Raw genomic sequence first — 101,670 nt, forward strand, 5'->3', positions numbered from 1 at the left:
GTGGCTCAATTCCTCGGTCGCGATGTCGATCAGCATGTCCTTGCGGCCCGGATCCTCGTCGGCGAGACCCTGGGTGAAGTAGCGCATGGCCGCGGCGAGTTCACCCTGCGGGCCGCCGAACTGCTCAAGCATCAGGCTGGCGAGCACAGGATTCGGCTCCGACACGCGCACCGTGTACATGAGCTTTTTGTTGTGCATGAACATGCGAGGGACTCCTCCTGGATCAATTGGCCCGCTTTGCAGGGGCCGCGGATCGGCGCGACCGGGACCGGACCGGATCGCTCCATGCCCTTAACCGCGGATCTTTAGAAGCGTTCCAGGAGAAATGCCTGTTTTGGAGTGCTATGACGGACGGATCCTAACTGAGGCTGTAATGACTGCCTTCCGTTCAGATTGCCCCATCGGTGCGCGAGGCGTCCACGCCGGCGCTCTGCCGGGTGGACGCCATCGGCCATCGTCGCTACGGACTTACTGTGCCTGGGCCCGGCAGGCTTCCAGCGCGGAAATCGCCTTGCGGGTATCGTCGAGGTAATAGGTATAGGCGTAATCGTCGCTCTTGCCGTCGATCTCCATGTAGAGTTCGCGGCCGTTCATCAGGGCATCGATCGCCTTGGAAGTGGCCGGGATACCGACGACAGCCGTCGTCTTGTCGATGGCGGCGCCCGGGACCTTGTCGCTCCACTTCTTGTCGACTGAGAGGGAGATGGTGAGGTCTTCCTTCTCCTTCAGCTTCCAGCTGGAGTCGCTGAAGATCAGCACCATTGCCTGGCCTTTGTTGGTATAAGCCAGGGCGATGGCGGCGGTGTCCTTGGAATCGGTCTTCCATTCCTGGCTGATGGCGCAGTCCTTGTCGATCTTGACGTCCCACACGCCGATCTTGGTCTGGGCATGGGCCGTGCCGATCGAGGCGAACGCCGCAACGCAAGCAGCCGCTGCAAAAATTCCGCGCATGTTTGGAGCCGTTTCCTGGAAAATTGTTCGTACCACCATGGTAGGTACTACAATCGGGGGAGGTCCAGGGTTTTCGGGGCCTTGCGCTGCGGAAACGAACGGGGCCACGGGCGGAGGAGTCCGGCCATGGCCCTGCTGTATTTCAGGCTGCAAGCGCGCGATGCGGCCGGCCGTTCAGATCTTCTTTTCCGGCTCCGCCTTCTCGCGCATCAGCACGAATTCCTCCGAGGTGGAGGGGTGAAGCGCGATGGTGCGATCGAAGTCGCGCTTGGTGGCGCCGCAGTTCAGCGCAATGGCCAGCGGCTGCATCATCTCCGGCGCATCCATGCCCATCATGTGGCAGCCGAGCACGCGCTGGCTCTCGCCGTCGACCACCAGCTTCATCAGCACCCGTTCGTCCCGGCCGGACAGGGTGTGCTTCATCGGGCGGAAGCCGGCCTTGTAGATGTCGACCTGCGCGTATTTGGCGCGGGCCTGCATCTCCGTCAGCCCGACGGTGCCGAGCGGCGGCAGCGAGAACACCGCGGTCGGCACGTTGTCGTAGCCGATGTGCATGGGATTGTCGTTGAACAGCGTCTCGGCCAGCGCACGTCCCTCGGCGATGGCGATGGGGGTCAGCGCCATACGGTCGGTGACGTCGCCGATGGCGTAGATATTGTCCACGGCGGTGCACGACCATTCGTCGACCGGGATCGCGCCGGCCTCGTTCAGGGTGATGCCGACCTCTTCCAGGCCGAGATTCTTCGTGTTCGGGCGTCGGCCGGTGGCGGCCATCACGAGGCCCGCCGAATGCTCGCGGCCCATATGGTCGGTCAGGGTATAGCCGCCCGCACCCTTTTCCAGCTTCACCGGCTTGCAGCGCGAGACGATGTTGATGCCGCGCTTGCGCATCTCCTGCGCCAGGGCGACGCGGATGTCGTCGTCGAATCCGTTCAGCAGATCGTCGCCGCGGATCATCAGCGTCACTTCGGAGCCTAGTCCGCGGAAGATGCTGGCGAATTCCACGGCGATGTAGCCGCCGCCGATGATCAGCACGGAATGGGGGAGCTTTTCGAGGTGAAGCGCCTCGTTGGAGGTCGCGGCATGCTCGATCCCCTCGATCGGCGGCAGCGACGGCCAGCCGCCGGTGGCGATCAGGATGTTGCGGGCGGTGTAGCGCTTGCCGTCGACCTCCACCGTATGGGGATCGACGATCCGGCCGAACCCTTCATACAGGGTCACGCCGGAATTCTTCAGCATGGTGATGTAGATGCCGTTCAGCCGGTCGATCTCGCGATCCTTGCGCGAGATCAGCGTTTCCCAGTCGAAGGCCGGCGTGTGGGAGCTCCAGCCATAGCCGCAGGAATCCTCGAAGCCGTCGCGGAACTGGGCGGCGTAGACCAGCAGCTTCTTCGGGACGCAGCCGCGGATCACGCAGGTACCGCCGACGCGGCTGCCTTCGCAGATCGCGACCTTCGCGCCGTAGGACGCGGCGCGCCGGCTTGCGGCGACGCCCCCGGACCCGGCCCCGATGGTGAACAGGTCGAAATCGTACTCGGCCACAGCCGTCTCCTTCCGCAACTTGACCCTTGAACCCCACGAACGAGTCCCGTGAACGGTCGCGGGCTTGCTGATGTGGTCGGGCAGGATATGGGGAGGCAAGGGGCGTTGGGAAGCGCGCCGTCAGCGCAGCAGCATATCCTGGATCAGCACTTGTCGAAGCTTAAGCGGCCGCATGGTCTTGTTGGCGACGTGGCGTAGCGCGTCCTTGACATAGACCGGCCCGTCGGCCCCCCGCAGTTCGGCCGGATCGACCTCCAGCAGGCGCCGGCTGATGGCGTCGGCGATGCGCGGCAGGTGGGGGGTGACCGTTTCCAGCGGCGTCGCCGGATCGAACTCCAGCACCGCGCGCAGCCGCAATTCCTGCAGGCGGCGGCCGTCGTTCAGGGTGAGGGTCAGGGTGGGCAAGGCGGCATAGACCGCAGGGGCGGGTGCCGCGTCGAACCGGGGAGCGGCGAAGGCGCCCTGGGCGGGGACCGGGCGGAGCAGCAGGGCACCGCCGACCCCGGCGCCGGCGAAGGCGAGCATCAGCCCGATCAGTGCCAGAACGATCCGGTTCCCCGTCCCTTCGAAGGAGGGCAGGGCGGGCGGAGCCGATTCGGCGGTCGCGGTCATCTTCGCCATTCCGTTCAGCCGCCCTGTTGAGATCGAAGCCTGTACGACGACTTTAAAAGCGCGGAAGTGGTAGGTCAAATAACGGTATTTGATCTGGTTTTTCTCTGAATGCGACAGGTGACGCAAGGCAACGACTGCAGCCTCTGTGCGGTGATTTTACGAGCATTCGATCTGTTTGCCGGAGATGTCGGCACCGGAAATCTCACCGGAAAATGCAATGCTGCCATCCGTTCCGGGTTGGCAGGATCGGAAGCCTCTTCCCCCGCCTGCCCGGGGCGTATAATGCTGGGATTCCAACACAACCGGCCGGCTGCCCTGTCCGGCGGCCGGGCCATCCAGAACGAAGCATCGCAAAGCCATGCGCGGACACAGGCGCGGACAGGGGCGGAAGGCGAGGGTTACCGGTATGAGCAGCACCGACAACCGATCAGTTGGCGGCCGGGCAGCGGGAAGCGGGATGGCCGGCAAAGGGCCGACCGCCCTCAACCCGTCCTCCGCCCAGGTTCCCGACTGGACGGACACCTATTTCCGCCGCACCAAGGAAGCGGTGGGCAAGTTCGGCGACAAGACCGTCACCTACGCCATCTTCATGCGGCGCCCGGTGGTCTGCGCCCCGCGTCTGGCGGTGGAATGGCTGGAGGCGGTGGGGCGCGAGCGCAATACGACGTTCCAGATCGAGCTGAACTACCCCGAAGGCAAATGGGTCGGCGCCGGCGAGCCGATCATGTACGTCACCGGCTCCTTCTACCATCTGGTCGATTGCGAGACGATCATCCTGCAGAAGCTGGGTCCCGCCAGCGTCGCGGCCTACAACGCCTTCACCATGTGCGCCGACCTGCCGAAGGTCGCCTTCCTCGCCATGGACGCCCGGCATTGCGCCGGAACGGAGATGGCGGAGATGATGGCCTATGCCGCCTCCGTCGGGTCGGACCGGGCCAAGCGCAAGGTCGGCGCGAAGGGCTTCATCGGCAACGCCACCGACGCCACCGCCCCCTATTTCGGGCAGGAGAAGGGCATGGGCACCATGCCGCATGCCCTGATCGGCTATGCCGGATCGACCGTGCGCGCGGCGGAGATGTTCCACGAGACCTTCCCCGATCTCTCGTTGACCGTGCTGGTCGATTATTTCGGCCGCGAGATCACCGACGGGCTGGAGGTCTGCCGCCGATTCCCGCAGCTGGCCGCCCAGGGCAAGCTGGCGCTGCGGCTCGACACCTCCGGCGGGCGTTTCGTCGAGGGGCTGGATCCCCCCGGCTCCTATGCCGTGCTGGAGCGTCATGCGCCGCACGCTATCCGCGGCTATCGCGACGAGACCCAGCTGCGCTACCTGATCGGCACCGGCGTGTCTGCCGCGGCGATCCATTACGTGCGCGAACGGCTGGACGAGGCCGGATTCCCGGCGGTGAAGATCGTCGCCAGCAGCGGCTTCGGCCCGGCCAAGTGCCGCCTGATGGCGGAGGCCAACGCGCCGGTGGACGTGATCGGCACCGGCAGCTATCTGCCCGAACGCTGGACCGAGACCTACGCGACCGCCGACATCATCGAGTATGACGGCGAACGCCGCGTGAAAGTCGGCCGCGAGTTCCTGTTCCGGCGGTAACGTTCTGCCTCACGCCCTGGATCCCCTCTCCCCCCGGGGAGAGGGTCAGGGTGAGGGGGATCCGCTTCGTGGCTATCTTCGGCTGCGCCGAACCCCCTCATCCCGACCTTCTCCCCTCTTTCGGCGGACCGAATGTCCGCCTGTCGCGTCAGCGCAAACGAAGTTTGCGCGTGAGCAGGGGGGAGAAGGAGTAAGGCGCACGTCACCCCAAACGCTTCGCGATCAGCGGCCCGCGTACCGGCGCCGTGTCGGCCACCGTGAGCGACGCGCGCAGGCGGCGTTCGGCTTCGTCGGCCTGCGCCTCCGTGCGGGCGTGCAGGATCGCCAGCGGGCGCTCGCCCGGACCCACCGCGTCGCCAAGCCCGGCCACCTCGTCGAAACCGACGGCGAAGTCGATGGCGTCGGTCGTCTTGGTTCGGCCGCCGCCCAGCGCCACCACCGCCATTCCGACCCCGCGGGTGTCGATGGCGCCGACGAAGCCGCTGCGTTCGGCAGAGACCGGGCGGACGATGGGCGCGCGCTCCAGATGCCGGTCCGGCTGCTCCAGCAAATCGGCCGGTCCGCCGAGCGCCGCCACCATGCGGGCGAACCGCTCCGCCGCCTCGCCGCCGGCGATGGAGCGGTCGGCCATGGCGCGTCCGGCCGCGGCGTCCGGGGCAAGCCCGGCGAGCGCCAGCAGTTCCGCCGCCAGCGCCGCCGTCACCTCGTAAAGCCGCGGTTCGGCTGGCTCGCCGCGCAGGATGGCGAGGCATTCGCGCATCTCCAGCGCATTGCCGGCGCTGCGGCCCAGCACCTCGTTCATGTCGGTCAGCAGGGCGACCGCCGGCAGGCCGGCGCCCTTGGAGACGGTGACGATGCTATCCGCCAGCGCCTCGGCATCTTCGAACCGCTGCATGAAGGCGCCGGTGCCGAACTTCACGTCCATCACCAGCGCGTCGAGCCCGGCGGCGAGCTTCTTCGACAGGATCGACGCGGTGATGAGGTCGAGCGATTCGACGGTCGCCGTCACGTCGCGGATGGCGTAGAGCCGCTTGTCGGCCGGGGCGATGTCGTCGGTGGCGCCAATCACCGCGCAGCCGACCTCCTTCACCACCCGGCGCAGCAACTCGTTGTCGGGCTTGGCGCGATACCCGGGGATGCTCTCGAACTTGTCGAGCGTGCCGCCGGTGTGGCCCAGCCCGCGCCCCGACACCATCGGCACGAAGCCGCCGCAAGCGGCCAGCATTGGCGCCAGGATCAGGCTGACCTTGTCCCCGACGCCGCCGGTGGAATGCTTGTCGATCACCGGGCCGGGCAGGCCCAGCGACCGCCATTCCATCACCGTGCCCGAATCGCGCATGGCGCGGGTCAGCGCCACCCGCTCGTCCAGGCTCATGCCGCGGAAGAAGACGGCCATGGCAAAGGCCGCGGCCTGGGATTCCGACACGCGGCCGTCGGTGATGCCGCGGACGAAGTCCTGGATGGTGGCGGCGTCCAACGGCTGGCCGTCGCGCTTGGCGCGGACGATCTCCTGCGGAAGCATGCCTCAGTACCCTCCCGCCGGGGCCGCTTCGCGCTCGCCCTCGCGTTGCCCATGCCCGGCAGCCTCCAGCAGCGCGTCGAGCAGGCTGGAGGCGCCGAAGCGGAAGGTCTGCGGCGTCGCCCATCCCTCGCCCAGGATGTGATCGGCCAGCGCCAGATAGCGCGCCGCCTCCGCCGCGTCGCGGATGCCGCCGGAGGCCTTGAAGCCGACCGTCTTGCCCGATTCATAGATGCTGTCGAGCATCACAGCCGCCGCCGGCAGTGTGGCGGCCGGCTGGGTCTTGCCGGTGGAGGTCTTGAGGAAATCGGCACCGGCGGCGATGGCGTCGCGCGCCGCCCAGGCCAGCAGGTCGGCGTCGGGGAAGGCGCCCGACTCCAGGATAACCTTCATCAGAGCCTTGTCGGCGCAGGCCTCGCGGCAGGCTTTCACGACGTTCATCGGCTGGGTGCGGGCGCCGTCGATGAAGGCCTTATAAGGCAGCACCACGTCGATCTCGTCCGCCCCGTCGGCGATGGCGCGCCGGGTTTCCGCCGCGACGGCGGAGGCGTCGGCCTCGCCGGTGGGGAAATTCACCACGGTGGCGACCTTCACCAGCGTGCCGTCAAGCGCCTTGCGGGCGGTGGGCACGAAGCGCGCCCAGACGCAGACCGCGGCGACCGGTCCCACGGGCGTGACGGCGCGGGCGCAGAGAGCCTCCACCACGCGGTCGGTGTCGTCGCCGTTCAGGCTGGTGAGGTCGAGCATGCCCACGGCCCGGCGCGCCAGATCGGCGTCGGACGGGGCGTTGGCGCTGGCGTCGAGCGCGCTTTGCAGGTCGGCAGACAGTTTCATGACCGGGACCCGTCCTTTTCGTGCATGCGTTCGAGGAAACCGACCAGTAGGCGCTCCAGGTCGGCGGCTGCCGCCGATGCGGCGGTCAGGGTCTGGTGATGGTCGACCGGCCCGTCGCCGAGCCCGACGCCCAGATTGGTGACGACGGCGCAGCCGACGACCCGCAGGCCGCAATGGCGCGCGATGATGCATTCCGGGACGGTGGACATGCCGACCGCGTCGGCGCCCAGCAGCTTCATCATCCGCACCTCGGCCGGCGTCTCGAAGGACGGACCGGGATAGGCGGCATAAACGCCTTCCGCCAGATCGATGGCGAGGCCGGCGGCGACATCCTTCAGCAGGCTGCGAAGCTCCGGGTTCCAGGCGTCGGTCATGCTGGGAAAACGATCGCCGAAGGCCTCGTCGTTCGGACCGGTCAGCGGGTTGGCGCCCAGCAGGTTCAGGTGGTCGCTGATCGCCATCAGCCGGCCCGGCCCGACCTCCAGCCGCAGGGAGCCGACGGCGGCGGTCAGAACCAGCGTGTCGCAGCCGGCCAGCTTCAGCGCCCGCACCGCGGTCTTCAGCGCGTCGAAGCCGTTGCCTTCATAGGCGTGGACACGGCCCTGCATGCAGGCGACCTCGACCCCGCCGAGTTGCCCCACCACCAGCCGCCCGGCATGGCCCGACACGCTGGGAATGGGAAAGCCGGCGATGTCGGTATAGGGGATGGCGACCCCATCGGCGATGCGGTCGGCGATCCCGCCAAGGCCGGAGCCCAGCACGATGCCGACCCGCGGCCGATGGCCGAAGGCACGGTGAAGGATGTCCGCGGCGGCGCGGGCTGCGGTCATGTCGGGAAACTCCGCTCAGAAGGCTAAATTGGTTGGGCCGAAGGATTCCGGCAACAGGGTCTCCAGCGGAAAGCTCCGCCGCAGGCCGGCCGGGTCGCAAATGTGGATCGGCGTTTCCGGCGTCGCGAATTCGCGGATGCGCTGGCGGCAGCCGCCGCAGGGGGTGCAGATATCCTCCGCCCCCGCCTCGCCGCCCATCACGACGATGGCGCGGATGCGGCGGTCGCCCGCCGTGACCATGGCGCCGATGGCGCTGGATTCCGCGCATTGTCCCTGCGGATAGGCCGCGTTCTCCACATTGCAGCCGGCGAAGATGCGCCCCGATTCGCCGAGGATCGCCGCACCCACCTTGAACTTGGAGTAGGGTGCGTGGGCGTTCTCGCGCGCGGCGCGGGCCGCTTCGATCAGGCGTGCCAGCTCGGGCGTGTCGGTCATGGCCTCAGCGCTCCTTGACATAGGGGATGCCGCTCGCCTTCGGGGCGATGGCCTTGCCGACGAAGCCGGCCAGCAGCAGCACGGTCAGCACATAGGGCAGCATCTGGATGAACTGCACCGGAATGACGCCGATCACCGGAAGGACGACGCCCTGCAGGCGCACCTGGACCGCGTCGGTGAAGGCGAACAGCAGGCAGGCGAACAGCGTCGGCCCCGGCCGCCATTTGCCGAAGATCAGCGCCGCCAGCGCCAGATAGCCCTTGCCGGCGGTCATGTCGCGGACGAATCCGGCACCATGGCCGGTGGACAGGTAGGAGCCCGCCATCCCCGTCAGCACGCCGGTGACGATCAGCGCCTGATAGCGCAGCTTCGCCACCGACAGGCCGGCGGTGTCGACCGCCGCCGGATTCTCGCCCACCGCCCGCAGCCGCAGCCCGAAGCGGGAGCGGTAGAGCACCCAATGGGTGGCGATCACGAGGACCAGCGTCACCCAGATCAGGATGTTGTTGCCGTTGAACAGTTCGCGGTAGATCGGCCCCAGAACGGGCACGCCGGCCAGCGCGTCGGCCCCCGGCAACTCCACCGCGGGAATGCGCGCCTGGTTAGGCAGCAGCGGGGTCTGGCCGCCCTGCTGGAACCAGGCATAGGCCAGCGTCGGCGCCAGCCCGGCGACCAGGATGTTGATCGCCATGCCCGACACCACCTGATTGCCGTTGTGGGTGATGCAGGCGAAGCCATGGACCATCGCCAGCGCCACGCCCGCGGCGATGCCCGCCAGCAGCCCGAGCCAGGGGTTGAGGGTGGCCGCGGCGACCGCGGCGGAGAAGAAGGCGCCGGCCAGCATCTTGCCTTCCAGCCCGATGTCGACCACGCCGGCCCGCTCGCAATACATCCCGGCGAAGGCGGCCAGCACCAGCGGCGTCGCCACCCGGATGGTGGCGCCCAGCAGCTGCAGCGCCAGAAGAAGCGCGTCTTCCATCGCTCAGCTCCTCCCCCCAGTGGCGATATCTGCGGCTGCGGCGGCACCGCGGCGGCGGAACAGCGCCTCCACCTGCGGCTTGAACAGGTTTTCCATCGCGCCGGCGAACAGGATGACCAGACCCTGGATGACCATCACCAGCTCGCGGTTGATCGTGGGGTATTCGAAGGACAGCTGGCCGCCGCCCTGCGCCAGAACCCCGAACAGCAAGGCTGCCAGAATGATCCCGACCGGGTGGTTGCGCCCCATCAGCGCCACGGCGATGCCGACGAAGCCGACGCCGCCGGTGAAGTTCAGGATCACCCGGTGCTGCACGCCCAGGATCTCGTTCACGCCGACGAAGCCGGCCAGCGCGCCGGAGATCAGCATGGCGATGATGATGTTGCGGGCCGGAGAGATGCCGGCATAGACCGCGGCCCGCTCATTGCGGCCGACGGTGCGCAGCTCGTAGCCCCAGCGGGTCCGGCGCAGGAACAGGTGGAACAGAACGCAGCAGGCCAGCGCCCACAGGAAGGACAGGTTCAGCGGCGAGGCCGGGATGGCGATGCCGAGCCAGCCCAGCGCCCGGTCCATCGACGGCAGCCAGACCCCGGGATCGAATTCGCGCGTTTCGGGCGACTGGCTGCCGGGGCGGATCAGCACGTCGACCAGCAGCCAGGTCATGATCGAGGCGGCGATGAAGTTGAACATGATCGTCGTGATGACGATGTGGCTGCCGCGCTTGGCCTGCAGCCAGGCCGGGATGAAGGCCCAGGCGGCGCCGAACAGGGCCGACGCCAGGATCGCCAGCACCGCCACCATCGGCCAGGGCCAGCCGGTCAGCGCCAGCGCCACCAGCCCGGCGCCGAGCCCGCCCAGATAGGCTTGCCCCTCGCCGCCGATGTTGAACAGTCCGCAATGGAAGGCAATCGCAACGGCCAGCCCGGTGAAGATGTAGCTGGTGGTGTAATATAGGGTGTAGCCGATGGCTTCCGGATATCCCAGAGCCTCCGTCAGCAGCAGCGACAGCACGTCCACCGGGTTCTCGCCGATCACCAGGATCACCAGCCCCGACAGCACGAAGGCCGCGACGAGGTTGAGAACCGGCAGCAGCGCATACCCGACCCAGCCCGGCACGGCGCCCGGCTGACCCTTCCCCGACCCGCTCAGCAGCACCGGCGTCTCCTGGATTGCCCCTGCCGGGGATTCTTAACCGGCAACCCCGCCGCTGACCAAGCATTTCGTCACGCGGAAAAGCCAAGGGGTGCGAGGACTTGGAAGCGTCACAAAAGTCTTGCCGCAGCGCAGCATTCTGGCATGCTTCTTATCCATATGAAAATTATGGTTATGGAGCATGCCCAATGCCGCTCGACCTGCCGCAGACCTTCCGCCATCACGTCTTCTGCTGCGCCCAGCAGCGTCCGCCCGGCCATCCGCGCGGCAGCTGTGCGGCCAAGGGCGCCCATCCGCTGTGGCAGCGGCTGGACCAGAAAATCCAGGGCAAGGGCCTGACGGATGTCGGCATGGCGATGACCGGGTGCCTCGGCTTCTGTTCCGCCGGGCCGCTGATGGTGGTGTATCCGAACGGCATCTGGTACCGGCCGGAGACGCCGGAGGACATCGACGAGATCGTCGAGTCGCATCTGGTCGGGGACACTCCGGTGGAGCGGTTGGTGATGGTGCTGACGCGGTGAGGGGTGGGCTGACGGTGCCCCCTCCCTACCCCTCCCCCGCCGTTGGCGGTGGAGGGAACTGCCGCCGCTTCGTATAAGGCACCCTCTCCCGCCAAAGGCGGGGGAGGGTTGGGGAGGGGGCATCCGCCGCCTGAACTCCGCCAAAACCCCACGCCTACCAGACCTGCGGTTGCGGCATTGGGACGCAGAGACGTTTGCCCATAATGTGGGCAGTCCCAGCCATTGCCGTTCCGAACCGATCCCATGACCGACGCCGAGACCGCCGACCTGCTGCCAGCCGAGGCCGATTCGGTCCCCTATGCCGTCGGCTGCTTTCTGGGTGCGATCCTGCTGTTCGCGGCGATGGACACGCTGATCAAGTTCCTGACCGCCGACTACCCGGTGCCGCAGCTGATGTTCGTGCGCTCGCTGGTCGCTTTCCTTCTTGTGGGCGGCTACACGCTGTGGCGTGGCGGCGGGATTGCGGCGATGCGGACGCGGCGGCCCTGGGGGCATGTCTGGCGCGCCTTCGCCGGGCTGATCTCCATGGGATGCTTCTTCTATGCGTTCCGCGAGCTGCCGCTGGCCGACGTCTATGTGCTGAGCTTCGCCGGGCCGCTGTTCATCACCGCGCTGTCCGCCCCGCTTCTGGGGGAGCCGGTGGGCTGGCGCCGCTGGGTTGCGGTGGTGGTTGGATTCGGCGGCGTGGTGGTGATGGCGCAGCCGTCGGCAGGGGCGCCGCTGGTGCCGGTTCTGGTCGGGCTGTGCGCCGCCCTGTTCTATGCGCTGGCGGCGCTCGCCGTGCGCGGCCTGTCGCGGACGGAGACCAGCGCGTCGATCGTGCTCTATCTGCTGCTGACGACGACGGTGGTCAGCGGCGCGCTGACGGTTCCCGTCTGGACGGCGCCGACCGCCTATGCGCTCGGTCTGATGGCGCTGGTCGGTGCAATCGGCGCCGGGGCGCAGGTGCTGCTGACCCAGGCCTTCCGCCGTGCGCCGCCGGCCGTGGTGGCGCCCTTCGAATATACCGGCATGGTCTGGGCCAGCCTGTTCGGCTGGATGGTGTTCGGCGACCTGCCGACCGCGCCGGTGCTGCTTGGCGCCATGGTCATCATCGGCAGCGGGCTCTATATCCTGCATCGTGAGACCATGGCGGAGCGCCGCCGGCTGGGTTCTTGACAGGACAGGCCCGGCGGCGACACTCTCGCCGCCTGTTCACGGCTGGGGTGCCCCTGCCTTCGTCAGATCGGCGGATGCGGGGGCTGAGACAACACCCATCGAACCTGATCCGGGTCATGCCGGCGAAGGGAGCCGACCGGAATCCGACGGAACTGCTGCAAATGCCCCGTCCCCTCCGCGTCGCTCCGCTCGCCGGCGCGTGTTGAGGAGTTTTCGGTCATGCGGCGTGTGCTTCCCCTTCTGATCGGTCTGCTGGCCGCATCCTCCTGCCTGTCGTCCGCCGCGCGGTCCGACGACACGCTGTCCTTTCCGGTGCTGGTGCCGCTGACCGGCTTCCTGTCGCTGGAGGGAACCAGCCAGCGCAACGGCGCGGTGCTGGCGCTGAAGCAGACCCCGGCCGGCGTCGCCATCGCATCGGAGGTCGTCGACACCGGCACCTCGCCCGAGGCGGCGGTGACGGCGCTGGAGCGGGCGGCCGGCAGCGGCATGGTCGGGGCGGTCGCCGCCAGCATGCTCGGCACCCAGATGCTGGCGATGCTGCCGCTGGCGCAGGAGTTGAAGCTGCCGCTGGTCACCGTGTCGGGCACCGCCTCGATCACCGAGCAAGGCAACCCCTGGGTCTTCCGCTTCTTCCCCGGCGACGCCGTGACCAAGGCTGCCCATGCCCGCTATGTGGTGGAGGAGTTGGGCAAGCGGCAGCCGGCCGTCATCTACCAGACCACCGCCTATGGGCAGAGCGGCAAGACGCATCTCGACGCCGCCTTCAAGGCGCTGGGTGTGACCCCGGTGTTCGAGGAGGGGGTGGACCCGGCGGCCAAGGACCTGCTGCCGGTGCTGACCAAGGCGCTGGCCGCGAAGCCCGACGTGCTGGTCCTGCACCTGCATTCCGGCCCGACCGCGCTGCTGTTGCGGCAGGCGGCGTCCAGCGGGGTGGCCGTGCCCATCGTCGCCGGCTCCGCCATGCATCAGCCGAGCACGGCGGCCCTGCTGGAACCGGCGGAGTTGAAGGGCGTTTGTGCCGAGACCGCGGCCTCGCCCATCTCCGGCGACACGCCGGAGGTCAAGGCCTTCACCGAGGCCTATCGCGCCGCCTTCGGCAAGGAGCCGGACGCCTTCGCGCTCGGCCAGTATGACGGCATGACCATGGTGCTGGAGGCGGTGAAGGCCGGCGCCCGCAGCCCCGACGCCATCCGCAAGGCTCTGTCGTCGGAGAGCTTCAAGGGTCTCGCCATGACCTACAAGTCCGACGGCAAGGGCAACATGGCCCATTCCGCCGTCATCGTCTGCTATGACGGGGCCAACCGCGTGCCGGTGCTGGTGAAGCGGTACGACAACCCCGCGCTTGCGGCGAAGTGAGCGGATGGCGGCGCTTCAACTGCTGGTCAACGGCGTGGCGCTGGGGGCGGCTTATGCGCTGGTGGCGCTGGGATTCGTGCTGGTGCTGAACGCCACCTCGGCGGTGAATTTCGCCCAGGGCGATCTTGTCATGGCCGGCGGGCTGCTGGCGGTGGCGCTGGCGCCGCTGATCCCGCTGCCGGGCATCGCCCTGCTGCCGGTGGTGTTGGCGCTGATGGCGGGGCTGGGGCTGCTGCTGGCGCTGGCGGCCTATCTGCCGCTGCGCCGCCGGCCGCCGGTATCTGTCTTCATCAGCACCATCGCCATCGGCATCATCCTGCAGAACGGCGCCGCCATCCTGTTCGGGCCGGAGCCGCGCGCCGCGCCGCCGCTGTTCGGCGATGACACGCTCTACATCGGCGGGCTGGCGGTTCCCGAGCAGTCGCTCGCCATCGTCGCGGTGGCGGCGCTGCTGATCGGCGCGCAGCAATGGGTGTTCGCCCGCACCCAGCTGGGCCGCCGTCTGCGCGCCACGGCGCAGGACCCGAAGATGGCGCGGGCCTGCGGCGTGCCGGTCACCGCGATGATCCTGGTGACCTTCGCCATCGGGGCCGCCTGCGCCGGGGCGGCGGGGCTGCTGCTCGCCAACCGCTATTTCGTCGCACCGACCACGGGCGGGGACCTGATTTTGAAGGCCTACATCGCCGTGACCATCGGCGGCTGGGGCTCCGTGCCGGGCGCCGTGGTGGGGGCGCTGCTGATCGCGCTGTTCGAGGTGGGGGTGTCGTCGGTGCTGTCGTACCCGGTGGCATTGGGAGCGCTGTATCTGACGCTGCTGGCGATCCTGGTGCTGCGGCCGCAAGGCCTGTTCGGCGAAGCGGTGCGGCGCCGTGGCTGATCCGCTCTCCCCGGTAAATATCCCCTCTCCCCCCCGGGGAGAGGGTCAGGGTGAGGGGGTTCCGCTTGCCGGACGATCCTCGCCGTGCGTCCCCCTCACCCCAACCCTCTCCCCGCTTTCGGCGGACCTATGGTTCGCCTGTCGCGTCAGCGCAAACTTCGTTTGCGCGAGAGCGGGGGGGAGAAGGGGCTATGTCGGGGTGGAGAATGTCGCGCTGTTTGCCGGCGCCCTCGCCCTCCTCGTCTACGCGCTCGCCTTCGCCTCTCCCTACGGCCTGCGCGTCCTGACCGTTGCCGGCGTCTATGCGCTGGCGACTTTCGGCTTCCAGATCGTTTTCGGCCTCGGCGGTGCGCTGTCGCTGGCGCAGGGCGCCTTCTTCGGTGTCGGCGCCTATGTGACGGGCATCCTCGGCAGCCGCTACGGCCTTGGCTTCGAGGCGACCTTCCCGCTGTCGATGCTGGTGCCGCTTCTGCTGGCCCTGCCAGTCGGGCTGGCGGTGCTGCGGCTGGAGTCGCACTATTTCGCTTTGGCGACGCTGGGCATCGCGCAGGTGCTGCATCTGCTGGCGGTCAACCTGCCCGAACTGACCGGCGGCTCCAACGGGCTGGCCGGGGTGCCGGCTGTGGTGCTGTTCGGCTGGGCGGTGCCGCGCGGCCTGCCGATGGCGGGGCTGGTCTGGGGGCTGGTGGCGCTGGGCGGGCTGGTGGGGTGGTGGCTGGCGCGCGGGCGGCTCGGGCGGTCGTTGACGATGCTGCGCGACGATCCGCTGGCGGCGGGAACGGTGGGGCTCGACGTCGGGCGGCTGCGGCTGACCGCCTTCGGCATCAGCGCCCTGTTCGCCGGAGCGGCCGGAGCGCTGGCGGTCCACACCCAGCGCGTCGTCTCGCCGGAGGTGCTGGAGTTCCCGGTCATGGTCTCCATCCTCACCATCGCCATCGTCGGTGGGCGGGGGCGGATGGCCGGTGCGGTGCTGGGCGCGGTGCTGCTGCTGCATCTGCCGGAATGGTTCCGCTTCCTGGAGCGCGGCTATCTGGTCGTCTACGGAATGGCCCTGCTGCTGACCGTTCTGCTGGCGCCCGACGGTCTGACCGGGCTGCTCGACCGCGCGGCCGGGCGTCTGTTCGGCCGCCCCGCCCGTGCCCTGCCGGAGGCGCGCGAACCACCGCCGCCGGTTTCCGTGGACGGGCTGACGGTGGAGGGGCTGGCCAAGTCCTTCGGCGGCGTGCGGGCGGTGGACGGCGTATCGCTGGACCTGCGGCCCGGCGGCATCACCGGGCTGATCGGCCCCAATGGGTCGGGCAAGACCACGGTCATCAACCTGCTGTCGGGGCTGGAGCGCCCGGATGCTGGGCGGGTGCGGCTCGGCGGCCGGGACGTGACCGGCGCCCGCGCCGACCGTCTGGCCCGTGCCGGGCTGGCCCGCAGCTTCCAGGCGGCGATCCTGCCGGAAGGGGCCGGCGTGCTGGAGGCGGTGGCTGCCGCCCGCCTGGCTTTCGATCCCGACGCGGAAAAGGCGGAGGCGCATGCCCGCTGGGCGCTCGACCGGCTGGGCGTCGGCGGGCTTGCCGGGCAGGGCTGCGACGGGTTGCCGGCGGCTTTGCGGCGGCGGGTGGAACTGGCGCGCGCCCTAGTCCGCCGTCCGGCCGTCCTGTTGCTGGACGAGCCCGCCGCCGGGCTGACCGACGGCGAGAAGGCGGAACTGGCCGCGCTGCTGCGCGACCTGGCGGGGGAGGGGATGGCGATCCTGCTGGTGGAGCATGACATGGGTTTCCTGCTGCCGCTGGCCGGGCGGGTGTTGTGCCTCGACCGCGGGCGGGTGATCTATGACGGCCCGGCCGATGGGGTGCGCCGGGATGCGACGGTGGCGGCGGCCTATCTCGGCCGGGCGGGGGAGGCCCGATGAGTGGATGTCATAATGGGGCGCTGCTGTCCGTCCGCGGCCTGACCGCCGGCTATGGTGGGGCGACGGCGCTTGACGGCGTATCGCTTAGCGTCGGGGCGGGCGAGACGGTGGCGCTGCTCGGAGCCAACGGGGCAGGGAAATCGACGCTGCTGAAGGCGCTGCTCGGCCTCGTGCCGGCGCGGGGCGAGTTGAGCTTCGACGGTGCCGATCTCGCGCCGCTGGCGACGGAGGCGCGGGTCCGGCGCGGCATTGGCTATGTTCCGGAGGGGCGGCGGGTCTTCCCCGGCATGAGCGTGCGCGACAATCTGGAGGTCGCCGGCCTGCCCGCCGCCCGCGACCGCGCCCAGGACGTCGAGCGTGTCTTCGCCCTGTTTCCCGATCTCGCGACCAAGAGCCGGGAAAGCGCCTGGCGCCTGTCCGGCGGCCAGCAGCAGATGCTGAGCCTCGGCCGCGCGCTGATGGGCCGGCCGCGCCTGCTGCTGCTGGACGAACCCTCGCTCGGCCTGTCGCCCAAGCTGGCCGACGAGGTCTTCGCCGCGGTGGGCCGCATATCCTCCGCCGGCACCGCCGTGTTGCTGGCGGAGCAGAGTGCGGCGCGCGCCCTGACGGTCGCCCCGCGCGCCATCCTGCTGCGTTTGGGCCGCGTGGTGGGCGACGGGCCGGTGGCGTCTCTGTCGGAAGAAGTGCTGCGCGAGGCCTTCTTCGGCGTTTAGCACAAATCCGCTGCGTGTCCTGTGCAACAGGTGTCGGCCTCCTGCAACAGGATGGGCGGTTGGGCTTGCGGATGGGGGCGGGCGCGGATAGCTTCGCCGCCACAACCATCTATGGATTACCTCGTCATGACCGCCCGTTCCGCCGCTTCGCTGTCCGCGCTTCTCCTGCTGGGTGTGGCGTCGGCGCCGGCGATGGCCGAACTGGTGCCGGTCGAGCCGAGCATTCCTCCCGCGGTTTATTACGGGCTGCCGGTGCCGGAGGCCGAAGTCGTGGTACCGGGTGCGCCGGCGCAGGATGCCAAGCCGGCCCAGGGGCCGAACCAGGGGCCGGGCGATAAGCCGGCCGAGAAGCAGGGTGCCGCGGCGCCGGCCAAGCCCGATGGGCCGGGCGAACTGATCGAGAGCTGGGACGGCGGCGCCGCCAAGAAGAAGGACGGCAGCTTCGCCTATTGCGTGGCGGAGGGGGAATTCACCTCCGGCCATGTGCTGATGTTCGCCCGCAGCCCCAAGGGGGAGACCAACATCGGCATCGGCATCCCCGGCGCCGACCTGCCCAAGGGCGGCGAATGGCCGGTCACCATCGAGGTGGACAAGAAGCTGAAGCGCGAACGGGTGGCCATCGCTTCGCAGCCGGACATGCTGGTGGTCTCCAACGGCAAGGACGAGGAACTGGTCAACGCCCTGATGGGCGGCAGCGAACTGGTGGTATCGTCGGCCACGGACCGCATCGCCTTCAAGCTGTCCGGCACCAAGAAGGTGCTGGGCGACCTGAAGACCTGCGTCGACAAGGGAGGCAACGTTCCGCCGATCAAGGTCGCCGCCGGCCGCCCGGCTGAGAAGAAGAACCGCCTGCCGGAAGGGCTGGACAGCCTGCTGAGCGCGGCAGGCGTGCATGACGCCGAACTGGTCCCGATGGACAAGATCCCGCAGGAGCGCCGCCCGGCCGACGTCGCCTGGCGCTTCGGCCCCATCGTCGGCGGCATTCGCGAGCGTGCGGTGGGTGAGGACGCCAGGATCGACGAGCTGTCGGACGGTTTCGCCGACGCCATGAAGCAGCGGTGCGAAGGCACCCCGACCGTCAGCCTGAGCCCGTCCGAACAGGCCGGTTCGGTCTGGCTGCGCACCGGTTCGGTCGATTGCGCCATGCCCCAGGGCAAGCTGCACGTCACGCTGAACTTCCTGCTGTCGCAACGCCGCCTGTTCACCGTGATCTTCCACGAGGCGGCCGAACCGGACGTGGCGTTGGCCGACAAGGTGCGCGACAACCTCACCCATGTTCTGCGCCGTGCCGGCACAACTCCGTCCGCAGCGCCGGCTACAGCGCCGACTGATGCCGCTCCCGCCGCTCCGCCGGCAGCCTCCCCGGTAGCACCTCCTGCAACCGAGCCTGCTCCCTCCGCTGCTGCACCCACCGCACCGCAGGCGGGGGCCGTTCCGCCGACGGTGAAACCGCAGGCGAAACCGCAGCCGGGCAAGTCCTGACGGAACACACGCCTGTCCGGCCCATTGTCCAAGGACGGATGGGCCATCAGTCAGCGTGATCATGCCGGACAATTCCGCTTCCATCGACGGCGTGGGCGAAAACGCCCGCGCCGGCAGCGACCCTTACGCGGCGCTCGACGCGTCGGCCGCGACCACGGTGTCCGACCGTTGGAGCGTGCGCAACAGTGCGCTGGCCGTGGTGGTGCTGGCCGGTCTGGTCGGCGGGGCGGTCGGGCTGGCGGTCGGGGCGCTGCACGAGGCGGTGCTGCTTCTGCAGGCGCTGGCCTTCGACCTGCCGGAGGGGGAGAAGCTGGGGCAGGGCGTGCCCGACCTGCTGCGGACGCTGGGCGTGCCGGTGGCGGGCGGGCTGCTGCTGGGGATCCTGTCCACGCTGGTGCGGCGCTGGCGGCCCAACGACATCGTCGACGCGGTTGAGGCGAACGCCCTCTACGGCGGCAAGATGTCGTTGATCGACAGCCTGCGCCTGACGGTGACGACCGCGCTGTCCAATGCCTCGGGCGCGTCGGTGGGCATGGAGGCGGCCTATACCCAGGCGGGCGCCGGTCTCGCCTCCTCCCTCGGGCAGCGGCTGCGGCTGCGCCGCGCCGATCTGCGCACGATGGTCGGCTGCGGGGCGGCGGCGGCCATCGCCGCCGCCTACCACGCGCCGCTGGCCGGCGCCTTCTATGCCTTCGAACTGGTGCTGGGGGGTTATACGTTGGCGGTGCTGGCCCCGGTCGGCGCAGCGGCGGCGCTGGGGGTGGCGGCATCGGCCCTGCTGACCGGCGGTGAGGCGCCGCTGGCGCTCGGCCGGCCGGTGGAGATCGCCGGCTGGGATTACGCCGCCTGCGGCGTGGTCGGCTTCCTGGCCGGCTGGCTCAGCATCCTCGCCATGCAGGCGGTGACGGTGGCGGAGCGCGGGTTCAAGCGCCTGCCGGTCCCGCGCTGGATGCGCCCGGCGGTGGGCGGGCTGATGGTCGGCGGGCTGGCGCTGGCGGTGCCGGCGGTGATGGGCAGCGGTCCGGGCGCCGTGCCGCCGGAACTGGCGGGCGGTGCGCTGGCGCTGGCCCTGACGCTGGTGGCGAAGATCCTGGCGTCGGCCGTGTCGCTGGGCTCGGGGTTCCGCGGCGGCCTGTTCAGCGCCTCCCTGTTCATCGGCGGGCTGTTCGGCGGCCTGTTGAGCATCGCCACGGCAAGTTTCCTGCCGGGGCTGGGCATCGACGGCGGGCTTCTGCTGCTGGTCGGGATGGGGTCGGTCGCCGCCGGCGTCGTCGGCGCGCCGGTCACCATGGTGCTGCTGGTGCTGGAGACGACGCAGGATTTATGGGCAGCCTCGGGCGTGCTGATCGGGGTGGTGCTGTCCACCACCGTGGTGCGGCAGGCTTTCGGCTACTCCTTTGCAACATGGCGCTTCCACCTGCGCGGTGTGCCGATCCGCGGCGCCTACGACATCGGCTGGCTGTCGGAACTCACGGCCTTCCGGCTGATGCGGCGCGACGCCAAGACGGTGCCCGCCACCCTGTCGGTGGAGGCGCTGCGCCGCCTTTACCCGCTGGGTTCCACCAAGACGGTGTTCGCGGTCGACGAATCCGGCAGATATGCCGGACTGATCGACATGTCGCAGATCCATGACCCCGACCAGGATGCGGAGGCCACCGAAACCCGCGTCGGCACGCTCGCCAGCAAGGCGGACGCCGTTCTGATGCCCGGCGACGACGCCCGCACCGTGCTGAACCGCTTCGGCAGCGCGGAGGTGGAGGCGCTGCCGGTGCTGTCGTCTCCCACCGACCGGCGCATCATCGGCTATGTGACGGAGTCCTTCGCATTGCGCCGGTATTCCCAGGCGTTGGAGCGCCAGCGCGGCGAGGATCTGGGCGAACGCGGGCTGTGGGGGCGCGATTAGGGGCGGCGGGAGAATGATTGCCTGTTGCCATTGGTGGTGTGTCGATCATCCGGCATACGTCGCTTGGTTTCTCGCGCGTGCCATGTCACCTGCTATCGTGCTCGCCGATGGTTGGATGATCGTCAGGGAGCGTGGTGTGACGAATTGGTTGCCTTCTTCGGTTGCAGCTGTCCATGACGCCTGAGGAACAGCTCAGGGCCCGCGTCGAGGAATTGGAGGAGGCCGTGCGTGCACGCGACGCCTTCCTGGCCATTGCCGCTCACGAACTTCGCAACCCGATGTATGCGCTGAGCCTGCTGTTGGATTCGGCGCACCGGATGGCGAAGCCCACCGGCAACGAAGAACTGGTGCGGGCGCTGAAGCGCGCCACGCTTGCACTGCAGCGCTATGTCGAGCGTGCGACGACGCTGCTCGACGTGTCGCGCCTCAATGCCGGCCAGATCGACCTCCACATCGAGCCGGTCGATCTGAGCGCGCTGGTCCGGCAGGCCGCCGACGGCTACGCCGCGGAAGCCGCCCATACCAAGGCGATGCTCCGCCTTGCCCTGCCGGACCGCCTGCAGGGATGGTGGGACCGGCTGGCGATGGAGCAGATTGTCGGCAACCTGCTGTCCAACGGGATCAAGTACGGGGCGGGCGGCCCGGTCGACGTCACCCTTGCGCAGGACAACGGCGAGGTGCGCCTGAGCGTGCGTGACCGTGGGCCCGGCATCCCGATCGAGGCGCAGGAGCGCATCTTCGGGCAGTTCGAACAGGTCGTCTCCGGACAGAAGCGGGCCGGCTTCGGCGTCGGGCTGTGGCTGGTTCGGTCGTTGCTCCAGGCCCATGGTGGTAGTATCGACGTCGACAGCACACCGGGCGAGGGCTCCACCTTCACGGTCCGGCTGCCACTGGACGCAACACCGAAAGAACCGCGGACCTCATGATGGACGATCGGCAGGGCTTGGAACTCGAACGGGTGCCGAGCGGAATCGCAGGGCTGGACACCGTGCTGAAGGGCGGCTTTCTCAAAGGCGGCGTCTACATCATCCAGGGTGTGCCCGGCGCCGGGAAAACCATCCTGGCCAACCAGATGTGCTTCAACCATGTCGCCGACGGCGGCCGTGCAGCCTATGTCACGCTTCTGGCGGAATCGCACAGCCGGATGCTGCAGCACCTGCGCCCGATGCGCTTCTTCGACGAGACGGTCATCCCCGACCGTCTCTACTACATCAGCGCCTTCAACACGCTGGAGGATGACGGGCTGAAGGGGCTGCGCGATCTGCTGCAACGGGAGATCCGCAAGCACCGCGCGAGCCTGCTGATCCTCGACGGTCTCGTCGCGGCGGAGGAGACGGCCACGTCCGACCGCGAGTTCAAGAAGTTCGTTCACGAAGTGCAGATGTACGCGGCGATGAACGAGTGCACGGTGCTGCTGCTGACGAGCGGAAGCCCCGGACCCGTTCGCGCCGAGCACACCATGGTCGACGGACTGATCGATCTGGACGACCGGGTGTACGAGGTGCGGACCGAACGCAGCCTTCAGGTCCGCAAATTCCGCGGCAGCGGTTCCCTTCGCGGCCGCCACCCCTTCCGCATCACCGGTGACGGGCTGGTGGTCTACCCGCGCATCGAGGCACAATTCGCGGTGCCGTCCCGGCCCGAGCAACCGGTGGGCGCACGGATCACCACCGGCGTGGAGGCGTTGGACCGGATCATCGGCGGCGGCACCTTCGCGGGCACGACCACCGTCCTGATGGGGCCGACGGGGATCGGCAAGACGACGATCGGCCTTCATTTCCTGTCCCAGTCCAGCGCGGCGGAACCCGGCCTGCATTTCGGCTTCTACGAAACGCCGGCACGCCTCCGGTTCAAGGCGGCGACGCTCGGCATGGATCTGGAAGGGCTGGAGGCGCAGGGCGCCCTGGAAATGATCTGGCAGGCGCAGGGCGAGAATGTCCTGGACGAGCTTGCGCACACCATGCTGGACGCCATCCGGCGGCGGGGCGTCCGGCGCCTGTTCGTGGACGGGCTGGACGGCTTCATGGAATCCTCCGTCCATCCGGAGCGGATGAGCCGCTTCTTCTCGACCCTGTCGAACGAGTTGCGGGGGCTGGGGGTTACCGCCGTCTTCACCTGGGAGACGCGCGACTTGATCGGATCGCCGATCGAGGCGCCGGTCTATGGCGTCTCCTCGCTGGTCGAGAACATGATCGTTCTGCGCTATGTCGAGGTGGAGGCCCGCACCCGGCGTCTGCTGACCATCGCCAAGCTGCGCGACAGCGGGTTCGATCCTGCATTGCAGGAATTTCGCATCACTGACAAGGGTATTGAAATCATTGGCCCCTTCAACGGTTATGAAGGGATGCTCAAGGGGTATGCGCACTCTCCCGACAATCCCGGATCGCCAGGGACATTGTCGCCGAAACGTCCGTCGCGGTAGGGGGGATGCGTGAAAACCATCCTGCTGGTCGAAGACGAGTTTGGAATCGCCACCGTGCTGGGCTCCATCCTGGAGGAGGAGGGCTATCACGTCCTGGTGGCGGCCAACGGCCAGCAGGCGCTGAGCCGTCTGGCCGAGGCGCCGGCCGTCCCGGATCTCGTCGTCACGGATTACATGATGCCGCTGCTGGACGGCGTCGGCCTTGCCCGCGCCTTGCGGGCCGAGGCCGCTTGGCAGAACATCCCCATCATCATGATGAGCGCCGTGCCGGAGGCGGCGGTGAGGCGGGAGTTCGACGACTACCGAGCCTTCCTGCGCAAGCCCTTCTCGATCCCGGTCTTCCTCTATCGCGTCACCACCATCCTGGAGGAAGAGCAGGCGGACGCCCCCGCCGCTCCCTCCGTCCCGGAAACCTAGAGTCCATCAGATGCTTATTGAAGCATCTGATGGACTCTAGGCTTTTGATTTTCCGTGCGATTCACGCTTCAGACGATTCCGTCTGAACCGATCGCACTCCAAGCCTTCCTTCGGCGGCCGGTCAGCCGCCGTGGAAGCCCTTCAGCCGTTCCTCGCCGCGGCCGATGTCGGATTTGAAGTGTCCCTTGCTGGCGGCTTCCAGGACATCGTCGATGAAGCTCCGGTATTCGTCGGCGGCTTCCCCCGGACTGGTCCCCACCGGCGCGGCCGAGCCGGCATAGGTGTTGCCGTCGGCGGCGGTGGAGTCGTGAAGGCTGAAGGCGGGGACGAAGATGGTGTCCCCTTCGGGGTTCCCTTCCGCCACATGGTGCGAAGCGCGGGAGATCTCGACCTGCCCGTCGGCATCGGGGGCGGAGAGGATCTTCACGCCGTGGACGACTGTGGCCTTGCTGCGTGCGTTCGACGCCGCGTCCTGTTCGAAGGTATGGCGGTCGTAGATGCGTTCGATGCTCGACCGGTCGTTGATGTTGGCTTTGGCCATGTCTGTCTCCCTGTGGTCGGACTGGGTAACAGCCATGGTCGCATCCGGTCCCCTGCAATGCCGCATGCCGGAGCGAAAAGTTCGTGGTGCGGAATTTTTGGTATTTCAACTTCAGCCCGCCGCCCGAACGGAAAGCCGCCTGTGCTGTTGACGGTCCATCGACGGAATTCGAGTGGGAGAGCGAAATGGCCGATCTGCAACGTATCCTCGGGACCATGCTGGCGACCGGGATGGGAGGCCGCAGCCACGGCGGCATGAACGCCATGGGGTCGGTGCTCGGCAACAGCGGCTTCGGGGCCGGTGCGCCGGGTGGCGCCCTCGGTGCCGCATCGGGGAACCGCGGCATGGGCGTCGGGTCGGTCGCCGGGCTGGGGGCGCTGGGCTACCTCGCCTTCAAGGCCTTCCAGGAGCGCCAGCGGAACCAGACGGGTGCTGCGGGCCAAGGCGCGCAACCCGCCGCCCGGCCGGAAGGCAGCCCGTGGGGCGATGCCGGCGGTATCCTGGGCGGCCTGTTCGGCGGCGGTGCCGCCGGTTCCACGGGGTCTTCCGGAAGCACTCAGGCGAGTGGACAGGGCAGCGGCCAGGGGAGTGGATCGCTGTCCGACCGCCTGTCGCAGGTGTTCCAGACCCGCAGTGCGCCGCAGGCCGAAGACCGTGACGACGGTGCCTATCCGGCCGTCGCCATGGAGGACCAGCAGGCGCTTCTGCTGATCCGTGCGATGATCGCCGCGGCCAATGCCGACGGGGAGATCACGCCGGACGAGCGCCGGCACATCCTGGGCACCCTGGACGAGGCCGGGGCCGGAGCGGAGGAACGGCGCATCGTCGAACAGGAACTCGACCGGCCCCAGCCGCTCGACTCGCTGCTCCAGTCGGTGCGGGATCAGCAGACGGCGGAGCAGGTCTATCTGGCCTCGCGGATGGCGGTGAACGAGCAGTCGGAAGCGGAGCGCTCCTACCTGCAATACCTCGCGTCCCGGCTGAAGCTCGACCCGCAGCGCGTCCAGCAGATGAATCAGGCGGCTTGAGGGCAAGCGGCCTGAAGCACGGTTCCTGTCCCTTCCCTCACCTGCGTGGGGGAGGGGGCGGCGCTGCCGCCAGTGCTCCCAACAGCGTCACGGTCGCATCGTCCATCCGGCCGTCGCACCAGCGGTCCAGCGCCTCATGGTACGGCGAATCCGCCCGTCCGGCGGCCAGCGCGAAGAGCGTCATGGAGGACCGGAACTTCATGTCGTCGGGCGAGCCGAAGATCTCGTGCAGCGTTCGTCCCTGCACCCCCAGCACCGCGCGTGTCGCCTGTTCCAGCCGGGGTCCAAGCGTTGACTGGGCCAGATATGCCTGCGCCTCCTCGAGGGAAGCGATGCCGTAGAACTCGGCGGTGGCGGAGCGGCCGAGCCCGCGCAACTGCGGGAAGACGAACCACATCCAATGACTGCGCTTGCGCCCATTCCGCAACTCGTCAAGCACGGTTGCGAAGACAGGCTCCTGTGCGCTCAGAAATCGCTGGAGGTCGAATGGGTCGTCGGTCCGCATGTCGCCGGTCCTTCTTCCAGGGGCAAGGCAGCGCAGGTCAGGCTTGCTCCGCCGCGGGCATGATGTGGCCGGTCAGCAGGGCGCCCAATTCGCCGACATAGCCGTCCGACCGGGCCGGCCGGGCGGGATCGGAGGTGACGACGACGGTCAGCCCCAGCGACGGCACCAGATACAGCATCTGTCCGCCATAGCCGCGGGCATAGGCGATGCGATGGCCATTCGATTCCGCCAGGAACCAGCCATAGCCGTAGGCGTCGCCGGAATAGGGCGACCGGGTCCGCGGCACCCAGGATGCCTGCGCCCAGGCCGCGCTGACCACGGGACGTCCGTCCCAGACACCGCCCCGGCTCCACATTTCCCCGAAGCGGAACAGGTCCAGCGGCGACAGCACCATGTTGTTGCCGCCCAGATAGAAGCCCTGCGGATCGCGCGTCCAGCCCGCCAGCTCAATGCCGAGCGGCCGGCCCAGCCACTCCCGCGCCAGAGCCAGCAGGCTGCGTCCGGAGACGCGGGCCAGCACCGCGCCCAGGACGTGATAGCTGCCGGTCGAATAGATCATCCGCTCGCCCGGCCCGGCGACGAAGGGGCGGCCGAGCGCATCGGCGACCCAATTCCGGCTTTCGATCCAGCGGCCGTAGCCCGGCCCGGAGGTCGGCTCCAGCCCGGCTTGCATGGTGAGAAGCTGCGCGATGGTGATCCCGCCCACCCGCGGATCCGCGCCCTTGGGGATCAGCCCCGGCGCCACGTCGCCCAGCGTCGCTTCGACGCCAAGCGGCAGCTTGCGGTCGAGCGCGATGCCGGCCAGGGAGGCGACGATCGTCTTGGACACCGATTTGACGTTCACGGCGCGCCCGACCGGCGGCCCCCGGAAGGCCTCCGCGGCCAGCACGGTGCCGTGCCGTCCGATCACCAGCGCGTGGAGCTGATCAAGGCTCGCTGCCCGGTCGAGCGCGCGGGTCAGCAGCACCGGATCCAGCGTCGGACTTGGGGACTTGCCGGCAGCGGGAGGCCCGCCAACCGCAGCGGACAGGGAGCGCGGCAGCAGGGAGCCGACGGAAGCGGCAGCGGCGGCGGCGAGGATGGTCCGCCGGTCGATCGTGGATCGGGGTGTTGGCTCCATGCCCAGCCATATGGTCGTGACCTGCTGCAATCCAAGCCTTTGCGGATCGGCACCTGATGGGGCGCAAGGCTTCGATCCCTCTTCGGACCCGGTGGCGCTTCGGCAGAATCGTTTAAGGCGGGTAAAGATATTTCCAGGATGAAATAAACAATATCCTTCATGAAATCGAATTCATGCTTGCCATTCTCCAACAGTGGTAAGTAATAAAAATAATGTGCGGAAGTCCTTCGATTAGGGGCCCCTAATGCCGTGTCGGGTGCAAGAACGACCATGAACGACATTGTTGCAAAACGGGCGGACTGCCGGCACCGGCAGTGTGGGACTCGAACCGTACGCATTCTCATCGATCGGATAACCAGCCTCGGCAAGGTGGACCCGCGCATGGGCGCCTGACCCTCGCACCGGACCGGCGCATGCGGCGATGCAATGCCCAATTGCGCATGCACAGTCCGGCTCGGCCGTTCGACCGCGCTCCCTTCGGTGGTCGTCGGCCCCCTTGTCGGATCTCCCGTCCCGGGGGATGGCTGTAGGCAATATTCGGGTGTCGATGTGGACATGAATTACCGGGAGACGGCAATGTCGCCGCTGATGCAGGCGACGGCAGGCTTCGATCCGTCTCTGATTCTGGAAATGGCCCAGAAAATTCGCGAGCCACTTTACATCGTCAGGAACCGTGAAGGCCGTCTGGGAGCTTCGACCCGGCCGCCGGATTTCGCGGCGGAGCGGCTGGAGCCCGTCGCGACCCTGCCGCCGCTTTATCCCGAATGGCTGGGTGATCGCAGTTTCCAGGAAGCTCACGGCTGCCGCTTTGCCTATGTGGCGGGGGAGATGGCGCGGGGCATCGCCACGCCGGCGATGGCGGTCGCCGCCGCCCGTGCCGGGCTGCTCGGCTTCTACGGCAGTGCCGGGCTTTCGCCGCAGCGGGTGCAGGAGGGCATCGCCGAAATCCGCGCGGCGCTTTGTCCGCAGGCGCCGGGCTGGGGCGCCAACCTGATCCACAGTCCCAACGATCCCGCCCTGGAAACCGCGGTCTGCCGCCTGTTCCAGCAGCAGGGGGTGCGGCGCGTCTCGGCATCGGCCTTCATGGCGCTGACCCCGTCGGTGGTGGAACTGTCCGCCAAGGGGCTGCGCCGCGATCCGGCCACCGGTGCGGTCCGCCGTCTGACCCACATCTTCGCCAAAGTGTCGCGCGCCGAGGTGGCCCGCCAGTTCATGGCGCCGGCCCCGCAGCGCATGCTGGCCGATCTGGTGGCGCAGGGCATCCTCACCGCCGAAGAAGCCGAACTTGCCGCCGCCATCCCGGTGGCGGAGGACATCACGGTGGAGGCGGATTCCGGCGGCCACACCGACAATCGTCCGCTGACCGTCCTGTTTCCGATCATCCAGCGCCTGCGCGACGAGATGGTCGCCGCCCATGGCTATGACCGCAACATCCGCGTCGGTGCCGCCGGCGGGCTGGGGACACCCGCAGCGCTGGCCGGCGCCTTCGCCATGGGGGCGGCCTATGTCGTCGTCGGATCGGTGAACCAGTCGGCGGCGGAGGCTGGGCAGCCGCTGTCGGTCCGCCGCATGCTGGCCGACCTGTCCAGCACCGACGTGACGATGGCGCCCGCCGCCGACATGTTCGAGATGGGCGTGAGGGTCCAGGTGATGAAGCGGGGCACCATGTTCCCCTTCCGCGCCCAACGCCTGTACGAGCTGTACTGCCGCCATTCCGGCCTGGACGACCTTCCCGCCGCCGAGCGCGCGACCCTCGAAAAGGATGTCTTCCAGGCGCCGCTGGAGGAGATCTGGCGCCAGACCCGTGAGCATTTCGCCGTCCGCGACCCGGCGGAACTGGCGCGTGCCGAGGCCGATCCCCGCCACCGCATGGCCCTGGTCTTCCGCTGGTACCTGTTCAACGCCGCCCGCTGGCCGACGCAGGACGACGGCGCGCGCCGCCATGACTTCCAGGTCTGGTGCGGCCCGGCGATGGGCGCCTTCAACGACTGGGTGAAGGGCAGCTTCCTGGAAGCGGCGGACAAACGCACGGTCGAACAGATCGCCCGCAACCTGCTGGAAGGGGCCGCCGTGGTGACCCGCGCCCAGCAGATGCGCACGGCGGGCTTGGCCGTACCGGCCGCGGCCTTCACCTGGGTGCCGCGCCGGCTCGCCTGATCCAGCCTGACAAGCGCGCTTCCGCCCCAATCCCCCTCCGAACATCCGAGACCGCCTTGAAGAACCGCCACCCCATCGCGATCGTCGGCATCGGCGCCATGTTTCCGGGTTCCGGCACCACGCACGGCTTCTGGCGCGACATCCTCGCCGGCCGGGATTGCATCGGCGACGTGCCCGCCACCCATTGGCTGGTTGAGGATTTCTACGACCCCGATCCCTCGGCGCGGGACAAGACCTATTGCCGCCGCGGCGCCTTCCTGCCCCCGGCCACGCTGGACCCGCTGGAGTTCGGCATCCCGCCCCAGGCGCTGAGCGCCACCGACACCGCGCAGCTGTTGGCGCTGATCGTCGCCAAGGAGACGCTGGACGAGGCCTGCCGCACGCAGTTCCGCGACATCGACCGCAGCCGGACCAGCATCGTGCTGGGCGTGGCGTCCGCCACCGAACTGGTGGGGACCATGGGGGCGCGGCTGCAGCGGCCGGTCTGGGTCAAGGCGCTCCGCGAGGCCGGCCTGCCGGAGGACGAGGTGACGGCCATCTGCGACCGCATCTCGTCGCAGTATGTGGAATGGCAGGAAAGCAGCTTCCCCGGCGTGCTGGGCAATGTGGTGGCGGGGCGCATCGCCAACCGGCTCGACCTGGGCGGCACCAACTGCGTGGTGGATGCCGCCTGCGCCAGTTCGCTGTCGGCTCTGCTGATGGCGATGAACGAGTTGGAGCTGGGCCATTCCGACATGGTCATCAGCGGCGGTGTCGATGCCCTGAACGACATCTTCATGTACATGTGCTTCAGCAAGACGCCGGCCCTGTCCAAGAGCGGCGATTGCCGTCCCTTCTCCGATGCGTCGGACGGCACGATCGTCGGCGAGGGGCTGGGCCTGTTCGCCCTGCGCCGGCTGGAGGATGCCGAGCGCGACGGCAACCGCATCTATGCCGTCATCCGGGGGATCGGGTCCTCGTCCGACGGCCGCGCCACCAGCGTCTATGCCCCGCGGCCGGAGGGGCAGGCGGTGGCCTTGCGCCGGGCCTATGCCGATGCCGGCCATGACCCGCGCAGCGTCGAACTGGTCGAGGCCCACGGCACCGGCACCCGCGCCGGCGACCTCGCCGAATTCACCGCGCTGACCCAGGTGTTCCGGGAAGCCGATGCGGAGGCCGGGGCCTGGTGCGCCATCGGATCGATCAAGTCGCAGATCGGCCACACCAAGGCCGCAGCCGGCTCCGCCGGGCTGCTGAAGGCGGCGCTGTCGTTGCATCAGAAGGTCCTGCCGCCCACCATCAAGGTCGACCGGCCCGACAGCCGCCTGAAGCTGGAGAGCAGCCCCTTCTACCTGAACACCCGTGCCCGGCCCTGGGTGAAGGCGGACGGCCCCCGCCGCGCCTCCGTCAGTTCCTTCGGCTTCGGCGGCAGCAACTATCACGTGGCGCTGGAGGAGTATACCGGACCGCAAGCCGCGTCCCGCCTGTGGGCGGGCGGCGCGCTGCTGCTGCTGGGGGCCGCCGATGCGCGGTCCCTGGCCGAGGCGGCGCGTGCCCTTGGTGCCCGCGTGGAGAAGGATGGGCTGGAGGCGGTCGCCCGCGACAGCCAGATCGCCTTCGATCCGCGGTCGCGCCACCGCCTCGCCATCGTCGCCGCCGATGCCCGGCAGTTCGAGGCGCGCTTGGCGACCGCGCTCAAGCAGACGGGCGCCTTCAGCGCTCCCGGAATCCATCTGGCAGTGGGCGAGGGTAAGGGCAAGGGTGGGGGCGGCAAAACCGCCTTCCTGTTCCCCGGCCAAGGCAGCCAGTATGTGAGCATGGGCGCCGATCTGGCCGTGGCCTTCGACGAGGCCCGCGTGGTCTGGGACGGGCAAGCCGCTCTGCCGACCGTGCCGGGCCAGTCGCCGCTGCATCGCGTGGTCTTCCCGCCGCCCGCCTTCACCGGCGAGGAGGGGGAGGCGCAGGAAGCGGTCCTCACCCGCATGATCCACGCCCAGCCCAGCATCGGCACGGCGAGCCTCGCCCTGCTGGCGGTGCTGGAGCGTGCCGGAATCCGCGCCGATGCCGTCGCCGGCCACTCCTTCGGCGAGATCACGGCGCTGTGTGCCGCCGGTGTCCTCGACCGCGACACCGCGCTGTCCCTGGCCGCCGAACGTGCCCGCTGCATGGAAGAGGCCGCATCCGGCAGCGACGGCGCCATGATCGCGGTGGCCGCCGGGCGCGAGCGGGTGGAGCCGCTTCTGCAGGGTCTGGACGTGGTGCTGGCCAACGACAACGGGCCGGAACAGGTGGTCCTGTCCGGCGCCCGCGCTGCTGTAGAGAATGCCGCGACCCGGCTGGAGGCCGAGGGGCTGCGGGTGGTCCGGCTGAAGGTCGCCAGCGCCTTCCATTCGCCGGTGGTCGCGCAGGCCGCCGAAACCTTCCGCAGCGTCCTCGACGGCACGGCGTTCGGGTCCTTCGCGATCCCGGTCTACGCCAACCTCACCGCCGCACCCTACGCCGATGCCGAGGTCCGCGACCTGCTGGCCGGGCAGATCGCCGGCACGGTCCGCTTCCGCGAGACGGTCGAGGCGCTTTATGCCGACGGTGTCCGGACCTTCGTGGAGGTCGGGCCGGGTTCGGTGCTGAACGGTCTGGTGGCGCAATGCCTGGGTGGCCGTCCGCATCTGGCGGTTGCCCTGGACCGGCGCGGGGCCCACGGCGTCGCCTCCCTGCTGGACGGCTTGGGCGCGCTGGCGGTCCATGGCGTGCCCGTCGATTTCCAAGCGCTGTGGACCGGCTTCGCCGAAGAGCGCAAGCCCAAGCCCGCATCGCCCGCCGCCGTCCGCGTCAGCGGCGCCAATTTCGGCAAGATCTACCCGCCGCCGGGCGGTGCTGCCGCGCTGCCGAAGCCCAATCCGCCCCGCCCCGCCATTGCGCCGCCCGCGCCGACTCCCCTGGCACCGGCTCAATCCGCCCCGGTTTACTCCCCGTCCATTGAAGAAGCTCCGATCATGGTCACGAACTCTCCCGCTCCGCAGCCGGCGCCCATCCCCGTCGCGACCGCGCCGGTTGAGACGATCTATCACCATGTCGCCGACGCCCATGCCGCCTTCCAGCGCGCCATCGCCGAAAGCCATCAGGCTTTCCTGGCGGTCGCCGGTCAGGCGATCCAGAGCCTGAGCGGCGTGCCGGCATGGCCGGCGGCAGCACCCGCCGTCCCGGTGGCGCCGACCATGGCGCCGAGCATGCCGGCCCCCGCTCCCATGCCGGCCTTGGCGCCGGTGCCGCCGGCTGCGCCGGTCATGCCGGTGCAGAGCCAGACGTCCGTTGCCGCAGCGCCGCAGCATGTCGCTCCGGCCAGGGTGGAACCTGTTCAGGCCAAGCCCCATCCGGTGACGGCACCCGCCGCCCCCGTTGCCGCTCCGCCCAAGGTCAACGCCCGGGACATCGTGCTGGCGGTGATCGCCGACAAGACCGGCTACCCGGTGGACATGCTGACGGCGGACATGGAACTGGAAGCCGGTCTCGGCATCGACTCCATCAAGCAGGTGGAGATTTTCTCGACCTTGCAGGACCGCATTCCGGCGCTGGGCAATGCCGACATGCGCGAACTGAACGCGCTGAAGACCATCGGTCAGATCCTCGCCATGGCCGACAGCCGCAGCGGCGGCGCCGCCGCCCCCACGGCTGCCCCGGCGCCCGTGGTGGCGGCAGCGGTTCCGGCGGCCAAGCCGACGGCTCCGTCCGTCGATGTCGGCGCGCTGTTCATGGGGCTGGTGGCGGAGAAGACCGGCTATCCCGTCGAGATGCTGAGCCCGGAGATGGAGCTTGAGGCTGGTCTCGGCATCGATTCCATCAAGCAGGTCGAGATCTTCTCGGCCCTGGTCGACCGCCTGCCGGAACTGGCCTCGGTCGAGATGCGCGAATTGACCGCGCTCAAGACCGTCGGCGCGGTGATCGACCGCATCAAGGGCGACGCCCCGGCTGCCCAGCAAACGCCGGCCCAGATCCAGACCCAGGCCCAGACCCAGGCTCTGCCCGCGTTATCGGCAGGCACCATCCGCACCTGCTCCGTCTTGGAAGAGCGGAAAGCGGGCGGTGCCGACATGTTGCGCGGCCTGACCAGCATCGCCGTCGTGCCGGATTCGTCCGGTGTCGCCGCCGAACTGGTGGCTCTGCTGTCGGCCAAGGGCATCGCCGCCCGGATCGCCGAGCTGCCGGGCGGGCAGGACGACGCGGTGCTGTTCCTGGCCGGGCTCGACGGGGCCGATGCCGCCTCGGCCGCCGATCTGCACTGGCGCGCGCTTGCCGCCGCCAAGGCCGCCGACGCCCGCTTCGGCAAGACCGGCGGCGCCTTTGTCACTGTCGAGAAGGGTGGTGAGGCTTGGCTGGGGCTTGGCGGTCTCGTCCTGACCGCGGCGCATGAATGGCCGGCGGCGCGGGTCAAGGCCATCGAACTGGAGCCGGGAAGCCGCTCCGCCGCCGACCTCGCCCGTGCTCTCGCCGCGGAGATTGCCACCGGCGACGGCGATGCGGAGGTCCGCCTTGCCGCAGACGGCAAGCGTCTGGTGCGGACCCTGCGCGAGGGAGAGGCGGCCGACGGCCCGCTGCCGCTGGAGCAGGGCGCGGTGATCGTCGTCTCCGGCGGTGCCCGCGGCGTGACCGCCGTCGCGTTGGAGCAGCTGTCCCGCCGCATCCGCCCGACCCTGGTCATCCTGGGCCGCAGCGATCCCGGCGCGGCGCCGGTCCTGCCGGGCATCGCCGAGGATGCCGACGAAACCGCGGTCCGCCGGGCGGTGATCGCCGGTCCCGGCGCCGGCAGGCAGCCGCGCGAGATCGAGGCGATGGTCAAGGCCATCCTGTCCGCCAACGAGGCGCGCGCCACGTTGCGCCGGTTGGAAGCGGCCGGTGCCCGCGTCCGCTACTGCCGCGCCGACGTGCGCGACGCGGCGTCGGTCGCGCAGGCGCTGGCGGCGGTCCGTGCCGAGGCCGGGCCGATTTCCGGCATCGTGCATGGGGCCGGCGTGCTGGCCGACAAGCGCATCGGCGACAAGACGCGCGACCAGTTCGACGCCGTCTTCGGCACCAAGGTGGAGGGAATCGCCAATCTGCTGGCCGCCACCCGCGAGGATCCGTTGCGCGTCATCTGCCTGTTCTCTTCCATCGCCTCGCTGCACGGCAATGCCGGGCAGTGCGACTACGCCATGGCCAACGGCGTGCTGAACGCCGTGGCGCGGGCCGAGGCGGCACGCCGGCCGGACTGCACGGTCAAGGCCATCGCCTGGGGGCCGTGGGACGGCGGCATGGTCGGACCTGCGTTGAAACAGCATTTCCGCCGCATGTCCGTCGATCTGATCGCGCCGGCGGACGGCGCCGACTTCATGCTGCGCGAACTGGCGCAGCCGCCGGCCGGCGACGCGGTCGTCTCCTGCATCGGGCGTTCGGCCGCCGCGGGTACCGCCATCGGACGGGCGGCATGAGCCGGTTCCCGCCCATCGCCGTCATCGGCCACGGCTGCGTGCTGCCGGGCGCCCTCAGCCCGGCGGAGCTCTGGCAGGCCGTCGTCGAGGGGCGGGATCTGCTGCGCCCGGTGCCGCCGGGCGTCTGGCGCGTCGATACCGCAAAGGCGCTGTCGCCCGAGGCGCCCGAGCGTTCCGCGACCGACAAGGGCGGCTATGTGCAGGGCTTCGACGCCATCTTCGATCCCAACGGCTTCGCCTGCCCGGCGGAGGAACTGGCCGGGCTCGATCCGCTGGTGCTCTGGCTGGTCCATAGCGGGCGCGAGGCGCTGCGCGAGGCGGGGCTGAACATCGCGCCGGGCGGGCGCTGCGGTTTGATCGCCGGCAACCTGTCCTATCCCACCGCCAGCCTCAGCGCCTTTGCCGAATCGGTCTGGCTGGACCGGGAGGGGCCGAAGCCCGCCAACCGCTTCTCGTCGGGCCTGCCGGCGCAGCTGGCCGCCCGTGCCCTCGGCCTGCAGGGGCCGGCCTTCTGCCTGGATGCCGCCTGTGCCTCCTCGCTCTATGCCGTCAAGCTGGCCTGCGACCAGCTGCATGACGGGACCGCCGACCTGATGATCGCGGCGGGCGTCAACCGCGGCGACGACCTGTTCCTTCATATGGGCTTCACCGCGCTGAACGCCCTCAGCCCCACCGGCCGCAGCCGGCCGTTCCACCGCGAAGCCGATGGGCTGATCCCGGCCGAGGGGGCTGCCTGTGTGGTGCTGAAGCGGATGGACGACGCGGTGCGCGACGGAGACCGCATCCTCGGCGTCATCCGCGGCATCGGCCTGTCGAACGACGGGCGCAGCCGAGGCTTCCTTGTTCCCGACGCCGGAGGCCAGGAGCGCGCCATGGCCGACGCCTATGCCCAGGCGGGTTTCGCGCCGGAAGCGGTATCGCTGGTGGAATGCCACGCCACCGGAACGGCGCTTGGCGACGCCACCGAGATCGCCAGCATGGGCCGCATCTTCGCCGGCTTGCGGGATGTGCCGATCGGGTCGCTGAAGTCCAACCTGGGCCACCTGATCGCCGCCGCCGGTCTGGCCGGCATGGTCAAGGTGATCCAGGCGATGGCGGCCGGCATCCGCCCGCCGACCCTGCATGCCGACGCCGCACCGCTGGACGGCATCGGCGCCTCGCCCTTCCGCCTGCTGGACCGGGCGGAGCCGTGGGAGGTGGATGGGCCGCGCCGCGCCGGAATCAGCGCCTTCGGCTTCGGCGGCAACAACGCGCATCTGGTGCTGGAGGAGTGGCACCCCGCCACCGTGTCCGTTCCGGTTGTCGCTCCCCCGCCGCCGTTGCGTGTGGCGGTCGTCGGCCTTTCCGTCGCCACCGCCGCCGATGACTTCGCCGCGGCCTTGGCCGCACCTCCTTCGGGAGACGGCCCGCGCGTCCTGGACAGCATCACGCTGGACCTCGCCACTATCCGCGTCCCGCCTGCCGACCTGCAGCATGCCCTGCCGCAGCAGCTTCTGGCGATGAAGGCGGTGGCCCGCGCCGTCGCCGACGCCCCGGCCTTGCCGGCAGCCACCACCGGCGTGCTGATGGGCATGGGCTGCGACGCCCAGGTGGCGCGGCGCGGCCTGGGCGTGCGGCTTGCCGACCTGTGCGGCCCGGATGCCAGTGTCGATCTCGGTCCCCCGCTGAACGCGGCCGGCGTCATCGGCACCATGCCCAACATCGTCGCCAACCGCTTCAACGCCCAGTTCGACTGGCGCGGCCCCAGCTATTCGGTATCGGCGGAGGAGTTGTCGGGGCTTGCCGGGTTGCGCATCGCCGCCCGCGCCCTGGTGACGGGCGAGCTGGACGCGGCGGTCGTCGGCGCGGTCGATCTGTCCTGCGAGCCGGTGCACCGCAGCGCGCTCGCCGCCCTGCGCCCCGACCTCGCTACCCCCGGTGACGCCGCCGTCGTTCTGGTGCTGCGCCGGGTGGAGTGCGCCGAGGCCGCCGGCGAACCGATCCACGCCATCCTCGACCTGTCCTCCGCCACCGATTCCGCCGAAGCGGAGTTCACCATCGCCGGACCGCAAGGGGCGAGTCCCGTCACCAGCCGCTTCGGCCATGCCCATGCCGCGTCCGGCCTGCTGCATGTGGCCGCCGCCGTGGTCGCCTGCAGTGGCCGCATGAAGCCCGGAGACGGCGCTGCCCAACCCTGGCTGGATGCCGGTCGCCTGCGCGCCCGCGTGAGCGTCGTGGCTCTGGGCGGGGCGACCGACGGGCTTCTGGTCGAAAGCGGCGATGTCTCGGAGCCGGCCGTACCGCCGCCGGACACGCGCCTGCATTGGTTCGCCGCCGCCAGCCGGGCGGAGCTGTGCGCGCGCATCCGGCGCGGCGAGGATGGCGGGCAGGGGCCGGTGCGGCTGGCCTTCGCCTGTCCGGCCGGCAAGGAGGCCGACACCCTGGCGCGCGCGCTGGCCCTTGCCGAGGGGCGCGAGGCCACCGCCGACGGTATCCAGTTCCGCGAGCGACCGCTCGGCGGCCGGCTGGCCCTGGTCTTCACCGGGGCGGCGGCGGCTTACGAGGGAATGGGGCGCGAGCTTTTCCTGTCCATCCCCGATGTCGGCCGGAGCGTGACCGCGCGCTTCCCTATCCTCGCCCATGCGGCGGAGCGGCTGTACGGATCGGCGGAACCGCTCGACGCGATGGCGCAGCTGCAGACCTGCGCCCTGATCTGCCAGACCCATGCGGAGGTCAGCCGCAGCGTGCTCGGCCTGCGGCCTGCGGCTGTGATGGGCCTGTCCTCCGGCGAGACCAACGCGCTGTTCGCCGCGGGCATCTGGTCGGACATGGGCGCCATGTTCGCGGAAATCGACGCATCGGGCATCTATGGCCGCCATCTGACCGGCGACTGCCTTGCAGCCGCGCGAGTCTGGGGGCAGGCGGATGCCGCCGACTGGCGCAACTGGCGCCTCCTGGCCCCGATCGAGGAGGTGGAGGCGGCGCTGGCCGGCCTGCCCCGCGTGTCGATCACCATCGTCAATGCGCCGCAGGACTGCGTGATCGGTGGCGACGCCGATTCCTGCCGTCAGGCGATCGCGCGCATCGGGGCGCACCGCGCCTTGCCGCTCGGCCAGGACATGGTGGTGCATTGCGCAGAGATGGCGCCCTGCGCCCCGGTCTGGCGCCGGATTCACAGCCGCGAGACGACACCGCCCGAGTGCATCGCCGTCTATGCCAATGCCTTCGGCGAAGCCTACCGGCCGTCGGAGGAGCTGTGCGCCGAGGCGCTGACCCGTCAGGCGATGGAAAAGGTGGACTTTCCCCGCACGATCCGCCGCGCCCATGACGATGGGGTGCGGATCTTCGTCGAGCATGGTCCGCGCAATGCCCTGACCCGCTCCATCGCCGCCACGCTGGCCGACCGCGAGCATCTGGCGGTCAGCCTGGACCATCCCGGCCGTGCGCCGCTGGAACAGCTGGCCCATGTGGCGGCCGAGCTGTTCGCCGCCGGTCAGGAGCCCGCCATGGCCGAGGTCGCCCGCCGCCTGGAGCGCCGGACCGCCCCGCCGCCGGCCCAGCCCCTGACCTTCGCCGCCCATGCCGCGCCCGTCGCGGTCGCTCTCGGACAGCCGATGCCCCCCGCACCGCCCCTGCCGCCGGTCGCCGACCTGCCGCCGCCCGATCTGGCCGCCCGCCGCCCGCTGGACGAGGCGCCGGAGCCTGAGCCTGTGATCGCCGATGTGCATCGTCCGGCCGCGCCCGGCGTTTCCACACGGGCGCCGGTTCCGCCGTCCGACAGCCCGATCGCCCGCATCCTCGCCCGTACGGCGGAGCTTCACACCGGCTATCTGAAAACCGCGTCGGACCTGCACCGGAGCTATCTGCAAGGTTTCGGGGTGGCGACAGTGACCGCTCTCCCTCTCCCCCCCGCTCCCCCTCTCCCCCCCGCTCACGCGCAAACTTCGTTTGCGCTGACGCGACAGGCGGACCTTTGGTCCGCTGAAAGCGGGGAGAGGGTCGGGGTGAGGGGGATGCATGGGGTGGATTCTCGGGATACGGCCGCCGCGCTTCCCCCTCACCCTAACCCTCTCCCCGGGGGGGAGAGGGCATCGTCACCCCCGGGCCGTCCGCTCTGGGACCGCGCCCAGCTGGAAATCCTGGCGTCGGGCAAGGTATCCGACATCTTTGGTCCGCTCTTCGCGCAGCAGGACGGCTACGCGCGTCAGGTCCGTATGCCGGAGCCGCCGCTGCTGCTGGTGGACCGCGTCATTTCCATCACCGGCGAACCCGGCAGCATGGGGCTTGGCTCCATCGTCACCGAGACGGATGTCACGGCCGACAGCTGGTATCTGCACAACGACCGCATGCCGGTGGGGCTCGCCATCGAATCCGGACAGGCCGACCTGCTGCTGATCTCCTGGCTGGGCGCCGATTTCCGCAACAGGGGCGAGCGCGTCTACCGCCTGCTGGGCTGCGAGATGACCTACCATGAGGGTGGCCTGCCGCGGGTGGGCGACACGCTGCGCTACGACATCCACATCGACGGCCATGCCCGCATGGGCGAGGTCGGGCTGTTCTTCTTCCATTACGATTGCCGCATCGGTGATCGGCTGGTGCTGTCGGTCCGCAACGGGCAGGCCGGATTCTTCACCGACCAGGAATTGGCCAACTCCGGCGGCGTGCTGTGGAGCGCCGAGGAGGACCGGCCCAGGGACGGCGCGCGCCTGGACCCGCTGCCCTGTCCGTCGCGCCACCGCGCCTTCACCGCCGAACAGCTCGACCTCTGGACCGCCGGCCGGGCCTTCGCCTGTTTCGGCGAGGGGTTCGAACTGGCCGGCAGTCACCAGCGCACCCCGGCGATCCCGCAGGGGCGCATGCGCCTGATCGACAGCGTGACCGCCTTCCAACCGCAGGGCGGCCCCTGGGGACGGGGGTATCTGCGGGCGGAAAGCCATGTCCCGGCCGACGCCTGGTTCTATGCCGGCCACTTCAAGAACGATCCCTGCATGCCCGGCACGCTGATGGCCGAGGGGGCGGTGCAGGCGGTCGCAACCTTCATGGCAGCCGGCGGCTTCACCATCGGACGCGATTCCTGGCGGTTCGAGCCGGTGCCGGACGAGCCCGCCCGCTTCGTCTGCCGCGGACAGGTGGTCCCGGACGCCGCCCATCATCTTGTCTACGAAGTCTTCGTCGAGGAGATCGAGGACGGCCCGACGCCCATCGTCCGCGCCGCCCTGCTGTGCAGCGCCGATGGCTTCAAGGTCTTCCATTGCCGCGCCTTCGCCGTGCGGATGGTGCCCGACTGGCCGCTCGGCCATGGGCGTCATGCCCTGCCGGCGCTGGCGGAGGCGCCGCGCATCGTCGGCACCCGCGGCGACGTGCGCGGCGATTACGAGGCGCTGCTGGCCTGCGCCTGGGGGGCACCGTCCCTGGCCTTCGGCAGCATGTATGCCCGCTTCGATGCCGGGCGGGTGCCGCGCCTGCCGGGGCTGCCCTATCACTTCATGTCCAGCGTGGTCTCGGTGAACTGCCCGGCCGGGGAGCCGACCGTGGGCGGCACGCTCCTCGTCGATTACGAGGTGAAACCGGAGGCGTGGTACTTCGCCCGGAACGCGGCGCCGGTGATGCCCTTCTGCGTGCTGATGGAGGTGCTGCTGCAGCCCTGCGGCTGGCTGGCCTCCTACATGGGCTTCGCGCTCGCCTCCACCGAGGATCTGGCGATCCGCAACTTGGACGGCGACGCCGCCCGCGTGCTGGCCGAAGTGACGCCCGCCGACGCCCGCGTCCGTACCGAGGCGACGCTGACCCGCTTCTCCCGCGCCGGCGGCATCACCCTGATCGCCTTCAAGGTCCGGGCCTGGGTCGACGACCGGCCGCTGATGGAGCTGGAAACCTCCTTCGGCTTCTTCGCGTCCGCCGCGCTGGCGAAGCAGAACGGCCTGCCGCCCTTGCCGGCCGATGATGCGCGGGGGATTCCGCCCGCCATGCCCGTCGTGGAGCCGCGCGGCGCGAAACTGGCGGACGGAATGCTGAGCATGGTGGACGAGGTCACCGGCTGGTGGCCTGAGGGCGGCGCCAGCGGCCTGGGACTGGTGCGCGGCCGGCAGGTGGTCGATCCGGAATCCTGGTACTTCAAGGCCCATTTCTTCCAGGATCCGGTTCAGCCCGGTTCGCTGGGGGTCGAGGCGCTGCTGCAATTGCTGGAGCGCGCCATGATCCTGGCGGGGCTGGACAGCGAATTGGACTCGCCGCGCTTCGAAGGGGCCGCTCTGGACCAGACGCTACGCTGGAAGTATCGCGGTCAGGTGGTCCCCACCAACCGGACCGTCACCACGGAAATCGAGATTGTGCGGATCGAGCGCGACGAGCGCGGCATTCTGGCGGTTGCCCGCGGCAGCCTGTGGGCCGACGATCTGCGCATCTACGAGGTTGACGGGCTGGCGGCGCGTCTGGTGCCCGGCGGTGGCGGCAATGGCGGCATCCGCCTGGATTTGGACAACGCCCCCTGGCTTGGCGACCATCGCCCGACCCATACGGCCCCCGCGGTTCCCCTGACCTGTCTTGCCGACATCATGGCGGCGGCGGTTTCGGGCGAATGCGTCGTCTCCCTTGAGGATGTCCGGGTTCAGCGCTGGGCGACGGTGCCGGTCACGCTGGTTCCGGAGGTGGAGCCTGACGGCCGCGTGACCTTGCGGGATGGCGGCAACATGCTGGCGACCGGCCGGGTGATCCGGGCGGACGAGTGGCCGGCGCCGCCGCGGCCGTTCGATCCGCTGGAGGATGCCCGGCCGTCGCCATGCCCCTATGCCGCCGCGGAGCTGTTCCACGGCCCGGCCTTCCAGATCCTGAGCGGGCTGCGCACCGGCTCCGGCGGCGCGTCCGCCGATCTGGACGCGGTCAAGGCTGCGCGGGTGCCGGGGCTGATCGGTCCTGCGCTGCTGGATGCCGGTCTCCATGCCACCCCCCGCCATGCCCCCGAACTCTGGTGGGGGGAACAGGCGGGGGGGATGCTCGCCTATCCCAGCGCCATCGAGCGGCTGAGCCTTTTCGGCCCGACGCCCTGCGACGGCATGGTCCGCATCGAGGTGCGTGCGCTTCCCCTGGACGCCCAAGGGCGCGCCCGGTCGCGCCTGCAGTGGATTGCCGAGGGCAGGGTCTGGGCCGAGATGGACCTCGCCGACGTGCTGTTCCCCAAGGGCGCGCTCGGCAAGGCTCCCGCCCTGGCGCGGCAGGCGTTCCTGCGCGACCGCAAGGCGGCGCCCGGCGTGCGCCTGTCGCGGGCGGAGAGCGGTACGAGCCGCCTCAGCGCCCGCGAGGTCGCGGCGAGCAACTGGCTGCCCGGAACCCTGGAAAGCCTCTATGGCGTGTCGGGCAACCCCTCCGACATGGCCCACTCCATCGCGGCGAAGGAGCATGCGGCGGCACAGCTCGGCGTCCATCCGGGGGTGGTGGCGGTCGAGGGCGATGTCGCCCGCTGCCCCGGCGCGCCGCTCAACCCGGTTCCGCTGTCGGTCACGCGCGACGGTGCCGACTGGGTGGTGACGGGCACGCTCCCCGCCGCTCCCGACATCTTGCCGCTGCGGACCTTCTGGCGCGCCCATCTGGGGACCGGCGACTGGCCGGTGGAGGACCTGTTCCTGGCGCTGGCCGCCGAATTCGTCGGTCAGGTGCGCGTGGCGGAGCCGAACGGGCTCGCCCGCATCCGCGACCGCGGCGCGCTGTTCCTCGGAAACCATCAGGTGGCGGTGGAATCGCTGACCTTCACGCTGGCGGCCGCCGCCCTGACCGGCAGGCCGATCCTGACCGTCGCCAAGGCGGAGCATCGCAACACGTGGCTTGGCAGCCTGCTGGCCTTGTCCGGCAGCGATTCTGGGCTTCGCCTGCCGCAGATGATGCTGCTGTTCGACCGCGAAGATCCGGCGGCCATGCTGGGGCTGATGGAACAGGCGCGCGACGCGGTGAGGCGCGATGGCGTGTCGATCATGGTGCATGCGGAGGGCACGCGGTCGCTGTCCTGCCGGACCCCGGTGTCCCGGCTGTCCGGGGTGTTCCTGGATCTGGCGGCGAGGCTGGAGGTTCCCATCGTGCCGGTCCGCTTCGCCGGCGCCCTGCCGGTCGATCCCGCGCCGGAGCGGCTGGAGTTCCCGCTGGGCTTCGCTCGTCAGGACATCCATATCGGTCGCCCGCTGTGGCCGGAGGAGTTGGCGAGCCTGCCCCTGGCGGAGCGCAAGAGGGCCGTCCTCGACGCCATCAACGGGACTGGCCCATCGCTGGCCGGCGAGGGTCCCAACGAGCCGCGCCCGGACTTCGAAGCGGCGGCGATGGCCATGGCGGCAACGCGCGGACTCAGCCTGCCCCGCGCGGCGACGCTCCAGGCGGTGTTGAACGCGATCCCAAGCGATCGTCCGCTCGCCCGTCTCGCCCGCAGCATCGCGGCGGGGGAGGGAGCGGAGGAGGTCGACCCGTGGCTGTCCGCCCTGGCCGGCTGGTTTCGAACTCAGTAGATGGGGATGCCCACGATCATCAGGCCGAAGACGCCGAGGATGGCGTGGGACACGCTGCTGCCGACCAGCGATCCCTGGCGGGCGAAGATCCAGCCCCAATAGAGGCCGATGGGGAACACCGCCAGGGCAAGGCCGATCGACACATGCAGGTGGGTGGCGCTGAACAGCATGTTCGACAGGACGATGGCTTCCGCCGTCTTGTATTTGCTGGTCAGGAAAAGCTGAAAGGATGCCTGGGTGCCGCGGGCGATGGTTTCCTGGATCGGCGTGAAGGCGCAATAGGCGCTGCCGTAGAGAAGGATTTCGCCCAGCGACAGCCCGGTGGACCGCGCGAAGTCGAACACCGGCTGCCCTTGCAGGGACGGGATCATCGTCACGCCGATCCATTTGAGCGTGACGATCAGCAGGGCGATGGGGATGGACAGCACCACGCCTTCCAGCGCGTTGCGCCGCCAGTTCTTCAGGGTGAAGCCATAGGCGCTGGGCGGCCAGGGGCTGGTCTTGACGGTGCGGTACACGCCGAAGGCGAAGGCGGTCAGAATGGGCAGGCTGATGAGGGAGGTGTCTGGAACCACCTTGCTGAGCGCCGTGGTGACGCCCAACGCGAACATGTAGAAGCAGAGGCCGACCAGCAGGCGAAAGATGAACTTGCTCATCTCCACGCGGTTCTCGGCCTCGTTCAGCTGACGGCGCAGGGTCTGGACCGTCACCTCGTTGGTGCGGCGCAGGCGCGCGGCCAGCTCATAGGCCAGATTGATCTTGAGACGCCCATCCACGCCGAGTTGGCGGTCGGGATGCTCCTGCAGGCGGGAGAGCGGGACGGCGATGACCTCGCTGTCCTCGGCGGCGCGGACGGCGCCGGAGCGCGGGCCGCTGTCGAGCAGCGACACCTCGCCGATGGACTGGCCCGCCGTCAGCAGGGCGAGGCGATGGCGGACGTCGCTGCCCTCCTCGCGCTTCAGGACCTCGAAGCTGCCGGAGAGAATGAAGAAGAGCGCGTCGCCGGGATCGCCCTCTTCGAACAGAAGCTGGCCCTGGGGGATCTTGCGGGGGCCGTCCACGACGGCGGCCAGCTGCCGGATGTTCTCGTCCGAGAAGCCATTCAGAAGAGGCGCGCTCCTCAGACGCTCGTCGATTTCCAGATGCCGCGCATCCGACGGCGCGCCACCGACAACGTCCATCTCATCCCCCTCGCCAGAAAAGCGCGGGCACCTTAGCGCAAGGGAGAAAGGGTTAGAAGTGACATGAGAAATCGGGACGCGCCCGGCTCACACGACGCAGAGGCAGGCACCCTCCTGGTCCATGGCGATGGAATCGACGGCGACCGGCAGTTTCTGCGCCTTCTCCGGCATCTTGGGCCGGTGGGCCTCGCCGCGGCAGGCATCGATCGGCACATCCTCCCCCTGCATCAGCGGGCAGCGTTCGAAGATTTCCGCCACCCAGTCGACGAAGACCCGCACTTTGGGCGAGAGGTGGCGGTTCTGCGGATAGAGGGCGGAGATCGGCATCAGGGCCGGGCGCCAATCCGGCAGGATTTCCACCAGGGCGCCACTGCGCAGGTGGGGCAGGGCCATGAAGCGGGCGGGCTGGATGATGCCCAGCCCTTCCACCCCGCAGGTTACGTAGGCGTCGGCGTCGTTGACGGAGACGGTGCCGGACATCTTCACCTCGCGCTCCACCCCGTCGCGCTCGAAGCTGGGCTCGTGGACCTTGCCGGTCCGGGTGAAATACTTGACGGCGACGTGGCATTGCAGCTCGTCCAGCGTCTTCGGCGTGCCATGGGCGGCGAGATAGGACGGGCTGGCGCAGGTCACGGAGCGGAAGGCGCCGACCCGCCGGGCGATCAGGCTGGAATCCTGAAGCTCGCCGACGCGCAGGACGCAGTCCACTCCCTCCTGGATCAGGTCGATGGGCCGGTCGCTGAGGCCCAGCATCAGTTCGATGTCGGGATAGGCGCTGTGGAACTCGTGGATCGCCGGGATGATGACCAGCCGGCCGATGGAGCCCGGCATGTCCACGCGCAGCCGGCCGCGCGGCGTCTTGCGCGCGCTGGTGAAGGAGGATTCGACCTCCTCCAACTCCTGCAGAATGCGGGTGGCGCCCTCCAGATAGGCGGCGCCGTCCAGCGTCAGGTTCAGCTTGCGCGTCGTCCGCTGCAGAAGCCGGACGCCCAGCGACGCCTCCAGGTTCTGGATGGTGGTGGTGACGGAGGCGCGCGGCAGGCCCAGCGTGTCGGCCGCCTTGGTGAAGCTGTTGGCCTCCACAACCCGAACGAAGACGCGCATCGCGTGAAGCTTGTCCATGGCCGTCCTGTCCCGCCCTGCGTCGGCACCGCTCCCGGGCATGGGTGGTGCCGTTGGTTGAATAGGCGCTATTTAACCACGACGCGCGCCGCTGTCGATCATTCGGACGGACATGGCTGGACCGATGGGACCGGCAGGGACCGCTACGGTTCGCTGTAGCTGGTGGGGATGATGCGCAGATCGAAACGGGCTGGGTCCTGCTGGAAGATCAGGCCGCCGAAGCGTTCGGAGTAGGGCGGGAGATAGTCGAACTCGGCCTCCACCGCTTCGACCACGCGGTCGCCGGACCGCAGCTCGCCACGCACACGCAGGGTGGCGGCGGTGGCGGTGGTGCGGTTGCGGATCTGGAAACGGACGGTGTGGCCATGGCCGCCGGCCTGGGTCTCCACCACGGTGATGTCGATCCGGCCGGGCACTTCACCTTCCTCCCGAAGGCCGTACTGCACCATGTAGGCGATCATGGCGGCGATCAGCAGGGCGCCGATTCCCGCCGCCACCCATTCCAGGGGGGAGGTCGGCGCTGCACGCTCCGCCTCGGTACTGTTCTTGTCCCGGTCCGCCTTTTGCGGTGAAGGCCGGGTCTGCTCCGTCACGGCGTCCTTGCGCAGGGGTGCCGGTCCGACTTGCGGGGTCATGGTGGTGCCCTTCCTTCCGGTCACAGGATCAGCCGGGCGGACGCCGCGCCGATGGCGCAGGGGAAGCCCAGGACGACGGTGGCGCTGATGATCTCGGCCAGTCCCGTGCCGTCGGTCCGGCCGAAGGTCCACAGCAGGTAGAGGCAGATCGACAGCACGATGACGTAGCCGACGACGGTGAAGCGCAGGAACAAACTCCAGAACCCCACGCCGCCGGGCGGCTTCGACCCGCCGGGCAGCTCCACCGCATAGACGAAGGCGTGCATCAGGACGAGCGACAGCAGCAGAAGCGCGATCTCCCGCCACGGGTCCATCATGTAGGACAGCAGGACCATCTCCTCCGTCGGGGCGACGTTGAGGCCGAGGAAGAGCGCGCCGACGCCCATCAGGAACAGTTCCTGCCCGTATGTCATGGAATCCTGGCGTTGCGTGCTCTCGGCCGTCTTCTCGCCCAGCTGGTCGCGGGCCAGCATGGCGCCGATGGCGGCGGGGAAGCTCTGCAGCGCGATCTTGCCGATCAGCTCGCGCGCGGGCATGTCGAAGGTCAGGACCTTGAAAATGCCGAGGATGACAGCCGACATCGTCACCGCCACCGCGATGGCGACGAAGGCATCGGCGATGTCGTCGCGCAGGCTGGCGTTGGTCTTGAAGCCGCTGACCACCGACAGGCCGATCAGCAGCGGGATCAGCAGGACCAGAAGCAGCACCAGCCGCCAGGGCGTCATGGTGAAGCCGATCCACCACATCTCCATCGTCATCAGCATCGGCAGCGAGAAGATCAGCGCCCCGGCGAACGCGCGCGCCAGCCCGACCAGGAAGGAGCGGTTGTCCTCGTAAGTGGGCCTTTCCGGTGTGGCGGCGTCCGGCCGGCCGGCATCGGCTGTCATGCATCGTCTCCCCAACCCCGCCGCACGGTCGTCGCGGCCCGCATTCCAGGGTCAACGCTTACGGCCACGCACAGGTTTCCGCGCCGCCCAAAGGAAGATGAGGTGCCGAGGAAACCGCCGAGCCTCTGCTGTGTTGACCCTGGTGGGAACCTGGGGGTGGGAACCTGGGGGTGGGGAAATCGGGGTGGGAAATGGGGCGAGGGGCGATGAGCCTCCCCCGTTGACGGGAGGAGGTGGCATGGACGGGCCGAGCCGGCGAACAGCGCGAAATCCTCTGCGGCCGGGCTTGCCGGCGGTGGTTCTGGCGCTTGCCGGGTGCGAGGGGAGGCAGTCGGCGCTGGATGCGGCCGGCGTCAGCGCGCAGGAGATCCTGGTCACCAGCTGGATCCTGTTCATCGGCGGCGCCGCGATCTTCCTGGCGGTGATGGCGCTGGCGCTCTATGCCGCCTTCGTCCGGCCGGAGCGGTTTCCCGGCCGCAAGGCCTGGGTGATCGGCGGCGGCATCCTGTTCCCGGTCGTCACGCTGACCGCACTCCAGCTGCATGAATTCGCCCTGGCCCGCCGACTGGCGACGCTGGCGCCGGAACCCGCCTTCGTGGTGGAGGTCACCGGGCTGATGTGGTGGTGGGACGTCCGCTACCTCGTGCCGGGGCAGGAGCCACTGCGCGCCGCCAACGAGATCGTGCTGCCGGCCGGCCGGCCGGTGGAGCTGCGGGTCGCCAGCGCCGACGTCATCCACAGCTTCTGGGTGCCCAGCCTCGCCGGCAAGATCGACATGATCCCCGGCCATGTGAACCGCCTGCCGGTGGTGGCGCAGCGGCCAGGGCTCTACCGCGGCCAATGCGCCGAATATTGCGGGGCGCAGCATGCCCTGATGGCCTTCGACGTCCGTGTCCTGCCTCCGGACGAGTTCGACGCCTGGATGGCGGCACAGCGCCGCCCGGTGCCGGAACCGCCGACGCCGGAGCTGGTGCGCGGCCGCGATGCCTTCTTCGCGCTCGGTTGCCAATCCTGCCATGCGGTGCGCGGCACGGAGGCGGACGGGCTGGTCGGGCCGGACCTCAGCCGCATCGGCGCGCGCGCCTCGCTCGCCGCCGGGACGCTGCCGACGCGGGTGGAGACCATCGCCGCCTGGATCCAGGGCGCCCAGCACATCAAGCCCGAGAACCGCATGCCGTCCTTCGACGTGACCGACGGCGAGACCCTGCATGCCATGGCCGCCTGGCTGGAGAGCCTGAAATGACGCTGCGCACCGACGAGCCCCGCGACGAGTTCACCGGCGGCCGGCCCACACCCAGCCCCATGCCCCGACCGCCGGGGGAGGAGGAGGAGCTGCGCCGCCTCTGGCGTCTGCCGCAGGGGATCGCGCGCGTCACCGCGGTGAACAACACCAAGGTCGGCGTCTGGTACATCGGTACGGCGCTGCTGTTCTTCCTGATCTCCGGGGTGCTGGCGCTGGTGATGCGGCTGCAGCTGGCGATGCCTGGAAACGACCTGCTCGACCATGGCACCTACAACCAGTTCTTCACGGTCCACGGCACCGGAATGATGTTCCTGTTCGCCGTGCCGATCGTCGAGGCCATCGGCGTCTTCCTGCTGCCGTCCATGCTGGCGGCGCGCGACCTGCCCTTTCCCCGGCTGTCCGCCTTCGCCTTCTGGGCCTATTTCTTCGGCGGCATCTCCTTCTTCTGCTCGCTGATCTTCGACGCGGCTCCCGACGGCGGCTGGTTCATGTATCCGCCGCTGACCAGCTACGAGCATTCGCCCGGCATCAACGCCGATTTCTGGCTGCTCGGCATCGGTTTCATCGAAATCTCGGCCATCGCCGGCGCCATCGAGATCGTGGTCGGCATCCTGCGCACCCGTCCGCCCGGCATGACGCTGGACAAGCTGCCGATCTATGCCTGGTCGATGCTGGTGATGGCGGGGATGATCATCTTCGCCTTTCCCGCCGTCATCGTCGCCACCGCCCTGCTGGAGATCGAGCGCGCCTTCCACTGGCCGTTCTTCATCGCGGAGCGGGGCGGCGACCCGCTGCTTTGGCAGCATCTGTTCTGGTTCTTCGGCCATCCGGAGGTCTACATCATCTTCCTGCCGGCGGCCGGTCTGGTGTCGATGATGGTGCCGACGCTGGCCCGCCGGCCGCTGGTGGGGCATGACTGGGTGGTGCTGGCGCTGGTCGGCACCGGGTTCTTCAGCTTCGGCCTGTGGGTCCACCACATGTTCGCCACCGGCATCCCGTCGCTGTCGCTCAGCTTCTTTTCCGCCGCCAGCATGGCGGTGGCGGTGCCAAGCGGCATACAGGTGTTCGCCTGGATCGCCACGCTGGGGGCGGGGCGGGTGCAGTGGACGGTCGCCACCCATTTCCTGTTCGGCTTCCTGTTCATCTTCGTGCTGGGCGGGCTGACCGGCGTAATGGTGGCGGTGGTGCCCTTCGACTGGCAGGCCCATGACAGCTACTTCATCGTCGCGCACCTGCATTACGTGCTGATCGGCGGCATGGTGTTCCCGGTCTTCGCCGGGCTTTACCACTGGTGGCCGACGCTGAACGGCCGGCTGCTGTCGGAGCGGCTGGGGCGCTGGGCCTTCTGGCTGATGTTCATCGGTTTCAACGTCGCCTTCTTCCCCATGCACATCAGCGGCCTGCTGGGCATGCCGCGGCGGGTCTACACCTATCCCGGCGATCTCGGCTGGAACCTGCTGAACATGATCTCCACGGTGGGTTCCTTCGTGCTGGCCTTGGGCGTGCTGCTGGTGCTGATCGACATGGCGCGCAGCGCCTTCGGGGGCGGGGAAAAGGCATCCGACAACCCGTGGAATTCCGGGACGCTGGAATGGCTGCCGAATGAGCTTTACGCCACCCGCAGCATCCCGCACGTCACCAGCCTCTATCCCCTGTGGGACAAGCCCGACCTGCCGCGCGAGGTGCGCGAGGGCGCCCATTTCCTGCCCGGCGCCCCGACCGGCCGGCGCGAGACCATCGTCACCAGTCCGATCGAGGCCAAGCCGCAATATCTGATGCCGCTGCCGGGTCCGCATTGGGGGCCGTTCCTGGCCGGGCTGTTCACCGCGGCGCATTTCCTGTGCCTGACCGTGCAGTGGTATTATCCCTCGCTGGTCCCGGCGGTGCTGGCCATCGCCATGGTGTTCTGGTGGGTCTGGGGCCTCGACACCGGCGCCGACCACCCGCCGCAGGATGTCGGCGGCGGCTGGCGCGTGCCGGTCTACATCCAGGGGCCGAAGAACCATTCCTGGTGGGGCGTGGTCGTCCTGCTGCTGGTGGACGGCACCGCCTTCGCCTGCCTGATCTTCACCTATCTGTTCCTGTGGACGGTCAGCCCGGACGTCTGGCCCGCGGGTGGAGACGGGTTGCCGGGACTACCCTGGCTGGCGGGCGGGCTGGCGCTGTGGGGGCTGTCGGCACTGGCCATCGGATGGGCGCGCAAGTCCGTCGACCGCAACCGGCACGGCCGCGTCCGCATCGGCCTGATCGTCGCCTGGTCGGCGATGGTCGGCGGCATCCTGCTGGACGCCAATGCCCAGATCGGGACCGGCCTCGTCGGCGCGGCCAGCGCCTATGGCGCCATCACCTACATGCTGGTGGCGTGGCAGGCCTTCCATGTGGCGGTGATGACGCTGATGCTGGGCTATACGCTGGCCCGATCGGCCGCCGGGCTTCTGCATGCCGAGCGGCGGGTGACCTTCGACAACACCCTGCTGATGGGCTGGTACAGCGCGGCGCAGGGGACGATCGCCCTGCTGCTTCTCCACCTGTTCCCACGTCTGGCGATTTGAAAGGGGGCATCATGTCGGGCCGCAGCTTTCCCGTTACCTTCGGCGCGATGCTGGCGCCCTTCCTGATCTGGGCCGGGCATTTCGGCCTGGTCTATGCCATCAACGGTGCGGTCTGCGCGCGGGCACCGGACGGGGCGATGCTGTTCGGCTATCCGATGTCGGCGGCACTGGTCATCGCCGCGACGGTCCTCGCGATGGCCTGGGTCGCGATCCTGCTGGTGATGGCGCTGCGCGGAAGCGGTCCGGCCGGGCATGTCGCCTCCGCCGATCCGCGCCGCTTCGCCCGCTGGTTCGTGGTTACCGGGGCGGGCTCGGCACTGGTCGCCATCCTGTGGGTCGGACTGCCGGCCCTGCTGGTGCCGGCCTGCGGGTGATGCCGAAACCCTGAAAAATGGCTTCGCCGGCTTCGAGGCACCGGCGGCGGCCGGAGGGGCCGCCGCGGATGTCTCGAAACCGGCGTTGCGGTTTCAGAAGACCCTGGCTGCTGGAGTTACTGCTGGGTGCCGGTCTGGCCCATGGAGCCCTGCGGGGTGCTCTGGTTCTGCGGGGTGTCGCTCGGCACGGTGCCGGTGGTGCCCGTCGTACCCGTGGTCCCCGTCGTGCCGGTGCCCGTGTTGCCGGTCGTGCCCGTGCCGCCGGCCGTGCCGGTGTTGCTGGTGCTGCCGCTCAGGTTCAGCGCGGCCATGGTCTGCTCGTCGGCGCGGCCGGTGGCGCGCAGGCCGTTCTCGCGCTGGAACTGCATCAGGGCGCGGCGGGTGTTCGCGCCCCAGACGCCGTCGACGGCGACGTCGCGGCCATCGGTGCGGTCGTTCAGCGCCTGCTGGATTTCGCGCACCTGTTCGCTGCTGAGGTTGCTGGAGGCCATGCTGCCGGAGCGGCGGGTCGACGAACGGTCGGAGCCGCTGCCCGACGTCTCTTCCCGGACCTCCTTGGTCGCACGGTCGGTCACGCGGTCGGTCTTCTTGCTCAGGCTTTCGTCCATGCTGTTGCCGGCAACGGCGCCGCCGACGCCACCGACCACCGCACCGACCGGGCCACCGACGACGGCACCGGCCACGGCACCGCTGCCCGCGCCGGTCGCCGTCCGCGAGGTCTCCGTGCTGCCGCAGGCGCTGAGCGCGAACAGGGCGCCGGCTGCCGTGGCGGTCATGACGATCTTCGAAATCCCACGCATGGTTGCCATCCTTCTCGATTACGCTTCGATGTTGGCGACCCGCCGCCCGGTGCGGCCTGTACTGTCCTGCCGCACGGCAAGCGACAGCTGGGTCATGTGATGAACAATCAACAGCGGGCCTTCTTGTTCCCTGGCGTCGTCTCAGGATTTTCCGTCATCCCCGTTCACCATGGCGTCACCGTGAGCGCGGCGGGAGTAATACTCGGCGACGGCGTCGATCTGTTCGTCGGTCATGCGGCGGACGGCGGCCTCCATGATGCGGGACAGCGCCGTGTTGCCGCGCGCCTCGTCGCGCCACAGCCGCAGCTGGCCGGCGATGTAGGAGGCATGCAGGCCGTCCAGCGTGGGATAGCGCGGGTCGCGGGCATGGCGGCTGTCGCCCGCCCCTTCGTGACAGCCGGAGCAGGCGGCGACGCCCCGTCCCGGATCGCCGGACTCCGCGATCCGGCGGCCCAGCTCCAGCAGCTTCGGATCGGGAACCGCGGCTGCAAAGCTTGGCATTGCAGGCTTTTGGGCGGCGTAATGGTCGGCCAGTGCGCGGATGGCCTCCTCGTCCAGGCCGGCGGCGACGGGCTGCATGATGCCGCTGAAGCGGTTGCCCTGGGCGTAGGCGCGCAGTGTCTCGAACAGGTAGTCCGCCGACTGCCCGGCGAGCCGCGGGAAGGCGCCGTCGGCCCCGCCATTGCCGTCGCGCCCGTGGCAGCGGGCGCAGTCCTGCAGCGTCTCGCCCAGCCGGCCGGTTTCCGGGCCGCTGACGGGGCCGGTCAGATCGGCCACGCGGGCACGCCCATCCGGCTGGGTGCCGCCGAAAGCGAGGCCGCGATATTCTTCCGCGCTCATCCCTTTTAGCCGCAGGAGAAAGGCGGTAACCGCCCAGGGCTCGTCCTTGCGCTGCTGCGCCGGCCAAGCCGGCATGCCGGCGTATTTGATGCCGTTCAGGGTGATCCAGTACAGCTCCCGCGGCTTCCAGTCCGCCACCTGGTTCGGCAGATAGGGCGGCTCCGGCATCATGTGGCGGGAGATCGGGTTGCGCGGCGCGTCGGGCGCGCCGTGGCAGGGGGCGCAGCCGTCCTCGTAATGGCCGGCGCCGCGGCGGATCAGCGCCGGGTCGTTCAGGTCGGGCGGCTCTTCGACGAAGGCGGCATGCGTCTCGACCGAACTGCGCATCGCCATCTCGAAGAACATCTCGACGGGCGTCCAGTGCTCCTTGGTCGCCGCGACGCTGTAGAGGCCGGACCACGCGAACAGCAGCCCGCCGATGCCGGCTGCCACCGCCGCCAGGGCGAGGGTCGTCAGGGTGCGCCGCATGCCCTCACCCGGCCTTTCCGCCGGAGAGCCGGCCGTCTTTGATCCGATCGTCCCAAATCCGATCATCGGCGCTCTGCCGCAGCCAGCGCGCCGCACCGGCCAGCACCAGCGCCACATAGGCCAGCGACCCGACCACCCCCATGATCAGCCCGCCGAGCTGCTGGTCGGCCAGCGGCGACAGGCCCCAGGCGGCGGTGGTGGTCAGGTGGTAGGGGAACAGCGGCGTCCCGGCGAAGATCAGCAGGCCGGCCAGCATCGCCAGATGGACCGAGGTGCCGAAGGCCGCCAGCAGCCCGCGCAGGCGCATGGCGTTTCCGGTCGGCGCCAGCACGCTCCGCCACGCCGCCACCGCTCCGGCGAGCAGGGTGCCGTGCATCAGCCACAGCACCGCGTCGTTCGCCAGCGCCGCCATGTAGGGCCCCGGCAGATGCCAGACCCACAGCGTGATGCCGAACAAGCCCCAGGCCAGCTCCGGCCGTTCCAGCGGCCTGACCACGGTCCGGAGCCAGTCCGGCCAGCGCACCGCCCCGGCCGGCCAGCCGAGCACGAACAGCGGGGCCGCGACCTGCACGGTCAGCAGATGCTGGGCGACGCGGGCGGAGAATAGGGCGGAGGTGAGATTGCACAGGGGAGAGACGAAGGCGATGCCCAGCACCAGCCAGCCGGCGGCGAGGCACCAGGGCCGGTGCCCGGAAGCGCCGCCTGCCGCCTGCATCCGGCGCGTAACCGTCGCCAGCCCGGCCGCCGCCAGGACGAAGACGGCCAACAGCCATGGATCGGTGTTCCAGGCCGTCGGCAAGTCACCCGGCACCGGCGGGACGCCGCAGTAGGGGACGAAGGGAAGGGCGTCTGTCGGCATGGCGTGGCCTCGCGGAATCCGGGATCTCTCCGCCCTGTCCAATGACCGGGGCCGCGGGATGTTCCCGGTAAGGCGACGTTTCAGCCCGATTGACCGTAAGGGGAGGGAGCAGAACGCCGGCTGGGGTGTTGTTCCGCGCATGGCCGATCGGACATCCAGCCGGTTATGGGCCAGTCGGAACTGTTGCCGGAGACCGTGATGCCCGCCGCCCATCCCTGCCGCGCCCGCGTCCTTCCCACCCTCTGCGCGGTCGTGCTGGCGGGGCTGTCCGTCTCCGGAACCGCCATGGGGCAGGGGCAGCCGGGCGCCGGCCAGACTGCTCCGCCGCCTGCGGTGACAACCGTTCCGGTGCAGAACCGCGACGTGGCCCCGGCGACGGAGTTCATCGGCCGGATCGAGGCGATCCGCTCCTTCGATGCAAGGCCGCGGATCGAAGGCACCGTGGAGCAGGTCGCCTTCCAGGAGGGGCAGGACGTCCATGAGGGCGACCTGCTCTATGTGATCGAGCCGGCGCCCTATCAGGCGGCGCTCGACAGCGCCAAGGCGCAGCTCGCCAGTGCAGAGGCCAAGCTGCGCGAGGCGGAGCGGGCCTATGCCCGCGCCGACGAACTGCGGCAGCGCGGCAACGTCTCGCAGGCGCAGCTGGATCAGGCGCTGGCCGACCGCGACGCCGCCCAGGCGGACGTGATGATGAACCAGGCGCAGGTCCGCACGGCGGAGATCAATCTCGGCTACACCCGCATCGCCAGTCCGGTGGACGGCCGCATCGGCGCCACGGCGGTGACCCAGGGCAACCTCGTCAACCCGTCCACCGGCGTGCTGGCGACGGTGGTGCAGCTCGATCCCATCCGCGTCGTCTTCTCGGTCGCCGACCGCGACATGCTGGCCTTCCAGCGCCGGTTCGACGTGCGCCAGCCGGCCCAGGCGGCGGCGGAGAAATACGTGCCGACTCTGGTCCTGCCCGACGGCAGCGACTATGCCGAACAGGGCCAGATCGAGTTCGCCAACAACCGCGTCGATCCGCAGACCGGCACCGTCAGCATCCGCGCCACCTTCGCCAACCCGCAGCGCCTTCTGCTGCCCGGCCAGTATGTGACCGTGCAACTCCGCCGCGACCAGCCGGAGCAGCGCCCGGTGGTGCCCGTCGCCTCCATCCAGCAGGACCAGCAGGGCAGCTACGTCCTGGTGCTCGACGACCAGAACAGGGTGCAGCGCCGCCCGGTGCAGACCGGGGCGCAGGTCGACCAGTCGCTGGTGGTGGAAAAGGGCCTGACCGCCGGCGAAACCGTGGTGGTCGGCGGCGTGCAGAAGGTCCGTCCGGGCATGGTCGTGCAGCCCACCCCGGCGGAGCAGATGGCCGACCACGCGCAGGCGGGTGCTTCCCCGTCTCCCGCGGGTTCGGCCGGCAGCAGCGGTGCCGCTCCGGCGAACGGTGCCGGCTCGGGTGCGGCGAAGGAGTGAGGCGATGTTCTCCGCGCTCTTCATCCGCCGCCCGAATCTGGCGATCGTCATCGCTGTCGTCACCCTGATCGCCGGATTCCTGGCGCTGACCGCCATCCCGGTCGCGCAATATCCGTCGATCACCCCGCCCACCGTCCAGGTCTCGGCGACATATCCCGGCGCCAATGCCCAGGTGGTGGCCGACAGCGTCGCCGCCCCCATCGAATCGCAGGTGAACGGCGTGGAGGGCATGCTCTACATGTCCTCCACCAGCACCGACACCGGCAGCTATTCGCTGACCATCACCTTCGCCCCCGGCACCGATCCCGACATCGCCGCGGTGAACGTGCAGAACCGCATGTCGCTCGCGACCGCGAGCTTGCCATCGGAAGTGACGCGCCAGGGCGTCACCGTGCGCCGGCAGTCGTCCAACATGCTGATGGCGGTGAACGTCCATTCCCCCGGCGGGAAATTCGATCCGATCTTCATCTCCAACTATGCCAGTCTGAACCTGCGCGATTCCATCGCCCGCGTTCCCGGTGTCGGCGAGGCGCAGGTGCTGGGCGCGCTGGACTACAGCATGCGCATCTGGATGAACCCGGACCGCATGACGGCGCTGGGCATCACCGCGACGGACGTGGTCGGCGCCATCCAGAAGCAGAATGTCCAGGCGCCCGCCGGCCAGATCGGCGCGCCGCCCATCGGCGGCGACCAGCAGCAGCAGTTGACCATCATCGCCCGCGGTCGCCTTAACGATCCGCAGGAATTCGCCAACATCATCATCCGCAGCAACGAGAATGGCGGCATCGTCCGCGTCGGCGACGTGGCGCGGGTGGAATTGGGGGCGCAGTCCTACACCTCCTCGTCCAAGCTGAACGGCGCGCCGGCGGCGACGCTGGTCGTCTACCAGTCGCCGGGCGCCAACGCCTTGGATGTCGCCAACTCCGTCCAGGCGGAACTGCAGCGCCTGTCGCAGCGCTTCCCCGAGGGGCTGGAATACGCGGTCGTCTTCAACACCACCAATTTCGTCACCGCGACCATCGAAGAGATCGTGCTGACGCTCGGCATCACCTTCCTGCTGGTGGTGGTGGTCATCTACGTCTTCCTGCAGGACTGGCGGGCGACGCTGATCCCGACGCTGGCGATCCCGGTGTCGATCATCGGCGTCTTCGCCGTGCTGCTGGTTCTGGGCTACAGCGCCAACACCATCACGCTGTTCGCGCTGATCCTCGCCATCGGCCTCGTCGTCGACGACGCCATCGTGGTGGTGGAGAATGTCCGCCGCGTGATGGAGGAGCATCCCGAGCTTTCCGCAAGGGAGGCGTCGGCCAGGGCGATGGGGCAGGTCAGCGGCGCCATCGTCGCCTCCACCCTGGTGCTGGCGGCGGTGTTCGTGCCGGTGGCCTTCCTGCCGGGCATCACCGGGCAGCTCTACCGCCAGTTCGCCGTCACCATCGCGGCGTCCTTCATCATTTCCGGCATCAATTCGCTGACGCTCAGCCCGGCGCTGTGCGGCCTGCTGCTGCGTCCGCCGACGGCACCCTGGCGGCCGCTGGCGGCCTTCAACCGTGGGCTGGACCGGGTGCGCGACGGCTATGGCCGGCTGGTCCATGGGCTGGGGCGGCGGCTGATCGTCGGGCTGCTGCTGTTCGTGGCGATCACCGCCGGCGCCTTCGCCCTGCTGCGGGCATTGCCCACCGCCTTCCTGCCGGCGGAAGACCAGGGCTATTTCTTCGTGAACGTCCAGCTTCCCAGCGCCGCGTCGGTCACCCGGACCCAGACCGTGATGGACCGCGTCAGCGAAACCATCAAGCAGGAACCGGGGGTCGCCGACGTCATCGCCATCTCGGGCTTCAGCATCCTCAGCGGCCAGGGATCCAACGTCGGTCTCGTGATCGTGTCGCTGAAGCCCTGGGCGGAGCGGGGGAGCGATCAGACCGTTGACGCCATCCTCGGCAGTCTGCGCCCGCGCTTCGGCGCGATGCCGCAGGCGACGGTGACCGCCTTCAACCCACCTTCCATTCCCGGGCTGGGGGCCACCGGCGGGTTCGATCTGCGCGTGCTCGCCACCGGCGGCCAGACCCCGCAGGAGTTGGGTGCCGTGCTGCGCGGCCTGCTGGTCGCCGCCAATCAGGACGCGAACCTGCAGGCGGTGTTCAGCACCTACAGCGCGGAGGTGCCACACCTGTACCTGGACGTGGACCGCACCCGCGCCTCGCTGCTCGGGGTGTCGCCGGCCGACATCTTCACCACGTTGCAGGCCCATCTCGGCGCCAGCTACGTCAATGATTTCAACCTATATGGCCGTGTCTTTCAGGTGAAGGTGCAGGACGCCGCCGGCTATCGCGATCAGGTGAAGGAGATCGACCAGCTCTATGTCCGCAGCCAGACCGGCGACATGGTGCCGCTGCGCAGCCTCGTCACGGTCCGCACCACGCTCGCGCCCGACAGCATCACCCGCTACAACCAGTTCATGTCCGCCTCGGTCAACGGGCAGCCGGCGGCCGCCATCAGCACCGGTCAGGCGCTGACCGGGATGCAGGCAGTGGCAAAGAACACCCTGCCGCAGGGCTATGCCACCGAGTGGACCGGCCTGTCCTATCAGGAGAGCCAGGTCGGCAACCAGGGCCTGATGGTGTTCGGGCTGGCCCTGCTGTTCGGCTACCTGTTCCTCGTGGCGCAGTACGAGGACTGGCTGGTGCCGCTGGCGGTGCTGCTGTCGGTGGCGGTCGCCGTGCTGGGGGCCGGCGTCGGGCTGTGGGTTGCCGGGATCCCGAACGACATCTATGCGCAGATCGGACTGGTTCTGCTGGTCGGTCTGGCGGCGAAGAACGCCATCCTGATCGTGGAGTTCGCGCGGGAACAGCGGGCGGACGGCCGATCCATCGTCGATGCCGCGGTGGCCGGCGCCCGCCAGCGCTTCCGCGCCGTTCTGATGACGGCGCTGGCCTTCATCCTGGGTACGGTGCCTCTGCTGGTCGCCACCGGCGCCGGAGCGGCCAGCCGGCGGTCGATCGGCACCACCGTCTTCGGCGGCATGGTGGCGGCGACGGTAATCGGCATCATCTTCGTGCCGGTGCTGTTCGTCGCCTTCCAGCGCCTGACCGAACGGCTGCGGCGCCGCCCGGCCGAGGCCCGCGTCCGGCCCGCAACGGAGGGGTAGAGGGCTGTCGAAGGCCTGCTGGGGCCTTGATTCGTCTGCATAAGAACCCACATCAGCGTGGTCCCCGACATCCTTGAAATTGGCGTCCTTTGTGCGACGCTTCCCCGCGCATCGGCGCGACGGCGGCCGGCTCCGGGCCAGACGCCGACCGACCCCAACCCTGCCCGGTCTGCGGCTGACCGGGAGGGCGGGCGGCGGCCTTGCAGAGCGATGGGCGGTCGGGGCAGGGAGTTTTCCATGCCGAACAGGAACCAACCGCTTCCCCAAACCCCGTCGGCCGAACCGCTGACCCTATTCCTGAAGGACATGCGCCGCTACGACATCCTCACTGCCGAGGAGGAGCGGGAACTTGCCCGCCGCTGGCGCGACCATGACGATGCCGAGGCGCTGGACCGGCTGATCGGCGGGCACCTGCGTCTGGTCGTCGGCGTCGCCAAGCGCTTCCGGCGCTATGGGCTGCCGCTGGCGGACCTGGTGGCGGAGGGCAACATCGGGCTGATGCGTGCCGCGCGGAAGTTCGACCCCGACAAGGGCTTCCGCTTCTCCACCTATGCCCACTGGTGGATCCGCGCGGCGATTCAGGACCATGTCCTGCAGAACTGGTCGCTGGTGAAGATCGGCTCCACCACTGCACACCGCACCCTGTTCTTCGGCCTGCGCCACCTGAAGGCCAAGCTGAAGGAACTGGACAGCGGCGACCTGTCGCCAGAGGCGGCGGCGGCCATCGCCACCGAGTTGGACCTTCCGGAACGTGACGTGGTGGAGATGAACCGCCGCCTCACCGCCGACCGCTCGCTGAACGCCACGGTGGGCGATGAGGGCGAGATGGAGTGGCAGGACCTGCTGGCCGACGACCGGGCCGACCAGGAAACCGCGCTGGCGGAGACGGAGGAGCGTCTTCAGCACAAGCGCCTGATCGCCCTGGGACTGGAGAAGCTGACCGAACGCGACCGTCAGATCCTGATCGCGCGCCGCCTGCTGGACGAACCGGTGACCGCCGACGAACTCAGCCGGCGGTTCAATCTGTCGCGCCAGCGCATCGGCCAGATCGAGGCGGCGGCGATGCAGACCGTCCGCAAGGCGGTGCTGGCCGGACGGGCCGCCCAGGCGACGCAGCGGCCTGCCATCCGGCCCGCCGCCCGGCCCACCCCTAGGAAGCCGGTCAAAGCGCGGTCGAGCCGGACGGGCGAGGTGCCGGCCTGAACCAGTCCAGGCACCCGGCGGGCACCACGCCGTTGCTGACCAGCAGCGCGCCCTTGCCGTAAAGGCCGAGCGCGCTGCCGCCCTCCGGCAGGTCGATGGCCCACAGCCGCCCGCTGGGGTCGCTCCACACCGTGCGGCCATCCACGGCGGCCAGGGCGGCGAGCGCCTCGGACGGTGCGGTGCCGGGGCGGAACAGCACCAGCGTGGCGGTGCCCCCCGGCGGCGGCAGGGCGGCGACCGCCCCGGCGATGCCGGCCGCCAGCGCCAGCAGAAGCGGTGCGGCCGCGCGCCGCATGCCTCCGCCGCTGCGATGACCGGCCTCGGACCGCGTCAGCCACCAGCCGGCGGCCACCGCGGCGACGCCGAAGGCGAAGAACCACAGCAGGTCCCAGAACAGCTTGTCGTCCACGTCCATGCGGATGCGGTGCAGCCCCAGAAGCCAGTGCGACATCAGCCCGTCCACCATGTGCCAGACCCCGAAACCGACCAGTGCCCAGCCCATCAGCCGGCGCCCGCCCACCTCGGCAAGCCCCCGGCGGCCGCGCCACAGCAGCCACAGCCCCACCGCGGCGATCACATACATCAGCGCATGGAACAGCCCATCCGCGAGGATCTGGACCCCGATATCGGCGAAGGCCGGGTCGGCGAGGCCGGAGAGCAGATGGTGCCATTGCAGGATCTGGTGCAGCAGGATGCCATCGAAGAAGCCGCCCAGTGCGAACCCCAGGCCGAACCCGCCCAGCAGCAGGCTCCGGCCGGGGCTGCGCCTGACGTCTGACATCGGCATGGGGTGCGGCAGCGGATCGTTCGGATCTGCGGTCATGGTCTGATGTTCCCGGCTTTTTGGTTGGATTTGCCCGCGCATTCCCAACAAGGCGGCTATGGGCGGGTTCCTCTCCAATCGGATCGGCCCGATTTCGGGTTGGTTGCCACAGCTCTCATGAGAAGGGCGTAATGCTTTTCCCCTCGTGCGCTGCGATGGAAGGATCCCCCCATCGCGTTGGACACCCGGCCGGTGAAAATGGCCATGGTGGGCTACGTCCCCCGCGGCGATGCCGGACCGGCAGTGGTCCCGCACCGTCGCGATTCGTGCGCCCTTGCCGAAGGTGGTGAGCGGCCAGTCCTGCCCGACCGATTTCCCGGCAGGAAGCCCCGCGACAGCAGGAGAGGCACCGCTGCATGCAGCAACGTCAGGCTCGCGACGTCCGGCTCGATCTGTTCAAGGGCATGGCCCTTCTGATCATCTTCATCAACCATGTGGGCGGAAACCCGCTGGCGAAGGTGACGCCCGGCCGGTTCGGTCCGTCCGATTCGGCGGAGATCTTCGTCTTCATTTCCGGCTACGCCATCGCGCTGGCCTATGGCCCGGTCCTGGCGGAGCGCGGGTTCGCCGCCTGCCAGCGCAAGGCGCTCGGCCGCGGCCGCCAGCTGTGGGCGGCCAACATCGCCACCATGCTGGTCAGCGCGCTGGTGGTGGCGCTGGCGGTCTATGTCGGCGATCTGCCGATGGAAGCCTCCAACCGGCTGCAAAGCTTCGCGCCGCTGTTCGACAGCCCGGCCATGGCGATGGCGTGGCATCTGGTGCTGATGTATCTGCCCTTCGCCCTCGACATCCTGGCGCTCTACATCCTGCTGGTGGCGGCGGCGCCGCTGTTCCTGTGGTCCTACGCCCGCTTCGGCATGGCAGCGGTGGCGGGGTCGGTGGCGCTCTATCTGCTTGCCCAGGCGGCGCCCGGCCTGATGCCGCCCAACCTGTGGGAGGGGAGCTGGAACTTCAGCCCGCTGGCCTGGCAGTGCGTGTTCTTCCTGGGCACCAGCCTGGCGCTGGTGGTGCGCAGCGGCCGGATCGCGCTTCCGCGCTCCCCCTGGCTGCTGACGGCGGCGCTGGCGGTGGTGGTCGGCATGGCGTTGTGGAAGGGGGCGGCCTCCGACCTCGGCCGGGCGCTGGTTCCGGCCGGGCTGCATGGCTGGCTGCCGGAGCAGACGATCCCCTGGGCCGACAAGGACACGCTGGGCCCGATGCGGCTCCTGCATTTCCTGGCGCTCGCCTGTGCGGCGGCGCTGCTGGTGCCGCGGGATGCGGCATGGCTGCGCTCGGCGCCCGCGCGGCTTCTGACCGCCTGCGGGCGGCACTCTCTGCCGGTCTTCTGTGTCGGGGTCGTGCTGTCCATCACCGGAACCGCGCTGTTGATGGCGGGGAAGGGGGCGGCGATGGTGCTGGCGGTCAATCTGGGCGGCATCGTCCTGCTGCTGCTGCTGGCGCTGGTGCTGGAACGGCGGCGGACCCGGCGGCTGCCGGCGAAGGCGACCGCGGTTCCGGCATCGCCATCACCATCATCGTCAGCCGCGGCGGTTCCCGAAACGCCCTGAGGCCGGGGAAAGCTACGGCTGGGCTTCTTGAATCCTGCGCGGGGTGAGCGCATATTTCTTATATGCAACTCAACCCGGCCATACCGTCTTTCCAGACGCTGAAGCCAAACCCGCAGACGCCCGCGGTGCAGATCGCGATGTCTCCGGCGGTGCAGGCGGCGCAGCAGACGGCGCCGCCGGTCCGTACCCAGACCATTGCCGCTCCCCAGGCGGCCGGCAAGGCCGACCAGACGCGCGAGACCCGCACCGCGACCCAGGGCAACCAGTCGGTGGACACCGTCGCCAATGCCCTGACCGCCCAGGTGAACGGGCAAGGGTATCGCAAGCGAGGATCGCTGCTGGACGTTTCGGTCTGAGGGGGTATCCCCATGACTTGGTAAATCTCCGAAATCACAAGAACTCTGCGTCATCCCCGCGAAGGCGGGGATCCAGAAAGCGCCGCGGCTCAGATGTCGAACCGGCTGGATTCCCGCCTTCGCGGGAATGACGGCCGAATGAATTGTTCATTCTGGCATGTTTCACAAAGAAAAAGGGGCTTTCCTCCAGCCGGAGGAAAGCCCCTTTTCAATGCCCGCCGGAACGAACGGTTACTTCAACTCGTCCATCGTGTCGATGACGTGGCTGACGATGCCGTATTCCTTGGCCTCGTCGGCTTGCATCCAGTAGTTCCGATCCGTGTCCTTGGCGACCTTTTCGAACGGCTGCCCGGTCTCGCGCGCGATGATCTTGTTCAGACGCTCGCGCATCCGGATGATTTCCTTCGCCTCGATGGCGATGTCCGTCGCCCGGCCGCCCGTTCCGCCCAGGGGCTGGTGGATCAGGAAGCGGGTGTTCGGCAGGCAGAACCGGTCTTCCTTCTTCGCCGCCAGATAGATGTGGCAGCCGGCGCTGGCGACCCAGCCCGTGCCCAGCATCTTCACCCGCGGCTTGATGAAGCGGATCATGTCGTGGATGGTGTCGCCCGCCTCGACGTGGCCGCCCGGCGAGTTGACCACGACGGTGATGTCGTCGTCGTTCTCATGGGCGAGCGCCAGCAGCTGGGCCGAGACGACCTGCGCCAGCTTCATGTCGATCTGACCGAAGATCAGGACCGTGCGCGCCTTGAACAGGCTCTGCTGCACGGCGGCGAACTGCGGCTGGGCGCTTTCCTTCGACTTCTCGTCCGGTTCCTTTTCAGGTTCGTCGTCGAACCGGGTGTATCCGACCTGCGCCATTGATGTTCTTCTCCCTGGTATCGGAAGCGGGGTATCGGGACCGGGATGCGCTGCCGGAGGGGTGCCCCGACTGCTGTCCCGCTGCCGCATGCGCCTTGCCTGCTTCACCACATAGCCCGTCCGGGCTTCATGTTCAACGTCCGGCAGGGCAAAATCGATGGGCGGAGCCGCGGCCGGCTGGAACGTTTGAAACACCGTGCAACGGTTTTCCGGCCCTGTTCCACTGTTCAACTCGCCGAACACGAGGGTGTCCTCCAAGGCCGCAGGCACGACGCCCATTCCTACCACGCAGCGGTGGAGCAGGTAAGAGGCGGTTCGAAATCCTGGCCGGGCCACGGGAACGACACGGCTCTGCCCCATTGACGCCGTTCGCCGCCCGCAGCCAAACTACTCGCCCGAGTAGGCGTGGGGGCGGCGGAATGCACGGGAATGGAACGGGGCAGGGCGCGCCAGGCGAGACTCCCGGCGAGACGCCCGACGATACAGTGACGGGCGTTTCGGTGATCATCGCCGCCCACCGCGCCCACGACACCATCGTCCGGGCGGTGCAAAGCCTGCTGGACCAGGATTGGACAGCCTGGGAGGCGGTGATCGTCAGCGACGACGGTACCGACTACCGCCCGACCCTGCAGGCCGCCGGGATCGACAACCCGCGGCTGGTCTTCACCGCTACCGGCCGGGTGGGCGCCGGGGCGCCCGCCGCCCGCAATGCCGGGCTGGCGGCGGCGCGGCTGGCGCTGGTGGCGCCGCTGGATGCCGACGACCGCTTCCGCCCCGGACGCCTGTCCGCCCTGGCGCCGCTGGCGCTGGCCCACGGGGCGGCCTTCGACAATGTCGCCGTGGTGCGCGACGAGGACGAGTCGCCGCTGCTGTGCCTGTACGAGGAGGGCCAAGCCCCGGCACGGCTGGACGGCCAAGGGTTCCTGGCGACCTCCGTGCCGATGTTCCCGGTGGTGCGGCGCGATCTGGTGCCGGGTTGGGACGAGGACGTGAATTTCTGCGACGACGTGGTGTTCAATGTCCGGGTGCTCGACTCCGCCGGTCCGGTGCCGCTGGTGTCCACGCCATTCTACGAATACCGCCAGCGCGCCGGCTCCATCACCTTCTCCGCCGACAGCGGGGAGCGGGCGGAGCGCTGCTACCGCCATGTGCTGGACCGGCTGGCCGGCGACGGGTTGGGCATCCGGGACGAGGTGCTGCGCCATCGATTCACGCAGGCCATCGCCGCCAAGCGCGCCCGCAACGCCGCATACGAGGCCGCCTTCAGGGCCGGACGCTGCGCCAATTTCCAGGAGTTCCTGGCGCTGGGGGAGGGGGTAAACCCTTAATCGCCAAGCTCCCGCTGGTTTTGCTTTACCATTTTGTGTCAGCCTTGATGCGTCGCACACCGCCGGACCGGACAAGGGGTAAACCCCATGAGCGCCCCGACCTGCTGCCTCGCCCGCATTCCCGCCAGTGGCAAATTCTGGCTGAAGAACGCGTTGGTTCATGACGGCCTGCGCGACATCAGGATCGAGGATGGACGGGTGCGGGCGCTGGTTCCGGCCGGCGAGTCGCCCTGCTGCGCGCCGGGACTGGACCTTGAGGGCGGCGAGGTCCGCCGGATCGGCGATGGCGGGCCGGTGGCGGCCGGCGATCCCGCCGACCTGTGGGTGACGCTGTGCGGCGGACGGACGGTCGCGATGCGGGCGGGCAAGCTTGAGAATGCCGGCCGTCGGGAGGTGGCGGCCATAAACGGTCCGGCGGACGGTTCGGATCGTTGAACCTTCTCGACATCGGATGTGAACTGAACGATATAGTTCAGTTTGCCTCGCGCGCTTCTCGGTTGCGCTGCGGCAAGGTGAAACTCGTCCGGGTCCCGGTCCCATGCGCCACACGCTTCGCATCGCTGCTCTCCTCGTCCTGGCGGCTCTCGCCGGTGGGGCCTACTGGTATTTCGTGAAGCAGGGCGGCAGCGTCGGCGGGCTGACCGCGATGCTGAGCGGCGCTGTTTCCGGCGGTGCTCCGGCTGCCGGCGGCGCATCGGGCGGCGCGCCCGGGGGTGCCAAGCCGCCGGGCGGCGCCCCGCCGATGCCGGTGGAGGCCGTGCCCGTGCGCGTCGGCACGGTGGAGCGGACCGTCACCGCGGTCGGATCGCTGCTGTCCAACGAATCGGTGGTGATCCGGCCGGAGATCGCCGGCCGCATCAGCGAGATCGCCTTCAAGGAGGGGCAGCGGGTCGCCAAGGGCAGCGTGCTGGTCCGGCTGGACGACGCCATCGCCCGCGCCACCTTGGCCCAGGCCCAGGCGAGCATCGCCTTCTCCCGCGCCGAACTGTCGCGTGCCGACCAGCTGGTCCGCCAGAACACCGGCCCCCTGCGCAACCGCGAACAGGCCTCGGCCAAGCTGCTGGCCGACGAGGCGGCGGTGCAACTGGCCAAGGCGCAGCTCGACAAGCAGGTGATCACTGCGCCCTTCGACGGGGTTCTGGGCCTGCGCAAGGTGTCGGTCGGCGACTTCGTCCAGGCCGGCAAGGACATCGTGAACTTGGAGGACATCGATACGCTGAAGCTCGACTTCCGCGTGCCGGAGATGTTCCTGCCGGCGGTGAAGGTCGGCCAGACGGTGAAGGTGGCGGTGGATGCCTTCGGCGGGCGCGGCTTCGACGGCACGGTCTATGCCATCGACCCGCTGGTGGACGTGAACGGCCGCGCGCTGGCGATCCGCGCCCGCGTGCCGAACCCCGACGGCTCGCTGCGTCCCGGCCTGTTCGCCCGCGTGTCGCTGACGCTGACCACGGTGCCGGACGCGGTGCTGGTGCCGGAACAGGCCATCGTCGCCTTCGGCAAGGACCAGTTCGTCTTCAAGGTGGTGGACGGCAAGGTGGCGCAGACCAGGGTCGTGCTGGGCGAGCGCCGCAATGCGGAGGTGGAGATTTCCAAGGGTCTCGCCCCCGGCGACATGGTGGTGACCGCCGGCCAGCTGAAGATCCGCGACGGCGCGGCCGTCGCCGTGGTGCCGAACAAGCCGGCCGCCAACAAGTCGACGGGGAGCTGAGGCGATGGTCCTCTCAGACATCTCGATCCGCCGGCCGGTGCTGGCGACGGTGATGAGCCTCGCCCTGATGCTGATCGGCATCGTGTCGTACCAGCGCCTGTCGGTGCGCGAGTATCCGAAGATCGACGAGCCGGTCGTCACGGTGGAGACGACCTACAAGGGCGCCTCGGCCCAGATCATCGAAAGCCAGGTGACCCAGACGCTGGAGGACAGCCTCGCCGGGATCGAGGGCATCGACGTGATGTCCTCCATCAGCCGGGCGGAGAAGTCGCAGATCACCCTGCGCTTCCGGCTGGACCGCAATGTCGACGTCGCCGCCAGCGACGTGCGCGACCGGGTGGGCCGCGTCCGCGCCGCGCTGCCGTCGGAGATCGACGAGCCGGTGATCGCCAAGGTGGAGGCCGACGCACAGCCGATCATCTATCTGGCCTTCTCCTCCGACCGGCATTCGCCGCTGGAGGTGACGGATTTCGCCGACCGCTACGTCAAGGACCGGCTGCAGAACCTGCCCGGCGTCGCCCAGGTCCGCATCTTCGGCGAACGGCGCTTCGCCATGCGCCTGTGGCTGGACCCGCAGCGGATGGCCGCCTACCGGGTGACGCCGCAGGATGTCGAGAACGCGTTGCGCAAGCAGAATGTCGAGATTCCGGCAGGGCGCGTCGAAAGCGTGGCGCGCGAGTTCACCGTGGTGTCGGAGACCGACCTGCGCAGCCCGGCCGAGTTCGAGAACATCATCCTGCGCGACGATTCCGGCTATCTGGTCCGCTTGCGCGATGTCGGCCGGGCGGAGTTGGGCGCGCTGGACGAGCGGGTCAGCGCCCGCTTCAACGGCCGCGGCGCCGTCGCCATCGGCGTGGTGAAGCAATCCACCGCCAACCCGCTGGACGTGTCGAAGGCGGTCAACGACGCGCTGCCGAAGATCCGCGCGGCGGTGCCCGACGGCATGGGGGTGGATGTCGGTTACGACAGCTCCGTCTTCATCGCCAAGTCGATCGACGCGGTGTTCCACACCATCTTCGAAGCGATCATCCTGGTCGTTCTGGTCATCTTCTTCTTCCTGCGCTCGCTGCGGGCGACGCTGGTCCCGCTGGTGACCATCCCGGTGTCGCTGATCGGCGGCTTCGCCCTGATGTACGCCTTCGGCTTCTCCATCAACACGCTGACGCTTCTGTCGATGGTGCTGGCCATCGGTCTCGTGGTCGACGACGCCATCGTCATGCTGGAGAACATCTTCCGCTATGTGGAGGAGGGGATGCACCCCTTCCAGGCGGCGCTGAAGGGATCGCGCGAGATCGGCTTCGCCGTCATCGCCATGACCATCACGCTGGCGGCGGTCTATGCCCCCATCGGCTTCATGACCGGCCGCACCGGACGGCTGTTCACGGAGTTCGCGCTGACGCTGGCAGGCGCTGTCATCGTGTCGGGCTTCGTGGCGCTGACGCTGTCGCCGATGATGTGCTCCAAGCTGCTGAAGCACGAGACCAAGCACGGCATCCTCTACCGCGCCATCGAGCGTTTCCTGGAGGGGATGACCAACGGCTATCGCAGCCTGCTGCGGCTGTCGCTGCGGGCGCGGCCGCTGGTGCTGCTGATCGGCTTCGGCGTCGCGGCGGCGAGCTATGGCCTGTTCACCGGGCTGAAGTCGGAACTGGCGCCGGTGGAGGACCGCGGCACCATCGTCGGCATCGCCATCGCGCCGGAAGGCTCCACGCTGGACTACACCATGGGCTATGCCCAGCAGATGGAGGCGCTGTTCCGTCAGATCCCGGTGCTGGAGAAGTTCTTCGTCGTCGTCGGCTTCCCCGTGGTCAACCAGGGCATCGCCTTCGTCCGCCTGATCGACTGGGACCTGCGCGACGTGAAGCAGCAGGCGATCACCGCACAGCTGTTCCCGAAGATGTTCGGCATCCCCGGCATCATGGGCTTCGTCACCAACCCGCCGTCGCTGGGCCAGAGCCCGACCGAAAAGCCGGTGAACTTCGTCATCCAGACCTCCCTGCCGTTCGAGGAATTGCAGGCGATGGTCAACGCCATGATGGCGGAGGCCCGCAACTTCCCCGGCCTGGTCAACCTCGACACCGACCTGAAGCTGAACAAGCCGGAATTGAAGGTGTCGCTGGACCGCGACAAGGCGGCCGACCTGGGGGTGGACGTCGACACCGTCGGCCGGACGCTGGAAACCCTGCTGGGTGGGCGACAGGTGACGCGGTTCAAGAAGGACGGCAAGCAGTATGACGTGATCGTCCAGGTCGCCAACATCGACCGCCGCAACCCGGATGACATCGCCGGCATCTATGTGCGCGGCGGCACCAGCGCCACCGGCGGAGCGGGGCAGATGATCTCTCTCGCCAATTTGGTCAAGGTCGAGGAGCGGGTCGCGCCGAAGGAGCTGAACCACTTCAACAAGCTGCGCTCCGCCACCATCACCGCGACGCTGGCGCCGGGAACCTCGCTGGGCGAGGCCCTGGGGGTCATGCAGGCGGCGGCGAACAAGGTGCTGCCGGCCACCGCCCAGACCGACTATGCCGGGCAGAGCCGCGAGTTCCGCGAATCCGCCACCGGGCTCTATTTCGTCTTCGTGCTGGCGCTGGCCTTTATCTATCTGGTGCTGGCCGCGCAGTTCGAGAGCTTCATCGATCCCTTCGTCATCATGCTGACGGTGCCGCTGTCGATGACCGGCGCGCTGGCGGCGTTGCAGATGAGCGGCGGGACGATGAACGTCTACAGCCAGATCGGCCTCGTCACCCTGGTCGGGCTGATCACCAAGCACGGCATCCTGATCGTGGAGTTCGCCAACCAGCTCCAACGCGCCGGCACCGACATCCGCAAGGCGGTGGAGGAGGCGGCCGTGCTGCGCCTGCGTCCGATTCTGATGACCACCGGCGCCATGGTGCTGGGGGCCCTGCCGCTGGCCTACGCCGAGGGGGCCGGTGCGGAAAGCCGGCAGGCGATCGGTGCCGTGATCGTCGGCGGGATGACCCTGGGGACGCTGCTGACCCTGTTCGTGGTGCCGACGGTCTACAGCTATCTTGCCCGCAAGAAGCCGATGCAGGATGAGGGGGAAGGGGTGGGCGTAGCGCATGGCGCGGCCCATCCGCCCGCCCATCCGGCCGAGTAAGGGCTGAGGGAAGCGATCCGATCCGCTCCCCTCCCCTTCCATCCAGAACGCACAAGCGCAAACACCGCCGTTCCGGACATCAAGCCGGTTCGGCGGTGCTTTGCGTTTCGGGTGATCCCCGCTTGGGAAGGAGCTGTCGGATGGCCGAGTTTTTAGGAAAGGGATCCAGCCGACATGTTCTGGCCGGGCGGCCAGTGACCGGTTCCATCCGACGGGGTGGCCGACGGGCGGGAAGGCCGCCTTGCTCTTCGCCTGCTTGCCCTGCGCCTGCCTGGCCTTCGCCTGCGTGATCGTCAGGCGGTTGAGTCAGGAGGCGGCAGGGTCAGGCGGCGAGCCGTCGCTCCTGTACTCGTCGGCTCCGGCGAAGGCGTTCGAACAGCTGCTGGATGCTGTCGGGGCTGATCCCATCGCGCGCCATGACGGCGATCACGATCGGATCGGCGAGCAATTCGGAAAGGGTCGGCGTCGTGTTCCGGTCCATGCGTCCCTCCCTTTTGGTCCGGCTTCCGATCACCGTGGCCGTCCCGGAAGGGGGATCGGCGGACGGTCGAAGCCGGCAATGGCGATTGGCCTAATCCCTGCTGCGCGCTCGTCTCGGCTTTCGGCATCCGGATGGCCGCCGGGGATATAGCCCCTTTGATCCGGATTGTGCGTTGAAAATACAATATGGCGACCATACCGCAGCCGGAGTGGTATTGTCACCAGTCCTTTTGTCAACAAGCGCTATATCTTTCCGTGATCCAGTAATGGCCGGCGCCGCTACCGGTCGGTGGACCATCGGCGTTACTGTTCACCCCTGTCCCGGACGGGCCCGCGTCAGGCTGGCCCCGGAGGAGGGACCGCCGGAGTCGGGTGCGGGAATCGTAACGTCCGCCTGGACCCGGCGGACTTTCGCATGGGACAGGCAAAGCTCCGCGGCGCGGTCGGCCAGATAGTCGGGACCGGGTACATCGGATTCGGCACAAAGACGGCGCAAGTCTTCGACGATGTCCTCGTAAGACATCACGGCGGCGATGTCGTCGGGAAAGCCTGGGCCGGGATGGGTGACGGTCAGCGTCAGGTCGAAGGACACCAGCGGCCGGTCGGCGCGGCCGGCGATGGCGACCGGCGCGGCGAAGCCGCGCACCAGGATGGTGTAGGTGAGCGGCGCGCCGCCCGGCTGGACCATGACGGCCCGTTTTGCGCTATCGTCCGACAACACATTCTCCCGGCCGGCGGCCCGCCACCGGCATTGCATTCAGGCCGGCACTATAAGCGGTGCCGCCGCCGCTTGCCACCGCACTGGGCCGGTTGTGGGCGCTCAGAGCCCTTTGGCGATCCGCAGCACGGTCTCCCGCCCCGGCACCTCGTCGTGCAGCGCGCCGATGCGGCGGTTCAGCACCGGATGCAGGACATCGGCGGCGATATCCGCCAGCGGGCAGAGAACGAACGCGCGCTCCGCCATGCGAGGGTGGGGGATTTCCAGGTCCGGTTCCGCCAGCACCCGGTCGGCATAGAGCAGGATGTCGATGTCGATGGGACGCGGGCCGAAGCGAAGCCCGCCCAGATCGCGGCCCAGCGTCGATTCGATCTCCTTGAGGAAGCGCAGCAGCGCCTGAGGGTCCAGATGCGTGGTGCCGCGCACCGCCATGTTGAGGAAGGCCGGCTGGTCCGTCACGTACATCGGCGCCGTCTCGTAGAGCGCCGACTGCGCGTCGATCTCCACCGCCTCGCCCAGCCGACGGATCGCCTCGGCCAGGTTGGCGGCGCGGTCGCCCATGTTGCCGCCCAGCGCCAGATGGACGGTGACGGGAGAGGAGGGGGTAGGCGTAAGCTCGGCCATGGCGTCGGCGGTCCTGATGTGCTGGGATGGGCGGGTGGCGGAACTCCTAGCAAATCTCCGCCCGCCCGTCATGTCGCCAGTCATGCGGGGGGCGTCCGCTCCTTCGGGGAACGGACGGGCGGCAGCGGGGTTTCAGCATTATATCAACCGGTTGAGATGAACCCGGAAATGACACGATATCCTGGTGGAGGACGAGACATGGGCCGCGTACGGAGCATGGGCGCTGCGGTGATCCTTCTCGGCGGCACGGCCGCCATCCTTGCGGGCTGCGCCACCGGCCCCGATCCCGAGGTGGCGCGGCGCGCCCAGACCGCCATGGTCGGCATGCCGAAGGCCGACCTGCTGGCCTGTGCCGGGGTGCCGGACCGTCAGGCGATGGCGTCGGGCCGGGAATACTACACCTATGTGGCGCGCCCGACGGCCGCCTACAGCCCCGGCAGCAGCATCGGCATCGGTGCCGGCAGCTTCGGCGGCAGCGGCGGGGTGGGGCTCGGCCTCGGCTTCGGCGTGCCGGTCGGCGGCAGCACCACGTCCGGATGCGAGGCGACGGTGGTGGTCGGCCCGCGCGGCACGGTGGAGCAGGTCAGCTACCCCGCGGGCGCCTCGCTGTCGGCCTGCACACCGATCGTCAGCAACTGCATGGCGCCGCGCGGCTGACGGCATGTCGCGGCGGGGCCTCGCGCCCATAAGACTTAGAGATGAGGCGGTCGGGGCTGTCACGGCACCGGCCGATCCCGTATTCTCGAACTGAACCCCGGCCCCGGAAATTCCGGCCACGGCCGGGGGACCGACGGCCGCAAAGGGCCGCATCAGGGTTGGCATAGGGTTGGAGGAACCACGAACCATGGATATGAGCGGAAGCCACCGGATCGAGGCCAGCCGCGAGGCGGTGTGGGCGGCGCTGAACGATCCGGACATCCTGCGCCAGTGCATCCCCGGCTGCGAGGAGGTGGTCCGGCAATCCGATACCGAGATGACCGCCAAGGTCGTCGCCAAGGTCGGCCCGGTCAGCGCCAAATTCGCCGGCAAGGTTACGCTGTCGGACCTCGACCCGCCCAACGGCTACACCATCACCGGCGAGGGATCGGGCGGAGCCGCCGGATTCGGCAAGGGCGGGGCCACCGTGGCGCTGTCCGACGATGGCGGGGCAACCCTGCTGACCTACACCGCCAAGGCCCAGGTCGGCGGCAAGCTGGCGCAGATCGGATCGCGGCTGGTCGACGCCACCGCCCGCAAGATGGCGGAGGAGTTCTTCGCCCGCTTCACCCAGATCGTCGGACCGGCGCCGGCCGAAGTGGCGCCCGATCAGGTGGCGCCCGATCAGGTGGCGGTGGATGCGGGGGCTTCCGATGTCGAAGCGGCTCCGGTGGTGACTCCCACGGTCGCAGCCGAACCGGTTGGCGCCAAACCGGCCGTCCGGCCGGCCGTCTACTCCGACACCACGACGGCCGCGGCCGCCACCCCTGCACCGAAGCCCGCCACCCGCATGGCGGAACCGCCGCCGGAGATCCCGTTGCCTCTGCCGGCCGGGCTCGGCGGTGGGCTGGGCAGTGGGCTCGGCAGCCGGATCGGGGGTGCGATCGGCGGCGGAAGCGGCGGTTTCTACGTTCCGTGGGCTGCGCTACTGCTGGTTGTTGTTCTGCTCGCGTCGCTTGCTTTGATTCACTAGTGTGACAGATTGTTCATTGGTCGTACGGCCATATCAAAGGGGTTTGACGTACCCCTGGATTGTGTATGCTGCCGCGCGATTCCGGTCGGCGCCGTCGGCCGGTCGATCCATCGGAAGGGAAGCCGAAGTATGAAGAAGCTGTTGATGGGCGTAGCCACCCTGGCCGCGATCGTGACGGGTGCCGGTGCCGCGCAGGCCGCCGATGCCGCCGCCGGCAAGGATGTCTTCAAGGTTTGCATGGCCTGCCACACCACCGAGCAGGGCAAGAACAAGGTCGGTCCGTCGCTGCACGGCGTCGTCGGCCGCCCGGCCGCTGCGGTCGATGGCTTCAAGTATTCGGGCCCGATGAAGGAAAAGGCCGCCGGCGGCCTGACCTGGACCGCTGAGAACCTGGACGCCTACATCAAGGCCCCGAAGGAAATCGTCCCGGGCGGCACCATGGCCTTCGCCGGCCTGAAGGACGACGCCAAGCGTGCCGACCTGATCGCCTTCCTGGCCGAGCAGAAGTAAGACCACGCATCCCGGCCTAGCCGGGAGCCGCGGACGGCGAAAAGGGCCGGAGGCATAGCCTCCGGCCCTTTGTGTATATGCGTCCGGTCCTTTGGTGCCGAGTCTCAGCCGGCAGCGGCCAGACTCTTGCTCGCCACCTCGTAGACGTCCGGCGAGAGCCCCGCAGTGGCGACGATCCGCTCCAGTTCGGCCTTCATCACGGCCTGACGGGCCGCGTCATAGCGCCGCAGGCGGGAGAAGGGACCCATCAAGCGGGCCGCAACTTGCGGATTCATCGGGTCCAGGCGGAGCACCTGATCGGCGAGGAAGCGGTATCCGGCTCCACTCCGGTCGTGGAAGCGGACCGGGTTGCCGTTGGCGAAACCGCCGATCAGGGCATAGACCTTGTTGGGGTTCCGGATCTCGAAGGCCGGGTGGCCGAGCAGGGCCGTCACCCGGTCCAGAGTGTCGGCGCGGTGCGACATCGCCTGAACGCCGAACCACTTGTCGACCACCAGCGCCTCGCCCTTCCAGCGCTCGTAGAAGTCGGCCAGCGCCTTGTCGCCTTCCGGCGAGGTGGCGTTGGACAGGAACTGCAGCGCCGCGATCTCGTCGGTCATGCCCTTGGCGCTGCGGTACTGGGTCAGGCACAGTTCCAGCGCCTCCGGATCCTCCAGCGCCATCAGGTAGGCGAGGCAGAGGTTCTTCAGCGCCCGCTTGCCGATGGCGTCGGCATCGACGGAGAAGGGCTCCTGGCTGCTGTTGCGGCGGTAGAGGTCGAGGAACTGCGCCCGCAGGCGGCCGGCCAGCGTCTTGCGCGCGAACTCCCGCACCGTGTGGATGGCGTCGGGATCGACCACCGCCATCTGGGTGCCCAGATAAGCCTCCGTCGGCAGAACCAGAGCCTGCGCGGCAAAGGCCGGGTCGCGGTCGGCATCGGCCAGGATCCGGGCGAAGGCGTCGGCATAGCCCTCCGGCAGCACCAATTCGCGGCCAGCCTGCCGATCAGCGACGAGGTTCAGCAGGATGCGGGTGCCCAGGATCTGCCCGGCTTCCCACCGGTTGAAGGCGTCGCTGTCATGCGCCATCAGGAAGGTGAGGTCGGCATCGGTCAGGTCGGTCTTCAACTTGACCGGGGCGGAGAAGCCGCGCAGCAGCGACGGGACCGGCCGGGTCGGGATGTCGCGGAAGGTGAAGCTCTGGCTTTCCGCCGTCACATGCAGGATGCGGCTGGTGCCGTCTGCGCTCTCCTCACCATCAAGACGCAGCGGCAGGTCCTGCCCGTCGGGGCCGAGCAGGCCGACCACCAGCGGGATGTGCATCGGCTGCTTGGTCGGCTGGCCCGGCGTCGGCGGGACCGTCTGCTTGACCGTCAGGGTGAAGGTCTTCGCCGTCGCGTCATGGCTGCCGGCGATGTCCAGCTCCGGCGTGCCGGCCTGCCGGTACCACAGCTGGAACTGCGTCAGGTCGACGCCGCTGGCATCCGCCATGGCCGCGACGAAATCGTCGCAGGTGACCGCCTGCCCGTCATGACGCTGGAAATAGAGATCGGTGCCCTTGCGGTACTTCTCCGGCCCCAGCAGGGTGTGGATCATGCGGATGACTTCCGCACCCTTGTTGTAGACGGTGGGGGTGTAGAAGTTGTTGATCTCGACATAGCTGTCCGGGCGCACCGGATGGGCCATGGCGCCGGCATCCTCCTGGAACTGCACGGTGCGCAGTCCCTGGACGTCGGCGATCCGCTTCACCGCGCGGGAGTGCATGTCGGACGAGAATTCCTGGTCGCGGAAAACCGTCAGCCCTTCCTTCAGCGACAGCTGGAACCAGTCGCGGCAGGTGACGCGGTTGCCGGTCCAATTGTGGAAATACTCGTGCGCGACCACCGCCTCGATGTTGAGAAAATCGGTGTCAGTCGCGGTTTCCGGCTTCGCCAGAATGTATTTGGTGTTGAAGACGTTGAGCGACTTGTTTTCCATCGCCCCCATGTTGAAGTCGCCGACCGCGACGATGTTGAAGATGTCCAGGTCGTATTCCAGACCATAGACCTCTTCATCCCAGCGCATCGACTTGATCAGCGAGCGCATGGCGTGGTCGATCTTGTCCTCGTTTCCCGGCTCCACATAGATGCGGAGCGTCACGTCGCGGCCAGACGCGGTGCGGAACCGGTCCTCGCCATGGACGAGGCTGCCGGCGACCAGCGCGAACAGGTAGCAGGGCTTGGGGAAGGGATCCTCCCAGCGCGCCCAGTGGCGTCCGCCTTCCATGTCACCGGACGCGGCGAGGTTGCCGTTGGACAGCAGCACCGGATAGCGCGCCTTGTCCGCGGTGATGGTGGTGCTGTAGCGCGCCATCACGTCCGGCCGGTCGATGAAATAGGTGATCTTGCGGAAGCCTTCGGCCTCGCACTGGGTGCAGAAGTTGCCGGAGGACTTGTAGAGCCCTTCCAGCGCGGTGTTCTCCTGCGGCTTGATGCGGACGATGGTCTCCAGCGTGTAGCTGTCCGGCACCTCCAGCACGATCAGGTGATCGGGGGTGACGGTGAACTCGTCCGGCCCCAGCGTCCGCCCGTCCAGCGCCACCGACACCAGGTCCAGCCTCTGCCCGTCGAGCGACAGCGGCTCGTTCGCCGCCTCCGGACGGTCGGGGTTGCGGCGGATCGCCAGCACCGTGCGGACGGTGGTGACATCCTCGCCCAGGTCGACGAACAGGTCGACCGTGTCGATCAGATGCGCCGGCGGGCGATAGTCCTGAAGCCGGATGGCCTTCGGCGTGCCTTTGTCCATGTGCCTTGTCTCTGGTTTGGGTCTCTGGTCTGTGTCTGTCTTGCGGAACAAGCCGTTCGGGACAGGTCCGAGGGACAAGGACTGTAGCAAGGCGGCGGCGGGCTGTCTTGAGTGGGAATGGGGGTGGAGCCGGGGGGGATGCCCGGCGGGGAAGGCCCTACCGCTTCACCTGCGCCACCTTCAGCAGGGAGAAGGCGCCCATCTGGTCGATGTATTGCTGATAGAAGAAGCGCCATTTCTTGCCGTTGCGCACGCCCACCAGCGTGACCTTCACCGCATCGGTGCCCGGCACGTTCATGTATTGCGACTTGTGCAGGGTGGTAGCGTGCATGCGCATGCCCTGGCGCAGCCCTGCCTCGTCGATGCGTCCCTGGGCGGTCTGCAGATTGCCGTGCGAGGCGGAGAAGGTGCCACCGCCATGGTCGCTGAAACCGAAGGAGCAGCCGTCCATCGTCGGCGTGAACATCACGTCGGCCTCGTCCTCCAGCACGACAAGATGCTTGAAATCCTGGTCATAGGGCAGCCAGTAGGCTTTCCAGCTTTCCGGGTCGTTGCCCTGGTCGCATCGCACCGACCAGACGGCGGCGTTCTTGGTCTTGAACTGGGAAATGACGCCGGTGCCCTTGCGCGTGCAGGTCATGCCGTCGTTGTCGAGCGTGAAGCTCTTGACGCCGCCGACGCGGTAGTTGGGCTGGTAGGATTGATACTGGATCCAGATCAGGTTGTTCTTGAGGAAGCTTTCCGGATTCGCGACCAGATCGGCGATGTTCGGCATGGGGGGTGTGCTCCTTGCGCGGCGGATCAGACGATGCCGAAGACGGGCCGCTTGAACCCGGCCACGGTCTCGTTGCCGGCCAGGAACCAGTAGGGCTTCATCACCGCGAACTGCTGGTTGTCGTCGCGCAGCAGCACATAGGCGCAATAGACGGTGCCGTCGTCAGGCCGCAGGAAGGCCGCGATCCACGGATTCTGCCGGGTGCCGATGTGGGCGGCATGGCCCAGCTTTCGGGTGATGTCGTTGCGATAGCCGACCAGCGTCGCCGCATGCGCCTGACGGAAGGGCAGTGCGGCAAGTTCCTGATAATTCTGGAGAATGCGCGGGTTGCCGTCGCCTTCCTCGGCATACCATTGCGCCACTTCCATGTAGTCGTTGGCCCGCGCATTGGCCCGGTCGTACCGCGCCTGCTTCTGGCGGTCGGTATGGCCGGCGGCGGTCTTCTTCAGAAAGCTGATCAGTCCCACGATACGCTCCTCCCCCTGTCTCGAACGGGACGCTACCAGAGCAAGCGGGGAGGCGCAAAAGGGTGGGGGTCATATGATGGTATGCGGTTTGGGGTGAGAGTTGAGGAAAATGGAATCCAAACGATCCGCCACGCTTTTTCCGATCTTCAGTTCGGCCAACGCGACGCCGGCGTAATGACCGTGTCGCCGCGGACCACCGCGCCACATTCCCTGCGCCACCCCCGCATGTTGTAGGGCGTGCATTGCGGTGGGAGTGGTGACTTGGGAACATAGCGAAGCAGATCATCCGGTGCCATGTCCTCGATCCGGATGGCTGCAGCCCTAATCAGTTCGCAGTCATCTCTGAAAAGAAAATTCGTCTCCCTTTTCCTTTTTGTCTCAGAAAGTGACGGGTCACCTTCCACTGCCTGTCGTGCCTTATCCATGATATCTGTAAGGATGGGTGGGGGAGTAAACCTGCTATCGCCTGGACCGTAACCCAGACCAATCGCCTCGGCAATTTTCCAGTCATTGTTGATGATAAAGTCATCAACATCATGAAATCTGATGAAGACGCTATTCCCAACACGGATATGGGGGAAGCCATCCTCCGCCATTGCCTCCGTCATTTTGTCGACGAATACCTGCCGCATCGGTCCATCGAAGTAATGGCGGACTTTCCAGCCTCCACAAGAGGGCCGGTAGCGCTCGATCGGCGCATAGATCAGCGTTAGAACAAGGGCGACCGGAAATCCGACGACCACCAGCCACCGCCGGCCGCCCCACCGCGTCATTCGAGCAGTCCCCATAAGGCTTTGAGTAGCGTTATCGTCCCATCGGGTTCGTACCGCGCTAGCGCTTCGACAGTCTGCCGTCGCCGATAGTCCATCGCAAACGGTTTTGCCAATCCCGCCCTCTCAAGCACGCGCGCTTCGGGACTGCCGATTTGGCCGGGATTAAAATCGAACTCTTCGGTGTCGTGCTTTTCATCGCCCAGTCGATTTAGGACGTTTCCAGAAATAGTCAGATAGTCACCGTTTCGGGTGGCCGTGAAATCTCCATCTGACCGAATGCCGCTGCGACCAAAGGCAAAATACGTCGATGGTCGGCTAAAATTATACGTGCTAAATGAGTTGATATTCCTGTCCCAGTTGTCTTGAAACGATGCTGATTGTCCGTCCTGCAATCCGAGAAGTTTTTCTCTAATACCGGGCTTTTTGGTCATGCCCGTAAAAGTGTTGCTCTCAAACATGGTTCGGTTGTGGTCGATGGCGTCGTCGTAGGCTGGATGATTGCTCATCTCCTCCGCCGTATAGGATTCCGTTCCACCTTCGCCCGACCGATAGCGGCGCAGGCTGTCGGCGGCGGTGTCATATTCGAACAAATCAAAAAGCCCCTCCGCGATATCCATGAACTCATTGGCGCTGTCTTCGGACGACTGATTGAATTCGTCGTCGGAGACACCGTACAGATTATAGATGGAACTCATCGCCGGGCCCTCCCAAACAAGCGGGCAAGTTCAACGCACAGCGCGCATTCGGTCTCTCCGCCAGGTACTAAGACGCCGTCGCGACGCAATCCGCGATCCCGCTGATAATTCAAGATCGCCTCGTTCAACGAGCGGTCAATGTAGGGATTGGGTGTGCTACCGTGATTGTAGCGGCCAAGGCGGCGGAGTGCCTCCTTCACCCAGAAAATGTCCTTCGGATTGTTGGGTAGGCCGTTGCCGGCGCGGTCATTGAGGTTGGAGGTTTGGCGGCTACGCACTGGGGGTTGGTGCATGGATGCCTCGTCCGGTAGGATTACCGGATAAGCATATATTCCTTTAGTGAGTCTGACGTCAAGATTTTACTCCCTTCTTCTGCCGCTCGAATGTGAATGCGATGGGAGCAAGATCACCGTCGACGGGCAAATTCGTCCTGCGGCCATAGCGAACCACAGCTGACGCCGCCGTGCGGAGAAAATTCGCTTTTTTGCTTTTTCGTGGTGGTGGCGGATGGGGTGGGATTCGAACCCACGGTAGGCTCACACCTACGGCGGTTTTCAAGACCGCTGCCTTAAACCACTCGGCCACCCATCCTTCGGCCCACGGGAGTAGCGAATGCGTGGCGGTGGGTCAAGTGTCGCGCGCAAGATGCTGCGATTTGCCCGTCGGTTGCGGGGCCATCAGTTGCGGATGGGGCGGCCCAGGGTGCGCAGGCGGCGGGTCGGTTTGGGTGGGTTGGGGCTGTCGGAGAAGTCGGGCAGGCTGGGGGCGCGGGCGATGGTCTTGCGGATCAGCTCCGCCGTGGCGTCCAGATCGTCCAGCACATCCGGGGCCACGCGGTCGGCATAGCGCGGACTCAGTAGGCGGGCGCGGGTCTGGTCGATGCTGCGCAGCTCCGGTTCGAACAGCTCGCGGGCGCCGATGGGCAGGACCTGATCCTGGCGCATGCCGGAGAAATAGTTGCGCATCGCCCGCACCAGCATGCGGGTCAACAGAAGGTCCATCCGCTCGAACTCGGCGCGCAGGTCGGTCAGACGCGACTCGTCGACGCCCTGCAGGCGTTCCTCGGTCAGGGCGAATAGGGCGCGGATTTCCTCCACCTTGCGGCGGAAGTCGAGGAAGGAGGCGAAGCGGTCGTCGCCCATGTCGCGCTGGGCCCGTTCGGCAAGCCGCGAAGCCTCGGTCGCCTGACGTTCAAGCGCCGCCAGCAGCCCCTTTACTTCTTCCCGGCCGTTGTCGCGCCGCCACGCCATGCCGCCCTTCGCTCCCACTGTGACCGTGGCGGCCAGTTGTCATGCCGGCCGCGCAGTCATCTTAGAAGCGAGAGTTTTAACAAAATGCTGTTGTTACGCCGATTCCACGGCGGTGGTCACACGTCGCGCAGTTCCAGGATGACCGGGGTGTGGTCCGACGCCTTTTCCAAGCCGCGCGGTCCGCGGTCGATGGTGCAGCCGGCCAGACGGTCGGCGGCCTGCGGCGACAGCAGGAAATGGTCGATGCGCAGGCCGTTGTCGCGCGGCCAGCTGCCGGCCTGATAATCCCAGAAGGTATAGGCGTGGTCGTCGTCATGCAGGGCGCGGTAGGCCTCGGTCAGGCCGAGATTCAGCAGGGCGCGGAACTTGGCCCGCGATTCCGGGCGGAACAGGGCGTCGCCGGCGAAGGCCTGCGGCGAGAACACGTCGCGCGCCTCGGGGATGATGTTGTAGTCGCCGCCCAGCACCACCGGGATTTCCTGCGCCAGCAGGGTCCGGGCATGGTCGTACAGCCGGTCCATCCAGCGGAGCTTGTAGGCGAACTTCTCCCCCGGCACCGGGTTGCCGTTGGGCAGGTAGAGCGAGGCGATGCGCACGCCGGCCACGGTGGCCTCGACATATCGCGCCTGCTCGTCCTCCGGCTCGCCGGGCAGGCGGGTAAGCACATCCTCCGCCGGGGCCTTCGACAGCATTGCTACGCCGTTGTAGGCCTTCTGCCCGACGGCATTGACGTGATAGCCGAGCTCCTCGAACGCCGCGGCAGGGAAGGCGGCGGTTTCGCATTTGATTTCCTGGAAGAGCACGACATCCGGGGACGCCGTGCGCAGCCAGTCGGTGATCAGCGGAAGGCGGGCCTTCGCCGAGTTGACGTTCCAAGTGGCGATCTTCACGAAACAGGCCTGCCTTTTCTTCTTGTGCGCTGGTCTCGGACGGCGGCCTCAGATGGCGGCCTCAGGCCGGGGCATCAGACCGCGAATGAGTTGCCGCAGCCGCAGGACGCGCTGGCGTTCGGGTTCTTGATCTGGAAGGCGGCGCCCATCAGGTCCTCGACGTAATCCAGCGTGGCGCCGGCCAGCAGGTCAAGCGAGGCGTCGTCGGTGACCACCCTGGTGCCATCCTTCTCGAAGACATGGTCCTCGTCGGTCGCGGTCTCGTCGAAGGTGAAGCCGTATTGGAAGCCGGAGCAGCCGCCACCGGACACGGTCAGGCGCAGCATCAGCTTGGGATTGCCCTCCTGCTCGATCAGGAAGGCGACGCGCTTGGCCGCACTCTCGCTGACGGCGAGGACGCGGGCTTCGGTGGGGAGTGCGGTATCGGGCATGGGGTGGCCCCTTTGGTGCGATGCGGGAGTTGCCACAAATGTAAGGGGGAACGACGCCTTCGTCAAAGTATGGGCACCGTTGCGCCAAACCGTTGCGCTTCTGGCACGCTCGTTTGCACCCTGGCCTTGGGGCTGGGGCATAGCACGCCTTCGCCGTTGCACCCGCGTCCCCCCGCCGGTAGTGTCCGCCCCATGACGGCGGACTGTTTTCACGATCGGCTGGCTCCCTATGCCTGCAACCCGGCGGACACGCGCGGGCGGCTGGTGGCGGAGCCGGAAAGCCCGACGCGCTCGTGCTTCCAGCGCGACCGCGACCGCATCGTGCATTCCGGGGCCTTCCGCCGGCTGAAGCACAAGACGCAGGTCTTCGTCTATCACGAGGGCGACTATTACCGCACCCGGCTGACCCACAGCCTGGAGGTGGCGCAGATCGCGCGCTCCATCAGCCGCACGCTGTCCCTGAACGAGGATCTGGCGGAGGCGGTGGCGCTGGCCCATGACCTTGGCCACACCCCCTTCGGCCATGCCGGGGAAGACGCGCTGAACGCCTGCATGGAGCCCTATGGCGGCTTCGCCCACAACGACCAGACCCTGCGCATCCTGACGCGGCTGGAGCGGCGCTATGCCGAGTTCGACGGGCTGAACCTGACCTGGGAAGCGTTGGAAGGGGTGGTCAAGCACAATGGACCGCTTCTGCCGCTGCTGCCGGGTTTCCGCCTGCCCACCACCATCGCCGCATTCCGGGGCGAGTGGGATCTGGAGCTGCAGACCAATCCGGGGGCCGAGGCGCAGGTGGCGGCGCTGGCCGACGACATCGCCTACAACAACCACGACATCGACGACGGTCTGCGCGCCGGGCTGTTCACGGTCGAGGAGGTGGCGGAGCTGCCGCTGGTCGGCCCGCTCGTCCGCGAGGTGTGCGACCGCTATCCGGGGCTGGAACGCTCGCGCCTGATCCACGAGACGGTGCGGCGGATGATCAACGCCATGGTCGTCGATCTGGTGACGGAGACGCGGCGGCGGCTGGCGGAGCACAAGCCGGGCTCTGCGGCCGAACTGCGCGCCCTGCCGCTGGCGATGGTCAGCTTTTCCGATGGGATGCTGGAGGCGCAGCGGCCCTTGCGTGCCTTCCTGCGCCAGCGCATGTACCGGCACTACCGCGTGAACCGGGAGATGAGCAAGTGCAAGCGCGTGGTGCGCGCCCTGTTCCAGCTGTTCATGGACGAGCCGAACACATTGCCGACCGAATGGCAGCGCGATATCGCCAAGCATGGCGGAGACGCCGATCTTGCGGTGCGCGCCCGCCATGTGGCCGATTACATCGCCGGCATGACCGACCGCTATGCGCTGGCCGAGCATGACCGGCTGTTCGACCTGCATGTAAAAACCTGACGCGTGAAGACCTGAGCCGCGAGGCTCCTGTGACCTCCTGAAAAGACGACCTGAGACGATGAATATTTTCAAGGCCTTCGAGACCGATATTCGCAAGCTGCTGGAAGAACTGGCCGCGGAGGGTGCCATCCCCGCCGGGCTGGACGGCAGCCGTCTGACGGTCGAGCCGCCGCGCGAGGCCTCGCATGGCGACCTGTCCACCAACGCCGCCATGATCCTGGCGAAGCCGGCGAAGATGGCGCCGCGCGCGCTGGCGGAGCTGCTGGTCGCCAAGCTGAAGGGCCGCGCCGACGTGGCGTCGGTGGAGATCGCCGGTCCGGGTTTCGTCAACCTGCGCCTGACGCCGGATGTCTGGCGCGACCGCATCCTCGACGTGCTGAACGCCGGCACCGCCTATGGCGACAGCGACCTGGGCGGCAAGACTCCGGTCAATGTGGAGTATGTGTCGGCCAACCCGACCGGCCCGCTGCACGCCGCCCACGGCCGCGGCGCGGTGTTCGGCGACGCGCTGGCCTCGCTGCTGGAGAAGGCCGGCTACGCCGTCAGCCGCGAATATTACATCAACGATGCCGGCGCCCAGGTCGACGTGCTGGGGCGGTCCACCTTCATCCGCTACCGCGAGGCGCTGGGCGAGGAGGTGGGCGAGATCCCGGCCGGCCTCTATCCCGGCGAGTACCTGAAGGAGGTCGGTCAGGCCCTGGCGGAGCGCGACGGAAACCGCTGGGTCGGCACCGACGAATCCGAATGGCTGCCGGCCTGCCGCGACTTCGCCATCGCCATGATCATGGGCTGGATCAAGGAGGATTTGGGCATTCTCGGCGTCACCATGGATGTCTACAGCAGCGAGCGCGCGCTGGTGACCGCCGGTGCGGTGGACAAGGCGCTGACGGCGCTGGAGGAACGCGGCCTGATCTACACCGGTGTGCTGGAGCCGCCGAAGGGCAAGAAGCCCGACGATTGGGAGCCGCGTCCGCAGACCCTGTTCAAGTCCACCGATTTCGGCGACGACGTCGACCGGCCGCTGAAGAAGTCGGATGGCTCCTTCACCTACTTCTCGAACGACATCGCCTATCACTTTGATAAATATAAGCGTGGCTTCGGCAGCCTGATCGACGTGTGGGGCGCCGACCATGGCGGCTACGTCAAGCGCATGCAGTCGGCGACCACCGCGGTGACCGAAGGCAAGGCCTCGCTGGACGTGAAGCTCTGCCAGTTGGTCCACCTGATGCAGAACGGCCAGCCGGTGAAGATGTCCAAGCGGGCCGGCACCTTCGTGACGCTGCGCGACGTGATCGATCAGGTCGGCAAGGACGTGGTCCGCTTCATCATGCTGACCCGCCGCAACGACCAGACGCTGGACTTCGACTTCGCCAAGGTGACGGAGCAGTCGAAGGACAACCCGGTCTTCTACGTGCAGTACGCCCACGCCCGCTGCCGGTCGGTCCTGCGCCATGCCGCGACGGCCCTGCCGAACCTGGACCAGACGCCGGCCGCCCTGGCCGCGGCGGCGAACCTCGCCCGCCTGGATGCCGAGGAGGAGATGGCGCTCGCCAAGCGCATGGCCACCTGGCCGCGCGTGGTGGAGGCGGCGGCGGAAGCGCATGAGCCGCATCGCATCGCCTTCTTCCTCTACGATCTCGCCAGCGATTTCCACGCGCTGTGGAACCGGGGCCGCGACGACGCCTCGCTGCGCTTCCTGATCGAGGACGATGCGGAGCTGACGACGGCCCGTCTGGCGCTGATCGCGGCAGTGGCGACGGTCATCGCCTCGGGCCTGACGGTGATGGGTGTCGAACCGGTGGAGGAACTGCGTTCATGAAGTACGACGGCGACGTCAACTACGCGGCCAATCCCTATGGGATGCCGCCCCGACAGGCCGCGAGCAAGCGCGGGCTGCTGGCGCTGGGCTTTGCCGTGGTCGGCGTCGTTGCGTTCGCCGGTGCGGCGGTCGTGGGCCTGCGCGGGCCGTCGCGGCTGTCGGGCGACGGCCCGCCGCTGCTGACCGCCGATCCGGGTCCGGTCAAGGCGCGCCCCGACCAGCCGGGCGGGCTGGAGGTGCCGCATCAGGACATCCTGGCCTATGAACGGCTGCGTGACCATGACGGCGGACGCGGCCAAACGGTCGAACGTCTGCTGCCGCCGCCGGAGGTGCCTCTGCCGCGTCCGGTGGTGACGCCGCAGATGCCGGCGGTGGTGCCTCTGCCGTCGGTGCCGTCGGTCGCCCAGCTTCCGCCGGGGGCAACAGCCACGGTGCCGCGCGACAGCGTCGCCGCCGCGGTGGCCGCCGCCGCGCCGCTGGCGGCGCCCGAGCCGGTACCCGGGCTGCCCGCCCTGCCGGCCGGCACTCCGCAGGCGCAAACGCCTTCCACCCAGCTGCCGCCCAATACGGCGGGCAAGCCGCAGCAGCCTGCCGCCGTTCCGGCCAAGCCCGCCGCGGTTCCGCAGCAGCAGGTCGCCGCAGTCAAGCCGCCGGCCGCTCCGCCGCCCCAGGCACAGCAGCAACAGGCGCAGAACGCGGCACCCTCGGTCGGCCAGCTGATCGCCAAGCTCGAGGCGGCATCGCTGCCCGCCGCCCCGGCCAAGGCGGCACCCCAGCCGGCGAAGGCCGCCCCCGCTCCCACCCCGGCCGTGACGGGCGGCAGCGGAAGCTGGCGCATCCAGCTCGCCTCGGTGCGCAGCGAGGGCGAGGCCGCGGCCGAATGGCGCCGCCTCGCCGGCCGTCACCCGGATGCGCTGGGCGGTCTGTCGATGCAGGTCGCCAAGGTCGATCTCGGCGACAAGGGCGTGTTCTACCGGGTGCAGGGCACCGGCGCCGACGAGGCGCGGGCAAAGTCGGTCTGCGCCCAGCTGCGCGCGCAAAGTGTGGGGTGTGTGGTTGTCCGTCCCTAGTTTTTCGGGCCCTGAGTCCATGGGCCGCAGTTCGGTGAGCTTCTCCCCGGTTGCCCATCCGCGCGCAGTCGTTTTCGGCTGCGCCGGGCAGGAGGTGACGCCGGACGAAGCCGCCTTCTTCCGCGATGCCGATCCGCTCGGCTTCATCCTGTTCCGCCGCAACTGCGACAGCCGCGACCAGATGCGCCGGCTGGTGGACGACCTGCGCGCCAGCGTCGGCCGGCCGGATGCCCCCGTCCTAATCGATCAGGAGGGCGGCCGCGTCGCGCGCATGCGCCCGCCGCATTGGCCGGCCCACCCGCCGATGGGCGTGTTCGGCGCGCTGGCCGGGCGCGATGCCGACGCCGGGCGCGAAGCGGCCCAAGAGGCCGCTTGGATCAACGGCCGGCTGCTCGCCCATATGCTGGCGGAGGTCGGCATTACGGTGGACTGCGCGCCCGTGTGCGACGTTCCGGTGGAGGGCGCGCACGACATCATCGGCGACCGCGCCTTCTCGCGCGATCCCGCCGTGGTGATCGCGCTCGCCCGCGCCACCGCCGAAGGGCTGCTGGCCGGCGGCGTGCTGCCGGTCGTCAAGCACATTCCCGGCCATGGCCGCGCCTTCGCCGACAGCCATGCCGAGCTGCCGGTGGTGGAGGCGGACCGCGCGGAGCTGGAGGCCACAGATTTCGCCCCCTTCCGCGCGCTGGCCGACCTGCCGCTGGCGATGGTGGCGCATGTGGTGCTGAAGGCGATCGACCCGACCGCCCCGGCCAGCACGTCGTCCATCGTGGTACGCGAGGTGGTGCGGGGGCCGTCCATCGGTTTCGGCGGGCTGTTGTTCAGCGACGACCTGTCGATGAACGCGCTGCAGGGCGATCCGCGCACGCGGGCCGAAGCGGTGCTGGCGGCGGGCATGGATGTCGTGCTCCACTGCAACGGCGATCTGGACGAGATGCGGTCGCTGCTCGGCGCCGTTCCGGTGCTGAGCGGTGCGGCGGCGGAGCGCTGGGCGCGGGCCGAGGCGATGCGCCATGCGCCGGAACCCGCGGACATCGCGGCATTGACCAACCGGCTGGCCGAGCTTCTCGGCACGGCCCAGGCCTGACGGACGGGAGCGGACGATGGAGGAATGGATCTTCCAGGTGACGGCCGTGGCCCTGCCGGCCATCATCGCCATCACCCTGCACGAGGCGGCGCACGGTTTCGTCGCCTGGAGGCTGGGCGACGACACCGCCTATCGGCTGGGGCGGGTCACCTTCAACCCGATCCGCCACATCGATCCGTTCGGCACGGTGTTGCTGCCGGCGCTGATGTACTTCACCACCGGGTTCGTCTTCGGCTGGGCCAAGCCGGTGCCGGTCAATTTCGCCCGCCTGGACCATCCGCGCCGCGACATGGTGTGGGTGGCGCTGGCCGGTCCGGGCACCAACTTCCTGCTGGCGGTGGCGTCGGCGGTGGTCTGGCGGCTGGTCAACCCGGAAAACAGCCTGCCCGAGTTGTGGATCCGCTCCGCCGCCGAGGTGTCGGTGCTGGTCAACGTCATCCTGATGGTCTTCAACCTGATCCCACTGCCGCCGCTGGACGGCGGGCGGGTGGCGGTCGGCATCCTGCCGGACGTGCTGGCCGTGCCGCTGGCCCGGTTGGAGCGCTTCGGGCTGCTGATCCTGATGGCGGCCTTTTTCCTGCTGCCGATGCTGGGGCGCCAGATCGGCATGGATCTGAGCGTCATGCATTGGGTCCTGGGGCCGCCGGTGGACGCGGTGATCGACTTTATCCGCATCCTGACCGGCAACGACTGAAGGTTTTGCAATGGCCGATCTGCTGGCCGAGCGCACGGTCGACACACCCGCCGCGGCGGAGGTGTCGCCGTCCGAACAGCTGTTGCTGGTTCTGGATGGCTTCGAGGGACCGCTCGACATGCTGCTGGCGCTGGGGCGCGACCAGAAGGTCGATCTGACGCGCATCTCCATCTTGGAACTGGCCGACCAGTACCTTGCCTTCGTGGCGGAGGCGCGGAAGGTGCGGCTGGAACTGGCGGCCGACTATCTGGTGATGGCGGCGTGGTTGGCCTACCTGAAGTCGCGCCTGCTGCTGCCCGAACCGGAGGGGGAGGAGCCGTCCGGCGAGGACATGGCCGCGGCACTGGCCTTCCAACTCCAGCGGCTGGAGGCGATGAAGGGCGTTGCGGCCAAGCTGTTCGCCCGTCCGCGGCTGGGCATCGACGTCCACCCCCGTGGCGCGCCGGAGGATTTGGACCTGCGGCGCAAGTCGGTCTATGAGGTCACCCTGTTCGACCTGCTGCGTGCTTATGGCCGGCAACGTGCCCGCAAGGAGGCCGGCGTCCTGCACATCGCCCCGGTCCGCCTCTATTCCATGGAGGAGGCGGTGCAGCGCCTGTCCACTCTGCTGGGCCGCATGCCGGATTGGGCGACGCTGGCCAGCTTCCTGCCGGGCGGGGAGGGCGGCGGGCTGCTGACCCGCTCCGCCTTGGCCGCCCATTTCGCGGCGACGCTGGAACTGGCGAAGGCCGGCCGGGTGGAACTGCGCCAGGAGGGTGCCTTCGCCCCGCTTTATGTCCGCGGACGCCAAGCCGGCGACACGCCCGCGGACCCATCGGATTCTTGAGGACCATGATCAAGGAAGTCACCGACGCCCAGGAGGCGGAGGCCCGCATCGGCCGGCTGCGCCTGCTGGAAGCGCTGCTGTTCGCCTCGGCGGAACCGCTGGACGAGGAGACGCTGGCCGGCCGCGTCGGGCCGGAGGTCGGCCTGCTGCTGGAGGAACTGCGCGCACATTACGCCCCGCGCGGCGTCAATCTGGTGCGCACCGGCGGCGGCTGGGCCTTCCGCACCGCGGTCGATCTGGCGCCGGAGTTGCGCCGGGAGGAGGAGGTGTCGCGCAAGCTGTCGCGCGCGGCGATCGAAACCCTGGCGATCATCGCCTATCACCAGCCGGTGACCAGGGGCGAGATCGAATCCATTCGCGGCGTGGCGACCAGCAAGGGCACGCTGGACCTGTTGATGGAGCATGGCTGGATCCGGCCGGGCAAGCGGCGGGAGACGCCGGGCCGGCCGCTGACCTGGATCACCACCGACCATTTCCTCGACCATTTCGGCTTGGAAAGCCTGCGCGACCTGCCCAGCGTCGACGACCTGCGCGCCGCCGGCCTGCTTGACAGCCGTCCGGTGCTTCTGGGACTTGGGTCGGCCGGGGATGACGGCGGCTTTGCCGCATCGGGCGACGACGGCGACGAGGAGTCCTGAGCCGGGCGGTGATTTTCCGGCCGGTCTGCGCGAATTCCCGTGAAACCTCAATGACAACCGGTTAAGGATGGTGGGGCGAACGTTGCGGCCCAATGGCCTTTCTGCCATAGTGCCGGCCCGCCGCAAAGGCCGTTCAAACGTGATAGGCGCGCCATGGGTTCTTTCAGCATCTGGCACTGGATCATCGTTCTACTGATCGTTCTTCTCCTGTTCGGCGCTGGAAAGTTGCCGAAGGTGATGGGCGATCTCGCCAAGGGTGTGAAGTCCTTCAAGGCGGGCCTGCAGGACGACAGCGATGACGCCGCGTCCGGCGCCAATGCCCCCGGCGCCAATGCCAAGGTCATCCCGAACCAGCCGGCCAACACGGCCGAAACCGCGGCCAAAAAGGACGAGGCGGTCCGCAGCTGACCGGCGGGCGCGCGGGGACCCTCGTGGGTTCCGTTCGCGCGCCATCCTGCCCACCGCATTCGTGAAGCCGGAAGAACATGTTCGACATCGCTTGGTCCGAACTGATGGTGATCGCCGTCATCGCCCTCGTGGTCATCGGGCCCAAGGATCTGCCCAAGGCGATCTTCACGCTCGGCAAATGGGTGCGTAAGGCGAGAGGCGTCGCGCGCGAATTCCAGACCCACATCGACGACATGATGCGGGAGACCGAGTTGGACGAGCTTCGCAAGGAAGCCCTGAAGACCCGCGACCTGAACATCAAAAAGATGATGGAGGACACCATCGACCCGAAGGGGGAGGTGGGGAAAGCCTTCGATCCCAAGGGCTTCGACGTGGGGCTGAACGGCCATGCCGGCAGCACCCCGGAACCGGACCTGCCCCAGGCGCCGGTGCCGACGCAGACGCCGGTCCCGGTGGTGACAGACAGCACGCCGCCGTCCGCCGCCCCGTCGCCGATCACCACCCAGCCGCCCCAGCCGGCCCTTGTGCCGCCGGCCACCCAACCGGCGGCACAGCCGGCCGAAGTGGCCTCCGCCCAGTCCACCGATAAGCAGACCTAAGGTCGAAGACGGACCATGACCGGCGAAACGCATCAGGACGAACTCGAAGACAGCAAGATGCCGCTGATCGATCATCTGATCGAGCTGCGGAACCGGCTGATGTGGTCGGTCGGCGCCATCCTGATCGCCTTTCTGCTGTGCTACGCCGTGTCGGACCGGATCTACAATTTCCTGGTCCAACCGCTGGCCGACCTGCTGGCGGGGCAGGGGCGGCGGATGATCTACACCGGCCTGACGGAAGCCTTCTTCACCTATGTGAAGGTGGCATTCTGGGCCGGTTGCTTCATCTCCTTCCCGATCATCGCCAGCCAGATCTGGATGTTCGTGGCGCCGGGCCTGTACAAGCACGAGCGCAAGGCGTTCCTGCCCTTCCTGGTCGCGACTCCGGTGATGTTCCTGACCGGTGCCGGCATCGTCTATTACTTCATCTTCCCGATGGCCTGGCGCTTCTTCCTGGGCTTCGAGTTCCACCCCGGTGGCGACGCCAACGCCCTGCCCATCGAGTTCGAGGCGCGCGTCGGCGAATACCTGCATCTGGTGATGTCGCTGATCTTCGCATTCGGCATCGCCTTCCAGCTGCCGGTGCTGCTGACCCTGCTGGTGCGCGTCGGGATCGTCAGCACCGACGCGCTGGCCTCCAAGCGGCGCTATGCCATCGTCGGCGCCTTCGTCGCGGCGGCGATCTTGACCCCGCCGGACGTCATCAGCCAGGTCAGCCTGGCGGTTCCGCTGATCGGGCTGTACGAGATCGCCATCATCATCGGCCGTCGCATCGAAAAGGCACGCGCCGCGGCGGAGACCGAGTAAGCCCGCCGCCTCTTGTCTGCCGTGACGCAGGGTAATAATCCGTCCGCCGTGGACATGCCGCCATTCTCGCGCTAAAAGCACGGTTCGGCCAATGGAAGGCCTTAGCCGCGCACCCGGAGCCTTGACCGTATGCAGACCGCCAACGACATCCGTCGCACGTTCCTGGATTTCTTCGCCAAGCAGGGCCATCAGATCGTCGACTCGTCGCCGCTCGTGCCGCGCAACGACCCGACGCTGATGTTCACCAACGCCGGCATGGTCCAGTTCAAGAACGTCTTCACCGGTGCCGAGACGCGGCCCTACAAGCGCGCGGTCACCTCGCAGAAATGCGTGCGCGCCGGCGGCAAGCACAACGACCTGGACAATGTCGGCTACACCGCTCGGCATCACACCTTCTTCGAGATGCTGGGCAATTTCTCCTTCGGCGATTATTTCAAGGACGACGCCATCGCGTTCGCCTGGAACCTGATCACCAAGGAATACGGCCTGCCGGCCGACAAGCTGCTGGTGACGGTCCACACCTCCGACGAGGACGCCGCGGGCATCTGGCGCAAGGTCGCCGGCCTGTCGGATGACCGCATCATCCGCATCCCGACCGACGACAATTTCTGGCGCATGGGCGACACCGGCCCCTGCGGCCCGTGCTCGGAGATCTTCTACGATCACGGCGACCATATCTGGGGAGGTCCTCCCGGTTCGCCGGAGGAGGATGGCGACCGGTTCATCGAGATCTGGAACCTCGTCTTCATGCAGTATGAGCAGGTGACGAAGGAGGAGCGGATCGATCTGCCGCGTCCGTCGATCGACACCGGCATGGGCCTGGAGCGGGTTGCGGCTCTTCTGCAGGGGCAACACGACAACTATGACATCGACCTTTTCCGCGCGCTGATTTCAGCCTCGGAGGAGGCGACCGGCGTCAAGGCCGAAGGTGAACGCCGGGCCAGCCACCGCGTCATCGCCGACCATCTGCGTTCGTCCGCCTTTCTGATTGCCGACGGCGTTCTGCCGTCCAATGAAGGTCGTGGTTACGTGCTCCGCCGCATCATGCGCCGCGCCATGCGTCATGCGCAGCTTCTCGGCGCTCGTGACCCGCTGCTCTTTAAACTCCTGCCGACGCTGGTGCAGCAAATGGGCCGCGCCTATCCGGAACTGATCCGGGCCGAAGCGCTGATCGCCGAGACGCTGAAGCTTGAGGAAACCCGCTTCCGGAAGACGCTCGAGCGCGGACTTTCTCTCCTTTCCGATGCAACAACGACGCTCGGTAAGGGCGACATGTTGGACGGAGAAACTGCCTTCAAGCTCTACGACACCTATGGTTTCCCGCTTGATCTGACGCAGGATGCGTTGCGTGCTCGCGAAATCGGCGTGGACATCTCCGGGTTCACCGATGCGATGGAGCGGCAGAAAGCCGAAGCCCGCTCCCATTGGGCCGGCTCAGGCGACAAGGCAACCGAGACGATCTGGTTTGAGCTCAAGGAGAAATTCGGCGCGACCGAGTTCCTCGGCTACGATACCGAGACCGCTGAAGGCGTGGTGCAGGCGATCGTGCGGGATGGCAAGACGATTGAGAGCGCTGCTACCGGAGAGCAAGTTCAGGTCGTCGTGAACCAGACGCCGTTTTATGGCGAATCCGGCGGACAGACGGGCGATACCGGTGTGATCTCCACCGACAATGCCACGCTGAATGTTACGGATACCCAAAAGAAGGGCGAGGGTCTCTTTGTCCATACCGCGACGGTTGCTGCAGGTATGCTGAAGGTGGGCGAGGCGGTCGCGTTGACGGTCGATCATGTCCGCCGGTCGCGTATCCGATCCAACCACTCCGCCACCCACCTCCTGCATGAAGCGCTGCGGGAGGTGCTGGGCACGCACGTCGCCCAGAAGGGGTCGCTGGTGGCGCCGGAACGTCTGCGTTTCGACGTATCGCATCCGAAGCCGATGACAGCCGAGGAATTGCAGAAGGTTGAGGACATGGCGAATGCCATCGTCCTTCAGAATGCGCCGGTCGCCACCCGCCTGATGAGCGTCGATGACGCGATCGCGGAAGGCGCTATGGCCTTGTTCGGCGAAAAGTATGGCGATGAGGTGCGTGTCGTCTCGATGGGCAAGGCCATTGCGGGCCCGAAAGCCGGCAAGCCCTATTCCATCGAGCTCTGCGGCGGAACGCATGTCAACGCAACGGGTGATATCGGTCTCGTGCGTATCCTTTCGGAGAGTGCTGTGGCAGCTGGCGTGCGCCGTGTTGAAGCCGTCACCGGCGAAGCGGCCCGTGCCTATCTTGCCGAGCAGGATGAGCGGGTGAAGACGCTTGCCGGTGCACTGAAGGTGCAGCCGGCCGACCTCGTTTCCCGAGTCGAGGCCTTGGTCGACGAACGGCGCAGGCTCGAGCGGGAACTGGCGGAAGCGAAGCGCCGGCTCGCCATGGGTGGCGGGCAGGGCGGTTCGACCGATGATGTCCGCGAAATCGCAGGCATCAAATTCATGGGTAAGGCATTGGCGGGCATCGACGCCAAGGACCTGAAAGGGCTGGCAGACGAAGGTAAGGCAAACCTCGGTTCCGGCGTGGTCACTCTGGTCGGCGTCTCGGAAGACGGCAAGGCGAGTGCGGTCGTGGCGGTAACGCCTGACCTTACCGGCCGCTTCAGCGCGGTCGACCTGGTGCGGATTGCCTCTGCAGCACTCGGCGGCAAGGGTGGCGGCGGTCGACCGGACATGGCTCAGGCCGGCGGTCCGGATGGCGCCAAGGCCAATGATGCGCTCGAGGCGGTTGCGGCTGCGCTGGGCGCCTGACCAATCTGCAGGGAAGGCGGGCTGAACCCGCTTTCCCTCTTCAAGGGAAGACCAATGGGCGTGAACGCCATGATTGAGGACGAACTTGAAGGGGCCATTGACGGCCTGCTGCCCGCTCTGTTTCGCGACGCGCCAAGTTCCGTCTCGTTCAACAAGCTGCGCAAGCGCCTGCTCCGTCAGGTGCGCCAGGCGTTTGACGATTTCCAGATGCTGAAAGGCCAGAAGCGCTGGCTCGTCGGTCTTTCGGGGGGCAAGGATTCCTATTCCCTGCTGGCGATCCTGCTGGATCTTCAATGGCGCGGCCTTCTGCCGGTCGAATTGATGGCCTGCAACCTGGATCAGGGACAGCCGAATTTTCCCAAACATGTGCTGCCGGATTACCTTGCGTCGATCGGCGTGAAGCACCGGATCGAGTATCGCGACACCTATTCCATCGTGAAGGAGAAGGTGCCGGAGGGCGCGACCTATTGTTCGCTCTGTTCGAGGCTCAGGCGCGGCAACCTCTACCGGATCGCGCGAGAGGAGGACTGTGATGCTCTCGTTCTCGGGCATCACCGCGAGGACATTCTGGAAACCTTCTTTATGAACTTCTTCCACGGCGGCAGGCTCGCTGGCATGCCGGCAAAGCTTCTGAATGATGAAGGGGATTTGATGGTCTTGCGGCCACTCGCTTACTGCGCCGAGGACGATCTGGCAAAATTTGCCTCCGCCATGCAGTTTCCGATCATCCCATGCGACCTTTGCGGATCGCAGGACGGCCTTCAGCGCAATGCGATGAAGGCGATGCTTGTGGATATCGAGGCTCGCATGCCGGGCCGCAAGGACGCGATGCTGCGAGCTCTTGCCCATGTCAATCCGTCCCACCTCCTCGACCCGAAACTTTTCGATTTTTCCGGCCTCCAAGCCACAAGAACCTGAGACTTTTCAATGACCCCTCCGCTAGACGTCACCAAGCTTGCCGACCTTTTGCGCCTTGCTGCCAAATCCGAGATTTTGCCGCGCTTCCGAAGGCTGGGAAATGACGATGTCCGCTCCAAGAGCGAGCCGACCGATCTGGTGACGGAAGCGGACGAAGCGGCAGAGCGCTTGATCCGGCGCGAGATGGAGGCGATCGCCCCCGGTGCGCTTTTCGTTGGGGAAGAATCGGTTGCCGCCGATCCGTCCTTGCTCGGCAAACTCGCCGATGCGGAATTCGCGGTGGTCGTCGATCCGGTCGACGGCACTTTCAACTTCGCCTCCGGCATTCCGGCCTTTGGCGTGATGGCGTCGGTCGTGTGGAAGGGCGAAGTGATTGCTGGCATCATCTATGATCCCATGGGTGACGACTGGATCATGGCTGAAAAGGGTGCCGGTGCTTTTCTGCGCCGGCCGGATGGCGAGGCGATCCGACTTTCCGTTGCCAAATCCCGTGCGATCGATGCGATGGTCGGCATGGCTTCGCCCGGCTATTTCTTCGGGGAAGATCGCGAACGCATCCTCGGCAATCTCGCCAAGGTCCGATTCTTTGCAAACTATCGCTGCTCGGCTCACGAATATCGCACCTTCGCGGGCGGCCACGTACAGTTCGTACTCTACAATAAGCTGATGCCCTGGGATCATCTGGCCGGTACGCTGATCGCTGCCGAGGCGGGCGGTTATATCGCCCGCTTCGACGGCTCAGCCTATCGCCCGCACCACGTCGATGGCGGCCTCCTCGTCGCCACCGACAAGGAGAGCTGGCAGATGCTGCGCGACGAGATCATCGGGCACTAAACGGCTCGATCATTCCGGCCTTCGACGGTCCAACGCTAGACCCGTGGGTTATGCGGCTGGAAGAGTTTTCCCTTCTCGCCGATCAGCACGAAGATCAATCCGACAATAGAGACGGAAAAGAAGCCGACGACCAGTGGCAGCGCAGTACCGTCGAAAGCCTGGCCAATGGCCACGCCGATAAATGATCCGCCGACCGTACTCATGAAGCCAAGCGCCGAAGAAGCCGTGCCGGCGACGTGTCCGAGCGGCTCCATGGCCAGCGAGTTGAAGTTGGACCCGATCCAACCGAATTGAAACATCGCGAGAGAAAAGAAGACGAGGAACAGCAGGATCGGCATCGGCTGCGGGCCGAATATCTGCACGAGCATCCATATGAAGGTGATCGTTATGAAGCCGAAAAGCGAGCCGTGGGAGAGGCGCCGCATGCCGAAACGACCGACGAAGCGAGCGTTGAGGAAGGAAGACAGGGACATGAAGACGGCAACCGCCGCAAAGGCGACCGGAAACCAAATCCCGAGCTCATAGATTCCCACATAGATCTGCTGCGCCGAATTGATGAAACCGAACAATGCCCCGAAGATGAAGGTGCTGGCGATCGTGTAGCAGAGCGCAATCCGGTTGGTCAGCACGATGCGGAACGCATCGAGGATAGAGGAGGCCGTAAAAGGTCTGACGTCGGCGGAATCAAGAGTCTCGGGCAGGCGGACATACATCCAGAAGCCCATGGCAAGCGAAATGACCGCTATGAACGCAAAGATCAGGTGCCATTCGCCGAAGAACATGATGACCTGTCCGGTTCCGGGGGCGATGATCGGTACGATCATGAACACCATCATGATAAGCGACATGACTTCCGCCATCGCACGACCGCCATAAACGTCGCGGACGATGGAGATGGTGATGACACGCGTAGCAGCGGCGCCAGCGCCCTGGATGAAGCGCAGGATAAGCATCGTGGCGAAGGAGGGAACGACGATGATGCCGATCGAGCAGACGACATAGATTCCGATGCCGAACAGCATGGGTATGCGCCGGCCAAAGCGGTCGGAGAGCGGTCCATACAGGAGCTGGGCGACACCGAGTCCAAAAATATAGGAAGAAACCACATATTGCCGGTGGTTTTCGCTTTCGACGCCGAGCGAGGCACCAATCTCTTGAAGTCCCGGAAGCATGATGTCGATGGCAAGCGCGTTGAGAGCCATCAGCATAGCCATCATTGCTATGAACTCGGGCCGGCTCATGCCGCGCAAGCGATCAACGGCCGTTTGTGAAAAATTTGTCACAGCACTTTCCTAAACAATGGGAAAGGCGCCGTGGGAGCGGCGCCTTGAAATTCATTCTCAAAAATCTGGGGCGTCGCCCGGCGCATTCATGCTGCGCCGCGAACGGAGATTCCCTGCTCCTGGAGATGGCTCTGCAGCTCGCCCGACTGGAACATCTCGCGGACGATATCGCAACCGCCAACGAACTCGCCCTTGACATAAAGCTGCGGAATGGTGGGCCAGTTGGAATAATCCTTGATGCCCTGGCGAATGTCCGCGTCGGCGAGCACATTTACACCCTTATAGTCCAGACCCAGATAGTCGAGAATCTGAACGACCTGGCCCGAGAAGCCACACTGCGGGAACTGGGGCGTGCCCTTCATGAAGAGAACGACGTCGTTCGTCTTCACTTCGTTGTCGATGAATTCGTTAATTCCGCTCATGTCATATCCTTTCACATGCGGTTTCAAGGACCGCTGCGCTGCGTTATCTTCCCTAAATAGCAATGTGGCCGGTGGAATTCCAGCGGAATAACCTCGGTATGGCCTGCGAGGCGTATCTAGCGACTGCGCTGCTTGCTGCGGCTTGCAGCGGTGCGCCGGCGGCTAACCTGTTTCCGGGCCGGCCGTGTGGCGCGGGATGTTTTCTTGACGAAGCGGCCGGTCGAAGCAGATCGCGTCTGTCGTTTTTTCCGCTTGGTGGTTGTGCGACCGTGGGACTTCTTCAGAAGCTCCTTCACGACATTTTCCACCACGCCCGTGATGATCTCCTTGATAAGGTCGGGCATCGTCAGCTCAATCTGCGGGAGCTGATGTCTGTAGAGCCAAAGCGTGCAAAACTCCGCCCATATTGCCCTTCAGCGCCTCGTAGACCATCTGATGCTGTTGCACGCGGCTTTTGCCGCGGAACTGCTCCGCCACCACCTCGGCTGCGTAGTGATCGCCATCGCCGGCGAGGTCCCGAATTGTCACCCTGGCACCTGGAATGCCTGCCTTGATCAGATCTTCGATTTCACCGGGTCGCATTGCCATGATGTATTCCTTTTCTCCTCCGCAGACTCATGCGGACCTTTTTTAGGAGAGAGTGCCCCAAACCCGTTCTTCGGTCAAAGCGGGATAGCGGAAAACCTCAGATTTCAGATGCCTCTGAAGCTCAATGATTCGAGAGCGAGTGCTTGAACCGGGTGAGGCTCGCCTTGGCGCGTTTTCCAAGCGGTTCGACCTGCTGACTTCTCGAAAAGCGGAAAATCCAGGCAGCACTGAAAGTGAGAATCATGAAGCCATAGGATTCGAGACTTTCTTCCATGACCACGATGTCCAGTTGCTCGGCAAGCTGGCTGAGACCGAGTACCACGGCTGCGAACCCCAACGGCCATGAGAGGCGGGGATGAATGGCGCGGGAGATGCCACCTCTGTGACGATACTCGAAAACGATCGTCGCGATCAGTAGGATCAGAACAGCTGCTGCGATAATAATCGGCAGCCACGTCTTCGAGACGCAATAAACTGTCACACTTCCACGGCATATTGGCATCTCGCGAGCAAAGAAGACGACTGAAATACAAGTTAAAGCAGTGGCGACGAAGCGAGCCAATATGCGTGTCTTTGTGGCTGCAACGATCCCCAGCAATGCGGTGATCGCCAGCGACAAGGATTGCAGATCCTCGATCGGGCCGTCCTCTGCGAAGATCACGGAAGTGGGCATTCCCAGCTTTGCGAAGATCAGCCAAGCGAGGGCGTTCAGGCAAAGTGTAACGATGAGCGCGTCAAGCCAGATGCGCTTGTATTGCCAGGTGGGGCCTGACGACCGCAACCAGGCCAGGATCCGTGTGTGCATTTTTCGCGTGATATCCAGTTCGTAAACATGGATTTTTACGCGGCAGGATCGAGTCCATCAATCCCTGGGGAGCCATAAATATCAGAGACAACAGCGGATTTCGCTGTTGTCTCTGGAGAATTGTCGCTGGAATTCAGTTGGTTCAGGCCATGAATTGTGGAAACCAGCTTTCGTTGGCGTTCACAAGGTCGGTGACTGAGACATCGAGAAGCTCATCGACAATCAGATTTTCGCCGGTCACGGTTCCGAGCAGCCGGAATGGTACGCCTGTGCTCTCTGCGCTCGCCTGCACGAAGTTGGCCAAGTCAGCCGACACGGCGATCACGTAACGTGCCTGATCTTCACCGAAGAGAAGAGCATGCGCCGGTCCGCGCTGTTCCTTGAGGCTGACCTTCATGCCTTTACCCGATGCCATCGCCATTTCTGCCAAAGCAAGGGCAAGTCCGCCCGAGGAAATGTCGTGGCAGGCGGTGACCTGACCGTTGCGGATCATTGACCGGACAAATTCGCCATTGCGGCGTTCGGCGGCGAGATCGACTTCCGGCGGCGGACCGTCGATCGTGTCGAGGATATCGCGCAGGTAGATCGAGGAGCCAAGGTGGCTGCCGTCGGTCCCGATCATGATCAGCCGATCGCCTTCACTGGCCGAGCCGATCTTCGCCATCTTCTGCCAGTCGGGCAGCAGGCCGACACCAGCGATTGTCGGAGTCGGAAGGATCGCGATGCCGTTCGTCTCGTTGTAGAGCGACACGTTGCCGGACACGATGGGGAAATCGAGCGCCTTGCAGGCCTCACCTATACCCTTGATGGCGCCGACCAACTGGCCCATGATCTCAGGCTTTTCCGGATTGCCGAAATTGAGATTATCGGTGGCGGCGAGCGGTTCCGCGCCGGTCGCGCAGATATTTCTCCAGCATTCGGCGACAGCTTGCTTGCCGCCTTCGAAGGGATCGGCCTCGACATAGCGGGGCGTGACGTCGGAGGAAAAGGCGAGGGCTTTCGTCGGATGGTTGTCGACGCGTACCACGCCGGCATCGCCACCGGGACGCTGCAGCGAATTGCCCTGGATCAGCGTGTCATACTGTTCCCACACCCAGCGGCGGCTGGACTGGTTCGGCGAGCCGACGAGCTTCAACAAGGCGTCATTGTAGTCTGCCGGTGCGGCAACTTGCGATGCGGGAAGGGGAGCGCGGCCGTTCGACTGGATCCAGGGGCGGTCATATTCCGGCGCCTCGTCTCCCAGTTCCTTGATCGGCAGGTTCGCCACTTCCTCGCCCTGATGCAGGATGCGAAAGCGCAGGTCGTCCGTCGTCTTGCCGACGATTGCGAAATCGAGGCCCCACTTATGGAATATTGCCTCGGCTTCCTTTTCCTTCTCCGGCTTCAGCACCATGAGCATGCGCTCTTGGCTCTCCGAGAGCATCATCTCATAGGCGGACATGCGGTCTTCGCGCACCGGAACCTTATCCAGGTCCAGTTCGATACCGAGATCGCCCTTTGCACCCATCTCGACCGCGGAACAGGTAAGGCCCGCGGCTCCCATGTCCTGAATGGCGATGACTGCGCCGGTTCCCATCAGTTCGAGGCAGGCTTCCAGCAGGCACTTTTCGGTAAAGGGGTCGCCGACCTGCACGGTCGGGCGTTTTTCTTCGATCGACTCGTCGAATTCGGCGGATGCCATCGTCGCGCCACCGACCCCGTCGCGCCCCGTCTTTGCTCCGAGATAGACCACCGGCAGACCGACGCCTTCAGCTTTGGAATAAAAGATGGCATCGGTGCGGGCGAGGCCGGCCGCGAACGCGTTGACCAGGATGTTGCCATTGTAGCGCGGATCGAATTCCACTTCGCCGCCCACCGTCGGCACGCCGAAGGAATTGCCATAACCTCCGACGCCGGCGACGACGCCCGAGACCAGGTGTTTGGTCTTCGGATGATCCGGTGCACCGAATCGAAGTGCATTCATGGCCGCAACCGGTCGCGCGCCCATGGTGAAGACGTCGCGGAGAATGCCGCCGACGCCGGTTGCCGCGCCTTGATAGGGCTCGATATAGGAGGGGTGGTTATGGCTCTCCATCTTGAAGACGACACAATCGCCGTCATCGATATCCACCACGCCCGCATTTTCGCCCGGCCCTTGGATGACGCGGCGGCCTTTGGTCGGCAATGTCCGCAGCCACTTCTTCGAGGATTTGTAGGAGCAATGCTCGTTCCACATGGCCGAGAAGATGCCGAGTTCCGTAAAGGTCGGCTCGCGGCCGATCAGATCGAGAATACGCTGGTACTCGTCCGGTTTGAGGCCATGGGAGGCGACGAGTTCAGGGGTGATCGCGATGCTGTTCGGAATGGTCATGATCTACTCTGGATGACAGGGCCAAGCTTTGGCGCTCTTTAGCCTATGTCGCCGAAAGGTGCGACAGGAAAATGCTGCCTTGCAAGGTGACAGGCTAAGTATATCCGGGACAAAAAAAGCGCCGCAACGCGGCGCTTCATTCTTCAACGGGACGTGTGATCCGTCAGAACTTGTAACCGACCGCTATGCCGGCGTAGGAAAGGCCATCGTTCTGGTCGCAAATATCCGCATTGGAGGAATGTTCGATCGTGGCGAGAACGCGCCAGTTTTCCGTTATGTTGTAACCCACGGCGGCTGATTCATGAAACTGGGCACGGCAACCTACATTCGGCCGATCGTTGGGATTATCGAGGCTTGCATCGGTAAGCGAGCCGCCGAAACCGAGATCGATGAAGAGTTTGTCGGTGACATTGGCGGTCCAGGTAAAGCCCGCAAAAACCTGATTGGCGCCGCCGGAGGTCGACACGATCGCGCCGACATGCACCCTTGGACGCAGCATATGATCAAGGAAGCTTTCGGCGTGTCGTTGATCGAACGGGTCGAAAAAGACTGTGGCGGAAGGGAAAAGCCCTGGTTCGAACGTCTTCTTGTCATGGATTGATCCGGAGACGCCAATGCGGACTTCGTCGAAGAGGCGTTCCTGGGCCAGCGCCGCCGATGATATGGCGGACGCCGTCAAGACGGTCCCGACGACGCAACCCAACAGTGCTTTGTTCATTCCTATCGCCCTTCATGCGGACCACTGGCTCGCGGTCAATACGATACGCGTTGGCGCTCGCATTCTCCCAAGCGGAAGTGGTACAGCGAGAGGCGATAGCCGTCCAGCAACCTTAATTGGTTGTTATGAATTGCGGCGAAAAAACGTAAAGATTCATGCGGTTCGGTGCAGCTCTGCAACAGGTCGCGAATGCAGGAGATTTGCAGGGTTCAGCAGCTGCTTGTACCGCCGGCCCAGCGCAGAACGTCGCGCTTGATTCGTTCGCCGTCGGCAGTACCCATCAGCGGTCCGAAAGCGTCGAGACGGGCAGGATTGCCTTCCGCCTGGACGACGAGGACAGGTCGCGATTCCGGACTATTGCGCGGAACTGCAAGGATGCGAGGGCGGCCGGAGAAGGAGTTCAACTCAGGCGCCAACCGGTATGGCTTGAACGCTGCGTCTCCGGATTTGAACCAGCACGAGTTTGCCGCAAGCGCGACGCGTTCCATCGTCGGCAATGCGGCGCGATTCGGGCCGGTCGCCGGGCGCTCCGACTGGCATGCGGAAAGCAGAAGACCGAGGGCCGAGACGGCGGGTACCACGTGAAGGCGGATGGAGAAGGCCATCAAAA

Annotated in this window: 86 protein-coding genes, 1 tRNA gene and 1 riboswitch; of the genes, 44 read left to right on the forward strand and 43 right to left on the reverse strand. The window is 67.6% G+C overall.

Annotated features, from left to right (window positions below):
* The 4 genes from VD964_RS06590 to VD964_RS06605 form a co-directional block, all read right to left on the reverse strand.
* The coding region (locus tag VD964_RS06590; RefSeq protein WP_324866799.1) for a manganese catalase family protein at window positions 1-204 on the reverse strand (204 nt) is incomplete at its 3' end.
* 264 nt (window positions 205-468) lie between these two features.
* A complete protein-coding gene (locus tag VD964_RS06595) occupies window positions 469-951 on the reverse strand; it encodes a hypothetical protein (RefSeq protein WP_324866801.1) in 483 nt (160 codons plus the stop codon).
* A 174-nt stretch (window positions 952-1,125) separates the two neighbouring features.
* Window positions 1,126-2,493 carry a glutathione-disulfide reductase gene (gene gor, locus VD964_RS06600; protein ID WP_324866803.1) on the reverse strand — a complete coding sequence of 456 codons (1,368 nt, stop codon included), beginning with the start codon at window positions 2,491-2,493 and terminating at the stop codon, window positions 1,126-1,128.
* A 120-nt stretch (window positions 2,494-2,613) separates the two neighbouring features.
* On the reverse strand, window positions 2,614-3,105 hold the full coding sequence (locus tag VD964_RS06605) for a flagellar basal body-associated FliL family protein (protein ID WP_324866805.1): 492 nt from the start codon (window positions 3,103-3,105) through the stop codon (window positions 2,614-2,616).
* A gap of 457 nt (window positions 3,106-3,562) precedes the next feature.
* Here VD964_RS06605 and VD964_RS06610 point away from each other — a divergent pair, with 457 nt between their 5' ends.
* Window positions 3,563-4,705, forward strand: coding sequence for a nicotinate phosphoribosyltransferase (locus VD964_RS06610; protein ID WP_324866807.1), 1,143 nt, complete (start codon window positions 3,563-3,565; stop codon window positions 4,703-4,705).
* A gap of 202 nt (window positions 4,706-4,907) precedes the next feature.
* Here VD964_RS06610 and deoA read toward each other — a convergent pair whose 3' ends face one another.
* The 6 genes from deoA to VD964_RS06640 are packed head-to-tail and all read right to left on the reverse strand — an operon-like array spanning window position 4,908 to window position 10,457.
* Window positions 4,908-6,227, reverse strand: a complete 1,320-nt coding sequence (gene deoA / locus VD964_RS06615; RefSeq protein WP_324866809.1) for a thymidine phosphorylase — start codon at window positions 6,225-6,227, stop codon at window positions 4,908-4,910.
* 3 nt (window positions 6,228-6,230) lie between these two features.
* A complete protein-coding gene (deoC, locus tag VD964_RS06620) occupies window positions 6,231-7,058 on the reverse strand; it encodes a deoxyribose-phosphate aldolase (protein WP_324866811.1) in 828 nt (275 codons plus the stop codon).
* Window positions 7,055-7,888 carry a purine-nucleoside phosphorylase gene (locus tag VD964_RS06625; RefSeq protein WP_324866813.1) on the reverse strand — a complete coding sequence of 278 codons (834 nt, stop codon included), beginning with the start codon at window positions 7,886-7,888 and terminating at the stop codon, window positions 7,055-7,057. Before VD964_RS06625 ends, deoC begins: the two co-directional genes overlap by 4 nt.
* A gap of 15 nt (window positions 7,889-7,903) precedes the next feature.
* The gene (gene cdd, locus VD964_RS06630) at window positions 7,904-8,323 is read right to left on the reverse strand and encodes a cytidine deaminase (RefSeq protein ID WP_324866815.1); all 420 of its coding nucleotides are present in this window, start codon (window positions 8,321-8,323) and stop codon (window positions 7,904-7,906) included.
* 4 nt (window positions 8,324-8,327) lie between these two features.
* On the reverse strand, window positions 8,328-9,302 hold the full coding sequence (locus VD964_RS06635) for an ABC transporter permease (protein ID WP_324866817.1): 975 nt from the start codon (window positions 9,300-9,302) through the stop codon (window positions 8,328-8,330).
* 3 nt (window positions 9,303-9,305) lie between these two features.
* Window positions 9,306-10,457 (reverse strand): ABC transporter permease, encoded by a 1,152-nt coding sequence (locus VD964_RS06640; protein ID WP_324866819.1) that lies wholly within the window; start codon window positions 10,455-10,457, stop codon window positions 9,306-9,308.
* Between the two features lie 185 nt (window positions 10,458-10,642).
* On the opposite strand from VD964_RS06640, the gene VD964_RS06645 reads away from it, so the two are divergent.
* The 11 genes from VD964_RS06645 to VD964_RS06695 all read left to right on the forward strand — a co-directional run bounded on the left by VD964_RS06645 (window position 10,643) and on the right by VD964_RS06695 (window position 23,206).
* The gene (locus VD964_RS06645) at window positions 10,643-10,975 is read left to right on the forward strand and encodes a (2Fe-2S) ferredoxin domain-containing protein (protein WP_324866821.1); all 333 of its coding nucleotides are present in this window, start codon (window positions 10,643-10,645) and stop codon (window positions 10,973-10,975) included.
* 243 nt (window positions 10,976-11,218) lie between these two features.
* Window positions 11,219-12,133, forward strand: coding sequence for a DMT family transporter (locus VD964_RS06650; protein WP_324866823.1), 915 nt, complete (start codon window positions 11,219-11,221; stop codon window positions 12,131-12,133).
* 33 nt (window positions 12,134-12,166) lie between these two features.
* Window positions 12,167-12,281: riboswitch (TPP riboswitch) on the forward strand.
* A 71-nt stretch (window positions 12,282-12,352) separates the two neighbouring features.
* On the forward strand, window positions 12,353-13,489 hold the full coding sequence (locus VD964_RS06655) for an ABC transporter substrate-binding protein (protein ID WP_324866825.1): 1,137 nt from the start codon (window positions 12,353-12,355) through the stop codon (window positions 13,487-13,489).
* Window positions 13,490-13,493: 4 nt separating this feature from the next.
* Complete coding sequence (locus tag VD964_RS06660) at window positions 13,494-14,366, forward strand: branched-chain amino acid ABC transporter permease (protein WP_324866828.1); 873 nt, start codon at window positions 13,494-13,496, stop codon at window positions 14,364-14,366.
* Between the two features lie 199 nt (window positions 14,367-14,565).
* Complete coding sequence (locus tag VD964_RS06665; RefSeq protein ID WP_324866830.1) at window positions 14,566-16,269, forward strand: branched-chain amino acid ABC transporter ATP-binding protein/permease; 1,704 nt, start codon at window positions 14,566-14,568, stop codon at window positions 16,267-16,269.
* A complete protein-coding gene (locus VD964_RS06670; protein WP_324866831.1) occupies window positions 16,266-16,982 on the forward strand; it encodes an ABC transporter ATP-binding protein in 717 nt (238 codons plus the stop codon). Before VD964_RS06665 ends, VD964_RS06670 begins: the two co-directional genes overlap by 4 nt.
* A 126-nt stretch (window positions 16,983-17,108) precedes the next feature.
* Window positions 17,109-18,464 (forward strand): hypothetical protein, encoded by a 1,356-nt coding sequence (locus VD964_RS06675; RefSeq protein ID WP_324866834.1) that lies wholly within the window; start codon window positions 17,109-17,111, stop codon window positions 18,462-18,464.
* A gap of 61 nt (window positions 18,465-18,525) precedes the next feature.
* A complete protein-coding gene (locus tag VD964_RS06680) occupies window positions 18,526-20,367 on the forward strand; it encodes a chloride channel protein (RefSeq protein WP_324866836.1) in 1,842 nt (613 codons plus the stop codon).
* Window positions 20,368-20,591: 224 nt separating this feature from the next.
* Entirely contained in the window at window positions 20,592-21,293 is a 702-nt protein-coding gene (locus VD964_RS06685; protein ID WP_324866838.1) for a HAMP domain-containing sensor histidine kinase, read from the forward strand.
* Window positions 21,290-22,789 carry an ATPase domain-containing protein gene (locus VD964_RS06690; protein WP_324866840.1) on the forward strand — a complete coding sequence of 500 codons (1,500 nt, stop codon included), beginning with the start codon at window positions 21,290-21,292 and terminating at the stop codon, window positions 22,787-22,789. The genes VD964_RS06685 and VD964_RS06690 overlap by 4 nt, the downstream gene beginning before the upstream one ends.
* 9 nt (window positions 22,790-22,798) lie before the next feature.
* Window positions 22,799-23,206 (forward strand): response regulator, encoded by a 408-nt coding sequence (locus VD964_RS06695; RefSeq protein ID WP_324866842.1) that lies wholly within the window; start codon window positions 22,799-22,801, stop codon window positions 23,204-23,206.
* Between the two features lie 121 nt (window positions 23,207-23,327).
* Here VD964_RS06695 and VD964_RS06700 read toward each other — a convergent pair whose 3' ends face one another.
* Entirely contained in the window at window positions 23,328-23,747 is a 420-nt protein-coding gene (locus VD964_RS06700; RefSeq protein ID WP_324866844.1) for a hypothetical protein, read from the reverse strand.
* Between the two features lie 185 nt (window positions 23,748-23,932).
* Between VD964_RS06700 and VD964_RS06705 the strand changes: the two genes are divergently transcribed.
* Window positions 23,933-24,775 (forward strand): tellurite resistance TerB family protein, encoded by an 843-nt coding sequence (locus VD964_RS06705; RefSeq protein WP_324866846.1) that lies wholly within the window; start codon window positions 23,933-23,935, stop codon window positions 24,773-24,775.
* Between the two features lie 37 nt (window positions 24,776-24,812).
* Here VD964_RS06705 and VD964_RS06710 read toward each other — a convergent pair whose 3' ends face one another.
* Both VD964_RS06710 and VD964_RS06715 read right to left on the reverse strand, forming a co-directional pair.
* Window positions 24,813-25,280, reverse strand: a complete 468-nt coding sequence (locus VD964_RS06710; protein ID WP_324866847.1) for a DUF1810 domain-containing protein — start codon at window positions 25,278-25,280, stop codon at window positions 24,813-24,815.
* Between the two features lie 37 nt (window positions 25,281-25,317).
* The gene (locus VD964_RS06715) at window positions 25,318-26,400 is read right to left on the reverse strand and encodes a serine hydrolase (RefSeq protein ID WP_324866849.1); all 1,083 of its coding nucleotides are present in this window, start codon (window positions 26,398-26,400) and stop codon (window positions 25,318-25,320) included.
* A 576-nt stretch (window positions 26,401-26,976) separates the two neighbouring features.
* Here VD964_RS06715 and VD964_RS06720 point away from each other — a divergent pair.
* The 3 genes from VD964_RS06720 to VD964_RS06730 are packed head-to-tail and all read left to right on the forward strand — an operon-like array spanning window position 26,977 to window position 42,463.
* Complete coding sequence (locus VD964_RS06720) at window positions 26,977-28,557, forward strand: PfaD family polyunsaturated fatty acid/polyketide biosynthesis protein (protein WP_324866851.1); 1,581 nt, start codon at window positions 26,977-26,979, stop codon at window positions 28,555-28,557.
* Between the two features lie 56 nt (window positions 28,558-28,613).
* Window positions 28,614-33,998 carry an SDR family NAD(P)-dependent oxidoreductase gene (locus VD964_RS06725; RefSeq protein ID WP_324866853.1) on the forward strand — a complete coding sequence of 1,795 codons (5,385 nt, stop codon included), beginning with the start codon at window positions 28,614-28,616 and terminating at the stop codon, window positions 33,996-33,998.
* A complete protein-coding gene (locus VD964_RS06730; protein WP_324866855.1) occupies window positions 33,995-42,463 on the forward strand; it encodes a polyketide synthase in 8,469 nt (2,822 codons plus the stop codon). Before VD964_RS06725 ends, VD964_RS06730 begins: the two co-directional genes overlap by 4 nt.
* Here VD964_RS06730 and VD964_RS06735 read toward each other — a convergent pair.
* The 4 genes from VD964_RS06735 to VD964_RS06750 form a co-directional block, all read right to left on the reverse strand.
* Window positions 42,457-43,644: a cyclic nucleotide-binding domain-containing protein gene (locus VD964_RS06735; protein ID WP_324866858.1), complete on the reverse strand. Its 1,188-nt coding sequence runs from the start codon at window positions 43,642-43,644 to the stop codon at window positions 42,457-42,459. The genes VD964_RS06730 and VD964_RS06735 overlap by 7 nt on opposite strands.
* Before the next feature lie 87 nt (window positions 43,645-43,731).
* A complete protein-coding gene (locus tag VD964_RS06740; protein WP_324866859.1) occupies window positions 43,732-44,766 on the reverse strand; it encodes a LysR family transcriptional regulator in 1,035 nt (344 codons plus the stop codon).
* A gap of 143 nt (window positions 44,767-44,909) precedes the next feature.
* The gene (locus tag VD964_RS06745; RefSeq protein WP_324866861.1) at window positions 44,910-45,401 is read right to left on the reverse strand and encodes a TIGR02588 family protein; all 492 of its coding nucleotides are present in this window, start codon (window positions 45,399-45,401) and stop codon (window positions 44,910-44,912) included.
* A gap of 20 nt (window positions 45,402-45,421) precedes the next feature.
* A complete protein-coding gene (locus tag VD964_RS06750; protein ID WP_324866863.1) occupies window positions 45,422-46,288 on the reverse strand; it encodes a TIGR02587 family membrane protein in 867 nt (288 codons plus the stop codon).
* A 238-nt stretch (window positions 46,289-46,526) separates the two neighbouring features.
* Here VD964_RS06750 and coxB point away from each other — a divergent pair, with 238 nt between their 5' ends.
* The 3 genes from coxB to VD964_RS06765 are packed head-to-tail and all read left to right on the forward strand — an operon-like array spanning window position 46,527 to window position 50,457.
* On the forward strand, window positions 46,527-47,531 hold the full coding sequence (gene coxB / locus VD964_RS06755; RefSeq protein ID WP_324866865.1) for a cytochrome c oxidase subunit II: 1,005 nt from the start codon (window positions 46,527-46,529) through the stop codon (window positions 47,529-47,531).
* On the forward strand, window positions 47,528-50,083 hold the full coding sequence (gene ctaD, locus VD964_RS06760) for a cytochrome c oxidase subunit I (protein WP_324866866.1): 2,556 nt from the start codon (window positions 47,528-47,530) through the stop codon (window positions 50,081-50,083). Before coxB ends, ctaD begins: the two co-directional genes overlap by 4 nt.
* 11 nt (window positions 50,084-50,094) lie before the next feature.
* Complete coding sequence (locus VD964_RS06765) at window positions 50,095-50,457, forward strand: hypothetical protein (protein WP_324866868.1); 363 nt, start codon at window positions 50,095-50,097, stop codon at window positions 50,455-50,457.
* Window positions 50,458-50,573: 116 nt separating this feature from the next.
* On the opposite strand, the gene VD964_RS06770 is transcribed toward VD964_RS06765, so the two are convergent.
* The 3 genes from VD964_RS06770 to VD964_RS06780 all read right to left on the reverse strand — a co-directional run bounded on the left by VD964_RS06770 (window position 50,574) and on the right by VD964_RS06780 (window position 53,424).
* Complete coding sequence (locus VD964_RS06770; RefSeq protein ID WP_324866870.1) at window positions 50,574-51,257, reverse strand: peptidoglycan-binding domain-containing protein; 684 nt, start codon at window positions 51,255-51,257, stop codon at window positions 50,574-50,576.
* 141 nt (window positions 51,258-51,398) lie between these two features.
* Window positions 51,399-52,565, reverse strand: a complete 1,167-nt coding sequence (locus VD964_RS06775) for a c-type cytochrome (protein ID WP_324866872.1) — start codon at window positions 52,563-52,565, stop codon at window positions 51,399-51,401.
* A 4-nt stretch (window positions 52,566-52,569) separates the two neighbouring features.
* Window positions 52,570-53,424 (reverse strand): cytochrome c oxidase assembly protein, encoded by an 855-nt coding sequence (locus VD964_RS06780; protein ID WP_324866874.1) that lies wholly within the window; start codon window positions 53,422-53,424, stop codon window positions 52,570-52,572.
* Between the two features lie 198 nt (window positions 53,425-53,622).
* On the opposite strand from VD964_RS06780, the gene VD964_RS06785 reads away from it, so the two are divergent.
* The 3 genes from VD964_RS06785 to VD964_RS06795 all read left to right on the forward strand — a co-directional run bounded on the left by VD964_RS06785 (window position 53,623) and on the right by VD964_RS06795 (window position 59,230).
* The gene (locus VD964_RS06785) at window positions 53,623-54,885 is read left to right on the forward strand and encodes an efflux RND transporter periplasmic adaptor subunit (RefSeq protein WP_324866876.1); all 1,263 of its coding nucleotides are present in this window, start codon (window positions 53,623-53,625) and stop codon (window positions 54,883-54,885) included.
* Between the two features lie 4 nt (window positions 54,886-54,889).
* The gene (locus VD964_RS06790; RefSeq protein ID WP_324866878.1) at window positions 54,890-58,027 is read left to right on the forward strand and encodes a multidrug efflux RND transporter permease subunit; all 3,138 of its coding nucleotides are present in this window, start codon (window positions 54,890-54,892) and stop codon (window positions 58,025-58,027) included.
* A gap of 237 nt (window positions 58,028-58,264) precedes the next feature.
* Window positions 58,265-59,230 (forward strand): RNA polymerase factor sigma-32, encoded by a 966-nt coding sequence (locus VD964_RS06795; RefSeq protein ID WP_324866880.1) that lies wholly within the window; start codon window positions 58,265-58,267, stop codon window positions 59,228-59,230.
* Here VD964_RS06795 and VD964_RS06800 read toward each other — a convergent pair.
* On the reverse strand, window positions 59,190-60,053 hold the full coding sequence (locus VD964_RS06800; RefSeq protein WP_324866882.1) for a DUF2243 domain-containing protein: 864 nt from the start codon (window positions 60,051-60,053) through the stop codon (window positions 59,190-59,192). The two genes, VD964_RS06795 and VD964_RS06800, sit on opposite strands and share 41 nt — an antisense overlap.
* A gap of 356 nt (window positions 60,054-60,409) precedes the next feature.
* Between VD964_RS06800 and VD964_RS06805 the strand changes: the two genes are divergently transcribed.
* Together VD964_RS06805 and VD964_RS06810 are read left to right on the forward strand one after the other, a co-directional pair.
* On the forward strand, window positions 60,410-61,600 hold the full coding sequence (locus VD964_RS06805) for an OpgC family protein (RefSeq protein ID WP_324866884.1): 1,191 nt from the start codon (window positions 60,410-60,412) through the stop codon (window positions 61,598-61,600).
* Between the two features lie 62 nt (window positions 61,601-61,662).
* Complete coding sequence (locus VD964_RS06810; protein WP_324866886.1) at window positions 61,663-61,956, forward strand: hypothetical protein; 294 nt, start codon at window positions 61,663-61,665, stop codon at window positions 61,954-61,956.
* A 231-nt stretch (window positions 61,957-62,187) separates the two neighbouring features.
* On the opposite strand, the gene VD964_RS06815 is transcribed toward VD964_RS06810, so the two are convergent.
* Window positions 62,188-62,814 carry an ATP-dependent Clp protease proteolytic subunit gene (locus VD964_RS06815; protein ID WP_014188474.1) on the reverse strand — a complete coding sequence of 209 codons (627 nt, stop codon included), beginning with the start codon at window positions 62,812-62,814 and terminating at the stop codon, window positions 62,188-62,190.
* 419 nt (window positions 62,815-63,233) lie between these two features.
* Between VD964_RS06815 and VD964_RS06820 the strand changes: the two genes are divergently transcribed.
* The 4 genes from VD964_RS06820 (at window position 63,234) to VD964_RS06835 (ending at window position 68,968) form a co-directional block, all read left to right on the forward strand.
* Window positions 63,234-64,142: a glycosyltransferase gene (locus tag VD964_RS06820; RefSeq protein ID WP_324866889.1), complete on the forward strand. Its 909-nt coding sequence runs from the start codon at window positions 63,234-63,236 to the stop codon at window positions 64,140-64,142.
* A gap of 87 nt (window positions 64,143-64,229) precedes the next feature.
* Window positions 64,230-64,577, forward strand: a complete 348-nt coding sequence (locus tag VD964_RS06825) for a hypothetical protein (RefSeq protein WP_324866891.1) — start codon at window positions 64,230-64,232, stop codon at window positions 64,575-64,577.
* Between the two features lie 103 nt (window positions 64,578-64,680).
* Window positions 64,681-65,850, forward strand: coding sequence for an efflux RND transporter periplasmic adaptor subunit (locus VD964_RS06830; RefSeq protein ID WP_324866893.1), 1,170 nt, complete (start codon window positions 64,681-64,683; stop codon window positions 65,848-65,850).
* A 4-nt stretch (window positions 65,851-65,854) separates the two neighbouring features.
* Entirely contained in the window at window positions 65,855-68,968 is a 3,114-nt protein-coding gene (locus VD964_RS06835) for an efflux RND transporter permease subunit (protein ID WP_324866895.1), read from the forward strand.
* A gap of 322 nt (window positions 68,969-69,290) precedes the next feature.
* Here the strand turns inward: VD964_RS06835 and VD964_RS06840 are convergent, their stop codons facing one another.
* The 3 genes from VD964_RS06840 to folK form a co-directional block, all read right to left on the reverse strand.
* Entirely contained in the window at window positions 69,291-69,449 is a 159-nt protein-coding gene (locus VD964_RS06840) for a hypothetical protein (RefSeq protein WP_324866897.1), read from the reverse strand.
* A 309-nt stretch (window positions 69,450-69,758) separates the two neighbouring features.
* A complete protein-coding gene (locus tag VD964_RS06845) occupies window positions 69,759-70,166 on the reverse strand; it encodes a hypothetical protein (RefSeq protein WP_324866899.1) in 408 nt (135 codons plus the stop codon).
* A 102-nt stretch (window positions 70,167-70,268) separates the two neighbouring features.
* A complete protein-coding gene (gene folK, locus VD964_RS06850; RefSeq protein ID WP_324866901.1) occupies window positions 70,269-70,790 on the reverse strand; it encodes a 2-amino-4-hydroxy-6-hydroxymethyldihydropteridine diphosphokinase in 522 nt (173 codons plus the stop codon).
* Between the two features lie 198 nt (window positions 70,791-70,988).
* On the opposite strand from folK, the gene VD964_RS06855 reads away from it, so the two are divergent.
* From VD964_RS06855 to VD964_RS06865, 3 genes are all read left to right on the forward strand, one after another.
* Window positions 70,989-71,447: a hypothetical protein gene (locus VD964_RS06855; RefSeq protein ID WP_324866903.1), complete on the forward strand. Its 459-nt coding sequence runs from the start codon at window positions 70,989-70,991 to the stop codon at window positions 71,445-71,447.
* 187 nt (window positions 71,448-71,634) lie between these two features.
* Window positions 71,635-72,459, forward strand: a complete 825-nt coding sequence (locus VD964_RS29870) for an SRPBCC family protein (protein ID WP_414637102.1) — start codon at window positions 71,635-71,637, stop codon at window positions 72,457-72,459.
* A gap of 129 nt (window positions 72,460-72,588) precedes the next feature.
* The gene (locus VD964_RS06865) at window positions 72,589-72,969 is read left to right on the forward strand and encodes a cytochrome c family protein (protein ID WP_310118044.1); all 381 of its coding nucleotides are present in this window, start codon (window positions 72,589-72,591) and stop codon (window positions 72,967-72,969) included.
* 104 nt (window positions 72,970-73,073) lie between these two features.
* Here VD964_RS06865 and pepN read toward each other — a convergent pair whose 3' ends face one another.
* The 10 genes from pepN to erpA all read right to left on the reverse strand — a co-directional run bounded on the left by pepN (window position 73,074) and on the right by erpA (window position 81,012).
* Complete coding sequence (gene pepN / locus VD964_RS06870) at window positions 73,074-75,731, reverse strand: aminopeptidase N (protein ID WP_324866907.1); 2,658 nt, start codon at window positions 75,729-75,731, stop codon at window positions 73,074-73,076.
* A gap of 157 nt (window positions 75,732-75,888) precedes the next feature.
* The gene (locus VD964_RS06875; protein ID WP_324866909.1) at window positions 75,889-76,506 is read right to left on the reverse strand and encodes a hypothetical protein; all 618 of its coding nucleotides are present in this window, start codon (window positions 76,504-76,506) and stop codon (window positions 75,889-75,891) included.
* A gap of 26 nt (window positions 76,507-76,532) precedes the next feature.
* Complete coding sequence (locus tag VD964_RS06880; protein ID WP_324866911.1) at window positions 76,533-76,973, reverse strand: hypothetical protein; 441 nt, start codon at window positions 76,971-76,973, stop codon at window positions 76,533-76,535.
* A gap of 146 nt (window positions 76,974-77,119) precedes the next feature.
* Entirely contained in the window at window positions 77,120-77,746 is a 627-nt protein-coding gene (locus tag VD964_RS06885) for a hypothetical protein (RefSeq protein ID WP_324866914.1), read from the reverse strand.
* Window positions 77,743-78,441 carry a hypothetical protein gene (locus VD964_RS06890; RefSeq protein ID WP_324866916.1) on the reverse strand — a complete coding sequence of 233 codons (699 nt, stop codon included), beginning with the start codon at window positions 78,439-78,441 and terminating at the stop codon, window positions 77,743-77,745. Before VD964_RS06890 ends, VD964_RS06885 begins: the two co-directional genes overlap by 4 nt.
* Window positions 78,438-78,734 (reverse strand): peptidoglycan-binding domain-containing protein, encoded by a 297-nt coding sequence (locus VD964_RS29875; RefSeq protein WP_414637103.1) that lies wholly within the window; start codon window positions 78,732-78,734, stop codon window positions 78,438-78,440. The genes VD964_RS06890 and VD964_RS29875 overlap by 4 nt, the downstream gene beginning before the upstream one ends.
* Window positions 78,735-78,942: 208 nt before the next feature.
* Window positions 78,943-79,032, reverse strand: a tRNA-Ser gene (locus tag VD964_RS06895).
* An 86-nt stretch (window positions 79,033-79,118) separates the two neighbouring features.
* A complete protein-coding gene (locus VD964_RS06900) occupies window positions 79,119-79,691 on the reverse strand; it encodes a hypothetical protein (protein WP_324866917.1) in 573 nt (190 codons plus the stop codon).
* 116 nt (window positions 79,692-79,807) lie between these two features.
* Window positions 79,808-80,581: an exodeoxyribonuclease III gene (locus tag VD964_RS06905; RefSeq protein ID WP_324866919.1), complete on the reverse strand. Its 774-nt coding sequence runs from the start codon at window positions 80,579-80,581 to the stop codon at window positions 79,808-79,810.
* Between the two features lie 74 nt (window positions 80,582-80,655).
* On the reverse strand, window positions 80,656-81,012 hold the full coding sequence (gene erpA, locus VD964_RS06910; protein WP_324866921.1) for an iron-sulfur cluster insertion protein ErpA: 357 nt from the start codon (window positions 81,010-81,012) through the stop codon (window positions 80,656-80,658).
* Window positions 81,013-81,204: 192 nt separating this feature from the next.
* On the opposite strand from erpA, the gene VD964_RS06915 reads away from it, so the two are divergent.
* From VD964_RS06915 to VD964_RS06975, 13 genes are all read left to right on the forward strand, one after another.
* Window positions 81,205-82,404, forward strand: a complete 1,200-nt coding sequence (locus tag VD964_RS06915; RefSeq protein ID WP_324866923.1) for a deoxyguanosinetriphosphate triphosphohydrolase — start codon at window positions 81,205-81,207, stop codon at window positions 82,402-82,404.
* Between the two features lie 58 nt (window positions 82,405-82,462).
* Window positions 82,463-84,223, forward strand: coding sequence for an arginine--tRNA ligase (gene argS, locus VD964_RS06920; RefSeq protein ID WP_324866925.1), 1,761 nt, complete (start codon window positions 82,463-82,465; stop codon window positions 84,221-84,223).
* Window positions 84,220-85,293, forward strand: coding sequence for an SPOR domain-containing protein (locus VD964_RS06925; RefSeq protein WP_324866927.1), 1,074 nt, complete (start codon window positions 84,220-84,222; stop codon window positions 85,291-85,293). The genes argS and VD964_RS06925 overlap by 4 nt, the downstream gene beginning before the upstream one ends.
* Before the next feature lie 19 nt (window positions 85,294-85,312).
* The gene (gene nagZ, locus VD964_RS06930) at window positions 85,313-86,380 is read left to right on the forward strand and encodes a beta-N-acetylhexosaminidase (protein ID WP_324866929.1); all 1,068 of its coding nucleotides are present in this window, start codon (window positions 85,313-85,315) and stop codon (window positions 86,378-86,380) included.
* Between the two features lie 16 nt (window positions 86,381-86,396).
* Complete coding sequence (locus VD964_RS06935) at window positions 86,397-87,074, forward strand: site-2 protease family protein (protein WP_324866931.1); 678 nt, start codon at window positions 86,397-86,399, stop codon at window positions 87,072-87,074.
* Between the two features lie 10 nt (window positions 87,075-87,084).
* On the forward strand, window positions 87,085-87,900 hold the full coding sequence (locus tag VD964_RS06940; RefSeq protein WP_324866933.1) for a ScpA family protein: 816 nt from the start codon (window positions 87,085-87,087) through the stop codon (window positions 87,898-87,900).
* Window positions 87,901-87,905: 5 nt separating this feature from the next.
* Window positions 87,906-88,538, forward strand: a complete 633-nt coding sequence (gene scpB / locus VD964_RS06945; protein ID WP_324866935.1) for an SMC-Scp complex subunit ScpB — start codon at window positions 87,906-87,908, stop codon at window positions 88,536-88,538.
* Between the two features lie 153 nt (window positions 88,539-88,691).
* On the forward strand, window positions 88,692-88,946 hold the full coding sequence (locus VD964_RS06950; RefSeq protein ID WP_324866938.1) for a twin-arginine translocase TatA/TatE family subunit: 255 nt from the start codon (window positions 88,692-88,694) through the stop codon (window positions 88,944-88,946).
* 77 nt (window positions 88,947-89,023) lie between these two features.
* Window positions 89,024-89,545: a Sec-independent protein translocase protein TatB gene (tatB, locus tag VD964_RS06955; protein WP_324866940.1), complete on the forward strand. Its 522-nt coding sequence runs from the start codon at window positions 89,024-89,026 to the stop codon at window positions 89,543-89,545.
* 15 nt (window positions 89,546-89,560) lie between these two features.
* A complete protein-coding gene (gene tatC / locus VD964_RS06960) occupies window positions 89,561-90,352 on the forward strand; it encodes a twin-arginine translocase subunit TatC (RefSeq protein WP_324866942.1) in 792 nt (263 codons plus the stop codon).
* Window positions 90,353-90,481: 129 nt separating this feature from the next.
* Window positions 90,482-93,142: an alanine--tRNA ligase gene (gene alaS / locus VD964_RS06965; RefSeq protein WP_324866944.1), complete on the forward strand. Its 2,661-nt coding sequence runs from the start codon at window positions 90,482-90,484 to the stop codon at window positions 93,140-93,142.
* A gap of 54 nt (window positions 93,143-93,196) precedes the next feature.
* Complete coding sequence (gene ttcA, locus VD964_RS06970; protein WP_112803185.1) at window positions 93,197-94,060, forward strand: tRNA 2-thiocytidine(32) synthetase TtcA; 864 nt, start codon at window positions 93,197-93,199, stop codon at window positions 94,058-94,060.
* 9 nt (window positions 94,061-94,069) lie between these two features.
* Window positions 94,070-94,894, forward strand: coding sequence for an inositol monophosphatase family protein (locus VD964_RS06975; protein ID WP_105370013.1), 825 nt, complete (start codon window positions 94,070-94,072; stop codon window positions 94,892-94,894).
* Between the two features lie 35 nt (window positions 94,895-94,929).
* Here the strand turns inward: VD964_RS06975 and VD964_RS06980 are convergent, their stop codons facing one another.
* The 8 genes from VD964_RS06980 to VD964_RS07015 form a co-directional block, all read right to left on the reverse strand.
* Window positions 94,930-96,177: a multidrug effflux MFS transporter gene (locus tag VD964_RS06980; protein WP_324866949.1), complete on the reverse strand. Its 1,248-nt coding sequence runs from the start codon at window positions 96,175-96,177 to the stop codon at window positions 94,930-94,932.
* Between the two features lie 86 nt (window positions 96,178-96,263).
* Complete coding sequence (gene grxD / locus VD964_RS06985; protein ID WP_105370012.1) at window positions 96,264-96,599, reverse strand: Grx4 family monothiol glutaredoxin; 336 nt, start codon at window positions 96,597-96,599, stop codon at window positions 96,264-96,266.
* Between the two features lie 116 nt (window positions 96,600-96,715).
* Entirely contained in the window at window positions 96,716-96,943 is a 228-nt protein-coding gene (locus VD964_RS06990; RefSeq protein ID WP_105370011.1) for a hypothetical protein, read from the reverse strand.
* 7 nt (window positions 96,944-96,950) lie between these two features.
* Entirely contained in the window at window positions 96,951-97,187 is a 237-nt protein-coding gene (locus tag VD964_RS06995; protein ID WP_105370010.1) for a BolA/IbaG family iron-sulfur metabolism protein, read from the reverse strand.
* A 121-nt stretch (window positions 97,188-97,308) separates the two neighbouring features.
* Window positions 97,309-97,992, reverse strand: a complete 684-nt coding sequence (locus tag VD964_RS07000; protein ID WP_112803187.1) for a hypothetical protein — start codon at window positions 97,990-97,992, stop codon at window positions 97,309-97,311.
* A gap of 142 nt (window positions 97,993-98,134) precedes the next feature.
* The gene (gene purL / locus VD964_RS07005) at window positions 98,135-100,342 is read right to left on the reverse strand and encodes a phosphoribosylformylglycinamidine synthase subunit PurL (RefSeq protein ID WP_324866954.1); all 2,208 of its coding nucleotides are present in this window, start codon (window positions 100,340-100,342) and stop codon (window positions 98,135-98,137) included.
* 163 nt (window positions 100,343-100,505) lie between these two features.
* Window positions 100,506-101,060: an acyloxyacyl hydrolase gene (locus VD964_RS07010; protein ID WP_324866956.1), complete on the reverse strand. Its 555-nt coding sequence runs from the start codon at window positions 101,058-101,060 to the stop codon at window positions 100,506-100,508.
* A gap of 209 nt (window positions 101,061-101,269) precedes the next feature.
* A partial coding sequence (locus VD964_RS07015; protein ID WP_414637104.1) for a hypothetical protein occupies window positions 101,270-101,670 on the reverse strand: 401 nt, incomplete at its 5' end.

Origin of the sequence: Azospirillum sp., assembly GCF_035628975.1 — a bacterium.
Taxonomy (GTDB): domain Bacteria; phylum Pseudomonadota; class Alphaproteobacteria; order Azospirillales; family Azospirillaceae; genus Azospirillum.

Coding starts and splice junctions, on each gene's coding strand:
- VD964_RS06595 (WP_324866801.1), bottom strand. CDS start 951: ATGCGCGGAATTTTTGCAGCGGCTGCTTGCGTTGCGGCGTTCGCCTCG.
- VD964_RS06605 (WP_324866805.1), bottom strand. CDS start 3,105: ATGACCGCGACCGCCGAATCGGCTCCGCCCGCCCTGCCCTCCTTCGAA.
- VD964_RS06610 (WP_324866807.1), top strand. CDS start 3,563: ATGGCCGGCAAAGGGCCGACCGCCCTCAACCCGTCCTCCGCCCAGGTT.
- deoA (WP_324866809.1), bottom strand. CDS start 6,227: ATGCTTCCGCAGGAGATCGTCCGCGCCAAGCGCGACGGCCAGCCGTTG.
- deoC (WP_324866811.1), bottom strand. CDS start 7,058: ATGAAACTGTCTGCCGACCTGCAAAGCGCGCTCGACGCCAGCGCCAAC.
- VD964_RS06625 (WP_324866813.1), bottom strand. CDS start 7,888: ATGACCGCAGCCCGCGCCGCCGCGGACATCCTTCACCGTGCCTTCGGC.
- cdd (WP_324866815.1), bottom strand. CDS start 8,323: ATGACCGACACGCCCGAGCTGGCACGCCTGATCGAAGCGGCCCGCGCC.
- VD964_RS06635 (WP_324866817.1), bottom strand. CDS start 9,302: ATGGAAGACGCGCTTCTTCTGGCGCTGCAGCTGCTGGGCGCCACCATC.
- VD964_RS06645 (WP_324866821.1), top strand. CDS start 10,643: ATGCCGCTCGACCTGCCGCAGACCTTCCGCCATCACGTCTTCTGCTGC.
- VD964_RS06650 (WP_324866823.1), top strand. CDS start 11,219: ATGACCGACGCCGAGACCGCCGACCTGCTGCCAGCCGAGGCCGATTCG.
- VD964_RS06655 (WP_324866825.1), top strand. CDS start 12,353: ATGCGGCGTGTGCTTCCCCTTCTGATCGGTCTGCTGGCCGCATCCTCC.
- VD964_RS06660 (WP_324866828.1), top strand. CDS start 13,494: ATGGCGGCGCTTCAACTGCTGGTCAACGGCGTGGCGCTGGGGGCGGCT.
- VD964_RS06670 (WP_324866831.1), top strand. CDS start 16,266: ATGAGTGGATGTCATAATGGGGCGCTGCTGTCCGTCCGCGGCCTGACC.
- VD964_RS06675 (WP_324866834.1), top strand. CDS start 17,109: ATGACCGCCCGTTCCGCCGCTTCGCTGTCCGCGCTTCTCCTGCTGGGT.
- VD964_RS06680 (WP_324866836.1), top strand. CDS start 18,526: ATGCCGGACAATTCCGCTTCCATCGACGGCGTGGGCGAAAACGCCCGC.
- VD964_RS06690 (WP_324866840.1), top strand. CDS start 21,290: ATGATGGACGATCGGCAGGGCTTGGAACTCGAACGGGTGCCGAGCGGA.
- VD964_RS06700 (WP_324866844.1), bottom strand. CDS start 23,747: ATGGCCAAAGCCAACATCAACGACCGGTCGAGCATCGAACGCATCTAC.
- VD964_RS06705 (WP_324866846.1), top strand. CDS start 23,933: ATGGCCGATCTGCAACGTATCCTCGGGACCATGCTGGCGACCGGGATG.
- VD964_RS06710 (WP_324866847.1), bottom strand. CDS start 25,280: ATGCGGACCGACGACCCATTCGACCTCCAGCGATTTCTGAGCGCACAG.
- VD964_RS06715 (WP_324866849.1), bottom strand. CDS start 26,400: ATGGAGCCAACACCCCGATCCACGATCGACCGGCGGACCATCCTCGCC.
- VD964_RS06720 (WP_324866851.1), top strand. CDS start 26,977: ATGTCGCCGCTGATGCAGGCGACGGCAGGCTTCGATCCGTCTCTGATT.
- VD964_RS06730 (WP_324866855.1), top strand. CDS start 33,995: ATGAGCCGGTTCCCGCCCATCGCCGTCATCGGCCACGGCTGCGTGCTG.
- VD964_RS06735 (WP_324866858.1), bottom strand. CDS start 43,644: ATGGACGTTGTCGGTGGCGCGCCGTCGGATGCGCGGCATCTGGAAATC.
- VD964_RS06740 (WP_324866859.1), bottom strand. CDS start 44,766: ATGGACAAGCTTCACGCGATGCGCGTCTTCGTTCGGGTTGTGGAGGCC.
- VD964_RS06745 (WP_324866861.1), bottom strand. CDS start 45,401: ATGACCCCGCAAGTCGGACCGGCACCCCTGCGCAAGGACGCCGTGACG.
- VD964_RS06750 (WP_324866863.1), bottom strand. CDS start 46,288: ATGACAGCCGATGCCGGCCGGCCGGACGCCGCCACACCGGAAAGGCCC.
- coxB (WP_324866865.1), top strand. CDS start 46,527: ATGGACGGGCCGAGCCGGCGAACAGCGCGAAATCCTCTGCGGCCGGGC.
- ctaD (WP_324866866.1), top strand. CDS start 47,528: ATGACGCTGCGCACCGACGAGCCCCGCGACGAGTTCACCGGCGGCCGG.
- VD964_RS06765 (WP_324866868.1), top strand. CDS start 50,095: ATGTCGGGCCGCAGCTTTCCCGTTACCTTCGGCGCGATGCTGGCGCCC.
- VD964_RS06770 (WP_324866870.1), bottom strand. CDS start 51,257: ATGCGTGGGATTTCGAAGATCGTCATGACCGCCACGGCAGCCGGCGCC.
- VD964_RS06775 (WP_324866872.1), bottom strand. CDS start 52,565: ATGCGGCGCACCCTGACGACCCTCGCCCTGGCGGCGGTGGCAGCCGGC.
- VD964_RS06780 (WP_324866874.1), bottom strand. CDS start 53,424: ATGCCGACAGACGCCCTTCCCTTCGTCCCCTACTGCGGCGTCCCGCCG.
- VD964_RS06785 (WP_324866876.1), top strand. CDS start 53,623: ATGCCCGCCGCCCATCCCTGCCGCGCCCGCGTCCTTCCCACCCTCTGC.
- VD964_RS06790 (WP_324866878.1), top strand. CDS start 54,890: ATGTTCTCCGCGCTCTTCATCCGCCGCCCGAATCTGGCGATCGTCATC.
- VD964_RS06795 (WP_324866880.1), top strand. CDS start 58,265: ATGCCGAACAGGAACCAACCGCTTCCCCAAACCCCGTCGGCCGAACCG.
- VD964_RS06800 (WP_324866882.1), bottom strand. CDS start 60,053: ATGACCGCAGATCCGAACGATCCGCTGCCGCACCCCATGCCGATGTCA.
- VD964_RS06805 (WP_324866884.1), top strand. CDS start 60,410: ATGCAGCAACGTCAGGCTCGCGACGTCCGGCTCGATCTGTTCAAGGGC.
- VD964_RS06810 (WP_324866886.1), top strand. CDS start 61,663: ATGCAACTCAACCCGGCCATACCGTCTTTCCAGACGCTGAAGCCAAAC.
- VD964_RS06815 (WP_014188474.1), bottom strand. CDS start 62,814: ATGGCGCAGGTCGGATACACCCGGTTCGACGACGAACCTGAAAAGGAA.
- VD964_RS06820 (WP_324866889.1), top strand. CDS start 63,234: ATGCACGGGAATGGAACGGGGCAGGGCGCGCCAGGCGAGACTCCCGGC.
- VD964_RS06825 (WP_324866891.1), top strand. CDS start 64,230: ATGAGCGCCCCGACCTGCTGCCTCGCCCGCATTCCCGCCAGTGGCAAA.
- VD964_RS06830 (WP_324866893.1), top strand. CDS start 64,681: ATGCGCCACACGCTTCGCATCGCTGCTCTCCTCGTCCTGGCGGCTCTC.
- VD964_RS06835 (WP_324866895.1), top strand. CDS start 65,855: ATGGTCCTCTCAGACATCTCGATCCGCCGGCCGGTGCTGGCGACGGTG.
- VD964_RS06840 (WP_324866897.1), bottom strand. CDS start 69,449: ATGGACCGGAACACGACGCCGACCCTTTCCGAATTGCTCGCCGATCCG.
- folK (WP_324866901.1), bottom strand. CDS start 70,790: ATGGCCGAGCTTACGCCTACCCCCTCCTCTCCCGTCACCGTCCATCTG.
- VD964_RS06855 (WP_324866903.1), top strand. CDS start 70,989: ATGGGCCGCGTACGGAGCATGGGCGCTGCGGTGATCCTTCTCGGCGGC.
- VD964_RS29870 (WP_414637102.1), top strand. CDS start 71,635: ATGGATATGAGCGGAAGCCACCGGATCGAGGCCAGCCGCGAGGCGGTG.
- VD964_RS06865 (WP_310118044.1), top strand. CDS start 72,589: ATGAAGAAGCTGTTGATGGGCGTAGCCACCCTGGCCGCGATCGTGACG.
- pepN (WP_324866907.1), bottom strand. CDS start 75,731: ATGGACAAAGGCACGCCGAAGGCCATCCGGCTTCAGGACTATCGCCCG.
- VD964_RS06875 (WP_324866909.1), bottom strand. CDS start 76,506: ATGCCGAACATCGCCGATCTGGTCGCGAATCCGGAAAGCTTCCTCAAG.
- VD964_RS06885 (WP_324866914.1), bottom strand. CDS start 77,746: ATGACGCGGTGGGGCGGCCGGCGGTGGCTGGTGGTCGTCGGATTTCCG.
- VD964_RS06890 (WP_324866916.1), bottom strand. CDS start 78,441: ATGAGTTCCATCTATAATCTGTACGGTGTCTCCGACGACGAATTCAAT.
- VD964_RS29875 (WP_414637103.1), bottom strand. CDS start 78,734: ATGCACCAACCCCCAGTGCGTAGCCGCCAAACCTCCAACCTCAATGAC.
- VD964_RS06900 (WP_324866917.1), bottom strand. CDS start 79,691: ATGGCGTGGCGGCGCGACAACGGCCGGGAAGAAGTAAAGGGGCTGCTG.
- erpA (WP_324866921.1), bottom strand. CDS start 81,012: ATGCCCGATACCGCACTCCCCACCGAAGCCCGCGTCCTCGCCGTCAGC.
- VD964_RS06915 (WP_324866923.1), top strand. CDS start 81,205: ATGACGGCGGACTGTTTTCACGATCGGCTGGCTCCCTATGCCTGCAAC.
- argS (WP_324866925.1), top strand. CDS start 82,463: ATGAATATTTTCAAGGCCTTCGAGACCGATATTCGCAAGCTGCTGGAA.
- VD964_RS06925 (WP_324866927.1), top strand. CDS start 84,220: ATGAAGTACGACGGCGACGTCAACTACGCGGCCAATCCCTATGGGATG.
- nagZ (WP_324866929.1), top strand. CDS start 85,313: ATGGGCCGCAGTTCGGTGAGCTTCTCCCCGGTTGCCCATCCGCGCGCA.
- VD964_RS06935 (WP_324866931.1), top strand. CDS start 86,397: ATGGAGGAATGGATCTTCCAGGTGACGGCCGTGGCCCTGCCGGCCATC.
- VD964_RS06940 (WP_324866933.1), top strand. CDS start 87,085: ATGGCCGATCTGCTGGCCGAGCGCACGGTCGACACACCCGCCGCGGCG.
- scpB (WP_324866935.1), top strand. CDS start 87,906: ATGATCAAGGAAGTCACCGACGCCCAGGAGGCGGAGGCCCGCATCGGC.
- VD964_RS06950 (WP_324866938.1), top strand. CDS start 88,692: ATGGGTTCTTTCAGCATCTGGCACTGGATCATCGTTCTACTGATCGTT.
- tatB (WP_324866940.1), top strand. CDS start 89,024: ATGTTCGACATCGCTTGGTCCGAACTGATGGTGATCGCCGTCATCGCC.
- tatC (WP_324866942.1), top strand. CDS start 89,561: ATGACCGGCGAAACGCATCAGGACGAACTCGAAGACAGCAAGATGCCG.
- alaS (WP_324866944.1), top strand. CDS start 90,482: ATGCAGACCGCCAACGACATCCGTCGCACGTTCCTGGATTTCTTCGCC.
- ttcA (WP_112803185.1), top strand. CDS start 93,197: ATGGGCGTGAACGCCATGATTGAGGACGAACTTGAAGGGGCCATTGAC.
- VD964_RS06975 (WP_105370013.1), top strand. CDS start 94,070: ATGACCCCTCCGCTAGACGTCACCAAGCTTGCCGACCTTTTGCGCCTT.
- grxD (WP_105370012.1), bottom strand. CDS start 96,599: ATGAGCGGAATTAACGAATTCATCGACAACGAAGTGAAGACGAACGAC.
- VD964_RS06990 (WP_105370011.1), bottom strand. CDS start 96,943: ATGCCCGACCTTATCAAGGAGATCATCACGGGCGTGGTGGAAAATGTC.
- VD964_RS06995 (WP_105370010.1), bottom strand. CDS start 97,187: ATGGCAATGCGACCCGGTGAAATCGAAGATCTGATCAAGGCAGGCATT.
- VD964_RS07000 (WP_112803187.1), bottom strand. CDS start 97,992: ATGCACACACGGATCCTGGCCTGGTTGCGGTCGTCAGGCCCCACCTGG.
- purL (WP_324866954.1), bottom strand. CDS start 100,342: ATGACCATTCCGAACAGCATCGCGATCACCCCTGAACTCGTCGCCTCC.
- VD964_RS07010 (WP_324866956.1), bottom strand. CDS start 101,060: ATGAACAAAGCACTGTTGGGTTGCGTCGTCGGGACCGTCTTGACGGCG.